This window comes from Janthinobacterium sp. SUN176 (assembly GCF_030587335.1).
Lineage (GTDB): Bacteria > Pseudomonadota > Gammaproteobacteria > Burkholderiales > Burkholderiaceae_D > Janthinobacterium > Janthinobacterium kumbetense.
Window position 1 is genome coordinate 228,869 of the sequence record NZ_JAPWIA010000003.1, and the last position, 112,746, is coordinate 341,614.

Annotated in this window: 94 protein-coding genes, 1 tRNA gene, 1 rRNA gene and 2 pseudogenes (1 of these 98 running past the window's edge); 37 read left to right on the forward strand and 61 right to left on the reverse strand. The window is 61.2% G+C overall.

All coding sequences use genetic code 11. The annotated features are described in order from the left end of the window. Positions 1–226 carry the 3' portion of an acyl-CoA-binding protein gene (locus tag O3299_RS22300; protein ID WP_034782468.1) on the forward strand. 29 nt of this gene lie to the left of the window's left edge, so only the last 226 of its 255 coding nucleotides appear in the window; the start codon falls outside the window, past its left edge; the stop codon is at positions 224–226. Between the two features lie 137 nt (positions 227–363). On the opposite strand, the gene proX is transcribed toward O3299_RS22300, so the two are convergent. From proX to O3299_RS22320, 4 genes are all read right to left on the reverse strand, one after another. Then, positions 364–1,422 carry a glycine betaine/L-proline ABC transporter substrate-binding protein ProX gene (gene proX, locus O3299_RS22305; RefSeq protein ID WP_099665321.1) on the reverse strand — a complete coding sequence of 353 codons (1,059 nt, stop codon included), beginning with the start codon at positions 1,420–1,422 and terminating at the stop codon, positions 364–366. Positions 1,423–1,431: 9 nt separating this feature from the next. After that, positions 1,432–2,535, reverse strand: a complete 1,104-nt coding sequence (gene proW, locus O3299_RS22310) for a glycine betaine/L-proline ABC transporter permease ProW (protein WP_305063231.1) — start codon at positions 2,533–2,535, stop codon at positions 1,432–1,434. Next, positions 2,532–3,764, reverse strand: coding sequence for a glycine betaine/L-proline ABC transporter ATP-binding protein ProV (gene proV, locus O3299_RS22315; RefSeq protein WP_099668215.1), 1,233 nt, complete (start codon positions 3,762–3,764; stop codon positions 2,532–2,534). Before proV ends, proW begins: the two co-directional genes overlap by 4 nt. Positions 3,765–4,337: 573 nt before the next feature. Further along, a complete protein-coding gene (locus O3299_RS22320; protein WP_077400202.1) occupies positions 4,338–4,622 on the reverse strand; it encodes a polyhydroxyalkanoic acid system family protein in 285 nt (94 codons plus the stop codon). A gap of 200 nt (positions 4,623–4,822) precedes the next feature. Between O3299_RS22320 and O3299_RS22325 the strand changes: the two genes are divergently transcribed. The 4 genes from O3299_RS22325 (at position 4,823) to O3299_RS22340 (ending at position 8,749) form a co-directional block, all read left to right on the forward strand. After that, a complete protein-coding gene (locus O3299_RS22325) occupies positions 4,823–6,220 on the forward strand; it encodes a hypothetical protein (protein WP_305063232.1) in 1,398 nt (465 codons plus the stop codon). An 89-nt stretch (positions 6,221–6,309) separates the two neighbouring features. Then, positions 6,310–6,597, forward strand: a complete 288-nt coding sequence (locus tag O3299_RS22330) for a protealysin inhibitor emfourin (RefSeq protein WP_251349783.1) — start codon at positions 6,310–6,312, stop codon at positions 6,595–6,597. A gap of 332 nt (positions 6,598–6,929) precedes the next feature. Further along, a complete protein-coding gene (gene fdxA / locus O3299_RS22335; RefSeq protein ID WP_010395176.1) occupies positions 6,930–7,253 on the forward strand; it encodes a ferredoxin FdxA in 324 nt (107 codons plus the stop codon). Between the two features lie 275 nt (positions 7,254–7,528). Further along, the gene (locus O3299_RS22340; RefSeq protein ID WP_077400193.1) at positions 7,529–8,749 is read left to right on the forward strand and encodes a polyhydroxyalkanoate depolymerase; all 1,221 of its coding nucleotides are present in this window, start codon (positions 7,529–7,531) and stop codon (positions 8,747–8,749) included. 65 nt (positions 8,750–8,814) lie between these two features. Here the strand turns inward: O3299_RS22340 and O3299_RS22345 are convergent, their stop codons facing one another. From O3299_RS22345 to O3299_RS22355, 3 genes are all read right to left on the reverse strand, one after another. Beyond that, a complete protein-coding gene (locus tag O3299_RS22345; protein ID WP_305063233.1) occupies positions 8,815–9,498 on the reverse strand; it encodes a DOPA 4,5-dioxygenase family protein in 684 nt (227 codons plus the stop codon). 42 nt (positions 9,499–9,540) lie between these two features. Next, positions 9,541–12,105 (reverse strand): TonB-dependent siderophore receptor, encoded by a 2,565-nt coding sequence (locus O3299_RS22350; protein ID WP_305063234.1) that lies wholly within the window; start codon positions 12,103–12,105, stop codon positions 9,541–9,543. A 129-nt stretch (positions 12,106–12,234) separates the two neighbouring features. Further along, a complete protein-coding gene (locus tag O3299_RS22355; protein ID WP_099665327.1) occupies positions 12,235–12,975 on the reverse strand; it encodes an ABC transporter substrate-binding protein in 741 nt (246 codons plus the stop codon). 43 nt (positions 12,976–13,018) lie between these two features. On the opposite strand from O3299_RS22355, the gene O3299_RS22360 reads away from it, so the two are divergent. Genes O3299_RS22360 through O3299_RS22390 form a run of 7 tightly spaced genes read left to right on the forward strand, consistent with a single transcriptional unit; the run spans position 13,019 to position 21,432 of the window. Beyond that, positions 13,019–13,342, forward strand: coding sequence for a hypothetical protein (locus O3299_RS22360; protein WP_143451384.1), 324 nt, complete (start codon positions 13,019–13,021; stop codon positions 13,340–13,342). Beyond that, entirely contained in the window at positions 13,339–14,070 is a 732-nt protein-coding gene (gene rsxB, locus O3299_RS22365) for an electron transport complex subunit RsxB (protein WP_251349779.1), read from the forward strand. Before O3299_RS22360 ends, rsxB begins: the two co-directional genes overlap by 4 nt. Beyond that, on the forward strand, positions 14,067–14,714 hold the full coding sequence (nth, locus tag O3299_RS22370; protein WP_034782448.1) for an endonuclease III: 648 nt from the start codon (positions 14,067–14,069) through the stop codon (positions 14,712–14,714). Before rsxB ends, nth begins: the two co-directional genes overlap by 4 nt. Before the next feature lie 27 nt (positions 14,715–14,741). Beyond that, a complete protein-coding gene (locus O3299_RS22375) occupies positions 14,742–17,600 on the forward strand; it encodes an AMP-binding protein (protein ID WP_305063235.1) in 2,859 nt (952 codons plus the stop codon). Positions 17,601–17,614: 14 nt separating this feature from the next. Beyond that, positions 17,615–19,408, forward strand: coding sequence for an AMP-binding protein (locus O3299_RS22380; RefSeq protein WP_305054307.1), 1,794 nt, complete (start codon positions 17,615–17,617; stop codon positions 19,406–19,408). Position 19,409: 1 nt separating this feature from the next. After that, on the forward strand, positions 19,410–20,300 hold the full coding sequence (locus tag O3299_RS22385) for a hypothetical protein (protein ID WP_305054306.1): 891 nt from the start codon (positions 19,410–19,412) through the stop codon (positions 20,298–20,300). Positions 20,301–20,334: 34 nt separating this feature from the next. Further along, positions 20,335–21,432, forward strand: coding sequence for an MBOAT family O-acyltransferase (locus O3299_RS22390; protein ID WP_305063236.1), 1,098 nt, complete (start codon positions 20,335–20,337; stop codon positions 21,430–21,432). 177 nt (positions 21,433–21,609) lie between these two features. On the opposite strand, the gene proB is transcribed toward O3299_RS22390, so the two are convergent. From proB to rplU, 5 genes are all read right to left on the reverse strand, one after another. After that, positions 21,610–22,728 carry a glutamate 5-kinase gene (gene proB / locus O3299_RS22395; RefSeq protein WP_251349774.1) on the reverse strand — a complete coding sequence of 373 codons (1,119 nt, stop codon included), beginning with the start codon at positions 22,726–22,728 and terminating at the stop codon, positions 21,610–21,612. Positions 22,729–22,755: 27 nt separating this feature from the next. Next, positions 22,756–23,166, reverse strand: a complete 411-nt coding sequence (locus tag O3299_RS22400) for a hypothetical protein (RefSeq protein WP_035825091.1) — start codon at positions 23,164–23,166, stop codon at positions 22,756–22,758. A gap of 12 nt (positions 23,167–23,178) precedes the next feature. Continuing rightward, positions 23,179–24,288 (reverse strand): GTPase ObgE, encoded by a 1,110-nt coding sequence (gene obgE / locus O3299_RS22405; protein WP_077400162.1) that lies wholly within the window; start codon positions 24,286–24,288, stop codon positions 23,179–23,181. Positions 24,289–24,401: 113 nt separating this feature from the next. Next, on the reverse strand, positions 24,402–24,674 hold the full coding sequence (gene rpmA, locus O3299_RS22410) for a 50S ribosomal protein L27 (protein WP_070219281.1): 273 nt from the start codon (positions 24,672–24,674) through the stop codon (positions 24,402–24,404). A 40-nt stretch (positions 24,675–24,714) separates the two neighbouring features. Then, a complete protein-coding gene (gene rplU, locus O3299_RS22415; protein ID WP_034754730.1) occupies positions 24,715–25,026 on the reverse strand; it encodes a 50S ribosomal protein L21 in 312 nt (103 codons plus the stop codon). A 304-nt stretch (positions 25,027–25,330) separates the two neighbouring features. Here rplU and ispB point away from each other — a divergent pair, with 304 nt between their 5' ends. Continuing rightward, the gene (gene ispB, locus O3299_RS22420) at positions 25,331–26,320 is read left to right on the forward strand and encodes an octaprenyl diphosphate synthase (RefSeq protein WP_099395339.1); all 990 of its coding nucleotides are present in this window, start codon (positions 25,331–25,333) and stop codon (positions 26,318–26,320) included. A gap of 66 nt (positions 26,321–26,386) precedes the next feature. Here ispB and arsH read toward each other — a convergent pair whose 3' ends face one another. The 3 genes from arsH to O3299_RS22435 are packed head-to-tail and all read right to left on the reverse strand — an operon-like array spanning position 26,387 to position 27,916. After that, the gene (gene arsH, locus O3299_RS22425; protein ID WP_099665333.1) at positions 26,387–27,124 is read right to left on the reverse strand and encodes an arsenical resistance protein ArsH; all 738 of its coding nucleotides are present in this window, start codon (positions 27,122–27,124) and stop codon (positions 26,387–26,389) included. A gap of 1 nt (position 27,125) precedes the next feature. Further along, positions 27,126–27,548, reverse strand: coding sequence for an arsenate reductase (glutaredoxin) (gene arsC / locus O3299_RS22430; RefSeq protein WP_289899830.1), 423 nt, complete (start codon positions 27,546–27,548; stop codon positions 27,126–27,128). Further along, positions 27,545–27,916 (reverse strand): helix-turn-helix transcriptional regulator, encoded by a 372-nt coding sequence (locus O3299_RS22435; protein ID WP_289899829.1) that lies wholly within the window; start codon positions 27,914–27,916, stop codon positions 27,545–27,547. Before O3299_RS22435 ends, arsC begins: the two co-directional genes overlap by 4 nt. A gap of 132 nt (positions 27,917–28,048) precedes the next feature. Here O3299_RS22435 and O3299_RS22440 point away from each other — a divergent pair, with 132 nt between their 5' ends. The 3 genes from O3299_RS22440 (at position 28,049) to O3299_RS22450 (ending at position 31,796) form a co-directional block, all read left to right on the forward strand. After that, positions 28,049–30,142, forward strand: a complete 2,094-nt coding sequence (locus tag O3299_RS22440) for an AsmA family protein (RefSeq protein ID WP_305054303.1) — start codon at positions 28,049–28,051, stop codon at positions 30,140–30,142. A 54-nt stretch (positions 30,143–30,196) separates the two neighbouring features. After that, positions 30,197–30,273 (forward strand) — tRNA-Pro (locus O3299_RS22445). 128 nt (positions 30,274–30,401) lie between these two features. Continuing rightward, on the forward strand, positions 30,402–31,796 hold the full coding sequence (locus O3299_RS22450; RefSeq protein ID WP_305054302.1) for a GntP family permease: 1,395 nt from the start codon (positions 30,402–30,404) through the stop codon (positions 31,794–31,796). 1 nt (position 31,797) lies between these two features. Here the strand turns inward: O3299_RS22450 and O3299_RS22455 are convergent, their stop codons facing one another. The 4 genes from O3299_RS22455 to O3299_RS22470 form a co-directional block, all read right to left on the reverse strand. After that, positions 31,798–33,201, reverse strand: coding sequence for a sodium:solute symporter family protein (locus tag O3299_RS22455; RefSeq protein WP_251349768.1), 1,404 nt, complete (start codon positions 33,199–33,201; stop codon positions 31,798–31,800). A gap of 105 nt (positions 33,202–33,306) precedes the next feature. Further along, the gene (gene pcaD, locus O3299_RS22460) at positions 33,307–34,101 is read right to left on the reverse strand and encodes a 3-oxoadipate enol-lactonase (protein ID WP_305063273.1); all 795 of its coding nucleotides are present in this window, start codon (positions 34,099–34,101) and stop codon (positions 33,307–33,309) included. A gap of 45 nt (positions 34,102–34,146) precedes the next feature. Further along, positions 34,147–34,437 (reverse strand): muconolactone Delta-isomerase, encoded by a 291-nt coding sequence (catC, locus tag O3299_RS22465; RefSeq protein WP_099665339.1) that lies wholly within the window; start codon positions 34,435–34,437, stop codon positions 34,147–34,149. Between the two features lie 153 nt (positions 34,438–34,590). Then, positions 34,591–35,700, reverse strand: coding sequence for a muconate/chloromuconate family cycloisomerase (locus O3299_RS22470; RefSeq protein ID WP_305063237.1), 1,110 nt, complete (start codon positions 35,698–35,700; stop codon positions 34,591–34,593). A 102-nt stretch (positions 35,701–35,802) separates the two neighbouring features. Here O3299_RS22470 and O3299_RS22475 point away from each other — a divergent pair, with 102 nt between their 5' ends. Then, positions 35,803–36,717 (forward strand): LysR family transcriptional regulator, encoded by a 915-nt coding sequence (locus tag O3299_RS22475; RefSeq protein WP_305063238.1) that lies wholly within the window; start codon positions 35,803–35,805, stop codon positions 36,715–36,717. Between the two features lie 3 nt (positions 36,718–36,720). On the opposite strand, the gene O3299_RS22480 is transcribed toward O3299_RS22475, so the two are convergent. From O3299_RS22480 to O3299_RS22545, 14 genes are all read right to left on the reverse strand, one after another. Then, positions 36,721–37,113, reverse strand: coding sequence for a hypothetical protein (locus tag O3299_RS22480; protein ID WP_305063239.1), 393 nt, complete (start codon positions 37,111–37,113; stop codon positions 36,721–36,723). Positions 37,114–37,169: 56 nt separating this feature from the next. Then, the gene (locus O3299_RS22485; RefSeq protein ID WP_305063240.1) at positions 37,170–38,519 is read right to left on the reverse strand and encodes a PepSY domain-containing protein; all 1,350 of its coding nucleotides are present in this window, start codon (positions 38,517–38,519) and stop codon (positions 37,170–37,172) included. A gap of 8 nt (positions 38,520–38,527) precedes the next feature. After that, positions 38,528–40,642 (reverse strand): TonB-dependent receptor domain-containing protein, encoded by a 2,115-nt coding sequence (locus O3299_RS22490; protein WP_305063241.1) that lies wholly within the window; start codon positions 40,640–40,642, stop codon positions 38,528–38,530. Between the two features lie 77 nt (positions 40,643–40,719). Then, positions 40,720–41,118 carry a DUF2946 domain-containing protein gene (locus O3299_RS22495; RefSeq protein WP_251349761.1) on the reverse strand — a complete coding sequence of 133 codons (399 nt, stop codon included), beginning with the start codon at positions 41,116–41,118 and terminating at the stop codon, positions 40,720–40,722. A 47-nt stretch (positions 41,119–41,165) separates the two neighbouring features. Next, positions 41,166–41,735: a membrane integrity-associated transporter subunit PqiC gene (locus tag O3299_RS22500; protein ID WP_251349760.1), complete on the reverse strand. Its 570-nt coding sequence runs from the start codon at positions 41,733–41,735 to the stop codon at positions 41,166–41,168. Positions 41,736–41,758: 23 nt separating this feature from the next. Then, positions 41,759–43,390: an intermembrane transport protein PqiB gene (locus O3299_RS22505; RefSeq protein ID WP_305054296.1), complete on the reverse strand. Its 1,632-nt coding sequence runs from the start codon at positions 43,388–43,390 to the stop codon at positions 41,759–41,761. Beyond that, positions 43,383–44,675 carry a paraquat-inducible protein A gene (locus O3299_RS22510; RefSeq protein ID WP_369812319.1) on the reverse strand — a complete coding sequence of 431 codons (1,293 nt, stop codon included), beginning with the start codon at positions 44,673–44,675 and terminating at the stop codon, positions 43,383–43,385. Before O3299_RS22510 ends, O3299_RS22505 begins: the two co-directional genes overlap by 8 nt. A gap of 128 nt (positions 44,676–44,803) precedes the next feature. Then, a complete protein-coding gene (locus O3299_RS22515) occupies positions 44,804–46,153 on the reverse strand; it encodes an amidase (protein WP_305054295.1) in 1,350 nt (449 codons plus the stop codon). 4 nt (positions 46,154–46,157) lie between these two features. Continuing rightward, positions 46,158–46,835 carry a DUF2848 domain-containing protein gene (locus O3299_RS22520; RefSeq protein WP_099665347.1) on the reverse strand — a complete coding sequence of 226 codons (678 nt, stop codon included), beginning with the start codon at positions 46,833–46,835 and terminating at the stop codon, positions 46,158–46,160. A gap of 9 nt (positions 46,836–46,844) precedes the next feature. Further along, the gene (locus O3299_RS22525; protein ID WP_099665348.1) at positions 46,845–48,170 is read right to left on the reverse strand and encodes an MFS transporter; all 1,326 of its coding nucleotides are present in this window, start codon (positions 48,168–48,170) and stop codon (positions 46,845–46,847) included. Between the two features lie 108 nt (positions 48,171–48,278). Continuing rightward, positions 48,279–48,950 carry a DUF4286 family protein gene (locus tag O3299_RS22530; RefSeq protein ID WP_305063242.1) on the reverse strand — a complete coding sequence of 224 codons (672 nt, stop codon included), beginning with the start codon at positions 48,948–48,950 and terminating at the stop codon, positions 48,279–48,281. Between the two features lie 134 nt (positions 48,951–49,084). After that, on the reverse strand, positions 49,085–50,011 hold the full coding sequence (locus tag O3299_RS22535; protein WP_305063243.1) for a LysR family transcriptional regulator: 927 nt from the start codon (positions 50,009–50,011) through the stop codon (positions 49,085–49,087). Between the two features lie 57 nt (positions 50,012–50,068). After that, positions 50,069–51,304, reverse strand: a complete 1,236-nt coding sequence (locus O3299_RS22540) for a M20/M25/M40 family metallo-hydrolase (RefSeq protein ID WP_099665351.1) — start codon at positions 51,302–51,304, stop codon at positions 50,069–50,071. Beyond that, positions 51,301–52,533: a urate hydroxylase PuuD gene (locus tag O3299_RS22545; RefSeq protein ID WP_305063244.1), complete on the reverse strand. Its 1,233-nt coding sequence runs from the start codon at positions 52,531–52,533 to the stop codon at positions 51,301–51,303. The genes O3299_RS22540 and O3299_RS22545 overlap by 4 nt, the downstream gene beginning before the upstream one ends. A gap of 131 nt (positions 52,534–52,664) precedes the next feature. Here O3299_RS22545 and O3299_RS22550 point away from each other — a divergent pair, with 131 nt between their 5' ends. Then, positions 52,665–53,603 (forward strand): LysR family transcriptional regulator, encoded by a 939-nt coding sequence (locus O3299_RS22550; RefSeq protein WP_034754583.1) that lies wholly within the window; start codon positions 52,665–52,667, stop codon positions 53,601–53,603. Between the two features lie 73 nt (positions 53,604–53,676). Next, complete coding sequence (locus tag O3299_RS22555; protein ID WP_305063245.1) at positions 53,677–55,431, forward strand: allantoate amidohydrolase; 1,755 nt, start codon at positions 53,677–53,679, stop codon at positions 55,429–55,431. A 2-nt stretch (positions 55,432–55,433) separates the two neighbouring features. On the opposite strand, the gene O3299_RS22560 is transcribed toward O3299_RS22555, so the two are convergent. From O3299_RS22560 to O3299_RS22590, 7 genes are all read right to left on the reverse strand, one after another. After that, positions 55,434–56,669 (reverse strand): Zn-dependent hydrolase, encoded by a 1,236-nt coding sequence (locus tag O3299_RS22560; protein ID WP_305063246.1) that lies wholly within the window; start codon positions 56,667–56,669, stop codon positions 55,434–55,436. A 10-nt stretch (positions 56,670–56,679) separates the two neighbouring features. Then, positions 56,680–58,071: a dihydropyrimidinase gene (hydA, locus tag O3299_RS22565; protein ID WP_305063247.1), complete on the reverse strand. Its 1,392-nt coding sequence runs from the start codon at positions 58,069–58,071 to the stop codon at positions 56,680–56,682. A 17-nt stretch (positions 58,072–58,088) separates the two neighbouring features. Then, on the reverse strand, positions 58,089–59,573 hold the full coding sequence (locus O3299_RS22570) for an NCS1 family nucleobase:cation symporter-1 (RefSeq protein ID WP_305063248.1): 1,485 nt from the start codon (positions 59,571–59,573) through the stop codon (positions 58,089–58,091). Between the two features lie 122 nt (positions 59,574–59,695). Further along, positions 59,696–60,976, reverse strand: coding sequence for an NAD-dependent dihydropyrimidine dehydrogenase subunit PreA (gene preA / locus O3299_RS22575; protein ID WP_305063249.1), 1,281 nt, complete (start codon positions 60,974–60,976; stop codon positions 59,696–59,698). Continuing rightward, positions 60,976–62,343 carry an NAD(P)-dependent oxidoreductase gene (locus tag O3299_RS22580; RefSeq protein WP_305063250.1) on the reverse strand — a complete coding sequence of 456 codons (1,368 nt, stop codon included), beginning with the start codon at positions 62,341–62,343 and terminating at the stop codon, positions 60,976–60,978. The genes preA and O3299_RS22580 overlap by 1 nt, the downstream gene beginning before the upstream one ends. Before the next feature lie 47 nt (positions 62,344–62,390). After that, positions 62,391–63,893, reverse strand: a complete 1,503-nt coding sequence (locus O3299_RS22585; RefSeq protein ID WP_305063251.1) for a CoA-acylating methylmalonate-semialdehyde dehydrogenase — start codon at positions 63,891–63,893, stop codon at positions 62,391–62,393. A gap of 8 nt (positions 63,894–63,901) precedes the next feature. After that, the gene (locus O3299_RS22590) at positions 63,902–65,218 is read right to left on the reverse strand and encodes an aspartate aminotransferase family protein (protein ID WP_305063252.1); all 1,317 of its coding nucleotides are present in this window, start codon (positions 65,216–65,218) and stop codon (positions 63,902–63,904) included. 199 nt (positions 65,219–65,417) lie between these two features. Between O3299_RS22590 and O3299_RS22595 the strand changes: the two genes are divergently transcribed. The 6 genes from O3299_RS22595 (at position 65,418) to O3299_RS22620 (ending at position 70,339) form a co-directional block, all read left to right on the forward strand. Next, positions 65,418–66,875: a PLP-dependent aminotransferase family protein gene (locus O3299_RS22595; RefSeq protein ID WP_305063253.1), complete on the forward strand. Its 1,458-nt coding sequence runs from the start codon at positions 65,418–65,420 to the stop codon at positions 66,873–66,875. A gap of 10 nt (positions 66,876–66,885) precedes the next feature. Beyond that, positions 66,886–67,563, forward strand: coding sequence for a TetR/AcrR family transcriptional regulator (locus O3299_RS22600; RefSeq protein ID WP_305063254.1), 678 nt, complete (start codon positions 66,886–66,888; stop codon positions 67,561–67,563). Between the two features lie 91 nt (positions 67,564–67,654). Next, positions 67,655–68,170, forward strand: coding sequence for a hypothetical protein (locus O3299_RS22605; RefSeq protein WP_289899796.1), 516 nt, complete (start codon positions 67,655–67,657; stop codon positions 68,168–68,170). Positions 68,171–68,311: 141 nt separating this feature from the next. Then, positions 68,312–68,581, forward strand: a complete 270-nt coding sequence (locus tag O3299_RS22610) for a hypothetical protein (protein WP_305054282.1) — start codon at positions 68,312–68,314, stop codon at positions 68,579–68,581. Between the two features lie 160 nt (positions 68,582–68,741). After that, on the forward strand, positions 68,742–69,164 hold the full coding sequence (locus O3299_RS22615) for a VOC family protein (RefSeq protein WP_099665365.1): 423 nt from the start codon (positions 68,742–68,744) through the stop codon (positions 69,162–69,164). 11 nt (positions 69,165–69,175) lie between these two features. Next, positions 69,176–70,339, forward strand: coding sequence for a dipeptidase (locus tag O3299_RS22620; RefSeq protein WP_305063255.1), 1,164 nt, complete (start codon positions 69,176–69,178; stop codon positions 70,337–70,339). Position 70,340: 1 nt separating this feature from the next. Here the strand turns inward: O3299_RS22620 and O3299_RS22625 are convergent, their stop codons facing one another. From O3299_RS22625 to xapA, 7 genes and pseudogenes are all read right to left on the reverse strand, one after another. Continuing rightward, positions 70,341–71,558, reverse strand: coding sequence for a nucleoside deaminase (locus O3299_RS22625; RefSeq protein WP_180278815.1), 1,218 nt, complete (start codon positions 71,556–71,558; stop codon positions 70,341–70,343). Positions 71,559–71,562: 4 nt separating this feature from the next. Then, positions 71,563–71,985, reverse strand: a pseudogene (locus O3299_RS22630) (cytidine deaminase); the annotation flags it as partial. Between the two features lie 84 nt (positions 71,986–72,069). Further along, positions 72,070–73,392 carry a thymidine phosphorylase gene (gene deoA, locus O3299_RS22635; RefSeq protein WP_305063256.1) on the reverse strand — a complete coding sequence of 441 codons (1,323 nt, stop codon included), beginning with the start codon at positions 73,390–73,392 and terminating at the stop codon, positions 72,070–72,072. 74 nt (positions 73,393–73,466) lie between these two features. Beyond that, the gene (locus O3299_RS22640) at positions 73,467–75,848 is read right to left on the reverse strand and encodes an aldehyde dehydrogenase family protein (protein ID WP_369812318.1); all 2,382 of its coding nucleotides are present in this window, start codon (positions 75,846–75,848) and stop codon (positions 73,467–73,469) included. A 12-nt stretch (positions 75,849–75,860) separates the two neighbouring features. Beyond that, the gene (gene deoC / locus O3299_RS22645; protein ID WP_046685481.1) at positions 75,861–76,820 is read right to left on the reverse strand and encodes a deoxyribose-phosphate aldolase; all 960 of its coding nucleotides are present in this window, start codon (positions 76,818–76,820) and stop codon (positions 75,861–75,863) included. Continuing rightward, the gene (locus tag O3299_RS22650; RefSeq protein ID WP_305063257.1) at positions 76,817–78,010 is read right to left on the reverse strand and encodes a phosphopentomutase; all 1,194 of its coding nucleotides are present in this window, start codon (positions 78,008–78,010) and stop codon (positions 76,817–76,819) included. The genes deoC and O3299_RS22650 overlap by 4 nt, the downstream gene beginning before the upstream one ends. A gap of 117 nt (positions 78,011–78,127) precedes the next feature. Continuing rightward, positions 78,128–78,967, reverse strand: coding sequence for a xanthosine phosphorylase (xapA, locus tag O3299_RS22655; RefSeq protein WP_034785579.1), 840 nt, complete (start codon positions 78,965–78,967; stop codon positions 78,128–78,130). 379 nt (positions 78,968–79,346) lie between these two features. Here xapA and O3299_RS22660 point away from each other — a divergent pair, with 379 nt between their 5' ends. From O3299_RS22660 to O3299_RS22690, 7 genes are all read left to right on the forward strand, one after another. Then, positions 79,347–80,504 (forward strand): carbohydrate kinase, encoded by a 1,158-nt coding sequence (locus O3299_RS22660; protein WP_305063258.1) that lies wholly within the window; start codon positions 79,347–79,349, stop codon positions 80,502–80,504. A 1-nt stretch (position 80,505) separates the two neighbouring features. Next, positions 80,506–81,435 (forward strand): pseudouridine-5'-phosphate glycosidase, encoded by a 930-nt coding sequence (locus tag O3299_RS22665; protein WP_099665374.1) that lies wholly within the window; start codon positions 80,506–80,508, stop codon positions 81,433–81,435. Between the two features lie 87 nt (positions 81,436–81,522). Then, positions 81,523–82,425, forward strand: coding sequence for a LysR family transcriptional regulator (locus O3299_RS22670; protein WP_077400023.1), 903 nt, complete (start codon positions 81,523–81,525; stop codon positions 82,423–82,425). 379 nt (positions 82,426–82,804) lie between these two features. After that, the gene (locus tag O3299_RS22675) at positions 82,805–83,800 is read left to right on the forward strand and encodes a BMP family protein (RefSeq protein WP_086145103.1); all 996 of its coding nucleotides are present in this window, start codon (positions 82,805–82,807) and stop codon (positions 83,798–83,800) included. 81 nt (positions 83,801–83,881) lie between these two features. After that, on the forward strand, positions 83,882–85,411 hold the full coding sequence (locus tag O3299_RS22680) for an ABC transporter ATP-binding protein (RefSeq protein ID WP_099665375.1): 1,530 nt from the start codon (positions 83,882–83,884) through the stop codon (positions 85,409–85,411). Continuing rightward, on the forward strand, positions 85,408–86,487 hold the full coding sequence (locus O3299_RS22685; protein WP_035824975.1) for an ABC transporter permease: 1,080 nt from the start codon (positions 85,408–85,410) through the stop codon (positions 86,485–86,487). The genes O3299_RS22680 and O3299_RS22685 overlap by 4 nt, the downstream gene beginning before the upstream one ends. 4 nt (positions 86,488–86,491) lie before the next feature. Then, positions 86,492–87,463 carry an ABC transporter permease gene (locus O3299_RS22690; protein WP_034754516.1) on the forward strand — a complete coding sequence of 324 codons (972 nt, stop codon included), beginning with the start codon at positions 86,492–86,494 and terminating at the stop codon, positions 87,461–87,463. A 107-nt stretch (positions 87,464–87,570) separates the two neighbouring features. Here O3299_RS22690 and O3299_RS22695 read toward each other — a convergent pair whose 3' ends face one another. Together O3299_RS22695 and O3299_RS22700 are read right to left on the reverse strand one after the other, a co-directional pair. Then, complete coding sequence (locus tag O3299_RS22695) at positions 87,571–89,670, reverse strand: peptidase domain-containing ABC transporter (RefSeq protein ID WP_099665378.1); 2,100 nt, start codon at positions 89,668–89,670, stop codon at positions 87,571–87,573. Between the two features lie 38 nt (positions 89,671–89,708). Further along, positions 89,709–91,088, reverse strand: coding sequence for an HlyD family secretion protein (locus tag O3299_RS22700; protein ID WP_305063259.1), 1,380 nt, complete (start codon positions 91,086–91,088; stop codon positions 89,709–89,711). A gap of 515 nt (positions 91,089–91,603) precedes the next feature. Between O3299_RS22700 and O3299_RS22705 the strand changes: the two genes are divergently transcribed. The 3 genes from O3299_RS22705 (at position 91,604) to O3299_RS22715 (ending at position 94,229) form a co-directional block, all read left to right on the forward strand. Beyond that, the gene (locus O3299_RS22705) at positions 91,604–91,846 is read left to right on the forward strand and encodes a hypothetical protein (protein WP_143451385.1); all 243 of its coding nucleotides are present in this window, start codon (positions 91,604–91,606) and stop codon (positions 91,844–91,846) included. Positions 91,847–91,983: 137 nt separating this feature from the next. Continuing rightward, positions 91,984–93,702, forward strand: a complete 1,719-nt coding sequence (locus O3299_RS22710; RefSeq protein ID WP_305063260.1) for a hypothetical protein — start codon at positions 91,984–91,986, stop codon at positions 93,700–93,702. Beyond that, complete coding sequence (locus O3299_RS22715; RefSeq protein ID WP_305063261.1) at positions 93,684–94,229, forward strand: toxin-activating lysine-acyltransferase; 546 nt, start codon at positions 93,684–93,686, stop codon at positions 94,227–94,229. Before O3299_RS22710 ends, O3299_RS22715 begins: the two co-directional genes overlap by 19 nt. A 380-nt stretch (positions 94,230–94,609) precedes the next feature. On the opposite strand, the pseudogene O3299_RS22720 reads toward O3299_RS22715, so the two are convergent. Continuing rightward, a pseudogene (locus O3299_RS22720) lies at positions 94,610–95,194 on the reverse strand (NUDIX domain-containing protein); the annotation flags it as partial. Positions 95,195–95,279: 85 nt separating this feature from the next. Between O3299_RS22720 and O3299_RS22725 the strand changes: the two are divergent. Further along, positions 95,280–96,044 (forward strand): DeoR/GlpR family DNA-binding transcription regulator, encoded by a 765-nt coding sequence (locus O3299_RS22725; RefSeq protein ID WP_305063262.1) that lies wholly within the window; start codon positions 95,280–95,282, stop codon positions 96,042–96,044. Positions 96,045–96,079: 35 nt separating this feature from the next. Here O3299_RS22725 and O3299_RS22730 read toward each other — a convergent pair whose 3' ends face one another. The 10 genes from O3299_RS22730 to puuE form a co-directional block, all read right to left on the reverse strand. Further along, positions 96,080–97,150, reverse strand: coding sequence for a S1/P1 nuclease (locus O3299_RS22730; protein ID WP_305063264.1), 1,071 nt, complete (start codon positions 97,148–97,150; stop codon positions 96,080–96,082). A 2-nt stretch (positions 97,151–97,152) separates the two neighbouring features. After that, positions 97,153–98,382: a phospholipase D-like domain-containing protein gene (locus O3299_RS22735; protein ID WP_305063265.1), complete on the reverse strand. Its 1,230-nt coding sequence runs from the start codon at positions 98,380–98,382 to the stop codon at positions 97,153–97,155. Positions 98,383–98,399: 17 nt separating this feature from the next. Further along, on the reverse strand, positions 98,400–100,052 hold the full coding sequence (locus O3299_RS22740; protein ID WP_305063266.1) for a bifunctional UDP-sugar hydrolase/5'-nucleotidase: 1,653 nt from the start codon (positions 100,050–100,052) through the stop codon (positions 98,400–98,402). Positions 100,053–100,264: 212 nt separating this feature from the next. Further along, complete coding sequence (locus O3299_RS22745) at positions 100,265–102,688, reverse strand: TonB-dependent receptor (RefSeq protein WP_289899783.1); 2,424 nt, start codon at positions 102,686–102,688, stop codon at positions 100,265–100,267. A gap of 531 nt (positions 102,689–103,219) precedes the next feature. Continuing rightward, on the reverse strand, positions 103,220–104,707 hold the full coding sequence (locus O3299_RS22750; RefSeq protein WP_305063267.1) for an adenosine deaminase: 1,488 nt from the start codon (positions 104,705–104,707) through the stop codon (positions 103,220–103,222). Positions 104,708–104,750: 43 nt separating this feature from the next. After that, positions 104,751–106,067: a guanine deaminase gene (gene guaD / locus O3299_RS22755; RefSeq protein ID WP_289899781.1), complete on the reverse strand. Its 1,317-nt coding sequence runs from the start codon at positions 106,065–106,067 to the stop codon at positions 104,751–104,753. Between the two features lie 9 nt (positions 106,068–106,076). Further along, positions 106,077–107,144 carry a xanthine dehydrogenase accessory protein XdhC gene (gene xdhC, locus O3299_RS22760; protein ID WP_305063268.1) on the reverse strand — a complete coding sequence of 356 codons (1,068 nt, stop codon included), beginning with the start codon at positions 107,142–107,144 and terminating at the stop codon, positions 106,077–106,079. Between the two features lie 9 nt (positions 107,145–107,153). Beyond that, positions 107,154–109,499 (reverse strand): xanthine dehydrogenase molybdopterin binding subunit, encoded by a 2,346-nt coding sequence (xdhB, locus tag O3299_RS22765; RefSeq protein ID WP_305063269.1) that lies wholly within the window; start codon positions 109,497–109,499, stop codon positions 107,154–107,156. A gap of 10 nt (positions 109,500–109,509) precedes the next feature. Continuing rightward, a complete protein-coding gene (gene xdhA / locus O3299_RS22770) occupies positions 109,510–110,976 on the reverse strand; it encodes a xanthine dehydrogenase small subunit (protein ID WP_305063270.1) in 1,467 nt (488 codons plus the stop codon). Between the two features lie 99 nt (positions 110,977–111,075). Then, complete coding sequence (puuE, locus tag O3299_RS22775; RefSeq protein WP_305063271.1) at positions 111,076–112,029, reverse strand: allantoinase PuuE; 954 nt, start codon at positions 112,027–112,029, stop codon at positions 111,076–111,078. A gap of 121 nt (positions 112,030–112,150) precedes the next feature. On the opposite strand from puuE, the gene uraH reads away from it, so the two are divergent. Next, positions 112,151–112,504, forward strand: coding sequence for a hydroxyisourate hydrolase (gene uraH, locus O3299_RS22780; RefSeq protein ID WP_070303439.1), 354 nt, complete (start codon positions 112,151–112,153; stop codon positions 112,502–112,504). A gap of 129 nt (positions 112,505–112,633) precedes the next feature. Here uraH and rrf read toward each other — a convergent pair. Further along, positions 112,634–112,746 (reverse strand): 5S ribosomal RNA (gene rrf, locus O3299_RS22785).

Consider the following 112,746-nt stretch of genomic DNA (forward strand, 5'->3'; position numbering starts at 1 on the left):
GCAGCTCGATTCCAAGACCCTGTCCGAGCGTCCGGACAATATGACCTTGTTGAAAATCTACGCCTTGTTCAAGCAAGCGTCGAGCGGCGACGCCACGGGCGAGCGTCCTGGCATGACCGACTTCGTCAACCGCGCCAAGTTCGACGCCTGGGCGGCCCTGGCCGGCACCTCGAAGGAAGAGGCGCAACAGCAATACATCGATCTGATCGAAGACTTGAAGGATTAAACCTGAAAACGCCTGTTTTGCAGAGAAATAGGCCGAAAACGGCTGAAAACTCACCAAAAACCACAAAAATAGGCTGAAAAAGCAAAAGTGGCTACCAAATCGGTAGCCACTTTTTTACGCCTGTCTCAGCCGCAAACTTACTTTTTCGCCGCCGCCAGCGCTTGCGCGATCCAGCCGTCAAACGTCTGCTGGTGGAACTTGATCCAGCCAGCCGTATGGCGCGCGATATCGGCTTGCGTGTTTTCGCCGCGGCGCATGCGCTCGTTCTGCGCATTGATGTCCGCCACGGGCAATTGCATCACTTCGAACAGCTTGGCTGCGGCCGGATTCTTCTCCGCCCAGGCCTTGTTCGACACGATGCGCGCCGTGTTGACGGCAAAGCCGTAGTCGCTGCCATCGTCGAGACGGGTATTCACCTTGTCCGGATTGGCCGAGAACGGCACTTTCAGCCAGACCACGTCCTTGCCCGGCACCAGCACGCCGCTGACCCAGTACGGCGTCCACGTGTAATACAGGATCGGTTCGCCACGCTTGTAGCGGCCCAGGGTGTCGGCGATCAGGGCCGCATAGCTGCCCTGCACGTGGGTCACCGTCTTGCGCAATTTATACGCATCCATGTGGTTCTCGATCAGCGCTTCGCAGCCCCAGCCGGGGTTGCAACCGGTCAAGTCGGCCTTGCCATCGCCATCATGGTCGAACAGCTTGGCCAGGTTGGGATCGCGCAACTGGTCGATATTCGTGATGTTGTACTTTTCCGCCGTCGCCTTGTCGATCAGATAACCTTGCGCGGCAGGCCCCGCATACTGGCCCGTGCGCGACAGCTTGGCGTCGCCGCCCGCATTGTTATAGAAATCCTTGTGCATCGGGTCCCAGTGCACGGCCATGAAGGTGGCGTCGCCGTTGGCAATGGCGATATGCGCCGTCGGATATTCCACTTCCTTGATGGGCTGCACTTCGTAGCCCAGCTTTTCCAGGGCCTTGTCGACCAGCATGGTCTGGAAGGTTTCTTCCGCGATCGAGCTTTGCAGCGGTTGCACCTTGACGCCCTTGCCGGGCAGCGCATCGGCAGCGGCGGCCGGCGTCTGCGCCATGGCCAGGCTGGTGGTCAGGGCCATGGCGGCGATCGCCAGGGCGGAAAACAGCTGGAACTTGCGTTGCGATTTTTGCGTCACTTTGAAATTGTCGATTTGATGCATGTGTATCCTTTATTGTGCGTTGGCCAGCGTTACTTGCTGTTCAACATTATTTTTCTCCACATTGCCACGCACCAGGCGCAGCACGAAACCGGCAGGACCCGTCTGGTACCAGTGGCGCACGCCGCGGCGTGGCTGGCCCATCGCTTGCGTCAAGCGGTCCAGGGTGATGGCCAGCAGCACGATGCCCAGGCCGCCCACGGTGGCCAGGCCCATGTCCAGGCGGCCGATGCCGCGCAATACCATCTGGCCCAGGCCGCCCACGGCGATCATCGAGGCGATCACGACCATCGACAGCGACAGCATCAGCGACTGGTTGATACCGGCCATGATCGATGGCATAGCCAGCGGAAATTGCACGCGGGTCAGCAACTGCCACGGCGAGGCGCCATAGGCGCGGGCCGCTTCGATCAGGTCGGGACGCACCTGGCGGATGCCGAGGTTGGTCAAACGTACCAGCGGCGGCAGGGCAAAGATGATCGTCACGATCACGCCAGGCGCATTACCGATACCAAACAGCATCACCACGGGCACCAGGTAGACGAAGGCGGGCGTCGTCTGCATGGCGTCGAGCAGGGGGCGCAGGATATTCTGCGCGCGGTCGCTGCTGGCAAGGAAGATGCCCAACGGCAAGCCGATGGCCAGGCAGAACGCCAGCGACGTCAAGACCAGCGACAAGGTCGTCATGGCTTCCGGCCAGATGCCCAGCATCGACACCACCAGCAGCGCCAGCACGGTGCCGATGGCCAGGGTGCGGCTGGTAAATTGCCATGCCAGCAAGCCGATGATGGCGATCACCGTCAGCGACGGGGCGGCCAGCAGCACGCCTTCCACGCCGGACAGCACGCTGTCGATCGGCGCGCGCACGGCCTGGAAGAAGGGACGGAAATGCGCGACGACCCAGCCCAGGCCCTGGTTGATCCAGCTTTCCAGCGGCAGCGAGCCGTCGAAAATCTGCGTCAGGTGAAAGCCGGATGCATGTTCCGGCTGCACGGCAGGCGCGGCGGCGTCCAGCCAGGCGGTGCTGGCGTCGGTGGGCGGCGTCAGCGCCCAGGGATTGATTTGAGCGGCCTGTTCAACAACAGGTTCTACTGCGGAAACGGTGCTTGGATTCATGCTTGTCCTTTCTGTTGTTGTTCGGCTATGGCTGGCGTGTCGCGGTCAAGGAACTTCAGCAAGGTTGTCTTGCTGATGGCGCCGCGGAAGCTGCCGTCATTGGCCACCACAGGGACGGCGTAAGGCAGTTGCGCCACCTGGCCGAACAGGCCGGCGACTGGCTCATCTGCATTGATGGTCTGCACGTCGGGCAGATAGGCATGCGCCAGGCCCAGCGGCCCCACATGGCCGTCGAGCGCACTGCGCAGCGAATCGGCCGAGACGACGCCAAGGAACTTGCGCTGCGGATTGACGACGTAGGCAAACGCGCGATCCTGCTCTTCCAGCATCGACAGCGCGGCGCGCGAGCCGCGGCTCGGCGACTCGGACACGACGATCTGGCTCTTGCGGGCGATATCGCTGGCCTTGAAGACGGCCGCCGCATCGACGCCGCGCACGAAGTTGCGCACGTAATCGTTGGCAGGTTTACGCAGGATTTCTTCCGGCGTGCCCACTTGCACCACGTGGCCGTCTTTCATGATGGCAACGCGGTCGCCGATGCGCATGGCTTCGTCGAGGTCATGCGAAATGAAGACGATGGTGCGGCGCTTGATTTGCTGCAAGCGCAGCAGTTCCGATTGCATTTCCGTACGGATAATCGGATCGAGCGCGGAAAACGCTTCATCCATCAACAGAATCGATGGATCGCAGGCCAGCGCACGGGCCAGGCCCACGCGCTGCTGCATGCCGCCCGACAATTCGTCGGGATAGCTGGCGCCGTAGCCGTCCAGGCCCACTTGTTCCAGAGCTTGCTGGGCCAGCGCATGGCGCTCGGCCTTGGGCATGCCGGCCAGCTCCATGCCGAAGGCAGTGTTGTCGAGCACGGTAATTTGCGGCAGCAGCGCGAACGACTGGAACACCATGCTGATGTCCTTGCGGCGCAGGGCGCGCAGCTGGGCGTCCGGCAAGGTATTGATGTCGTTGCCGTCGATCAAAATGCGGCCGGCGGTCGGCTCGATCAGGCGGTTCAGCATGCGCACCAGGGTCGACTTGCCCGAACCGGACAGGCCCATGATGACGAATATCTCGCCCGCTTCAATGGTAAAGGTGGCGTCGAAAACGCCGATGGTGCAGTCGGTCTGGGCCAGGATATCCTGCTTGCTGGCGCCCTGATGGACGAGTTCAAGTGCTTCTTCTGGCTTGTCGCCGAACACTTTGAACACATGGTCGATAATGATTTGTTTTGCCACGATGTGGTTCTCCCTCGATTTGACGAATGGAATGAAACCCAGCAAGCTGCCAGCTTGCGGCGGGAATCAGCAAACCCTGTTGCGTCGGCTACGCCACGGCGCAAAAAGCGCACGGGAGCGACAGGAAACAGGGGGTGACACGCATGTGACCAGCGGATGGCCAAAGCCGGTGCCGGGGTGCCGTGTGCGTGCTAAAAGAGGCTGTGGTTCAGGACTTTTAACAACGCTAGCGCCATGCAAATACATGGCACCAAATGTATTTGACCGAAAAAAAATCGACCAAGCTACTTTTAACTGGATGCGGGTGTAAAACCCAATGAATTATTCACCACTCAGCGAGTGGGGAGTACTGCGAAGCAGATGGTGAAACGCGGTGTAGCTGTTGTAAATATGACTCAAGTATAACGCAAAAAGCCGCCAAAGTCCAATGGCTTTCCAAATAGAAATGTGCTAGCAATGTTCGCCAGCGTACAGTCAGACGTGAAAAAGGCGAAAAGCGACGTGTTTTCATCGTCTTTTCGCCCATCGCTGCGACACGTTTTCTAGCACCAAACATGGCGCCAGACAAGCGGATCAAACTGGCTCGGCAAACACCTTGCGCATCTTTTCGGCGATCTTGCCTTCAATCGTGGACGCGAAGGCGCTGAGCATGAAGCCCAGCTTGATTTGCAGTTGCGCCTGCTCTTTTTCCAGGGTCAGCGAACCATCGACGCCGCTGCGCTCGAAGCGCAGCACATCGCCATCCCAGGCGCAGGCCAGGTCATATTCCTGGGCCAGCTTGTCGGCCACTTGCTGCGCCGCTTCGCGCGCCTTTGCTGCTGTCAGCTTATGTTGCTGAACTATATTTATATCCGCCATCAAACGATCCTTTTATTATAAAAACGGGTGCCATACGGCCAGCATCATACCAGCCGCCACGCGGCAGCCGCAGCCATAGGGAACGCCGGCACACGGAAAAAACCGCGCTTTCTTGCGCCGCACTTGCGCCGCATCAAACCGCAACCACCGAAGCAGGCCGACTATCTCCATTCCAGTTGCGAGTGTCTTGGAGAGCTACCATGGACCAGAAAGTCATCGTGCCGGTCGAAGCCGTGCTGACCAAATGCGTGTCCTTGCCTGTCGGCTACGTCCCTACCCCCTCGGCGCCCTACCGCCTGCACCGCAAGAATGCGCAACTGACTCTGCAGCCGGGTCCGCCCCGCCTGACGGACGCCACGGTCCGCAACCTGGCCGCCGTTCCCGTCGGTTCGCGCGTGCTGATCTGGAAGCAAGACCCGTCCGTGAGCGAGCTGGGCACGCGCAAGGCCTTCCTGCCCGGCCTGATACTGCAAGGTCCGCGCGACGCACGCATCACCTTTGGCGAGCCGGGCATCGCCCAGGTCAGCCCGAACGCCTTTGGCGACTTCATCGTCTCGCCCAACACCGACCAGTTCGACGCCGTGCACACCTTTGCCATCGTGCGCATGACGCTCACCATGTACCAGCGCGCGATGGCCAGCAACAACACGGCGCCGCCCCTGCCCTGGCAATGGAATAGCGCCAGCAACACGGCACCGCTGCGCGTGTTCCCGCACGGCTTGCCCAATGTTATGAATGCCTATTACAGCCGCAGCGACAAGGCCCTCAAGTTCGGCGACTTCATTCCCAGCGGCGCCACCGAGCGCGTCTACACCTGCCGCTCGCTCGACATCGTCTCGCATGAAACCGGGCACGCCATCCTCGATGGCCTCAAGCCGAATTGGCTGCTCAACAATAATCCACCGCAGACGGGCGGCTTGCACGAATCGTTCGGCGACCTGACGGCCATCTTCCTGGCCCTGTCGCAGCTGGACCAGGTCGAGGCCGTGATCGCGCAAACCAAGTCCGACCTGCACGACAAAACCTTCCTGGCCGACCTGGCGGAACAGTTCGGCCTGGCGCTGGGCCGGCCGAACGGCTTGCGCAATGCCGATAACGACATCAAATTGTCGGAGGCCGGCACGGAAGTGCACGCCATCTCGCAAGTGTTTACAGGCGCTATCTACGACATCCTGGCCGACATCTTTGCCCACGAACGCCAGCCCCAGCTGGAAGATGACGCGGCCGTGCTGCACCGTTGCGGCGACTACCTGCGCAGCCTGGTCTTGCGCGCCCTGGTGGCGTCCCCCGACCAGGCGGCCACGTACGCCGACGTGGCCGGTCATATGCTGACCCTGGCGCAAGCCGACGGCTTTACCAGCTACCTCGATTTCATCCGCAACAGCTTTACCGTGCGCGAAGTGCTCAAGGACAATGCCATGACGGAGGATGGACAAATGACCTTTGCCCCCGATGTCATCGACGAAGCGGGCGCCGTGCAAGACAGGCGCGCCTGCTGCGGTACCATGAACCATGCGGAATACAGCGAATCGGATCAATTGCTGGAAGCGGAGCGCGAAGCACTGGCGGCCTGGTGCCGCAGTTACGCCCCCCGGTAAGCGCCCCGCGCCGCAAGCCCGCCAGCGGTCAGCCGCAGGCGAAGGCATGCCGCATCATTTCCCCACCACCGTCCCCAAGAAGGAGCAGCATGAAAATTTCAGCCCGCAGCAGCGGCGGCTTTGCCGGCCTGAGCGAACAGTACGACATCGATACGCAAGCCCACCCGGCCGGCCCTGGGCTGGAAGCGACACTGGCCAGCAGCGGTTTTTTCACGCACCCGCAGGGCACGGGCGAACAGGTGGGCGCCGATATCCCCCATTGGCAGATCACCGTCGAGGCACCGGCCGCGCGCCGCACCATCACGTTTGCCGAGGATGGCAGTGCTGAAAATGCACGTTGGCAACAGTTGCTGACGCAAATACGCGCCAGCGCCTGATTGTTCCGGCACTTATTTTTACCGATCTTGATTTGGGTAAAACAAAAACACCACACGGCGAGCGCCCGCCTCGCCCGTCCTGCTCCCTGCAGCATCGGGCGACTGTCGCTTTCTTGCCGCGTTCTTCATGGTAACGTCCCGGATAGTCGCTGAATTGCACGCTCTGCGCGGCAACGGCGCTGCCAAAAAATGAATTTGCTTATATGTATTGTATATAAGCGGGATTTGTGAGAAATAGCGAATTGCCTTAAAATACAATGCTTTGCTTTAGTATGCGCCGCCGAGGTTCCTGCAGGCGCTACAGCACCTCCCCCCAAATTGATAGGACTGTTATGACCCACGTTGTCACCGAATCCTGCATCGCCTGTCGCTATACCGACTGCGTCGATGTCTGCCCGGTAGATTGTTTCCGGGAAGGCCCGAACTTCCTGGCAATCGATCCGGACGAATGTATTGACTGCGCAGTCTGCGTGGCAGAGTGCCCGGTGAACGCGATTTTCGCGGAAGAAGACGTGCCGGGCGACCAGCAAGCCTTCATCAAGATCAACGTCGACCTGGCCCGTAACTGGCCTTCGATCACCAAGACGAAGGCTGCCTTGCCGGAAGCCGAGCAATACAAGGACGTCAAGGACAAGCTCGACATGCTGGTGCGCTAAGCGCACGGCACTTGCCGCGGCGTTTCCGGCGGAGACACTGTTCTCCGCAGGGGCGTGGCGGTGAAAAAATGTACAAAAAGCAGCGGAAACGCTGCTTTTTTTGCTTTTAGAGCATCGTTGCAGGTCTATCCACGCAAGTGTGGCGCGCTGTCACACCAAAGCGCAAACTGTGGACCTATGCGCGGTAATGCACATTTTGTCCTCAACAAATATCGTAAAATTGGATTATGATATTTGAGCCGATATTGGCGCTTGGAATTAAACAAGGACTATATATGCTTTACCAACTGCACGAACTGCAACGCTCCTTCCTCACTCCGGTGATGCAATGGGCAGACATGTCCTCCAAGTTATTTACCAACCCGGTTTCTCCACTGGCCCACACCCCGTTTTCGCAACGCATCGCAGCCGGCTACGAGCTGATGTACCGCCTTGGCAAAGACTACGAAAAACCACAATTTGACATCAAATCCGTTCTCGTCCAAGGCGAGAACGTCGACATCCGCGAACACGTTGTCGTGACAAAACCGTTTTGCCGCCTGATTCACTTCAAGAAAGAAGCCACTGGCTTGCAACAGCCCAAAGTTTTGCTGGTTGCCCCCCTGTCCGGTCACCACTCGACCCTGCTGCGCGATACCGTGCGCGGCTTGCTGGCCGAGCACGATGTCTACATCACCGACTGGACGGACGCGCGCATGGTACCGCTGACGGAAGGCCCGTTCCACCTGGACGACTACATTTATTATGTGCAGGAATTCATCCGCCTGCTGGCGCCTGACTTGCACGTCATTTCCGTCTGTCAACCGACCGTGCCCGTGCTGGCTGCCATCTCGCTGATGGCGACGGCCAAAGATCCGCACATGCCGAAAACCATGACGATGATGGGCGGCCCCATCGACCCGCGCCGTTCCCCCACGCAAGTGAACAACCTGGCGACGGAAAAGAAATTCTCGTGGTTTGAAAACACCGTGATCTACGCGGTGCCGCCGAACTACCCGGGTTTTGGCCGCAAGGTGTATCCGGGCTTCCTGCAGCACGCCGGCTTCATCGCCATGAACCCGGGCCGTCACGCGCAAAGCCACCGCGAGTTCTACATGCACCTGGTGACGGGCGACGACGAGCCGGCGGAAGGCCATCGCCAGTTCTACAACGAGTACAACGCCGTGCTGGACATGCCGGCCGAGTACTACCTGGAAACCATTAAAACGGTTTTCCAGGAATTCAGCCTGCCGATGGGCACGTGGAAAGTGGGCGGCCAGCTGGTGCGTCCGCAAGACATCACGAATGTGGCGCTGTTCACCGTAGAAGGCGAGCTGGACGATATTTCCGGCGCCGGCCAGACGCAGGCGGCGCATGACCTGTGTTCCGGCATCCCTGCCGAGATGCAGCAGGATTTCGTGGCGCCAAAATGTGGCCATTATGGCATTTTCTCGGGCCGCCGCTGGCGCGAAATCATTTGCCCGAAAATCGGCGAATTCATCCAGAAACATTCCTGATCCGCAGTATTTCAGGCAAAACGGCACGCCAGGCTACCCTGGCGTGCCGTTTTTTTATGCCCGGCTCATGCGCGTGACGTTTCGATCTTCACCGTCGGGCGCGTATTGACAAAGATTTGCTCGACTCGCGGCTCGCCCGGCCCCGGTTTCTTCATCGCATAGCCATTCACGGGCTGCGAGCGGTTCACCCACAGCGCGTAATACAAATGGTCGGCGCGGGGATCTTCCGTGTTCGGGTGTATCAGTATCGTCAGGCCCAGGCTATTGAGCTGCAGCCACGGCACGATGACGGGCAGCAAGTCATTCGTGAAGCCAAAGTAAAACGACGGCGTCACGTGCGGGCCGCGCGGCTCCAGGTTCCAGTCGCCCAGCTCGATCTGGAAACGCTCGGCCGCCCACTTGCGTATCAGCGCCGCCTTTTGGTAACTGTCTTCGTCAAAATAGATATGCGCGTGATAGCTCTCGATATCCGTGTAGGCGCGCGGCTTCGATGGCAAGGTTTCCTCGCCGGGCCGCACGCTGACGGGGCGCGGCGTGGGCGCCGTGTCCGTATGCTCGCCCCACGGGCTCTTGCCCGGTACAGGTTTGGCGCGTTTGACGGCACCATCCTGCGCCAGGGCCGTGCCGGCAAGGCCCGAAGCGGCCAATGCCGCCACGAGTCCTCCGCCGCGCAAGACCGTGCGGCGCTGCGGCGAGAGGAGATTGGCCCATTCCAGGTCGATGGCCGCGTGTTGAGTATTGTCTGACATAGGATTTCCTGTTCTTGATGATAAATATGGAGAGAAGGCAGATCAAAAGTGAACAGTGGCGCGGGCGTAGTAATAACCGCCCAGTACGCCCAACGGTCCCGAGTTGTCGTACGCGCCCGTGTACTGCGCCAGATTCGCGGCACTGCGCGCGTCGCGCGGCACCTGGCCCGGTTTCTGGTCGAAGACATTGTTGGCGCCCACCGTCACGTTGATGCGCTTGCTGATGTCGTAGCCGACGCTGACATCCGTCACGAAGGCGGCCTTCAGTTGGTAATCGCCGCCCGTGATGGCGTTCAGGCGCTTGAGCTTGCCGTAGCGCGTCTCGCGCACGTTGAACGTCCAGCCCGCCTTTTCATACGCCAGGGTGAGGATTTCCTTGTCGCGCGGCGCCCGGTACAGCAAGTCGTACTCGGCCGATTTGCTCAGGGTGCCGATATTCGGCAAGCCTTGCAGCACCGTCGGCAAGGCCGCCTTGCCGACCAGGCTCGTGTGATTGATATTCGCGGCCGCCGTCCAGCGCAGCTTGCCGTCGGCCACGCGCAAGACATCCTCGGCCGTCAAATCGATGCCGCGCGTGCGCGTGTCGCCCACGTTGGCAAAGTAATGCGCGACGAGGCCATTGCCTACCGTCAAACCCGCCGAGCGCAGCAGGTTTTCGATCACGCTCGCTTGCGCCGCCGTCAGTGGCCGGCCGCTGCCGTCGAGCGCCACGCCCGAGCTGCGGTCGATGCCGATGTTCGACGACACGCCCAGGCGGTCGCGGACCTTGATTTGATACGCGTCAACGGCCAGGCGCAGGGTAGGCGTAGGATTGAAGGTCAGCCCGGCCGACAGATTCGTCGATTTTTCCGGTTTCAGCGCTTGCGCACCCAGTGCCCGCGCTGCGGCCGAGTTCGGCTGCGCCAGGGTATACGGCACACCCGCATGGTCGGAGGTGTTCGAATACGATTGCGTCACCAGGCTAGGCGCATGGAAACCATTGCTGACGGTGCCGCGTACGGCCACCATGGGCGTGACGTCATAGCGGGCGGACAAACGGCCCGTCGTCTTGCTGCCGAAATCGGAATATTTCTCGGCGCGCAGTGCCGTGTCGAGCAGCAATTGCGGCGTCAGTTTCGCGCCCAGGCCGACATACGCCGCATAGCTGTGGCGCGCCGTGTCCGAGGCGTCGACGGGCAGGTAGCCGGCCAGCGCCGATGAGCCGCTGCCCTGCCAGGAAGCGGGTTCGCCCGGACTGCGTTGCTGCGTTTCATGCGAATACTCGAGACCGACGCTCAGGTCGGCCGGCTCGCTCAATCCCAGCGGCACGGGACGGCGCGCGTCGGCGTTGGTGGTCGAGCGGCTGTAGCGCTGATTGCCGATGGTGAAATCCGTCTTGCCACCTGGATAGCTCAGCGAATAATTGGCCGAGTTTTCCACGCCCACGTCGATATCGTCGCGTCCGTAAGTACTGCTGATATCCCAGTTCCAGCCGGCCGTCTCGCCCTTGACGCCGCCCGTCAGGGAAAAATCGTTTTCGCTCGTCGTTTCATATGGCGTGAAGCCGTCGGGATACACGGACAGCAAGCCTTTGTTGTTATTAAAAATGGTATTGGGCAGACGGAAATTCTGCGCCGAGCGGGCATTGCGGTGCGCATACGTGCCGAAGCCATACAGTTGCACCTCGTTCGACACGTCATAGCCGAAGTTGGCGCTGAGCGAAGCGGTCGTGCTTTGCGGCACGCCCGTATTGCGCCATGGATTGCTGTTGCGGCTTGCTTCTGCCGGGTTCGGCGAGGCGCCGGCCGGCAAGCTGTTGTTCGGTCCCAATTTCACCAGCTGACCATCGCTGTTGCGCACGGCCGGATACGACAGGTAGCCTGGATTCAGGCCGAAATTGCGCACGGCGATGCCCTGGCGCTGGACTTCGGCGCCGAAGTGGGCAAAGCCGTGTTCACCCAGGCGCGTGCCGCCATCGATGCGCACGGAACCGTTCGTGCCGTCGCCGTCGTAGGTGGAACCGAGTTGCGTGCTGAAGCTGCCCTTGTCATCCGCTTTCAGGATGATGTTGATGACGCCGGCAATGGCGTCGGAACCGTAGATGGCCGAGGCGCCATCGCGCAGGATTTCCACGCGGGCAATGGCGCCCGTGGGTATCAGGGCCAGGTCGGTGGCGACGGAACCGGGAAAACCATCCTCGTTGACGATGGCCGTCGTATGCCGGCGCTTGCCGTTGACCAATACCAGGGTATGCGACGGGTCGAGGTTGCGCAACTGCCCGGCGCGCACGATGCTGCCCAGGTCCGGCTGCACGCGGGCCGGCAAGTTGAACGACGGCAAGGCCGTATCCAGCGCATCGAGCAAGTTCAGCTTGCCCGTGGCTTGCAATTGCTGCGCGCTGATCACGTCGATGGGTGCGGCGCTGTTGGCCACCGTGCGGCCCGTGCCGCGCGCCCCCGTGACGATGACGGTGTCATACGGCGCGGCGGCCAGTGCGCCAGCGCCATCCGGCGCGGCCTGCGCGTGGACCACGCCAGGCGCCCCCAGCAGCAGTACGGCCACGGAGACGGCGTGCGCCAGTTGCCGCAAACGCGGGGCGGGGTCATGCTTGTGAATCGGTTCCAGCATACGAAAACATCCTTTCAAAGTCGTCAACACAGTGGCTGCAGACTAAAGGATGGACAAACAAACAAGAACGAATGGTTTCGTATTTAGATATTTCGTTTTGGCAACTAACAACAGCGGCGGCACGCCGTGTCAGGGAGTCGCCGGGGCGGTCGCCAGGCTCTGGTCGAGCCGCTTCCAGTAATCGCGTTCCAGCCGGGCCGTATCGATATCGCGCGCCGCCTCGTTGAAGCGTTTTTGCCACGCCGCCCCCCCGGCATCGCGCTGGAAGCACACATGCACGGGACGCTCCTTGAAAACGGTATCGATGACGGCGATGCGTTCGCGCTCGGCCTTGCTGAAGTTGCGCCCCATCAACAAGTGCTGCAGGACATGGCGCTCGATGACGATCACGCGGTAACGCTTGATGAACAGTTTCTTCAGATTCGTCGCGTCGTTCAAACCCTCTTCCGTCTTCAGCTCGCCGCGCGCCACCATGCCATCGAACTGTTCCCCATTCGAGTAGCCGGCCACGGTGCCGATGCGCAGCTTGCCCAGGTCGGCGAGGCTGGCGCCAGGCACGCCGTCCTCTTTCAGGTAGGCCAGCACACCCTGCGTGTTACCAACCGGAACAGAAAAGTGGCAGAGTTTTTCCCGTTCCGGCGTGCGCCACACGGCCAGAAACCCGGCATAGCGGGAACTGGCCAGGCCAAACTGCATGGCGCGCTTCCAGGGAAAATAGTCATATTTGACCGTATAGCCGAGACGCTCGAAAACGGCGCTGACCATGGCGCCCGACATGCCGTCGGCCGGCAGGCTGCGGGAAATAAAGGGCGGCCAGTCTTCCGCCGCGAAGCGGACGATGCGCGAACTGGCAGCGCCCGGCGCCGCCATGGGGGAACTAGCCTGCCCGTGTGCAAGGGCAAGTGCAGAGTGCATGAACAAACAGAAGGGCAAACCAACTGTCCGGAGGAAACGCATGTTTGGCTCCTATGGCCTGGCGCACCTTGCAATGCAGGCGCGGCAACAGGACTGGCGGTCGGCTTTTTTTGATCACTGGCTTGATAAAAATCATGCTCCCACAAAAAAAAGAAATTGCAAAGTTGTTTATTTGCACTTTGACATTCCCATGGGAAATAAAATACGATTGCGGCGCGCCTGCAACAGGCTGTCATGGCGCCGGCTATCCCCTCTTGCGCAACAGGTTTTTACTTGTGCGCGCGCCGGATGGCCGATAATGGCGTTTTACCGTGGAAGATGACCGTGCCGCACCCTGCCCCTCCCTCACTTGCCGACCAGATCGAAGACTTGCTGCCGCAAACGCAATGCACCAAATGCGGCTACAACGGTTGCCGCCCGTATGCGGAAGCGATTGCCGCCGGCAGCGCCGACATCAACCAGTGCCCACCGGGCGGCGCGCAAGGCATCGTGCGCCTGGCCGGCTTGCTGGGCAAAAAAGTCATCCCGCTCAATCCCGTCAACGGCCTCGAACGTCCGCGATCTGTCGCCTATATCGACGAATCGCTGTGTATCGGCTGTACCCTGTGCATCCAGGCTTGCCCGGTGGACGCCATCGTCGGCGCCGCCAAGCAGATGCACACGGTGGTGACAAGCCTGTGCACGGGCTGCGACCTGTGCGTGGCGCCCTGCCCCGTCGATTGCATCGTCATGTACCCGGTCAGCGGCGACGCCACGGGCTGGGATGCCTGGAGCCAGGCAGAAGCAGACGACGCGCGCGCGCGCCACGATTTCCGCACGCAGCGCCTGCGCCGCGAAACGGAGGAAAACGAAGCGCGCCTGGCCGCCAAGGCCGTCGCCAAGATGCGCGAAGTGACGCAGGAAGTGCCCGTCACGCCCGATGAACAGGCGGAAAAGGAACGCAAGCGCGCCATCATCGCCGCGGCCATGGAGCGCGCGCGCGCCAAGGCCGCTGCCGCCAGCACGGATACCCCCCAGCCAGCCCCCACCACCCCGAAAAAAGACGCATGAACGCCGCCAAACGCCTGGAAATCTTTACGCGCTTTCGCGCCGCCAATCCTTCCCCGAAAACGGAACTCGACTACACGACGCCGTTCGAGCTGCTGATCGCCGTGCTGCTGTCGGCACAGGCGACGGACGTGTCCGTCAACAAGGCGACCCGCTTGCTGTATCCGGTCGCCAATACGCCGGCCACGATACTGGCCCTGGGCGTGGACGAGCTGGCCAGCTACATCCGCACCATCGGCCTGTTCCGCACCAAGGCGAAGAACGTCATCGCCACCTGCCAGATCCTCCTCGAGCAGCACGGCGGCGAAGTGCCGCGCGACCGCGCCTCGCTGGAAGCCTTGCCCGGCGTGGGCCGCAAGACGGCGAACGTGGTCATGAACACGGCGTTTGGCGAACCGACGATGGCCGTGGACACGCATATCTTCCGCGTCTCGAACCGCACCGGCATCGCGCCGGGCAAGAATGTCGATATCGTCGAGCAAAAACTGCTGAAATTCATCCCCAAGGAATTCCTGCACGACGCCCACCACTGGCTCATCTTGCACGGCCGCTACACGTGCACGGCGCGCAAGCCACAATGCTGGAACTGCATGATTGCCGACCTGTGCGACTACAAGGACAAGTCGCCGATGCCGGCCGTGGTCTGACAACACACCTTTACGAACGGCGACACCATGTTGCAAACGACACTAGATACCCTGGCTTGCCCCGCCTGCCGACAGCCCCTGCAAAGCAACACGCCAGCCGGGGCGTCGGCACCGTTGCTGGAAGCGATATTGAGCTGTCCGGCGTGCGCGATTACCGTTCCCGTCGTGCAAGGCTTTGTGCTCTTTACGGAAGCACGGCAAGGCGGCGATGCCCATATGCTGCCGGCACTGCGTGCCCAGCTGACGCCCAGCGCCGACTATCTGTCCTTCATGCACCGCCGCCATGTGCGCCGCATTCCCGACCGCTACGCCGCCTTTCAACCCTTCAATGAATCCACCCGCGCCTTTTATGCCTTGCTGGGCCTGATCAGGGAGCATTTGCAACCTGGCGACCTCATTCTCGACACCTGGGGCCGAACGGGCTGGAGTGGCGAAATGCTGGCTGCGGCGTTTCCCCAGCAACATGTCATTTCTGTATGGGAAGGCAACTTCGATGTGCTCGGCTACATGGGATATGCGCACTGGTTGCCCGCTGGACAGCGCGCGCCCAACCATGACATTATTTTCTTGCCTCCAGGTAGTCCCATGCCTTTTCGCGACGGCACGTTCGCGCTGATTCATGGCCTTGATTCACTGCATCGCTATGCGCCACTGACCTTCGCCGGCGACATGCTGCGCATCGCCCGCAGCGATGCGCCGATCATCTTCCCGCATGTACACATGGCCAATAGCCAGCCCACGCCGTACTTCGAGCGCGGCGGCAACATTATTCACGGCCGTTGCTACCAGCAGCGCTTTGATGCTGCGCAAGCACGCGGCGAACGCAAGACGCTGGTGATGTCGGAGGTAACCCTGTTCGACGCCATCGGACAGTTGCATGGCGAACCGGACACTGCACACTACAACGGCGTCGTGGCGCTGGTGCCTCCCGCATGGGAAGGGGCGCCCCTGCGCCAGGCCGATCTCGACCTGGCATTGCCCTCATCGCGCGCCGTCGTCAATGCCTTGCTGCGGCTCGACAGCTTGAACGGCTGGTGTGTGCCCGATACCGATGCGCTGGGTGGCTTGATGCAAGATTTGCTGGTGCGCCATCCTTGTTATGCGGAACGCCTGGCGCGCCTCGGACCACGACAACTGAGCGCTGAAGAATTGCAGATCCTGTTCCAGCTGGGCCAGCTACGTACCCTGGAGCAAGTGGCGCAGCGCCTGCGCCTGCCAGTGGAATACGTTTGCCAGCAAGCCAGGAACATGGTCGATATGGAACTGCTGCAGATGGCCCCCATCAGCGGCGCCATGGCACGCTTGCAATCGTACTATGCCAGCCAGATCGTGCGTCCGCTGCCACAGGAAGAAACCTTTGAGTATCTGTGGCAATTACTGCCCACGCTGTACCAGCAGCGCCCGCTCCTGCTGTGCGGCATGGACGACAGCGCCTTTGGCTGGGCCGAAGTCGAGCTACTCGTGCCGGCGTTGCAACGGGGCTTGCTGGCGATGGGCGTGCGGGCAGGTGACAGCGTCGCCATGCTGTGTGCCCACCACCCTGAAGCGGTACTGCTCAGCTGGGCCTGCTGGCGCATCGGCGCTGTCGTGGTTCCCTTGCGCAAGGAATTGACGGACACGTCCGCCTTGCTGCAACCCTTGCTGGAACGCATTGCTCCCGCCCTGCTGGTGCTGGATCATCCCCGTCACAGCGCCGCCGCTTTGGCAAGCTGCCCGGCGCTGCTGCTCGACGATATCGGCCAGGAAGCGGCGGCGGTCTTGCCGCCAGATTGCGCATTGCCTGAATTATCAGCCTTGCTGGAAGGCTGGATGGAGCTGCCGCCGACGCCGGAGCTGCCCGGACAGGCCGTCCACCCCGACGATCCTGCCGTGATCCTGTTTACTTCTGGCAGTACTGGCATCCCCAAGGGCGTCGTCCACAGCCAGCGCGCCCTCATGCAGAGCGGCCAGCTGGCGGCGACGGAATTTGGCTGGCATGATGGCGACATCCTGCTGTCGCTGGGCGACTGCCACACCATGAGCGGCTTGCGCAACCCCATGGTCGCCGCCCTGTTTGCCGGTGCCAGCGTGTATCTGGCCGATGAAAACGAACGGGGCAATGTCGGCAAGACCTTGCAAGCGGCCCAGCGCCATGGCGTGACCGTCCTGGCGACAGGCCCCGCCTGGCTAGCCATGCTGCAGTTGCTGCCGGCCCACCTGACCCTGCACCCGGCCAGCTTGCGGCAAATCATTTCCACGGGCGCGCCCCTGCAAACGTCGCTGCACACGGCCTTGAGCGAGCGCATGCGGCTCGCCATCATCGATTATTACGGACTGACGGAAACGGGGGGGCTGTGCATGCTGTTCCAGCACGCGCCCGGCGCCACGCAAGCTTGCGGCCGCGCCGTCGGCGCCATCGTGCAAATCTGCGATGACAGGGGCATGCCGCTCGGAAAAGGACAAACAGGGGAATTGCGCGTGCACAGCAACCAGCTCATGCTGGAATACTGGCGCGATCCGGCGCAAACGGCGTCCATCGCCCGCGATGGCTGGATCTTCACTGGCGATATTGCCAGCCACGATGGCCTCGGCAACATTACCTTGCTGGGCCGGCACGACGACCAGCTCAAGAACGAATATGGCGACATCGTCCACCCTGCCCCGCTGGAACGGGCGATGTGCAGCTATCCACACGTCAGGGAAGCCGCCATCACCGCAGGACCACAGGGACTGATCGGCATGCTGGTGGTCGACGGCGGCTTCGAATTACCCGCTTTTGTCGCCTATTGCCGCCAGCACGCGCAAATCGAGGCATTCCCCCGTGACCTGCGCATCCAGGCAGCGTTACCGTACACGGCCGCAGGAAAACTCGACCGCCGCGCGCTGGCCCATTCAATCACACCATAACAGATACGCTCAACATGTTTCAGACTCGTCCCACACCTGCGAATACGCCATTCCTGATCGGCCCCAAGTCTTTGTCGCATAGCCATCTGGAGGAACAAATCCTGCAAGTGGCTGCCCGGCTGATCAGCAGCGAACTGCACAATAAACGCGTGCTGCTGATGGTGCGCGACGATCTGGCCTATGCGCCCTTGTTGCTCGGCTGCATGCGGGCCGGCGCGATTCCCCTGCTGCTCGATCCGGGAACCTCGGTGCGGCAAGTCAGGGATTTACTGCAGCATACGCATATCGATGGCGTCATTGCCGATGCGGACGCCATCGACCTGTGGCGCGCCGAGGGTGTCCCTCTGCCGGCGCAGCAGATACGCGTCGGCACTGTCCAGGCCAAGGGTTTGCTGCTGAACAAGCTGCTGGGACGGCGGGCGCCAGCCGACCTGGACAACTGGCCTGGCCTGCTGTCCGCTCCCGCACCGGCACCGTTGCCGCCGGCAAGACAGGAGGGGCCTGCCTATGTCGTGTTCACCTCCGGCAGTACGGCCCGTCCGAAAGGCGTGGAAATGCACTGGCCCGCCCTGCTCGCGCATTTGCGGACGATCGGCGAACATTACGCGCTGACGCCCGCATCACGCCTGCTGAACCTGATGCCGCTATCGCATGCCGATGGCCTGGTGCAAGGCGTGCTGCTGGCTTATCAACGCGGCTGTACCCTGGTGCGTCCTGCGCCATTCAGCATTGTCGCCATCGAGAGCATCCTGATTGCGATCTACCGCGAACAAGTCACGCACCTGATCGCCGCGCCCACGGCATTGGCCCTGATGCAGCAATATGGCGCCCACCTGGCGGAAAACTTCGAGAATGGCCATTTCCGCTTCGCCGTTTCCTGCAGCGCCCCCTTGAGCGCGGCTACCTGGACCAGCTTCAGCCAATGTTTCAATGTAAAGCTCATCAATACCTACGGCTTGAGCGAAACGGGAACCTGCGGCCTCTATGCGGGACCGGACGCGGCCAGCCACAAGATCGGCAGCGTGGGCATGCCGCGCGACATGCTGGCAAAAATCTTGCGGGACGATGGCAGCGAGGCCGGCTGCGACGAGGCCGGAGAACTGTGCCTGCAAGGTGCCAACCTGATGCAGGGCTACCTGGACAATCCGCAAGCGACCGCTGCCGTCCTGCGCAATGGCTGGCTGCATACGGGTGACCTGGCACGGCGCGACAGCGATGGCGTGTACTGGATCACGGGGCGCATCAAGGACGTGATCATTTGTGGCGGCTACAATCTGTCGCCGGAAGCCATCAATGGCGTACTGATGCAACACCCGGCCGTACTGGAAGCGGCGACCGTCGCCTTGCCTGACCCGACGTGGGGCGAAATCCCCGTCGCCTGCGTAGTATTGCGCCCTGGCATGGAGGCGGACAACCAGCAACTGCTGCTGCATTGCGCCCAACATCTGGGTGCACACGAATTGCCGAAACGCATTAGTTTTACCGGCCAATTGCCGCGCACGCCGTCAGGCAAGGTCATCACGGCACAGTTGCAGCACGCGCTATCGCTTGCGCCCAAGGAAGCAAGCGCCCAGGGCAATCAGCAGGCAGACATTTTTGCGCTGGCCGCGGACCTGTTCAATTTACCGGCAAGTGCGCTGAAGGGGGATTCAGGCCCCGCCAATACGCCAGGCTGGGATTCGCTGGCACATATCAACTTCGTGATCGGCCTGGAAACGCTGTTCAAGGTGCGTCTGAGTCCATCGGATGTGGTGCATATGGAAACCATGGACGCCACCGTGCAACTGATCAAGCGGCTGACGCGCTGAGATGGCGAACGCACTTCCTCTGCGCATCTGGCCATACAGTGCGGCGCTGGCAGCTGGCGTGGTCGGACTATGCATACTGCTGCGTCATGTGCCCGGCCCACGCTACGACAATACGATTGCAGGCCAGACGAAAACGTTTCTCGACGCGCCCAGGCCAGAAGGGAAATGGCGCGTGCTGGCGCTGGGTTCGTCCCTGCTCCATGCCGCCACCCCGCAAACAGCCAATGTGCAGCGTGCCGAGCTGCCGGACATCGCCTGGATGCGGATGACGAAAGGCGGCGCAGGTATCGGCTATTTGCAATCGAGCCTCGCCACCCTTGGCAGCCGCCCACCGGAGGTGCTGGTCCTCGAACAGAACCTGTTCTTGCCAGATGATGGCAACGCGACAATGGATCAACTACGCGAAGATGTCTGGCACTGGGGCAAGCAAGCTGCTTCATTGCTCACCGCTGGCAAACTTGCCTCGCCACCGCGATACTGGGAGCGCAATGATCAGGAACTTGCATTTACCTGCGGCCCGGAGCTGAAGAAATTAAGCGCGTCACAAATACGGCAGCATGCTGCCGAACTACAAAATCTGTATCGACAGGGCACCTTCGATGCTGCACTGATCAACAACATTGCCACACTGGCGCAGCGGGGCGTGCGGGTGATACTGCTCGATGTGAGGCGATCATTGTTGATTGAACAACAGACGGCGCAACAAAAGACAGACTGGCAGCGGCGCTTGCAAGCATTGCTGCCTGCGAGCCAAAACATCATCTATCTAGCCTCGCCCGCACTCACCGAACAAAACCTTTATTGCGACGCCAGCCATCTGAACACGCAGGGCGCGCGTCAGTTCGCTCCCTGGTGGCAAACCCAGTTACGGCAGTTGCGGGACAGGGGTTGACATGGTGTGGCTGACAATTTTTGGCATGCTGTGCATGCTTGTTCTGGTCGTGCTTTACTGGCGTTTGCCAGTGGCCTGGCGCCCCTGGCTGCTGGTGGCCACAGGCGGCGCGCTGCTATGGCATGATGGCTGGGCCAGCATGGCGGCCTGGGGTGCATTGCTGGCATGGCTGGCCTTCATCTGCGGCCCCCGATGGCGGCGCCCAGCCCTGATGCAGACGCTGGGCCTGACGGGTGTCTTGCTCGCCTTTCTGGCTTACCAGTACGCGAAAGCCGGCCATGGCATGGCCGCCTACCTGGGCTACGCCTTCGTCTCGCTGAAAGCCTGGCACCTGATCGCCGAGCATGGCGGCGGTGGCATCGCGCGCGATGGCCGCACCGGCACGACCCTGGGCTATCTGCTCTTCCCGCCCACCCTGGCCGTCGGTCCGGTCCAGCGTTACGATGCCTTCCGCATGGAACTACTGCGCGCGCGCTGGGACAGGCAACTCGCTTCGCCAGCACTGCAGCGCATGCTGTACGGTTATTGCAAGGTGGTTTTACTCGCAGGGTATATTCTCAATTTCAAATTCAACACTCTGAATTTGTCCACCGGTTACGCCTGGCTCGATGCCTATCTGCCCTTGCTCGGTTATGGCTTGAACCTGTATTGGCAATTCTCGGGCTATTGCGATATCGCCATCGGCTTCGCCGCGCTGCTGGGCATACGCGTGCCGGAAAATTTCAACTTTCCTTTTGCTGCCCGTAATCTGCCCGATTTCTGGCGCCGCTGGCACATCACGGTGTCGGAATGGTGCCGCGATTTCGTTTTCCGGCCCATCCTGACGCGCACGCGGCAATACCTGTTTGCCAGCCTGGGCAGCATGATCGTGCTGGGCTTGTGGCATGAGCTGTCGCCGCGCTACTTGGCCTGGGGCCTGTTCCACGGTGCCGGCCTGGCCATCGTCCACCTGTGGGGCAAGCACATGCCATGGGCGGAGCTGTTGCGCCGCTACACCCTGTGGCGATTCTCCAGCTGGTTTTTGACCTTGCAATTTGTCATACTGAGCTTCGCGCTGACGTCGACGCCGGACCTGCAAACGGCCTGGTCTTGCCTGACGGTGCTGTTCGCACCACTGTTACCTGGGAGTTAAGGTGTACCAATTTCTCTTGCGCTACCTGCCAGCGCCGCTCGTGCACGGGCTCTTCACGCTATGGTATGGGGGACTGCTGCTGCTGCTGTGGCTGAAATGGCCTCTGGCGTTGGGAATGGGATTTCGTTACGGGCAACTGTAGGCCGGGACCGATGCAGGCATCGGCCCCGTTATCGCTTACAGCAACACCATATTGTCGCGGTGGATCAGCTCATGGCCTTCCATGTAACCGAGAATGGCTTCGATTTCGGTGGACGGCTTGCGCATGATGCGGCGCGCTTCGCCGCTCGTGTAGTTGGACAGGCCGCGCGCCACGGGCACGCCATCCACGTCGACGCAGGTGATCACGGCGCCGCGGCCGAATTCGCCGTTCACGCCCGTCACGCCGATCGGCAGCAGGGACTTGCCTTCCTGGCGCAGCTTTTGCACGGCGCCCGCATCCAGCACGACGGCGCCGGCCGTGTGCAGATGATCTGCCATCCACTGCTTACGCGCCGTCAATTGCCCCGTTTGTGCCAGCAACTCCGTGCCGATCGCTTCGCCCTGGGCGAGGCGGCTGAGCACGTCGCTGTCGCGGCCCCAGGCGATGATGGTATGGGCGCCGGACTTGGCGGCGCGCTTGGCGGCGAGGATTTTCGTCAGCATGCCGCCACGGCCCAAGCTGCTGCCGGCGCCGCCGGCCATCGCTTCCAGGGCCGGATCGCCGGCGATGCCTTGCGTGATCAGGTAGGCGGTCGGGTCCTTGCGCGGGTCGGCCGAGAACAGGCCGTGCTGGTCCGTCAGGATGACGAGCGCATCGGCTTCGATCAGGTTGGCGACCAGGGCGCCCAGGGTATCGTTGTCGCCGAACTTGATTTCATCGGTGACGACGGTGTCGTTTTCATTGATGATCGGCACCACGCCCAGGCGCAGCAGGGTCGTCAGGGTGGAGCGGGCATTCAGGTAGCGTTCGCGGTCGGCCAGGTCGGCGTGCGTGAGCAGCACTTGCGCCGTGCCGAGGCTGTGGGCACGGAAGCTGCTTTCATAGATTTGCGCCAGGCCCATCTGGCCGACGGCGGCGCAGGCCTGCAATTCGTGGATATCGGTGGGGCGCTGCTCGAAACCGAGGCGCAGCATGCCTTCGGCGATGGCGCCGGAACTGACGAGCACCACTTCCTTGCCCAGGGCGCGCAAGCCGGAAATCTGCGCAGCCCAGCGCGCGATGGCGGCATGGTCGAGCCCGCGGCCATCGTTGGTGACCAGCGAAGAGCCGACTTTGATGATGATACGGGTAGCTTTTTGAATCACGGAATCCATGGGGCGGCGCTCTTCACTTAATAGACGTCAGCGCGCAGGACGCAGCAGCAGCAAGGCCAGCCCCGCCGTCAGCTCCATTGCGCACATGAACAACACAAAACCCTGGGGCAAGCCGAAGCTGATGGCCGCGAACAGACGGCCGGCGGGCTGCGCCAGGACCAACATTGCTGTGATATCGCCGAGCACAGGCGGTTCGCCCTGCCGTGCCGCGAACAGTGCCAGGAGCGCGGTAGCGCCCCAGACACCGACATGCGTGGCGTAGAACTGGCTGTAGCCATTGACGCCATTGAGGAAGATGCCCATGCCGGCCGCCATTTCATCGGCGAACAACAGGCAGGCGACCGCGCTCAGCCCGTAAGCATACGCGATCAGATGCAATACACGGCGCTGCCACGCTTGCTTGCGCGCTGGCGCGGCAGCGGCCGTCTGTACCGACATCAGGGTAAAGCCTTAGTCGAGGATCTTGAAACGCGGATCATCCGGGTCGATCGACGAGATACCGCGTGCTTCTTCGGTCATCTGCGTTTCTTCGGCACGGCTTTCGCTGTGTTTCTTCGCTTCCAGATGCTGGTAAATCGCATTCACCAGTTCCGGGCAACCTTGATGGTTCAGCGCGGAAATCTCGAAGACGGGACCTTTCCAGGCGAAACGCTTGAGGAAGTCCTTGACGATCTTCTTGCGCTCTTCTTCCGGCACCATGTCGAGCTTGTTCAACACCAGCCAGCGCGGCTTGTCAACCAGCGACTCGTCGTACTTCTTCAATTCCTTCACCAGCGCCTTGGCTTCCTTGACAGGATCGACGTTGGTTTCGAACGGCGCCAGGTCGACGATGTGCAACAGCAGACCCGTACGCTGCAAGTGACGGAGGAATTGATGGCCCAGGCCCGCGCCTTCGGAAGCGCCTTCGATCAAGCCGGGAATATCGGCGATCACAAAGCTCTTCTCGTGCGACACGCGCACCACGCCCAGGTTCGGGTGCAGGGTGGTAAATGGATAATCGGCAATTTTCGGGCGCGCGTTCGAGACGGCCGAAATGAAGGTCGACTTGCCGGCGTTCGGCATGCCCAGCAGGCCCACGTCGGCCAAAACTTTCAGTTCCAGGCGCAGTTCGCGGCGTTCGCCTTCCTTGCCCTCGCCTTTTTGGCGTGGCGCGCGGTTGGTCGAGGACTTGAAGTGGATATTACCCCAGCCGCCTTCGCCGCCCTTGGCCAGCAATTCGATCTGGCCGTGCTCGGTCAAATCGGCCAGGATTTCGCCGCTCGCGTTGTCGATGATCAAGGTGCCCACAGGCATGCGCAGGTGGATGTCATCCGCGCCCTTGCCATAGCAATCTGCGCCACGGCCAGGCTCGCCATTGCGAGCCTTGTGCATTTTGGAGAAACGGAAATCGACGAGCGTGTTGATATTGCGGTCGGCGACAGCCCAGATGGACCCGCCCTTGCCGCCATCGCCGCCATCGGGACCGCCGAAAGGCCGGAATTTTTCACGGCAGAAAGATGCGCAGCCGTTGCCGCCATCGCCCGCGATGACTTCGATTTTTGCTTCGTCGATAAACTTCATAATTTTGCCGCCATAAAACTAAAAAGGCTCTACCTTGGGCAGAGCCTTTCGATTGAAGGCTTGCGCCTTACATCATGCGATCATGGCGGAGCGAACTGGCGCTCCGCCATGAATTACGCTGGTACTGCTTCGTTTGGTACAACGGTCACGAATTGCTTCGAGCCAGCACCTTTGACAACGAACTTCACTTTGCCCGCGATCAGCGCGAACAACGTGTGGTCCTTGCCCATGCCTACGCCTTCGCCGGCGCGCACTGGGGTGCCGCGTTGACGAATGATGATGCCGCCAGCATTGATAGCTTGGCCGCCGTAGACTTTAACGCCCAGACGTTTTGATTCTGAATCACGGCCGTTTCGCGTTGTGCCGCCGCCTTTTTTATGTGCCATTTAAGACTCCTTGATAGCTGATTAATTCAAACAGCGGCGATTAGCCGTTGATCGAAACGATTTGGATTTCGGTAAAATTCTGGCGATGGCCTTGATGCTTTTGGTAGTGCTTACGACGACGCATCTTGAAAATTTTGACCTTATCATGGCGACCATGCGCCACAACCGTAACCAGTACCGTTGCACCTTCGACCAATGGAGCACCAAACTTGATGCTGTCGCCCGCGCCTACTGCGAGCACTTGATCGATGGTGATTTCGGAACCAATGTCTGCCGGTATCTGTTCTACTTTAAGTTTTTCGCCAGCGACAACTTTGTATTGTTTGCCACCGGTTTTTATGACCGCGTACATGATTTGAAACCTCATCAAATGTTGAAAGAATTTGTCCCACTGCCATGAAAAGCAAGCCGTGCACAACAGGGGGAACCAGCGATTATACACGGACTGAGAAATTGCGTCAAAAAGTATTCACAAAGCTTGACGATCGTGGTATGTCGACAACCTGACCATCATGTCAGGCTTGCGCCAGGCGGACAGCAAAACGCGCGCCAGTGCCAAGCAGATCAATCAATTGCTCTACAGTCATAGGCAAACGTCACGCACGCGCAAGCCTTGTCGTATAATCGCGGCACCCACAATCTAATGCAGGTTCGCCTTGTCTGACGCTAACAAACACGTTAACCAAAACACCATCGTGCAAACGATTGCCGCCGATATGGACGCAGTCAATACGGTGATCCGCCAAAAGTTGCACTCCGATGTGATTCTGATCAACCAGATCGCTGAATACATCATCAGCGCAGGCGGCAAACGCATCCGTCCCGTGCTGATCTTGCTGGTGGCCAATGCCCACGCCTATCGCGGCACGGCGCACCATGAACTGGCCGCCGTGGTCGAATTCATCCATACCGCCACCCTGCTGCACGACGATGTCGTCGACGAATCGTCGATGCGCCGCGGACGCCAGACGGCCAACGCCCTGTTCGGCAATGCCGCCTCGGTGCTGGTGGGCGATTTCCTGCACTCGCGCTCGTTCCAGCTGATGGTCTCGCTGAATAATATGCGCGTCATGCAAATCCTGTCCGACGCCACCAACGTGATCGCCGAAGGCGAAGTGCTGCAGTTGCTGAACATGCACGATCCGGACGTGACGCAAGACAGCTACCTGAACGTCATCCGCTCGAAGACAGCCAAGCTGTTCGAAGCGTCGGCGCAACTGGGCGCCCTGATCGCCGGCGCCAGCGAAGACGATATCGAAGCGGCTGCCGAATACGGCCGCTCGCTGGGCACGGCTTTCCAGCTGATCGACGACGTGCTCGACTATGCAGGCGACGCTGCCGAAATCGGCAAGAACGTGGGCGACGACTTGCGCGAAGGCAAACCGACCATGCCGCTGATCTGGCTGATGGAAAACGGTACGCCAGAGCAACGCGAACTGGTGCGCAGCTGCATCGAGCAAGGCGACGAACAGCATTTCGACGCCGTCCTGACGGCCATCACCAGCAGCGGCGCCCTCGACTACACGCGCAAGCAGGCGGAAATCGCCGGCCAGCGCGCCGCCGATGCCATCGCCGGCTGGCCGGACAGCGTCTACAAGCAATCCATGCTGCAACTGTGCTCGTTTGCCGTGGACCGCAATCACTGATCGCGATTTGCGCTACAGCAAAGACAACGGCGCCGATGGCGCCGTTTTTTATGCACTGCAGAAAAGCTACGTGCGCTCGTGCGCCATCGCCGCGCCCGCCAATTCCTGTACGATGGCCGGCGCCGCTTCCAGCCGCTCGCTGTAGCGGCTGCCCAGGTAATCGCGGCGGTCACGCACCAGCAGGGTGAATTTGTACAGTTCCTCCATCACGTCGACCAGGCGCTCGTAGTACGGCGACGGCTTCATGCGGCCGTCATCGTCGAATTCCTGGTATGCCTTGGCAACGGAAGACTGGTTCGGAATGGTGACCATGCGCATCCAGCGTCCCAGCACACGCAAGCCGTTGACGGCGTTGAACGATTGCGAACCACCGGACACTTGCATCACAGCAAGAGTTCGCCCCTGCGTGGGCCGTACGCTGCCCGTTTCCAGCGGCAGCCAGTCGATCTGCGATTTGAACACGCCCGTGACGGCGCCATGCCGCTCGGGGCTGCACCATACCTGCCCTTCCGACCACAGCGACAGCGCGCGCAACTCTTGCACTTTCGGATGCTCGGGCGACACGCTGTCGACCATGGGCAAGCCGTGCGGGTCGAACACGCGCGTGTCGGCGCCGAAGTGGCGCAGGATGCGTTCCGCCTCCAGGGTCAGCAGCTTGCTGTACGAGCGTTCGCGCAAGGAACCGTACAGCAGCAAGATGCGCGGCGCGTGGGTGGACACGCTGGCCGGCGCCAGCTTGTCCAGGTCCGGCACGTCCAGGTGCGCGGCGCTGATGTTCGGCAACTCGTTGGCAAGGTCTGCCATCTCAGGCCACCGGCTTGCCGTCGGCGCCCACCACGGCCTGGCCGTCTTCCTTGGCAAACGCGCCCTGCTGCGGCAGCGGCAGGATTTCCAGCACTTTTTCCGAAGGCCGGCACAGGCGCACGCCCAGTTCCGTGACGACGATGGGGCGGTTGATCAAGATAGGATGGGCTTGCATAGCGTCGAGCAAGGCCGCATCGGGCAAATCCGGATTGGCCAGGCCCAGCTCGTCGTACAGGGCGCCCTTGTCGCGCATGACGGCGCGTACGGTCAGGCCGGCGCGGGCGATCAGGTCGACCAATTCCTCGCGCGAAGGCGGATGCTTGACGTAATCGATGATGACGGGTTCGACGCCCGTGTTGCGGATCAGGGCCAGGGTATTGCGCGAGGTGCCGCACGCCGTGTTGTGATAAATCGTGATCGTCATGTCGTGATGTCCTTCAGTAAATGTGGTTCGCTGACGCAGCAAGGCGCGCCAGCGCAGCAGTTCTCGGTCAAAAAGGCCAGCAAGCCGTTCATGCCCGCATAGTTGGCCGCATAGATGATGGAACGGCCCGCCTTGCTTGCCGTTACCAAATTGGCGTGCGCCAATTCTTTCAAGTGAAACGACAGCGACGAGGGCGCGATGGCCAGCGCTTCGGCGATTTTCGTCGCCGCCATGCCTTGCGGCCCCGCTTGCACCAGCAGGCGGAACACGGCCAGCCGCGATTCCTGTGCCAGCGCGGCCAGGGCCACGATGGCGGAAGTACTCGTCAGCGGTGTCGCTCCGCTCGCTATTTGCTGTGTATTTTCCATATTTCAATAATAGTCGAATTATTGAATCTTTTCAAGCCACACGCCTTGGCTACCTATCTTACGTAACCTAGCGCACCGACTGTCATGGCCTATCGGTCTACCTTGATGAAAAATCACTGCGATCGGCATCCCATGACACGCTCGACACCCCTGAAAATCCTCGGCTGGAGCCTGGCCGCCCTGCTGGCCCTGGTCGCCGTCGTGGTCATCTTTGTACTGACCTTCGACTGGAACCGCGCGCGCCCCTACATCAACGAGAAGGTGTCGGAAAGCACGGGCCGCACCTTCGTCATCGGCGGCGATTTGCAGGTGAAATGGAAACAAGGGCTGAAAACGGAGCCCGGCTGGCGCCGCTACGTGCCGCGGCCCATCATCAGCGCGCAGGACGTGCGCATGAGCAACCCGGACTGGGCCACGGCCGGCCCGCAACTGGCCAGCGCGCAACGCATCGACGTGGCCATCCATCCACTGCCCCTGTTGCAACATAAGCTGGTGCTGACGGACCTGGCGCTCGAGGCGCCAAACATTGCCCTGCAACGGCGCGCCGACGGCAGCAACAGCTGGACCTTGAAGGACAATGGCCCGTCGGCATGGGACGTGGAAATCCAGCGCATGGCCTTCGGCAACGGCACCATCCGCTATCTGGACGAAGGCATCGCGCTGGACGTGCGCGCCAAGGTCAGCTCGACGGCCCCCGACGCCACGCCGGGCGATGCGCCAGGCAACGCGCCCGTGCAGAAATACGGCATCGAATTCACCCTGGGCGGCAGCTACCGCAAGGCGCCCGTGACGGGCGGCGGCAAGGCGGGCGCCGTGCTGTCCTTGACCGATGACAACACCGTCTATCCCGTGCAGGCACATGCCGTGCTGGGCAAGAACAAGGCCAGCATCGACGGCACCCTGACGGACCCGCGCTCCTTGTCCGGCATCGATTTGCAGCTGAGCCTCGCCGGCGCCAGCATGGCCGACCTGTATCCGCTGACGGGCGTGCTGCTGCCGGAAACGCCGGACTACACCACCAAGGGACGCTTGCTGGGCAAGAAAGACGGCGCCACCTGGAACTGGACCTATCAAGACTTCAAGGGCACGGTGGGCCAGAGCGACCTGGCCGGCACCCTGCAATACTTGCCGCGCCAGCCGCGTCCCCTGCTGCGCGGCGAAGTGACGTCGCAGCAATTGCGCCTGGAAGACCTGGGTCCCACCATCGGCGCCGACAGCAATGCGCAGAAACAGGCGCGCGGCAAGGCACCCGTGCAGCCGGACAACAAAGCCTTGCCCGTGGAACAGTTCAACACGGCCAAATGGAATGCGCTCGATGCCGACGTGAAATTCACGGGCAAGAAACTGGTGCGCACGCATGACATTCCGTTCAACGATATCGTCGCCCATATCCACATGAAAGACAAGGTGTTGAGTTTGACGCCGCTCAACTTCGGCATGGCCGGTGGCGACATCACCTCGAATATCACGCTCGACGGCCGTCAAAAGACCATCGCCGCGCAAGCCAAGGTGGCGGCGCGTCACCTCAAAATTCGCGAACTGTTTCCCAAGCTGCAATCGATGCAAGCGAGTTTCGGCGAAGTGTATGGCGACGCGGCGCTGACGGGCCACGGCAACTCCGTCTCGGCCATGCTGGCCAGCGCGAATGGCGAACTGGCGACCACCGTCAGCGAAGGCTCCGTCAGCCAATTCATGCTGGAACTGGCCGGCCTGAACCTGGCCAACGCCGTCTTCGTCAAAATCTTTGGCGACAAGCAAGTGCACCTCAATTGCATGGCCAGCGACTTCGCCGTCACGAATGGCCAGGCCGACGTGCGCCGCTTCGTGCTCGATACGGACACGGCCGTCGTGAATGTCACGGGCAACGTCAACCTGGCAAGAGAAACCCTGGACCTCGACGTGCGCCCACGCACCAAGGGCGCCCGCATCATCACCCTGCGCACGCCGCTGTACGCGAAAGGCACGTTCAAGAACCCGGACGTGGGCCCGCAAAAAGGCCCGCTGGCCCTGAAAGCGGGCGCCGCCGTGGCCCTGGCCACCGTCGTCACGCCGCTGGCCGCCCTGCTGCCACTCGTCAACGTCGACAAGGCCCCCGACACGGACTGCGCCGCCGTCATGGCGCAAGCAAACGCCACCCGCAAGGCCCCCGCCTCGCCGGCGACGAACGCGCCAGCCAAGAAAGTGAGCGAAGCGGACATCAGGAAGGCCCAGCAGGAAAAGAAATAGACCTTGATGCAACCGCTTGAAAGCCACCCCGCCATCTGCTGTAATGAAGGAAAGCGGGGTGTGGCTCAGCCTGGTAGAGCGCTGCGTTCGGGACGCAGAGGCCGGAGGTTCGAATCCTCTCACCCCGACCAGCCCTTTCTCCTTACTGCGCCTGCATCAACTGCTTGCACCTTGACCTGCGCGTTGGTGTCTTGCCGAGAAGTATGATACTAATTACATCATTAGTATCCTGATCACTTTCCGCGCAAGGGCCTGACCGATGTCTTTCCTGATAGTTCTGGCCGCACTGGCCTTCCTGATGCTGGCCGCCTACCGCGGCTACAGCGTAATCCTGTTTGCGCCCGTCGCCGCGCTGGGTGCCGTGCTGCTCACCGATCCGTCCGCCGTGCCGGCTGTCTTCAGCGGTATCTTCATGGAAAAGATGGTGGGCTTTATCAAGCTGTATTTCCCCGTCTTTTTGCTCGGCGCCGTGTTCGGCAAACTCATCGAGCTGTCCGGTTTTTCCCAGTCCATCGTCGTGGCGGCCATTCGCTATATCGGCAGCTCGCGCGCGAATGCCGTGATCGTTGCCGTGTGCGCGGCCCTGACGTACGGCGGCGTGTCGCTGTTCGTGGTGGTGTTCGCCGTGTATCCGTTTGCGGCCGAGCTGTATCGCCAGAGCAATATCCCCAAGCGGCTGATGCCGGGCGCCATCGCCCTGGGCGCGTTCTCGTTCACCATGGATACCTTGCCCGGCACGCCGCAGATCCAGAACATCATCCCCACCACCTTTTTCAATACGACGGGCTGGGCCGCGCCGTGGCTGGGCACCATCGGCGCCGTGCTGACGGTGATCATGGGGCTGGCTTTCCTCGAATGGCGCCGCCGTTCCGTCATGGCGACGGGCGAAGGCTATGGGGCCGAGGCCGAAAAGGCCAAGGCCGACGTGGGCGACCTGCCCCATCCGCTACTGTCGGTAGCGCCCCTGGTGCTGGTGGGGGTGGCCAACTTTGCGCTGACCCGGCTGATTCCCCACTGGTACGGTGCCAGCTACTCGCTCACCGCCGAGGCGTTGCCAGGGCTGCATGCGCCCGTGACCACGTCGATCGCGTCCGTGACAGGTATCTGGGCCGTGGAAGGCGCCTTGTTGCTGGGAATTTTGCTCGTGTGCGCAACGGCTTTCGGGCGCATCCGCGCCGCCTTTGCGGAAGGCACCAAGGCGGCCGTGGGCGGCGCCTTGCTGGCGGCCATGAATACGGCCTCCGAATATGGCTTTGGCGGCGTCATCGCCGCCCTGCCCGGCTTTCTTGCCGTCAGCAACACCTTGCGCAGCGTACCCGATCCGCTCGTCAACGCGGCCGTGTCTGTGACGACCCTGGCCGGCATTACGGGTTCGGCCTCGGGCGGGATGAGCATCGCGCTGGCCGCCATGTCGGACAGTTTCATCCAGGCCGCTCAGCAGGCGCATATTCCGCTGGAAGTCATGCACCGCGTGGTGGCCATGGCCAGCGGCGGCATGGATACCTTGCCGCACAATGGCGCCGTGATCACCCTGCTGGCCGTCACGGGCCTCACGCACCGCCAGTCCTACCGCGACATTTTCGGCATCACCGTCATCAAGACGGTGGCCGTGTTCCTCGTCATTGCCCTGTATTACCTGACGGGGCTGGTCTGACCTAGAGCCGTGACGACGATGCCGGCTTCGCCACGGCTTGCGCCGGCTTGAACAGATGGCTGATGCCCATGGTCAGCAGCGGACCGGCCAGCGCCAGGTAGGAACTGTCGACGCCGTACGGATTGCCCGCCAGAAACCAGCCGATGGTGGCGATCACCGAGACGATCACGCCGACAAAGGCGCCGCGCGGCGTGCCGAATTTCGGCGCATAAAAGGCCATCAGCACCAGCACGGCCAGGGTGGCGCGCAGGGCCTTGCCGAGGAAGGCGATCATCAGCAGTTTTTCCGCATACAGCGCCAGCACCAGCGGCAGCAGGCCGGCCACGACGATGGCGATGCGCAGGAACATCAACGATTTCGCATCGTTCTTTGCCTTGTTGTACCAAGGATCATAAAAATCCTTCATGGCCAGGGTGGCCGATGCCAGGGTAGTGGCGGAAATGCCGCCGAACAGGGCGCCGGCCAGGCCGACGATCATGATGCTGGCGGAAAACGCCGGCATGTGGGCGATCAGGGTCGGGAAGGCGTCGATCGACTTCATGCCCGGATACAACACGGCGCTGCACATGCCGATCAGCGCGGCCATCAGGCCGAACGGAATCATCAACGAAGACACGTAATAGCAGGCGCGCTTGGCCACGGCCGGGTTGTCCGTGCTGACGAGGGCCTGGATCACGTATTGCGTGGCGAAGATGGAACCGATGCCGCCGATCATCCACGCGATGATCTGGCCCCAGCCGATCTCGACCCAGTTGAACATCTTGGCCGGCAGCTGCGCCTGCAGCGCGCCGATGCCGCCGGTAGCTTCCAGCGCATACGCCAGCGCCAGGATCACGCCCAGGTACTTGACGATGGAGTGGGCAAAATTCGTGTACACCACCGAGCGCATGCCGCCCAGGCTGACATAGATCACGGTGATGGCGCCCACCAGCAAAATGGCCACCGTCTTGTTGATGTGCAGCACGGCCGCCAGCACGGCGCCGCCGCTCGCATACAGGGCCACGGCAACGATGCTCAGCGCGACGATGGTGAGGATGGATGCCGCATAGCGCACAGGTTCGCCGTACGTCTGCGCCAGGATGCCGGAAATCGTCGATTGCCCGCTTTCCTTGTATTTTTTCACCAGCACGATGGCCAGCAGCAAAAATCCCAGCGACAGCGCCACCAGGTTCCAGGCGGCCGAAATGCCCAGTTCATAGCCCTTCTGGGCCGTGCCGATGCTGACGGAACTGCCGATGAATTCCGACAATAGCAGCGCGCCGATCAGGTAAGCGGGATAGTTGCGTCCGCCCGCCGTCATGCCCTCGGCGCTGTTGGCATGCTTGCGCACACTATACGTAATGTACGACATGAGGGCGAAATAGCCCACCGTGACCGCCGCGATGATGATCAATCTGTTTTCCATCTGTCTACTCCAAGTTTGCTTTTTTTCTTATTATTTTTTCAAAAAAGCTTCCCCTGCCGCGTGCCGGTCTTTGCCGGTGGCGGTGCTCAGGGGCAAAGCGAAATCTTACCCTGCCGGCGACGATACAAAGGCGTGCAGCTGCGCCGTGAAGGCCTGCGCCGCCTCGACATTCGACAAATGCGACGCGGGCACCTGGGCCAGCTGTGCACCTGCCACCTGCCGCTGCAGCCAGCGCGCATCGTCCACCGTGGTGACGGGATCGTGCTCGCCGGCGATGACCAGGGTCGGCACCGCAATCGTGGCCACCTGCGCGCGCAAGTCCGCCTGTGCCAGCGCTGCGCAGCAGGCCGCGTAGCCTTCGGCATCCTGCCCGCGCAGGGTGGCGATCATGCGCGCCACCGTGGCCGCTTCACGCGCGATGAAGGCTGACGTAAACCAGCGCGCGGCCGCGCCATCGGCCACCGTGGCCATGCCTTCGCGACGCACCTGCGCCGCGCGCGCCAGCCAGGCGTCGGCCGTGCCGATGCGCGCCGCCGTATTCGCCAGCACGAGCTTCGTCAAGCGCTGCGGCTGGTGGATGCCCAGCCACTGCCCCGTCAAGCCGCCCATGGAAATGCCGCAGAACGCGGCACGGGCGATCTCCATGTGGTCGAGCAGCGCCACCACGTCCAGGCCCAGGCGCTCGATGCCGAACGGCGCGCCGCCGCTGGCCGAGAGGCCATGACCGCGCGTATCGTAGCGCACGACATAAAAGTCGCTGGCCAGGTCCGCCGCCTGGGCATCCCACATGGACAGGTCCGTGCCCAGGGAATTCGACAATACCAGGCACGGTTTGCCCCGCTCGCCGTCGGTGCGGTAATGCAGCAGCGTATCTTCCCCGTTCCAGGTGGTCACGACAATTCCGGTATCCGTGTGTTTCATCGCATGTGTCCTTTGCTCTGCGGGTCAGGCATCGCCGTCGCGCACCGACGATGGATGGCGGCACAGCGGCATCACGTCGATCTGCATATAGGGGAACAGCGGCAAGGAGGCGAGCAAGTTGTGCAACTCGTCCACGCTGTCCACATCGAAGACGCTGATGTTGGCGTACTGGCCGGCGATGCGCCACAGGTGGCGCCACTTGCCCTCGTGCTGCAGGCGCTGCGCCAGTTCCTTTTCCGTCTGTTTCAGCTGCGCTGCCTGCTCGGCGGGCATGCTCATTGGCAGGTTCACGTTCATGCGTACATGGAATAACATGGTGTCTCCTTAAGATTTTTATAGGCACTTGCAACGCCTAACAAAACCGTAGCGAGCGGAAGAGAGTTGCGGTCGAGAAGCGCAGCTGTACGAAGGTACAGTGAGCATCGCAGACCGTAAATCACGACGCGCAGTAGGTTTTGATAGGCGTCTTCAGGCGCGCTGCATGGCGCGCAGTTTGTCCATATCGATCTCGACGCCCAGGCCCGGCCCCGTCGGCACCTGCAGCATGAAGTCGCGGTACACGAGCGGTTCGCGCAAGACTTCCTGCGTCAGCAGCAGTGGCCCGAACAGTTCCGTGCCCCAGGCCAGTTCCGCGAACGTGGAGCAGACGTGGGCCGTGGCCGCCGTGCCGACGCCGCCTTCGAGCATGGTGCCGCCGTACAGGCCCACGCCGGCCAGGCGCGCCACGGTGGCCACTTCCAGCGCGGGCAGCAAGCCGCCCGACTGGGTGATCTTCACCGCGTACACGTCGGCCGCATCGGCCTGCGCCAGCGCCAGCGCATCGGCGGGACCGTGCAAGGCTTCATCGGCCATGATGGCCACGTCGAAGCGCCGCTTCAGGCGCGCCAGCGCGGCGCGGTTGCCCGCCTTGACGGGCTGCTCGATCAGGTCGATGCCGCCCGCTTCCAGCGCGGCGATGCCGCGCACGGCGTCCGTCTCGCTCCAGGCCTGGTTGACGTCGACGCGCACGCTGGCCCGTTCGCCCAGCGCCCGCTTGATCTCCAGCACGTGGGCCACGTCGTCCATCACGTCGCGCAAGCCGATCTTCAGCTTGAAGATGCGGTGGCGGCGCAGTTCCAGCATTTTTTCCCCTTCGGCGATATCGCGCACGGTGTCGCCGCTGGCCAGCACCCAGGCCACGGGCAGCGCATCGCGCACGCGGCCGCCCAGCAATTCCGACAGCGGCACATTCAGGCGGCGCGCCTGCGCGTCCAGCAGGGCCGTCTCGATCGCGCACTTGGCGAAGCGGTTGCCCTGGATGACCTTGCGCACCCTGGCCATCGCCTTGGCCACTTCGCTCGCTTCCATGCCGACCAGCAGCGGCGCGATGTAGGTATCGATATTCGTCTTGATGCTTTCCGGGCTTTCGCCGCCGTAGCTCAAGCCGCCGATGGTGGTCGCCTCGCCCCAGCCCGTGATGCCGTCGGCGCAGCGCAGCCGTACCAGCACCAGGGTTTGCGTATTCATGGTGGCGACGGACAGCTTGTGCGGACGGATGGTTGGCACATCGACCAAGTAGGTCTCGATATTTTGAATCATATTTATTCCGTATAATTCTGTGGAGTGGAGACACGATATTCCCCGAATGTCCCCACGTCCAACACCGAGTTGGTATCAAACCTATACCTGAAAGGTATGAAGATGGAATTACGGCACTTGCGCTACTTCGTGGCGGTGGCAGAGGAAAGGAACTTCACGCGGGCCGCTACGCGCCTGCATATCGCGCAGCCGCCACTGAGCCGGCAGATGCAGCAGCTGGAAGAAACCCTGGGCGTGACACTGATCGAGAAAGGCTCGCGGCCCTTGCGGCTGACGGAAGCGGGCGAATTTTTCCTCGCCCACGCGCGCCCGCTGCTCGACCAGGTGCGCGACCTGAAGGCGATGACCCAGCGCATCGGCAAGCTGGAACGCACGCTGTCGATCGGCTTCGTCGCCTCGACCCTGTACGGGGAATTGCCCGACGTCGTGCACCGCTATTGCGAGCGCCATCCCGAGGTCGACGTGACCCTGCATGAAATGACGACGGTGGAGCAAATCAAGGCCCTGAAGGAAGGCCGCATCGACGTGGGTTTCGGGCGCCTGAAAAGCGAGGATCCCAGCATCCGCCGCATCCTGCTGCGCGAGGAGCGCCTGGTGGTGGCCCTGCCACCCGGCCACCGGCTGGCCAAGGGGGAAGGCGGGTTGCGCCTGACGGACCTGATCCACGAAACCCTGCTCGTGTATCCGAAAGCGCCCCGCCCCAGCTTTGCCGACCAGGTGCTGGCCATGTTCAGCGAGGGCAATGTCACGCCCGGCCCCGTCACGGAAGTGCGCGAGCTACAGATTTCCATGGGACTCGTGGCAGCCGGCCAGGGCATCTCCATCGTGCCGGAAAGCGTGCAAGCCATGCATCACCGGAACGTCGTATACCGCAAGCTGGACGACAAGCATGCGTTCTCGCCCATTTTATTCAGCATGCGGCACATGGACCGCTCGCCGGAACTGGACAATCTCCTCGCTGCCGTGTACTCGATCTACGATGAACACGGCATCGCGCACGTCAAGGAAAGCCTGTAGCCCTCAGACAGATAGCGGCGCGTCGGCCAGCAATGCCGGGCGCAGCGCGCGGATGCGCAGTTCCGTGAAATAACCGCCCGCCTCGTTGTAGCGAAGGTAGTGGCGGCCACAATTGAGGCAGCGTGCTACCTGGCTCAGATTGGCGGGATAAAAGCGCGGCGCGATGGGCGCATCGACGCTGTCGTAGCGCGTGCCGTGCGGGTGATACTCGTCAAACGTCGGTTCCTCGTACGGATCTTCGCGCAGGGTGCCGATTTCTTCAAAGCGGTCCAACTCCAGCGAGGTGGGAAGGCGCTGCCAGGCGTCCAGCGGAACGGCGCAGCAGCTGCATTTCTGGGTAACCGCGGCCGACGCGGCGGCCAGTGCGGACAAGGCGGGAAAATCGATGAATACCATGGTTCAGCCTATGCAAGGGGCGGCCCATGGCAACGAGCCTGGCCGCGCCCCTTATTCTAGCGCAGCCACATCCGGCCGACACGCGGCCCACATTTTGCCAGGCCCAGCTCCAGCAGCATCAGCAGGCCGCCGGAGATGAGCAGCAGCGGCATCAGCGCACACATGCCCGCCGCCGTCATCCAGGCCAGCGCGGAAGGCGAGGTCCAAGCGCCAGGCAGCAGCTTGGGCAAGCCCAGCGAACCAGGCAAACGCCGCTTGAAAAACATCATCCAGCCCGACACGAGCGAAAACAGCACGCTGGCGCCGAACAGCAGCAGCAAGGCCTGGTTCCACCAGCCGAATTCGCCGCGATGAAACGGGATGCCGATGGCCGTCGCCTTGCCGAACGCCGTCTGCGCCTCCCACCCCGCATAGTACAAAGGCTTGCCGCTGTAGGCGTCGAATTGCAGGTCGAAGCGCAAGGTGGGCTGGCTGCGGTCGGCCATGGTGGCGCGCCACACATCGTCCTGGCTGGCGGGTGCCGTCAATTGCACAGCGATGGCGGGCGCATGGCTGCGCGCCACCTGCCACGCATCCTGCCAGTCGAGCGGGGCGCCCTCCTCCGTTGAGTGCAGGCCGCGCGGCACGGGCGGCGGCGCCTGGCCGCTGACGTCGCGCAGCGCGCGGATGCGCCCGCCCGCCTGCTGGCTCCACGTCAGCCCCGTCGTCAGGATGACGACACTGACGATGCCGAGCGCCACGCCGAGAAAAGCATGCCACTGGCGCCAGCCATTGCGCCCGCGCGCACCCCGCTTCGGCAAGCCCGATTGCGCGCCGCGCGGCCACCACAGGACCACACCCGTCACCAGCATCACCATCAGCCAGCTGGCCGCCAGCTCGATCATCCAGCGCCAGCCATCGTTTTGCTGCAGGCGCGAATGCAGCTTTTTCGCCCAGTTGCCGAAGCGCTCACTGCTGGCCAGGCTGCCCAGCACGCGCGCGTCATAGGGGTTCACATATACGACGACGGCTTGCGCGGGCAGGCTGAACTTCGGCCTGACGGGCGTGGCCAGCGCGGCATGTCCGCCATGGCCCGCATGTTCATCCTGCGCGCCGCCGGGCGGCGCGAACGCCACCTGCACCGCGTCGTCCTGCTGAAACGGCGGCACCACGTGCTGCACCGCCCAGCCACGCGGCGCCGCCCGTTCGGCCGCCGCCACGGCGGCATCCAGCGGCAGCATGGCGCTCTGCGGCGCCACATGGTCGAGGTGCTGGTACAGCCTTGCCTCGATCTGCGGCGTGAATACGTACAAAATGCCCGTCAGGGTGGCCACCAGGGCAAACGGCGATGCGATCAGCGCGGCCCAGAAGTGGATGCGCCAATACAGGCTTTTGCGCCGTGCGATGAGAAAAGTTGCGTCGTCCATGGCCATCCTCACAGTGCGTTGAAGGTATAGCCCAGGCCCAGCATCACGCTGCGCGGCGCGCCGGGCGTGTACTGGTTCTGGCTGTTCGGCGCATAGCTGCCCGTGCCCGCATAACTGCTGCTGGCCGAATCGGCATAGCGTTTATCTGCCAGGTTGCGCACCTGCGCCCACGCTTCCAGTCCGCGCGCGAGCTGGTAACTGGCGCGCAGGTTCAGCAAGGCGTGCCCCTTGTACTCCACCGTGTTGGCATTGTTCATCCAGTAGCGCCCCTGGTGCACGGCTTCGAGCGCGATACGCGCGCCGGCCACGGGCTTGTAGCCGATCTCGATCGAGGTGATGTCGCGCGGCGCCTGCGGCATGGCGCGGCCGCTGTAATCGAGGGTACTGGAGAGCTGGTAGCGCAAGTAGCGGTGGCGCGCGATGGCCGTGGCGAAGCGCGCGTCGAACGGGCCACTGTCGTAGTTCAGGCCCAGCTCCAGGCCTTCGCTGCGCGTGCGCCCCGCATTGCGGTTTTCGCTGTTGCCGGGAGAGAGCGTGTAGCTGACGATGGTATCGCGCCCGTCGAGCCGGTACAGGGCCGTATCGAGTTTCAAACGACCCTGCAAAAAGGCCCAGCGCAAGCCCAGTTCATAGTTGTTGTAGACGGACGGCTGCAAGTCGGCGATGCCCGTCTTGCCATACAACTGGCTCACCTCGGGCGGCGTGAAGCCCTGGCTGACGTTCGCATACGCGCTGCCCGCATGGCCGAGGGCGTAGGTGGCGCCCAGCTTCGGGCTCACGTGCGAAAAACTGCGCGACTCGTCGGGCGCGCCGTAGTTGACGCTGCCGCCGGGCGCCAGCTTGTTATGGTAGTCGTAGCGTATGGCGTCCGAACGGCCGCCCAGCACCACGCGCGTGCCCGCCAGCGGAGAAAATTCCCATTGCGCGAAGACGGCCGTGTTGAGGATATCCGTCTGGTAGTCGCGCACGCCCTGCGGATTGGATGCATTGGCCACGGTGTAGCGCAGGTAGCGGCCCGTGGCGGCATCGCGCACGATGGACAGGTTGTCGCTGACAAAGGGATTGTCGCTCTTGTCCACATACACGCCGGCGATCAGGCGCGAACGCAGCCAGGCGAATTCCTGCTGGTGCTTCACGTCCAGGCCCAGCGAATCAACATGGTTATTGTTGATGACGCCCTTGCACAGCACACCCGCGCAGCTGCCGATGGAATACGCGGGAATCTGTCCATGGTCATTCTTGCGCGTAAACACGGTGACGGTGCTCGTGCCATTGGCCGTCGTCGCGCCCTCCCACGCCAGATTCATGCGCGTGGTCTTGTCCTTGCGGTAGGTAAACGTGTTCAGGCTCTTGCCGGGGTCGTTGCGGTAGTCGTTCTCGAACAGGCTGCCCGTCATCGCCGCATCGAGATCCGTGTGGACGATGGTGGCGCGCAGCTGCGAGGTGGAACTGAGCGCATAGTCGGCGCGCAGCGAGAACGAATCCTTGTCGCCGTAGCTGTACTCTTGCCAGTTGTCGCGCGAGCGGCGCGAACTATAGTGGGAAAAGCGCAGTCCCAGCGGACCCCAGGTATCGCTGGCGGAAGTGTCGTAGCGGGTGTAGCCGCCCACGTTATCGCGCCGCACGCCCACGCTTGCCGTGGGTGTCGCGCTGGCGCCGGCCGTGAGGAAATTGACGGCGCCGCCGACGGCATTGCTGCCGTACAGCGACGAGGCGGCGCCCTTCACCACTTCCACGCCGCTGGCGCCCGCCATGTTCATCTCGTTGAGCGAGTTATGGTTGAAGACGCCCAGCGGGCGGATGGGAATGCCGTCTTCCAGGTACTGGTAGACGGCATTCGTGCCGATGGGCTGGCGGATGCTCATGCTGTGCTGCTCGTTGCCCAGGTCATTCCAGTACACGCCGGCGATGCGGTTGAGGATATCGCCCATGGTCTTGGGCTTGTCGCGTTCCAGGGTTGTGGCATTGACGACGCCGATGGCCTGTGGCGTCTCGGACAGCCACGCTTGCGCGCGCGAACCGGAAACGACGACGGTGTCGATGGCGTGGTCAAGTTGCTGCGCCCGCGCGCAGGGGTAAGCCACGGTGATGGCCGCGGCCAGCACCAACAGTTTCTTGTTCATGTGATTCTCGTTTAAGTGTGCGGATGCGGCGTGCCCCACCGCAAGGCGGACAGCGCCAACATTGAAAATGCAAGGACTTAGACGAGTGCGGGCGGCGCGCGCGATTGCGCGGTGGACCAGATGAACAGCGGAGACGGCGACTGGTAGTACAGGGCCGGGAAAATGGCCGTGCCGCCGGCGACGGGCAGCGGCAGCACGGGACTGGGCGGCAAGCCCACGGAACCCGCATGCGTGGAACAGAAGGCGCAATGCTCCATCTGCATGGCCTTGCCGCCGGACTTGCCGTCGGCGCCGCCATCATCGTCGACCTGGACGAAACGGATGCCGGCCACCGAGCAGATTTCCGCCCAGCCGGAGCCGGACTCCTGCTTGGCATTGGCGACGGCCTGGGAAACCGATGGCGCGAGCGCCGCCAGCAGGATCGCGAAACAGGCGATCCAGGCGGCAAAGCGGCGCGTGAACAAGGTCATTCCCATGGCCGCATTTTACCAGCGGCCGCCGGGACTGGGTAGCGGAAAGCGGCTCAGGCGGCCGGACAGGCGGCGTTGCCGTTGTCAAAAGCGCGCACCACGCTCGCCGTATCGGCGGCGATGCGGTTCACGGCGCGGCGGTGACCGAGCACCAGTTCATCGTAGCCGGTGCCCACCTTTTCATTGGCTATCGTGCGGCAAGTCACTACTTTGCTGGTGGCCAGCTGGCGCACGCTCCACACGGCGTCGATCAGCGCATATTGGCCCATCACGGACTCGAAACGCTGCACATTGGTGCTGATGCGGTACACGGGCAAGTTGTCCGGATGCGGCGTGCGGAACACGTCGATGGCGCCCAGGTCGTTCGTCACGGCCGTCGACAGGGCCTGGCCGATCTCGCCGGCCAACGGCCCCGCCCAGCGCTGCTGCTCCAGCAATTCGATGCGCCCCGATGGCGCCGTCACGACAAACTGGTTACGGCTCACCTGCTGCGGCACGCTGACGGCCAGCACCTCGACATAGTATTTGACGGGTTTGGCCGGCTGCGCGTCGGCGCCGCCGCTGAGCGTATAGAAATGCTCGGGCTGGGGCGTGGAGCAGGCGCCCAGCAAGATGGCTGTCATCAAAAGCGCAAAAATTGGCTGCTTCATTTTTTCTCATCTCCTTTTTTACCGCGGATCAGGGACTCTGGGTGGCGTTCCAGGTAATCCGACAGGGCATTGAGCGATTGCAGGGTTTGCGTCAGCTGCTGCAAGGCCTGGCGCACGTCCGACTGCAGCGGCGAATCCTTTTGCAGCACCTGTTCGGCCGTGCCGAAGGTCTGTTTCGCCGCCGTCAAGGTATCGCGCATTTCCGGCACCACCTGGCCATCGAGCTGCTTGAACAGGGTATTGGCCTGCTTGATGGTGGCGTTCAGATTATTGCCGATCTCCGCATACGGTACCTGATCGAGCTTGCGGGCGATGCTGGCGATCTGCGTCTGCAATTCGTCGAGCGTGTTCGGCACGGTCGGCACTTCCAGCGGATACTTGTTCGCGTCGAGCACCACCTTCGGCGCTTTCGGGAAGAAGTCCAGCGCGATGTACAGCTGGCTGGTCAGCAGGTTGCCCGTGCGTAGCTGGGCGCGCAAGCCACGGCTGACCATGCGTTCGAGCAGCTGGTGGCCGGCCGAACCTTCCTCATCGTCGACAGCGGCCTTGAAGCGCATGCCCAGGCGGGCCGGGTACAGATTGACGGTGACGGGCATGCGGAAGTTCTTCTTCACGGGATCGAACTCGATGCCGACCGAACGCACCTCGCCCAGCACGATGCCGCGGAAGTCCACCGTGGCGCCGGGCTGCAAGCCGCGCAGGGACTGGTCGAAATAGAACACGGTGGTGATGGCCTGGCCATCGGGTTCGCGCATGGCGCTGGCCTCATCGGCCGCCAGGCGGAAATTGGTATTGGCCGGTGCCGGCTCTTCGGGCTTGCGGCCATTTTCCGCCTCGAAGGCGATGCCGCCCACCAGCATGGCCGCCAGGGACTGGGTGTTCAGCTTGAAGCCGTTCGAATCGAGGCGCACATCGACGCCGCTGGCATGCCACCAGCGCGCGTTCTTGCCGACGAACTGGTCGTACGGCGCGTTCACGAAGACGGACATGGTGATGCCGTTGCCATCCTTGTCCAGCGCAAAGCTGACCACCTTGCCCACGCGCAGGCGGTGGAAGAACAGGGGTGAACCCACGTCGACGGAGCCGAGGCTTTCCGCATGCAGGGTGTACAGCTTGCCCTTCTGGTCGCCGGCCACGGCGGGCGGACTTTCCATGCCGATGAAGTTGTCTTTCTTCGCTTCCGACTTGCCCGTGTCGACGCCGATGTAGGCGCCCGACAGCAAGGTGCCCAGCCCCGTCACGCCGCTGGCGCCGATCTGCGGGCGCACCACCCAGAAACGCGAATCGGCGGTAGCGAAGCGGCGCGCTTCCTTGCTCATGTCGATCGTCACCAGCACCTTGCTCAAGTCCTCGCCCAGTGTGATGGCGCGCACCTGGCCGATATCGACATCCTTGTACTTGACCTTGGTCTTGCCAGGCTCGAGTCCTTCGGCGCTCTTGAAGCTGACCGTCACCGTAGGCCCCTGGTCGAGGATGGACTTGGCGGCCAGGCCGGCGCCGATCAGCGCGGCCAGCAGCGGGATGAGCCATACCAGCGACGGCAGCCAGCGGCTGCCCTGTTCCACATCAGGCTCCGGCAATGGGCGGCCGCCCGCTTCGGCAAGGTCGCCTGCTTCTTTGTCAGACATGCTGTTCTCCAATCACTGTATTGTTTCCGGTATTTGTCACCACCACGGGTTCTTCCTCGCCGGGCACCTGCCCGTCGACGGGGTCCCAGATCAGGCGCGGGTCGAACTGCATCGCCGCCAGCATGGTCAGCACCACCACGGCGCCAAAGGCCAGCGCACCAGGACCGGCCGTGATCACGGCCAGCGACTTGAAGCGCACCAGCGCCACCGTCAGGGTGACGACAAAGATGTCGAGCATGGACCAGCGGCCGATGAATTCGACCATGCGGTACAAGATGGTGCGCTGGCGCGGCCGCCAGCGCGAACGCCGCTGCGCGGTGAATGCCAGCAGCGCCAGCACGCCCAGCTTCAGCATCGGCACGACCACGCTGGCGATGAAAATGATGATGGCCAGACCTTTCGAGCCGCTGGTCCAGAACAGCACCACGCCGCTCATGATGGTGTCGTCCTGCGCGCCGAACAGCGATTGCGTCACCATCACGGGCAGCAGGTTGGCAGGAATGTAGAGGATCATGGCGGCGGTCAGCAAGGCCCAGGTGCGGTTGATGCTGTCCGGTTTGCGCACGTGCAGGGCCGTGCCGCAGCGCACGCAAGCCAGGTGCCTGCCCTTGCCCAGCGGCGGCGCCACCAGGCCGCAGGCATGGCAGGGCAGCACCTTCTCGCCCGGTGCGAAGGCCTTGTAGCGGATGCCGGGCAGCGCTTGCCGCGTCAGGTTGTCGCCCAGGTTCCACAGGGCCTTGGGGTCGAACGAGACGACGATGGCCAGCATCAGGGTCAGCGCGCCAAACGCGAACAGCCCCGGTTGCGGCAGCACCGTGGCCAGGCTGGTCATCTTGACGACGGTGATCAGGATGCCGATCATCAGCACCTCCGTCATGCCCCATTCGCGCGCCGTCTGCACGGCGCGCAGCACGCGGTTAAAGCCGGGCACCTTGACGCCGCCGCGCAGGCCCAGCGCCACGTACAGCAGGGAACCGAGTTCGATGGCGGGAAAGAGGATGGTAAACAGGAAGACCATCGTCGCCACGATGTGCATCTGCTCGGACCACAGCACGCGGATGGAACCGAGCAAGGTGGCGCTGGAAGTGAGGCCATTGACGTCGAGTTCGACGATAGGGAAAAACTGGGCGATCAGGAAGACAAAAGCGGCGCCCAGAGTGAGCGCCACCACCTTGGTCAATTCGGCCGATGCGCCCTGCGCATGCGCGCCGCGATACAGCACCGAGCGGCAACGGATGCAGCGCGCCTTTTCGCGGGGACGCAGCGGACGTTTGCGGTACAGCACGCCGCAGTCATGACAACTAATCAGGTCGTATCGGTGCACAGTGTGAAGTTTGCCGGCGCCTGAAGCGCGACTATCCCATGTCAATGCCAGCCATCATGACAGAGTTGGCATTTTTCTGCACTACAGCATTATTCTTTTCCACGCTCCCGCAGCAGCGCCTCCACGGCGCGGCCGATTTGCAGCACTGTATCGTCGACGCCCGCCAGGCCGCAAATACCCAGCCCCACGGGCAGCTCGCCGTCGGCGTGGCAAGGCAGCGACAGCGCGCAGCCGTCGAGGAAGTTGATCACGCTGGCGTTGCGCAGCACCAGGCCATTCGTGGCAAAGAAGGTGGCGTCATCCGCTTCCAGCGGCGCGACTTCCGGCGCCTGGATGGCCACGCTGGGCATCAGCCAGGCGTCGAACGGCGCCAGGCGCCGCCGGGCGACGCCGATCAGGCGCGCGCGCGCATCGAGCAGGTCGATGTAGTCGGCCGCGCCCTGCTGCTGACCGCGGCGGATGCGCGCCGCCACGCGCTGGTCGTACTGTGCACCCTTCTCTTCAAGTAATATCCTGTGCCAGTGCCAGGCTTCCGCCGCCACCAGCCCGCCGCCGCCATTGATCGTCGGCAGCTCCAGCAATTCGGGGAAATCGAACTGTTCTACCTGCGCGCCAGCTTGCCGCAGCTTGTCCAGGGCAGCATCGAAAGCCTGCTGCACCTGCGGCGCCACATGCGTACCGACATAGTCCAGGGTAAAGCCAAAGCGCAAGCCTTTCAGTGCTGGCGCCTGCGCGCTGATGTCATGGCCCGACAGCGCTGCGTACAAAATGGCGCAGCAATCGACACTGTGCGCGATGGGCCCGGCCGAATCGAGGGAGCGCGACAGCGGCACCGTGCCGGTCAGCGGCACGGAAGCGGCCGTCGGCTTGAAGCCCGTCAAGCCGCAAAAAGCGGACGGGATGCGGATCGAGCCGCCCGTGTCCGTGCCCAGCGCTCCCGCAGCCATCCCCAGCGCCACCGTCACGGCGCCGCCCGAGGTGGAGCCGCCCGCCACGCGCGCGCGGTCGTGCGGATTGCGCGGCGTGCCGTAATGGGGATTCAAGCCCAGGCCGGAGAATGCGAATTCGCTCATGTTGGTGCGGCCCAGCAGGATGGCGCCAGCCGCGCGCAGACGCGCCACGGCGCCGGCATCCACAACGGCGGGCGGGGCGTCAGCCAGCGCCAGCGAGGCGGCGCTGCTGACCTGCCCCCTGACGTCGAACAGGTCCTTGATGGACAGGGGAATGCCTGCCAGCAGCGAAGGCATCCAGCCTGCCGCGCGCGCCGCATCGCTGGCACGGGCCTCGGCCAGCGCCTGTTCGCCATCGAGGCTGACATAGGCATGGCCGCCCTGCGCCCTGTGCGCCTCGGCGCGCGCCAGCATGCGCTGCGTCAATTCCACGCTGGTGATGCGACCGGCGGCCAAGTCGGCGGCCAGTTCACGGATGGTCTTGGTCATTGCGTTATCCTTCCACGGGCAGGGTTTGCACGGCATAGCGGTGCTGCAGGCGGCGCTGCAAGGCTGGATCATACAGCTCCAGCTCGAAGGCGTCGCCGTGGCCCATTTCACCGATGATGGGCTGCGTGCCACAAAACATGGCGCTGCCCACGGGCAGAGTCGCCTGCCCCGTGTAGCGCAGGATCAGGTCTTCCGGTGACAGCATGCGCGTCACGGGGCCATCCTGGTACAGGGCCGGCACGCCGGCGCGCTCGCGCCAGGAGCGCATCTGCAGCTGGTCCCAGTGGTCCGCCACATCGGCATAGCGCCACAAGGTGTCGCCCACGGGCTTGCCGCACATCTGCTTCGACACCGTCACGCCATAGCTTTCCACCTTGCGGTCCGTATGGTCGGAGCCGATGCCCACCAGCAGGCCGTATTCGGTGGAGAACAGCACGAATTCGGCCTCGCCGGACGAATCGCGGCCCGGCACTTCGATGGCGGCATCGCTGGACAGCAGCGCCGCCGCCACGCGGTAAAAGGTCGGCACGCTTTTCGGGCGCGCCACGCCGATGGCTTCCAGTTCGGCGATATGGTGTTCGACCATCGCCAGGTCGCGGCCCGTCCAGCCAGCGATGATCAGGTTGTCGATGTCGAAGGTGACGGGGCCGTGGCCCGCCAGGTTGAAGGTATGGGTAGTCATGGTATCTCTTTACTCCTCAAGAGGGCCGCGGCCCGTTTCTCTGGCTGCGAAGACGGCGGCACCGGTGATCAGCAGGGCCGCCGCTACATACAGCGAGACGGCCATGGTGCTGTTGTACGAGCGGTACAGGCTGGCGATGACGAGCGGTGCAAAGCCGCCGCCGATGACGCCGGCCAAGGTATAGGCCAGCGAGGAACCCGCATAGCGCACCTTGGTGGGGAATTGCTCGATGACGAAGGCCGCTTGCGGGCCGTACATGATGGCGTGGATGACCAGGCCTACGACAACGGCCGTGACGATGGCGGCCGGACTGGCCGTGTCGAGCAGGGTGAAGAAGGCAAACGCCCACACGAGTCCCAGCACGGCGCCCAGCGCATATACGGGTCGGCGGCCGATCTTGTCCGACAGCGCGCCAAACACGGGCACCGACAGCGCATTGCAGGCCGTGCCGATCATGATGGCGGTCAGCGCCAGCGTCGACGACAGGTGCAGTACCGTCGTCACATACGTCAGGGTGAACACCACCACCAGCGCATACAGCACGTCCGAGCCGATGCGCACGCCGCCGGCGATCAGCAAACGGCGCCAGTAGAGGCGCAGCACGTCGCCGATCGGCGCTTCCGCCTTCGCATCCTTCTGGTCAAGTTCCTTGAACAGCGGCGTTTCCTCGATGCCGCTGCGTATCCACATGCCGAAGGCCACCAGCAACAGGCTGGCGATGAACGGCATGCGCCAGCCCCAGTCCATGAACGCTTCATGCGGCAGCAGGTAGGTGATCAAACCGATGCAGCCAGTGGCCAGCAAGGTGCCGAACGACGGCCCCACCTGCGTCCACGAAGCGTTGCGGCCCCGTTTGTCCGGCGCGCCGTGTTCGACGGAAATCAGCACGGCGCCCGCCCATTCGCCACCCAGCGCGATGCCCTGCACGAAGCGCAGGGCCACCAGCAGGACCGGGCTCCAGATGCCAGCCGTCGCATACGTGGGCAAGAGGCCCATCAAGCCAGTCGTCACGCCCATCAGCATCAGGGTCACCACCAGTACCCAGCGGCGTCCCAGCTTGTCGCCCAGGTGGCCGAAGATCACGCCGCCGATGGGACGCGAGATATAGCCGACGGCGTACGTGGAAAAGGCCAAGATGGTGCCCGTCAGCGGATCGAAAGAAGGGAAAAACAGGTGGTTGAAGATCAACGCCGCCATGGTGTTGTAGACGGTGAAGTCATACCATTCCAGGGTCGTTCCGACCATGCTGGCCGTGGCCAGGCGTCCCGTTTTTGGCTTGTCGCCCGGTGCCTGGGCCGCCGGATGCGCAGCGTTTGCCGTTGTATATGTGGTCATTGCCTACCTCTCTCGTCAGTTTTATTGCAGGTCCGGTGCAGGATGCTTTGCCCTGCGCCGTGGCCCGTGTCTCGTGTTATCAGTGCCGGCAAGATACGCGCGGCCGTGTCAGGCCGCGTGCAGGTCGGCCTCGCGCAACTGCCAGGACAGTTGCAGGATGGCCGTCTGTTCGCCGTCGAGGCCCAGCGCCGCGCTGGCGGCATTGGCGGCGGCCATGGCGGCGCTTTCCGACGATGCGTCGATCAGGAAAATCGGGTCGAGCACGCGGCCCTCCTTCTGCTCCGCCGGCAGGGGGCCGGACAGGTTCGCGTCGGGCGTCAGCAAGCGAGTGGCAATGACGCCATCGATCTGCAGCAATGTCGCCCCCAGCGCGGCCATGGCGGCCACGGCTTGCGCATCCTGACCGATCGCCGACGCGCCCAGGCGCAACACGGCCAGCCAGGCGCCCGTACCCATGCCCGTTTCCGCCTCGATGGCGCAGACGCGGCGCATCGGGTCCACCATGCGCTGCAGATTCGTCACCGACCATGGCGTCTGCTGGCCGAAAGCCTTGAAGTAGTTGGGCGTCTGGAAGGCGCCCAGCGAATCGGTGCGGTACAGGCCCAGGTATTTGCGGGGACCGCGCACGCCCTGGTAGCGCGTGCCGCTGACAAAACCGGGAATGCGCACGCGCTCTTCCACGTGTTCGCGGTCATACCAGCGGTTGAAATCGCGTTCGTGTTCCGGGTCGGCGCTGGTCCAGACAAACAGGATGCCGGGCAAGGTGGGGGAGGTCGTCATGATGGTTCCGTTCTGCGTGATGGGTGGTATGCCAGCCCAGAATAGGTGGCACGCCATCACTTGGCAAACGGGTTATTCTGAACGCGACTGATAAGTTTTTCTTATGGGTCGCGGTGACAACAGCAATTTAATTCTCACATCCGCGCACCGGCGCCATACTCTTCGCCCAGCCCCAGGGTGAACCTGGCCGCCTCCTCGCATGCCAGCATGGCCACCAATTGAATCGCTTCCGTGGTGAGGTCTTCGCTGTAACTAATGACGATGCGCTGCGGCGCCAGGCTGCTGGTACAGGGAATCAGGGCGATGTGGCCCTGCTCGATTTCCTCGCGCAGGGGCGCCAGCGGCAGCACGGCGATGCCGAAACCCGCTTTGACCAGCCGCACGATGGCGGAAATCGAGCTGACGCAATGCACGCGACCCAGCTGCACGCCCTCGTCCTGGCACAGCGCCTTCAAGGCGGAATGGGGCTGCGAGCCCCGGTTCATGGTGATGATCGGATGCTGCGCCAGTTGCGCCACCGTGAATGGCTTGTCCGTGTCGGGCCAGTCGGCAGCCCGGCCCGCCCAGCCCATGGCGATGGCGCCGCTGCCCGTGCTGCGGAGATGGTCGCCCGTCAGCATGTCCGTCTGCAGCGCGATATCGAGCTCGCCCTGCTGCAGCTGTTCGTGCAGGCGGCGAGTCGATTCCGACGTCAATTGAATCTCGATGCCCGGATAGCGCTCCTGCACCCGCTGCAGGAACGGAATCAGCCAGGTATGCACGATGGTTTCGATGACGCCGATGCGCACTTCGCCCGTGATGTGCGCGGGCGAGGAATTGGCCGCATACATGTCGCGGCACAGTTCCAGCATGCGCTCGGCGTACACGAGCAGGTTGCGCCCGGCGAAGGTCAGGCGGATTTCACGCGCGTCGCGGTCGAACAGACGCGTGCCGAAATCCTGCTCCAGCGAGGCGATGCGGTTCGAGATGGCCGCCTGCGTGATGTGCAGCTTGTCGGCCGCCGTGCGGAAGCTGCCCAGCCGCGCAGCCCAGACAAACGCTTCGAGAAAACGGGTATTCAATGGGGCTCTTCTTCACAGTTTGAATGTCCGCCCCATTGTAAGCCAAAGTCAGCGACCTTATTTCTGCGCCAGGAAGTCCAGCAGGGTCAGGGCGACGATCTTGCTGGCCTTGCGCAAATCGTCGAGCGCCAGGCGCTCGTCGGCCTTCTTCGCATTCGATTCGGGCACCGTGCGCGGACCGGCGCCATACAGCACGGCGGGGATACCCCGCTCGCCATACAGACGCGCATCCGCATACAGGGGCGTGCCGACGGCGGGAATCGTTTCGCCGAGGATGGCTTGCGCATTTTTCTGCAGGCTGCCCACCAGCTGTTCGGAACCGGGCAAGGGGCGCAGCGCGTGCGAGAGCAGCAGGCGGCGAATTTCGAGGCGGATGCCGGGCTCGCCCCGTACGGCGTCCTCGATCAGCGCGCGCACCTGCGCTTCCACCGCCACAGGGTCTTCTTCCGGAATCATGCGGCGGTCCATCTTCATGACCACCTTGCCCGGCACCACATTGGTATTCGTGCCGCCGTCGATGCGCCCCACCAGCATGGTGGGCGAATCGATGCCCGCCACTGCGGATTTGATCTTTTTCAGCTCCGGCAACTGGCCGTAGATAGCGTTGAGGATCTTGTTGGCCGCCTGCAGCGCGTCGTGTCCCGTCTCCGGCATGGAGCCGTGGCCCGACTTGCCGTGCACGGTGATTTCCAGCTGCAGGCAGGCGTTGTGGGCGGTGACGATGCCGTAGCTGAAACCGGCGGCGATGACGAAATCGGGCTTCGTCAGCTGCTGCTCCAGCAGCCAGCCCGGCCCCAGCAAGCCGCCGAATTCCTCGTCGTACGTAAAATGCAGCTCAAGCTGGCCCTTCAAGGGAATGCCCAGCGCCTCGAGCGCGCGCGCGGCAAACACATAGGTGGCGAAATCGCCCTTCGACACGGCCGTCGCGCGGCCGTAGATATAGCCGTCGTCGATCTGGCCGCCATACGGCGGGTACGTCCAGTTGTCGCCAGGCGGCACCACGTCGCCATGCGCATTCAGGGCCACCGTCGGCCCGCCCGCGGCATACGGCCGGCGCACGATCAGGTTGGTGATGCTTTGCATGCCGTACGCTTCCACCTGCGCCGCTGGCACCGCGTGCTTTTCCGCCTGCCAGCCATACGCCTGCAGCAGCTGCGCCACCAGGTCCGCATGGGGCGCGTTATTGCCGGGCGGCGTATCCGTCGGCTGCTGCACCACCTTCTGCAAAAAGGCGACTTCCTCGTCGAAGTGTTCGTCGATCCAGGCCGTGATTCGTTCTGCGTGCGTTGTCATTTTGTTCCTTGCATGGTCTGTTGCAGCCAGACGCCCAGCTCACTGCGCTCGGCGTCCGTCATATTGGTCAGGTTCCCGATCGGCATGGCCTTCAGTTCGATGGCCTGCTTGTAGATCTGCGCCGCGTGCTGGCGGATTTCGACTTCATTATCCAGCATCATGCCGGCCGGCGCCGTGGCAAAGCCCGGTTGCGTGGGCTGGGCCGAATGGCAGGTGGCGCAGCGCTGGGCGATGATGGCATGCACGGCCTTGAACTGCGCGGCAGGGTCCACCGCCGGCGCGGCCGCCACGGCCACGGGCGCCTTGGGCGCGATGGCCACTGCGACGGCCACCAGCAAGGCCACGCCCAGGGCCGGATAGCGCCACTCGACGCGGCCCTTGTGGCGCAGGTTGAAGAAGTGGCGGATGAAGACGCCGGCCGCCATGATCAGCGCCAGCACCAGCCAGGCGTGATCGTTGCGGTAGGTCATCGCGTAGTGGTTGCTGATCATGATGAACAGCACCGGCAACGTAAAATAATTGTTATGCACGCTGCGCTGCTTGGCCTTCAAACCGTGCTTGGGATCGGGCAGCTTGCCGGCGGCCATGGCTTCGACCATCTTGCGCTGGCCGGGAATGATCAGCATCAGTACATTGGCCACCATGATGGTGCCGATCATGGCGCCCACGTGGATGTAGGCGGCGCGCCCGCTGAGCAAGTGCGTGAGCACATATGCGGCGCCGACGATCAGGGCAAACACCGTCACGCCGAACCACAGCTCGTATTGCGCCAGCTTTGATCGGCACAGCAGGTCGTACACGGCCCAGCCGATGACGAGGGTGGCGATGCCGATGCCGATCGCCTGGCCGCTGCTGATGTCGGCCACGGATTTGTCGATCATCATGGCCTGGGCATTGAAGTAGTAGGCAATCGTCAGCAGCGCAAAGCCGGACAGCCAGGTCGAATACGCTTCCCACTTGAACCAGTGCAGTTCCTTCGGCAGTTCCGCGGGCGCCACCAGGTATTTTTGGGGGTTATAGAAGCCGCCGCCGTGCACGGCCCACAATTCTCCCGACACGCCTTTCTTTGCCAGCTCCGAGCCGGGCGCGGGCGGGCGGATCGAGTTGTCGAGCCAGACAAAATAAAAGGAAGCGCCGATCCAGGCGATGCCCGTGATGACGTGCAGCCAGCGGACGATCAGGTTCAGCCACTCAAGGCCGTACGGAATCAGGTAGGCAAATACTTCCATAAATTTCCTCTAGTCAGACCGAACCAATATTCGTGCCAATCTACACAAGATAAACGGATTTACCGCCCATCACATGAAAAATATCGTATATTTGACATATTCAAATCGATATACAACAGAGCCGCCGCCACATGTCCAGCCTGCCGCAACACCTCGACCTGCACTTGATCCGCATCCTCTACCTGCTGCTGGTGGAAAAGAATGTCTCGCGCGTGGCGCTCAAACTCAATCAGCCGCAGCCCTCGATTTCCGCCTCCCTGCGCAAGCTGCGCGAACTGACGGGCGACCCGCTGCTCGTGCGCGGCGCGCGCGGCATGGTGCCGACCCAGCATGGCGAAAGCCTGCTCAATCCGGCCAAGCGCATCCTCGACCAGACAGAAAGCCTGTTCGTCAAGAAGACGCCGTTCGTGGCGCAGGAAGAGGCGCGCACCTTTCATATCGCCGCGCCCGACTACCTGGATAGCCAGTTCCTGCCCAACGTGGTGGCCCTGCTGCGCCGCGGTTCACCGAAAAGTCGCGTCGTGCTGCACAGCCTGGGGCCGGGCATCGACCATATCCGCCAACTGTCCGACGGGGGCCTGGACCTGGTGATCGCCAACTGGGATGAGCCGCCCGCGCATCTGCACATCTCGAAGCTGTTCGAAGATCCCATCATCTGCGCCATGCATGCGGAAAACGCCTATGCGCGGCGCACGGCCAGCGACGCCATGACCCTCGACGACTATCTGAGCCTGCCCCACGTGGCGCCGTCGCAGATGATGCCCGGCTACCACGGCGTGATCGATTCCTTCCTCGAACGGCAAAACCTGCAACGCAATGTGGTGGTGGAGTCGGCATATTTCGGCCTGATCCCCTACATGCTGACGCAGACGGATCTGGTGCTGACCACGGGCCGGCAATTCATGCGCTTCTATGAAAAGACGCTGCCGCTGAAAACGTATACCGTGCCCCTGAAATTCCCGCCCATGCGCTTTTACCAGCTGTGGCACCAGCGCGTGCACCAGGCACCCGAGCACAAATGGCTGCGCGACCAGGTCAGCGCTGCCGCCAAGGCGCTGGTCCAGCGATAGCCGCTATCAGCACGCGCATATAATGGAGACAGGAACGGGGCGCTATCATCACCGCTTGCATGATCGGAAAACCATGACCACCCTTTCAGACCTGAACGCCGGCAGCACGGCAGACTTTATCGCACGGCTGCACGGCATCTATGAACATTCGCCCTGGATCGCCCAGCGCGCGGCACCCGCCCGGCCATTTGCCAGTCTGACGGCACTCAAGACGGAGCTGCAGCGCGTGCTGGCGCAAGCTTCGCCCGAAGAGCAACTGGGGCTGATACGCGCCCACCCGGAGCTGGCCGGCAAGGCCGCCATCGCAGGGCAATTGACGGCGGAATCGACGCGCGAGCAGGCCAAGTCCGGCCTGAACCTGTGCAGCGCCGACGAATTCGCCACCCTGCAGCGCCTGAACGACGACTACAACGCCAAGTTCGGCTTTCCCTTCATCCTGGCCGTCAAGGGCCCGACGGGCGAAGGCTTGACGCGCCAGGACATCATCGCCACGTTTGCGCGGCGCCTGAAGAACCGGCGCGCCGATGAACTGGCCGAATCGTTGCGGCAGATCAAGCGCATCGCCGAGCTTCGCCTGAACGACCTGTTCGACGTGCGCCTGGACTTCGGTCCGGCCATCATGCAGCAGGCAGAAACCCTGGCCGGCTGGAGCGACAGCGATTACAACCTGACCTGCGCCTACCTGACGCCGGCGCACCAGAAAACGGCAGCACAGCTGGCCGACTGGATGCGGGACGCGGGCATGCAGGTGCACATCGACGCCGTCGGCAACGTGGTCGGGCGCTATCTGTCCGATGCGCCTGACGCAAAAACCCTGATGACGGGATCGCATTACGACACGGTGCGCAACGGCGGCAAGTACGATGGCCGCCTGGGCATCGTGCTGCCGATCGCCGTCGTGCGCCACCTGCACGAACAGGGCGAAAAGCTGCCGTTTCACTTCGAGATTGTCGGCTTCGCCGAGGAAGAAGGCGTGCGCTTCAAGAGCACGTTTTTGGGCAGTACGGCCGTCACGGGCAAGTTCGACGTATCGCTGCTTGAGCAGCTTGATGCGGATGGCGTGAGCATGCGCGACGCACTGGCCGCCGCCGGCCACGAAGTGAGCGCCATCGGCGCCATAGCACGCGATCCCGCCGACTTGCTCGGCTATGTGGAAGTGCATATCGAGCAGGGTCCCGTGCTGCTGGAACGCGACCTGCCGCTGGGGATCGTCACGGCGATTGCCGGCAGCTCGCGCTACCTGGTCAATCTTGGCGGCGTGGCCAGCCACGCGGGCACTACGCCCATGACCATGCGCAAGGATGCCGCCAGCGCTGCGGCCGAAATCATCCTGCTGGTGGAACGGCGCTGCAACCAGGGCGAGGCGCTGGTGGGCACCGTGGGGCAGCTGCACGTGCCCAACGGCTCCGTCAACGTAATCGCCGGCGCCTGCACCCTGTCGCTCGACATCCGCGCGGCCGTTGACGCGGTACGCCAGGCAGCCGTCGACGATATTCTCGATGGCATCGCCGCCATCTGTGCACGGCGCCAGATCGACTACCAGCTGGAACTGCTGCTGTCGGCGCGTGCCGCACCGTGTGCGCCATGGCTGATGGCGCAGCTGGCGCAAGCCGTGGAATCGGTTGGCGTCGAACCATACGCGCTGCTGTCGGGCGCCGGCCACGACGCCATGGCCATGGCTGCCATCACCGACGTGGCCATGCTATTTACCCGTTGCGGCAATGGTGGCATCAGCCACAACCCGCTGGAAACCATGACGGCCGACGACGCCGACATCGCGGCGCGCGCCCTGCTGGCGTTTTTGCGCAGCTTCCAGCCCAAGCCGTAAAACTACACGGCCACCGCCCGCTCCAGCATCGCGTGCAGCAGCACGTTGCAGCCCGCTTCCAGGTGCTCGGGCTTGGCGTCCTCGATTTCATTGTGGCTGATGCCATCCTTGCACGGCACAAAGATCATGCCGGCCGGCGCCAGCCTGGCCGCGTAAATGGCATCGTGGCCGGCGCCGGACACCACGTCCATCACCGAGTAGCCCAGATTTGCCGTGGCGTTGCGCACGGCGCCCACGCAGTCGGGATGGAACGGGCATGGCGGGTAATAGGAGACTCTTTCCAGTGAAATGCCCAGCCCTGTCTTCTCGCGCGTGGCATCGATAAAGGCCGTGATTTCGCCATGCATGGTGTTGAGCAGTTCGTCGTTCACGTTACGCAGGTCGATGCTGAATTTGACTTCGCCGGGGATCACGTTGCGGCTGTTCGGGAAGACCTGCACCATGCCCACCGTGCCGCGCCCATACGGCGGGTAGCGGTTGGCAATGACGACGACTTCCTGCATGATGGTGGTGGCTACCTGCAGCGCATCCTTGCGCAAGCCCATGGGCGTGGGGCCCGCATGCGCTTCCATGCCCGTCACCACGCAGTCATACCACGATAGCCCCATCACGGCAGGCACCACGCCGATGACCTTGTCGGCGTCTTCCAGCACGGGCCCCTGTTCGATGTGCGTTTCAAAGTAGGCGCCGATCGGGTGGTCGCCCGGCACCTGGTCGCCACGATAACCGATGCGTGCCAGCTCCTCGCCCACGGTTTTGCCTTCCGTATCCTTGGCCGCATACGCGGTTTCGAGCGAAAAGGCGCCGCAGAACACGCCCGAGCCCATCATCACGGGCACGAAGCGCGAGCCTTCCTCGTTGGTCCAGAAAGCCACTTCGATGGGGGCCTGCGTCTTGATTTTCAGATCGTTCAGGGTACGCACCACTTCCAGGCCCGCCAGCACGCCGTAATTGCCATCGAACTTGCCGCCCGTGGGCTGCGTGTCGATGTGGCTGCCCGTCATCACGGGCGGCAGGGTATTGTCCGTGCCGTCGCGGCGCATGAAGACATTGCCGATCTGGTCGATGGTGATGCTCATGCCCGCCTCACGGCCCCATCCCACCACCAGGTCGCGCCCCTGCTTGTCCAGGTCCGTCAGGGCCAGGCGCTTGACGCCGCCCTTCGCTGTCGCGCCGATCTGCGCCAGTTCCATCAGGGCCGCCCACAGCCGTTCGCCATTGATACGCAGTGCATCCATCGTCAACTCCTTATGCGGTGGTGGCGGAAAACGCGGGCCGCTCAACATAGCGCCCTGCCCCTTCCGCCGCCATCAGTTCACCCTGGTGGAAGACCACCTTGCCGGCGGCAATCGTGGTGCTGGGGATACCGCGCACGGCGCGCCCTTCGAAGACATTGAAGCCTCCCTTGGCGAACTGCGTGGCGGCGGAAATGGTGCGCGTGCCCTGCGGGTCCCACAGCACGATGTCGGCGTCGCTGCCAACGGCGATTACGCCCTTGCGCGGATACATATTGAAGATCTGCGCCGCATTGGTCGACGACACCTTGACGAACTCGGACGGCGTCAGCATGCCGGAATTGACGCCCGCATCCCACACCACGGCCATGCGTTCCTCGACGCCGCCGCAACCGTTCGGGATGCGCGTGAAGTCGTCCTTGCCCGCCGCCTTCTGCTCGGCGCAAAAGGTGCAGTGGTCCGTGGCCGTCGTGTGCAGGTTACCGCTTTGCAGGCCGTGCCACAGGGCCGCCTGATGGTGTTTTCCGCGGAACGGCGGGCTCATGACGTGGCCCGCGACGAAATCGAAATCGTCGCCCTGGTAGACGCTGTCGTCGATCACCAGGTGGCCCGCCAGCGCTTCGCCATACACGCGCTGACCATTCGCGCGCGCCCGCGTGATGGCGTCCAGCGACTCGGCGCACGAGACGTGCACGATGTACACAGGGGTATTCAAGACATTGGCGATGGCGATGGCGCGGTTGGCCGCTTCCGCCTCCACGGCAGGCGGGCGCGACAGCGGGTGCGCCTGCGGCCCGGTAATCCCCTTCTTGAGCAGGGCTTGCTGCAATTGAAAAACCAGTTCGCCGTTTTCCGCATGCACGGTGGGCAGCGCTCCCAGTTCAAGCGAACGTGTAAAACTTTTCACCAGGGTTTCATCGTCGGCCATGATGGCGTTTTTATACGCCATGAAATGCTTGAAGCTGTTCACGCCATGTTCGCGCACGAGGGTGCCCATCTCCGCATGTACCTGCTCGCTCCACCAGGTGATCGCCACGTGGAAGGTGTAGTCGCCGGCCGCCTTGGCCGACCACTCGCGCCACTGGTGATACGCCTCGATCAGCGACTGCTTCGGTGCGGGGATGACGAAATCCATGATGGTGGTGGTGCCGCCCGCCAGGCCCGCCGCCGTGCCCGAGAAAAAATCGTCGGACGTCACGGTGCCCATAAAGGGCAGATTCATGTGCGTGTGGGTGTCTATTCCGCCCGGCATCACATACAGGCCGCCCGCATCGATCACCGTGGCGCCGACCGGCACCGGCAGGTTCTCGCCGACGGCGGCAATCGTGTCGCCCTCGATCAGCACATCGGCGCGGAAGGCGCGGTCGGCGTTGACGACAGTACCGCCACGTATCAGTGTAGTCATCTTGTCTCCTTGAGTGATTACGACTGCGGCGCCTGCTGCACTCTCTCCGCCGCCTTGCCCTTCATCATGGCGCCGTAAACGACGGCGGCGATGGCCACGCCCACGAACCAGGCGTAGGTGTAGATGGTTTTAAAACCTTCGGCCACGCCGGGAAACGCCGTGGGGAAGGCCGCGTTCAAAAAGCCCGGGATGTTCGGCAGCACGGCAATGACAAAGGCGATCAGCGCCGCCATATTCCAGCCATTGCCATACGAGTAGACGCCGTCGTCGCGGTACAGCTGTTTGACGTCGAGCTGCGTCTTGCGTACAAAGTAGTAGTCGACGATGAGGATGCCGGCGATGGGGCCCAGCAGGGCCGAGTAGCCGATCAGCCAGGTGAAGATATAGCCCTGCGTCGACTCGAGCACTTTCCACGGCATCATGACGATGGCGATGAAGGCCGTGATGTAGCCGCCCATCTTGTACGAAATCTGCTTCGGCGCCAGCGAGGAAAAGTCGTAGGCGGGCCCCACCAAGTTGGCCGCCAGGTTGACGCTGACCGTGTCGATCAAAAGGATGATCAGGGCGATCAGCACGGCGGCGCCCGTCATGCGGCTGGCCAGGTCGACGGGATCCCAGATGGCCTTGCCGTACATGACGACGGAGCCTGCCGTGACGATCACGGCCAGCATGGCCAGCAATCCCATCGGCACGGGCAGACCGATCGACTGGCCGATCACCTGGTCGCGCTGCGTCTTGGCGAAGCGCGTGAAGTCGGGAATGTTCAAGGCCAGGGTGGCCCAGAAGCCCACCATGGCCGTCAACGATGGCCAGAAGACGCTCCAGAACTGGCCCGCCTTTTTGCCGCCGGGGATGAATTGCGATGGCTGATCCAGCAGGCTGGCTACGCCGCCGGCCTTGCTGTGCACCCAGTACAGCAGCACGAAGCAGATGAGGATTTTCAAGGGCGCCGTGTAGGTTTCCAGCTTGCGGATCGACTCCATGCCATGCAGGATGTAATAGAACTGGATGGCCCAGAAAGCCAGGAAGCACAGCAACTGGCTGCCATTGATGCCCAGGCCCGCAATCTTCTCGCCGCCCAGCTCATGGCCCGCCAGCACGCCCATCAGGGTGTAGATCATCTGCCCGCCGAACCAGGTCTGGATGCCATACCAGCCGCAGGCGACGATGGCGCGCATCAGGGCCGGAAGACGCGCGCCCATGGTGCCGAACGAGGCGCGCGCCAGCACGGCATACGGGATGCCGTACTTGGTACCCGCATGGCCGATCAGCAGCATGGGCAAGAGCACGATGGCGTTGGCGAGAAAAACCGTGAGCACGGCCTGGTAACCGGACATGCCACTGTCGATCAAGCTGGCCGACAGGGTGTAGGCGGGAATGCACATCACCATGCCGACCCACAGCGCGGCGAAGTGATACCAGCGCCAGGTGCGCTGTGCCGCCGTGGTGGGCGCCAGGTCTTCATTCCAGAGTTGCGTGTTGCCTGAATAGTCGTGGTTCACAGGTATGCTCCATCGGTTGGGAGAGGATCGGTTTTATAGAAACGGCTCGACTTTTAAGTCAACCTAGCTTACCGCAAAGCCCGGCCGCTGTTTACAAATAAAACGCACGCAAAAAACGTGCCCTACGCCGTTTCCGCCAACGCCCGTGGATTCCTGGGATCCTGCGTCCAGTTCATGTATGGCTTGCCCGTGACCTGCGGCACCATCGTGATGCAGCCCTGCACCGGGCAGGTGATTTCGCACAGGTTGCAGCCCACGCATTCCTCCTTGATCACCTCATACGTGCGCGTGCCGGCAGCGTCGATCAGCTGCGCAATCGACTGGTGCGAGGTGTCTTCGCAAGCCACGTAGCACTTGCCGCATTTGATGCAGTCGTCCTGATTGATCTGCGCGATGACCTGGTAATTCATGTCCAGGTATTTCCAGTCCGTCGTATTGGCCACGGCCTTGCCGGAAAAGTCGCTGATGCGCTCATATCCCTTCTCGTCCATCCAGCGCGACAAGCCATCCTTCATCTCTTCGACGATGCGGAAACCATGCAGCATGGCTGCCGTGCACACCTGCACGCAGCCTGCGCCCAGGGCAAGGAATTCGGCCGCGTCGCGCCAGTTACCGATGCCGCCGATGCCGGAAATGGGCAAGCCCCGCGTCTGCGGATCGCGGGCGATTTCCGCCACCATGTTCAGCGCGATAGGTTTCACGGCCGCTCCGCAATAGCCGCCGTGCGTGCTGGCGCCGCCCACGATGGGCAAGGCCACCATGCGGTCCAGGTCCAGCGAGGTAATCGAGTTGATGGTGTTGATCAGCGAGACGGCGTCCGCACCGCCCGCCTTGGCCGCGCGCGCCGGCATGCGCACGTCCGTGATATTGGGCGTGAGCTTGACGATGACGGGGAGTTTGCTGTGCTTCTTGCACCAGGCGGTGACCATCTGCACGTACTCGGGCACCTGGCCCACGGCCGCGCCCATGCCCCGCTCCGGCATGCCGTGCGGGCAGCCGAAATTGAGCTCGATGCCGTCCGCGCCTGTCGCCTCCACCTTGGGCAGGATGTCGGCCCAGTAGTGCTCTTCGCACGGCAGCATCAGGGAGACGATCATGGCGCGGTCGGGCCAATCCTTTTTCACCTGCGTGATTTCGCGCAGGTTGATCTCCAGCGAGCGGTCGGTAATGAGTTCGATGTTATTGAAGCCGACCACTTCGCGGTTCTTGCCGTACAGAGCGGAATAGCGCGACGAGACGTTGACGGCGGCAGGGTCTTCACCGAGCGTTTTCCACACGACGCCGCCCCATCCCGCTTCGAAGGCGCGCACCACGTTGTAGGCCTTGTCGGTCGGCGGCGCGGACGCCAGCCAGAAGGGATTCGGCGCCTTGATGCCGCAAAATTCGATGCTGAGATCAGCCATTATGCAGCCTCCACTTTATTGAATAAATCGGAATGGATGGCCAGTGCGGCCAGCTTGCCATGCTGGACGGCCTGCACCGTCAAGTCCTGCCCCGGCGCCACGCAGTCGCCGCCCGCGTAAATCCCCGGCAGCACCGTGCGAAAACCTGCGTCGACGGCGATCTTGTCGCCTTCGCATTGCAACAGCGCCGCCATCGGGTCATGCAGCACGTCGGTGTCGAGGCTCTGGCCGATGGCCTTGAAGATGGCGTCGGCCGCCACGTCGAACGTTTCGCCCGTACCAGTCAAACGCGTGCCCTGCATGCGGGTTTTCTCGAAGCGCATGCCGGCCACATGGCCGCCAGCGTCAAGCAGCACCTGCTGCGGCTGGGCCCACGTCAGCATGCGCACCTGGTTGGCCTTGGCGATTTCCTGTTCATGATGCGTGGCCGTCATGGCGTCGAAGCCGCGGCGGTAGACGAGGGTGACTTCCTCTGCGCCCAACCTTTGAATCTGCACGGCCATGTCGATGGCCGTATTGCCGGCGCCAATCACAATCGCGCGTTTCGGCACGGGCAACGCAGCCAGATCGTCGGCCTGACGCAGCGCGCTGATGTAATCGACGGCGGCCAGCAAGCCAGGAGCGTCCTCGCCCGTCAAGCCCAGCTTGCGGCTGGCGCCCAGGCCCAGGCCCAGGAAGACGGCGTCGTATTGCGCGTGCAAGTCGCGCAGCTGCATGTTCTCGCCCAGCACCTGGCGACATCGGATTTCGATGCCGCCGATGTCCAGCAGGAAGTCGATTTCCTTTTGCGCGAAATCGTCCGTCAGCTTGTACTTGGCGATGCCGTATTCATTCAAGCCGCCCGCCTTGCCTTCCTTTTCAAAGATCACCACGTCGTGTCCCAGCATGGCCAGGCGGTGCGCGCACGACAGGCCGCCAGGGCCCGCACCGACGATGGCAATTGTCTTGCCCGTGCTTGCCGCCCGTTTGAACGGGTGCGCCGCAAACTGCATATGATCGACGGCGTAGCGCTGCAAGAGGCCGATCTTGACGGGCTGGCCTTCCGCGTCGTGGTTGCGCACGCAAACGTCTTCGCAGAGGATTTCCGTCGGGCAGACGCGGGCGCAGCTGCCGCCCAGGATGTTCTGCTTCAGGATACCGGCGGCGGCACCGTTGATGTTCTTGTCGTGGATATTGCGGATGAAACTGGCCACGTCGATTTCCGACGGACAGATGCGACTGCACGGCGCGTCGTAGCAGTACAGGCACCGGGCGCTTTCGATGGCGGCCTGGCGCGCGCTCAAAGGAGGCGCCAAGTCCGTGAAATGGCCCGCCAGTTCCTCGTTGGGCAGGGTGGGATGCGGCAAATAGTTGAGGGACTCGATCATCGCGTTTTCCTTCTTTGATCCTGCGGTGGATTTTCAGTGTGAAACCGTCACTTCATCTGGGGAAAAGCAAATTCCACACCAGCGCTTGCCGTATTCGGCCAGCGCTGCATCACAGCCTTGTGGCGCGTGTAGAAACGCACGCCTTCGGGACCATAGGCGTGGTGGTCGCCGAACATGCTGCGCTTCCAGCCGCCAAAGCTGTTGAAGGCCATCGGCACCGGCAAGGGGATGTTGACGCCCACCATGCCGACCTGGATCTGTCGCACGAATTCGCGCGCCACGCCGCCGTCGCGCGTATAGATGGCCACGCCGTTGCCATACTCGTTGGCATTGATCAGCTCCACCGCATGCACCACGTCAGGACAGCGCAGCACGCACAGTACGGGGCCAAAAATCTCTTCCTTGTAGATGCTCATGTCGCGCGTGACGTGGTCAAATAAAGTGCCGCCCACAAAAAAGCCGTTCTCGCGGCCCGGCACCACATGGTTGCGCCCATCGACGACCAGGGTCGCGCCCTGCTCCACGCCCGAGGCGATGAGTTTTTCGATACGCTGCTTGGCGGCCAGCGACACGACCGGCCCCATTTCCGCCCCCTCTGCCATGCCGTCGCGCACTTTCAGTGCGGCCGTGCGCGTTGCCAGTGCATCGATCAATTTGTCGCCCGCGTCGCCCACGGCCACGACGACGGAAATGGCCATGCAACGCTCGCCCGCCGAACCGTAGGCGGCGCCGATCAAGGCGTCGACCGTCATGTCCATGTCCGCATCGGGCATCACCACCATGTGGTTTTTCGCGCCGCCCAGCGCTTGCACGCGCTTGCCGCTGGCACTGCCGCGCGCATAGATGTATTCGGCGATCGGCGTGGAACCGACAAAGCTGATCGCCTGCACGACAGGATGATCGAGCAAGGCGTCGACCGTCACCTTGTCGCCCTGTACCACGTTGAAGACGCCGTCGGGCAAGCCCGCCTCCTTCAGCAGTTTGGCGTGCAGCAGGGATGCCGACGGATCGCGCTCCGACGGTTTCAGGACGAAGGTATTGCCGCAGGCGATGGCGACGGGGAACATCCACATCGGCACCATCACGGGAAAATTGAATGGCGTGATGCCGGCCACCACGCCCAGCGCCTGGCGCATGGACCAGGCGTCGATGCCGCGCGAAATCTGGTCCGTGAATTCGCCCTTTAACAATTGCGGGATGCCGACGGCAAATTCCACCATCTCGATGCCGCGCGCCACTTCGCCCTGCGCATCCGCGAAAGTCTTGCCGTGCTCGCGCGTGAGCATGGCGGCAAAGTCGTCCGTGTGCTGCTGGCACAGCTGCAGGTAGCGGAACAGCACGCGCGCACGCGTCAAGGGCGGCGTTGCAGACCAGGAAGGAAAGGCGGCGGCGGCCGCCTGCACGGCCGCATCCACGTCTTCCACGATGCCCAGCGCCACCCGGGCCACGGGTACGCCCAGGGCCGGGTTATACACGTCGCCATAGCGGCCACTATTCGTGGCGACTTTGGCGCCGTTGATGAAGTGGGTGATGGTGTCGAGATCGTTCATGGTGTTCCTTAGTCGAGATTTTTGAGTACCTTGGCCAGCTTGCCAAACAGCTCGTCGACATGCTGTTTTTCCAGCACCAGCGGCGGCGACAGGGCGATGATGTCGCCCGTCGTGCGTATCAGCACGCCGTCGGCGAAGGCTTGTTTGAAGGCGCTGAAGGCGCGCGCACCGGGTTTGCCGGCGATGGGATCGAGCTCGATGCCGGCGATGAGGCCAATGCTGCGCAGGTCGATCACGTACGGCAAACCTTTCAAGGAATGCACGGCGTCGCTCCAATACGCCTGCATCGCTTTCGCGTGGCCCAGGATGTCCTGCTCCTCGAACACTTGCAGGGTCGCCAGCGAGGCGGCGCAAGCCAGCGGGTGACCGGAATACGTGTAACCGTGGAACAGTTCGATGCCGGCCGGCGCATCCATGAAGGCGTCGTGGATGTACTTTTTGCTGAAGACGGCGCCCATCGGCACCATGCCGTTGGTCAGGCCCTTGGCCGTCGTCATCAGGTCAGGCTCGACGTCGAAATAATCAGCCGCGAACGGCGTCGTCATGCGGCCAAAGCCCGTGATGACTTCATCGAAGATGAGCAGGATGCCATACTTGGTGCACAGCTCGCGCAAGCGTTTCAGATAGCCTTTCGGCGGGATCAGCACGCCCGTGGAACCGGCCACCGGTTCGACGATGACGGCGGCAATCGTCGAGGCGTCGTGCAGAGCGACGATGCGTTCCAGTTCATCGGCCAGGTGGGTGCCGTATTCGGGTTCTCCCACCGTGTAGGCGTTCTTGTCCAGGTTATGCGTGTGCGGCAAATGGTCCACGCCGGGCAACAGCGGGCCAAAGGTCTTGCGGTTGCCGCCGATGCCGCCCACGGAAATGCCGCCGAAGCCCACGCCGTGGTAACCGCGTTCGCGGCCGATCAAGCGGGTGCGTGCGCCTTCGCCGCGCGCCCGGTGGTAGGCCAGCGCGATCTTCAAGGCAGTGTCGACGGCTTCGGAACCGGAGTTGGTGTAGAAGACATGGCCAAATTTATGCCCCGTGTAGTCCATCAGTTTTTCCGCCAGGTCGAAGGCGGCCGGATGGCCCATCTGGAAAGTGGGCGCGAAGTCGAGCTGGCCCACCATGTCGCGGATGGCGCCGACGATTTTCGGCTGCGCATGGCCACATGGCACGCACCACAGGCCGGCCGTGCCATCGAGGATGCTGTTGCCATCGACGTCCTTGTAATACATGCCTTCGGCTGACACGAGCAAGCGCGGGTTGGCCTTGAAATCACGGTTGTTCGTAAACGGCATCCAGAATGCCGACATCGATTCCGGCCTTGTTTCGTTCATGACCTTCTCCTTGGGATGGGCTGGCGCGGGGCCAGGATCGTTTTTGACGAAGCGTAAAATAATTTACCAGTTGGCAAAAAGCTGATGTAATAATAGACAGGCCATCCCCAATGGCACAGATACACAAACGGCAAAGTATCCCAACCGTACAGGTCGGAAAATCAGTACAGTTTTGTGCAAGGCAGCATAAGGAGCCACCGTGAAACACAGCGACAGCGCAGACGATGCCCCCGAACAGACCAGCGGCTGGCCCGTGCTGGACATCGACCGCCAGAAAAAGGGCGGCCTGGTCGAGCAGATCGTCATCGCCATCAGCGTCATGGTAGGCAGTCGCACCCTGCGCATCGGCACGCGCATGCCGTCCGTGCGCCAGTTCGCCCGCTGCAATGGCGTGTCGACGTTTACCGTCGTCGAATCGTATGACCGCCTGGTCAACCTGGGCTTGCTGTCGTCGCGCCGCGGCTCCGGCTATTTCGTCGCACGCCACGATATCGCCGCCTCGCCGCAGACGGCCGTACACGCGAGTCCCACCGCCATCGACGCCCTCACGCCGGACCTGTATTCGGGCGTGTCCGACGCCCTGCCCGTGGGCGCGGGCTGGCTGCCGCCCGAAATGTATGGCGAAGCGACCGTGCTCGACGCCGTGCGCCAGGCCATGCGCATTCCCGCCAGCCGGCTGCGCGGCTATGGCCATCCGCTGGGCTTTCCCTCGCTGCGCCAGCACCTGGCGACAAGCCTGTCGGAAGAGCTGTTCCAGGTGGAGCCGGACCAGGCCTTGCTGACGCATGGCGCCACGCACGCTTTTGACCTGGTCCTGCGCAGCCTGACCAAGCCGGGCGACACGGTGCTGGTGGAAGACCCAGGCTACAGCAATCTGCAGTCGCTGATCCGCCACCACGGCTGCATCCCCGTGGGCATTGCGCGCGGCGAGGCGGGCCTGGACCTCGATGCGCTGGCCAGCGAGGCTGCGCGCACGCAGCCCAAGCTGATGTTCGTCAACACGGTGCTGCAAAATCCGCTCGGCACCTCGCTCAGCCAGGCGCAGGCGCACCGCTTGCTGGCACTGGCCGAGCAATTCGATTTCTGGCTGGTGGAAGACGATATCTACCGCGAACTGGCGGCGCGCGGCGACGCGTCGCTGGCGGCGATGGATGGCTTGCGCCGCGTGATCCGCGTGGGCAGCTTTTCCAAGACGCTGTCGCCCGTGCTGCGCGTGGGATCGATTTGCGCCTCGCCATCGCTGGTGGCCGAACTGGTACGCGTAAAAATGCTGGCGGGACTGACGACGTCGGAAATCAACGAGCGCGCCGTCTACCACGCCATCTCCGCGCGACCCTACAAGCGCATGGTGGAACGGCTGGTGGCGCAGCTCGATGCGGCCCGCGAGCGCAGCATCGATTGCCTGGCGCAGGCGGGCATGGCGCCCGTGGCGCGTCCGCGCGGCGGCATGTTCGTCAGCGCCGGCTGGCCCGATGTGCAAACACCGGAGTGGAATGGCAAGATCATCGCCGACATGGCCTTGAAGGCCGGCATCCTGCTGTCGCCAAACGAATTTTTCATGCTGCGCGCGCCCGAAACGGTGTGGTTCCGCTTCAACGTGGCCTACACCGATACCCCCGTGCTGCAAGCCTTCCTGCAATCGATCCGCCCACGCTAAAGAATCCGCCATGGCCAGCGACAAATCCCCTGCCCTTTCCGTGAAAAATGCCGGCGGCCGGCGCCTGCAAAACCGCGACCGCCTGGAAGCGGACATCCTGGAGCAAGCCGTGCGCGTGTTCGCGGAAAGCGGCTATGAGGGCGCGTCGATCGCCACCATCGCCGAGCGGGCCGGCCTGTCGAAGCAAAACCTGATGTATTACTTCCCATCCAAGCAGCTGCTGTACCAGCGCGTGCTCGACGACGTGCTCGACGACTGGCTGGCGCGCATGGAATCGCTGGCCAATGAACACGACGAGCCGCGCGACGTGCTGCGCGCGTACATCGGCGCCAAACTGCGTTTTTCGCGCGAGCAGCCGTGGGCTTCGCGCGTGTATGCGCTGGAAGTGATCAACGGCGCGCCCCTGTACGGCGCGCAGATACGCGACCGGGTCGTGCCCCTGCTGCGCAAGGATATCGCCGTCTTCGAAGCCTGGATCGCCGCCGGCAGGATCGCGCCCGTCAACGCCACGCACCTGATGTTCGCCATCTGGGCCATGACGCAATCGTATGCGGATTTTTCAGCGCAGATGGCTCTGGTACTGGAGCGCAAGCAGCTCACGCGCAAGGATTACGAGGATGCCGAAATCCTGCTCACGCATATGGTGCAGGCGGCCATCGCCCTTCCCGGAGCAATGCCCGGCATGTGATGAAATTTCCAATGAACAATCTGACAGTGATAGCATGGCGCGCTGAAGCGTTTGCAATGGCGGCGCAATATCGACAGGATAAGGAACAGGCATGAAACAATGGTCATCGGCGCGCACCGCGTCATTGCTGGGCAAAGCTGCCTGCGCGGCGCTGCTGGCAGTGGCGGGCGCGGCACAGGCGCAGACAGTCGGCATGATAGACAACCAGCCGCTGAGCGAAACCTGGCTCAACGCGGGCTTTTATTCGTATCATTTCCAGCGCGACAAGAACCTGAACGACAGCAATCCGGGCCTGGGCGCCGAATACCGCTTTTCCACCGTCGCCTCGGTCACGGCCGGCCGCTTCTACAATAGCGACCGCGCCTATTCGAACTATCTGGGCGTGTACTACCAGCCCATCAAGGTGGGCCCGCTGCGCGTCGGCGCCGTCGTTGGCGGCTTCAGCGGCTATCCGAAGATGCGCGATGGCGGCTGGTTCCCGGCCCTGGTGCCTACCATCAGCTATGAATACCAGCGCGTGGGCGTGAATATCGCCATCGTGCCATCCTACAAGGATCGCCTGTATGGCGCCCTCAGTTTCCAGCTGAAACTCAAGGTGTTTGAATAACCGTTTGTCCCGACCTGTCGCCGTTCGGTCCGCCATTCCTGCCATTCGTCGCATACGCGATGTCTGGCAGCGGGGTTTTGCCTATAGTGGATTCATCGCCAGCTTGCATACGCAGCGGCACCCACACGACAGGAGAACGGCATGAAAGACCTCAATTCGGCACCGGGCAGCACTTCCTTCAGCGCTTTCTGGAGCGAGCTGTGCGCTTACACGCGCCAGGGCATGGCCGCCCTGCGCGCCATGTCCTGGCCCATGCTGCTGGCATGCTGCCTGGGCCTGGCGTTCCTGATCACCATCTTGCCGCTGGCCATCATGCTGTTTGCCCTCGTCATGCTGCTGAGATGGGCAAGCAACAGCGATGACATGGACGCGGACACGAAGGCAGCGAACTCTTCGCAGTCGCCGCAATAAAAATTTGCGTAGTAGCAAGAGTGCAATGATTATTCTATGGCACTATGGATGGGCGCGGCACTGACGGGCATCAAACCCCTCCCGATGGATGGTATTGAGACGGAACGCTACGCAAGATTAACAATCGAAGCTACTCCCCCACAGCCATAGGAGTTTTCTGATGACCTCGACTGCAAAAGCCACAACCGGCACGACCATTCCATGCCTGCGCTACCGCGACGCGCCCGCCGCCATCGAATGGCTGTGCAAGGCGCTCGGCTTTGAAAAACAATTGATTGTGCCTGACGGAAACGGCGGCGTCGCCCATGCGCAACTGAGCTTTGGCAATGGCATGGTCATGGTGGCGCCGGCCATCGACAGCGACTATGGTCGCCTGATGAAACTGCCCGGCGACGTCGGTGGCGCGAACACGCAAAACTGCTACCTGGTCGTCAGCGATGCCGATGCCGTCTACCGCAGCGCGCGCGAAGCGGGCGCCGAAATCGTGCTCGACATCAAGGATGAAGATTACGGCGGACGGGGGTTTACCTGCCGCGACCCGGAAGGCCATATCTGGAGCCTGGGCACCTACGATCCATGGTAAGACGGAGAACAATGATTATCAGTACCCTCGCCGCCGCCAGCCTTGCGCTGATCGGCGGTTTCCTGTCCGCTCCCGTCCTCGTCGACGAGCACCTCAACCGCGTCCATCCTCCATCCGGCAAGGCGCCGTCGGCAGCCACTGTGGCCCTGCACCAGAGCCTGTGGATCGCCGACCTGCACGCGGACAGCCTGCTGTGGCAACGCAACCTGAACCGCGACAGCCAGCGCGGCCATGTCGACTTCCCCCGCCTGCAGCGGACCAACGTGGCGCTGCAAGCCTTTTCCGTCGTCACCAAGACGCCGCGCAAGATGAATATCGAGCGCAATGGCAGCGACACGGACAACATCACGGCCCTGGTGGTGGCGCAAGGCTTGCCGCCTGCCACCTGGAACAGCCTGCTGGCGCGCGCCACCTATCAGGCCGACGAGCTGCGCCAGCAGGCGGCCAAGAGCCAGGGCAAGGTCCGGGTCATCGGCAGCCGCGCCCAGCTGCGCGGCTTCATCGCCGCGCGAGAGCAAGATCCCACCCTGCTGGCCGGCTGGCTGACGCTAGAAGGCGCGCATGCGCTCGAAGGCAAGCTGGACAACCTCGATACCCTGTACCGGGCCGGCTACCGCATGGCCGCGCCCACGCACTTCTTCGATACGGAACTGTCCGGCTCCCAGCACGGCTTGAAGAAAGGCGGCTTGACGCCGCTGGGCAAGCAATGGCTGCGCGCCATGGAGCAACGCAAGATGATTGTCGACCTGGCGCACGCCTCGCCGGCCACCATCGACGACGTATTGACGATGGCGAAACGCCCCGTAATGGTGTCGCACACGGGCGTGCGCGGCACTTGCGCCAACGGGCGCAACCTCAGCGACGCACAACTGAAACGCATCGCCGCCCAAGGTGGCCTGGTGGGCATCGGTTTCTGGAATACGGCCGTCTGCGGCAAGGACGTGGCGTCCATCGCGCGCGCCATCAAGTACACGGTAAAACTGATCGGTGCCGAACACGTGGCCTATGGTTCGGACTTCGACGGCGCCGTCACCACGGCCATCGATGCGACGGGCTTGCCGCGCCTGACGCAGGCCCTGCTCGACGCAGGCTTGTCGGAAGCGCAGATCCGCCGCGTGGCGGGCGAAAACGTGCGCGACTTTTTACTGAAAAACCTGCCGGACGATGATGCCTAGGCTAGCCTAGCGCCTGGACCAGGGCCTGGTCCAGCACCTGGCGCGGCCGGATGCGTATCAGCTTGCGGTACAGCGGCGGCATCGACTCGCACAGCGCCAGCAGCGCGTCTTCCGCCATGGCGGGTCGCACGTACTGGAATTGCGCCGGATTATTCTCCGGCAGCGCCCCCTCCATGGTGGAGCCGTAGGCGCCCAGGGTCATGAAACTGGCGGCGCTGTCGTCCGGGCCGATGGCCAGCACGAAGGTGCCGTGCTTGGGGTGGCCCAGGTAGCTTTTGAATTCTTCCTGAAGCGCCGGCGCCGCATTCGCCATCAATTCAAAGCGCAGCTGCGCGTACTGGCGCGTGCATTCCATGAACGGCGTGCGGATGGCCGATTGCGCCACGTTTCCCGGCATGCACAGCAGCAGGTTGCCAAAGGAATCGAGCAAGGCGGCCGCGTCGCCTTGGCCGCCATCGCGCACATCCTGCTCCATGGCCGCCTGCAGGAATGGCGCCAGGCCCGCATCGGGCACGTGCGGGTCGCAACGGTAAGTGAGGGCATCGGGATAGCGGCGGCGCAGGGCGCGCACCACGGCATGCTCGGATGGCAAGGTGGCAGGATCACGCAGCTGCACGTCGTCGCCGGCGTTCAGCAGCTGCATCACCTGCGCCGATGTCGACTCGAACACGAGCGAGCACAGTGCCTGCGTCGCCTCGTGGATGCTCTTGCCGATGAAAAAAGATTTGGGCGTGGCGCCGGAAGGCAGGCGCGCATACTCGGTGGCGCCGCGCACGGCCGGATAGCAAAAGCTGCGGCCGGCCTGCACCTGCAACGGCGCCGGCAAGGCCGTAAACGTGGCGCTACCATCGTAATTGATGCCCGCCTTGACATCGGGCGCGGCCACCACCACGTTGAAACCGGCCGCCAGAATCGCCCCCGTGCACATGCAGCAAGGGTCGAGCGAGGTGACGATGGTCAGTTCCCCTGGCGGCGGCAAGGGCGTGCCCTTGGCCCGCTCGGCGAAATACCAGTCCACCAGCTGGCGTTCGCCATGCGCCGTGGGGTCGAACACCAGGCCCTGGCGCACGACGTTGTTGTGCATCGATTGCAGCACGTTGCCGGCGCCATCGAGCAGCACGCCGCCCACGCCGAAGGTGCCCTGCGTCTTGGCGGCCATGGCTTCGGCCGCGGCAATCGCCACGGCGGCCTGGATGTCGATCGTCTTGTTCAAGCGGATCCTGTTACTTCATGTCCAGGTCGGAATTGCCGAAGCCATGCGGCAGCAGCCAGCCCGCCGTCACTTCCATGACATCGTTTTTCAGGTTCGTCAGGATCACCGGCAGGTCGGCGCCGCCCATCTCGAACATCACCTGACGGCAGGCGCCACATGGCGAAATCGGTTCGGCCGTGTCGCCCGTAACGGCCAGCTTGGCGAAATCGCCCGGTTTGCAGCCATGCGCGATGGCGCTGAAAAATGCCGTGCGCTCGGCGCAGTTGCACAGGCCATAGGCGGCGTTTTCCACGTTACAGCCACGGAAGACGCGGCCATCCTTGCACAGCAGCGCCGCGCCCACCTTGAAACGCGAGTATGGCGCGTAGGCCAGTTCACGGCCGGCGTTGGCTTCGGCGATCAGTTCTTGGTTGTTCATTTTTTCTGCAATACCCTTGAATTCATAAGACTGGGCTCAGACCACCGCCGACACATAGTTCAGCGCTATCGCAAATGGGGGTCTGCCCCTGGTTTTCAACTACGGACGAATGGTACGGTAAATCACGGGATTGGCCGCCAGCGCCACCGTGCCGATAGCATACGCGTCCCGGATTTCCTTGACGGCTTGCTGCGCCGCCGCTGCCGTGCGCGCGTGCACCATGGCCAGCGGCTGGCCGACAGCAACCTGCTCGCCCAGGCCCACCAGATCCGTCAGGCCGACGGCGAAATCGATGCTGTCCGTCGGACGGCGACGACCGCCGCCCAGGGCCACCACGGCCAGGCCGATGGCGCGGCAATCGCGCACGTTGGCGTAACCGGACGACAGCGCAGGCGCCGGTACGATGAACGGCGCCTGTTCCAAGTGCTTGTCCGGATGTTCGACCAGGTCGGCCGGGCCGCCCAGTGCGGACACCATGCGCGCAAAGCGCTCGGCCGCTTCGCCCGAATCGAGGGCCGCCATCAATTTCACGCGCGCCTCTTCTTCGGTGGCGGCCAGGCCGCCCAGCACCAGCATCTCGGCGCACAGCGCCAGGGTGACTTCATGCAGGCGCGCGGGACGCGAACGGCCCGTCAGGTAATCCATGGCGCCACGCACTTCCAGCGCATTGCCGGCGTACGGCGCCAGCGACTCGTTCATGTCCGTCAAAATCGCCGACGTCTGCATGCCCGCGCCATTGCCGACGGCGACGATGCTTTCGGCCAGCTCCACCGACTTGTCGTAGGTCGGCATGAAGGCGCCCGTGCCCACTTTCACGTCCATCACCAGCGCGTCCAGCCCGGCCGACAGTTTCTTCGACAGGATGGAGCCGGTAATCATGGCCACCGATTCCACCGTGGCGGTGACGTCGCGGATGCTGTAGAAACGCTTGTCGGCCGGTGCCAGCTGCGCCGTCTGGCCGATGATGGCCACGCCAACTTCCTTGACCACCTTGCGGAACAGTTCATTGTCCGGCACCGTGCAATAGCCTGGAATGGCGTCGAACTTGTCCAGGGTGCCGCCCGTGTGTCCCAGGCCGCGGCCCGAGATCATCGGCACGTAGCCGCCGCACGCGGCGACTATGGGGCCCAGCAGCAGGGAGACGACATCGCCCACGCCGCCCGTCGAATGCTTGTCGACGATGGGGCCCGGCAAGTTCAGCGAACGCCAGTCCAGCACCTGGCCGGAATCGCGCATGGCCAGGGTAAACGCCACGCGCTCGTCCATGTTCATGTCGTTGAAATAGACGGCCATGCCCAGCGCCGCGATCTGGCCTTCGCTGACGCTGCCGTCAGTAATGCCGCGCACGAAAAACTGGATTTCCTCGGCGCTCAGCACGCCTTTGTCGCGTTTCTTGCGAATGATTTCCTGGGTTAACAACATGGAATAACTCCAATCATGAGATCTGGGGTCAGTCCCTGCGGATCTGACCCCAGCTTTGTAACGCTAGCTACCTATCAGACGCCGTAAGGAATCCACACGTTTTTCACTTGCGACGCATGCGCCAGCACGGCACGGCCGCCGCTTTGCGCGGCGCTGTACCAGTCGCGGCCCTTCGCGCCGCCTACCCAGGTGCGCTTCAGGGTGCCGGCCGACAGGCGCTCGACTTCCGCACAGCCTTCCGCCGAACCGTCATGGCGCCAGACGGCGTCGATGTCGGCGTGCGTGGCCAGGGTGCGCGCCAGTTCATCGGCGTTGCCGCTGATGATGTTGACGATGCCGCCAGGCAAGTCGGACGTGTCGAACACCTGGTACAGGTCCAGCGCGGAGAGCGGATGCGCTTCCGACGGCACCACCACCACGCGGTTGCCCAGCGCGATGGCCGGCGCCACCAGCGAAATGAAGCCCAGCAAAGGCGCTTCATTCGGGCAGACGATGCCGATCACGCCGACCGCTTCATTGAGCGCCACGGTGATTCCCTTGGTTGGCGGCTGGTGCGCCAGGCCGTCATACTTGTCGGCCCAGGCGGCGTAGTAGAACAGGCGTTCGATCGATGCCTGCACTTCCTTCTCCGGGTTCTTGCTGCCCGTCATGGCGGCGATGCGGGCGGCGAATTCGTCGGCGCGCGCAGCGAGGTTTTCGGCGATGTAGTACAGCACTTGCGCGCGGTTGTGCGCCGTGGCGCTGGTCCAGCCGGACGCTTTATGGGCCGCTTCGACGGCATTGCGGATGTCCTTGCGGCTGCCCACGCCCACTTCGGCCAGCAGGGCGCCATTCGCGCCGAACACGGGGGTGCTGTAGGCGCTGTCAGGGCGCGCCTGCTTGCCGCCGATGTACATCTTGGCCGTGCGGTCGATGGCGAACGGATCGGCTGCAGCCGGCTTTGCCGCCGCCTTGGCCTTCGCTTCCACCACCGGCAAGGCCGGACGCGCATCTTCGGCCAGGGCCGTCATGTATTCCAGCATGCCTTCGCGGCCGCCTTCGCGGCCAAAGCCCGATTCGCGGTAACCGCCGAAGCCGCACGCCGCATCGAACTGGTTGGCGCTGTTGATCCACACCACTCCAGCCTTGATGGCAGGCGCGATGTCCAGCGCCAGGCTGATCGACTCGGTCCACACGCTGGCGGCCAGGCCGTACACCGTGTTGTTCGCCAGTTGCACCGCTTCAGGCGGCGTGCGGAAGCTCATCGCCACCAGCACGGGGCCGAAGATTTCAGCTTGCGCCACGGCGGCGGAAGTAGACGCGCCCGTGATCAGGGTCGGCGGGAACCACGAACCGTCCGCCGGCAATTCGCACGCCGGTTGCCATACGTCGCAGCCTTCGGCACGGGCAGAATCGACCAACGCGGCGATGCGCTGGCGCTGCACGGGATCGACCAGCGCGCCCACGTCCATCGATTTGTCCAGGGGCGAACCGAGACGCAGGTTTTCCATGCGGGCGCGTACCTTGTTCAAGAAGCGCTCCTGGATCGATTCCTGCACCAGCAGGCGCGAACCGGCGCAGCAGACTTGTCCCTGGTTGAACCAGATCGAGTCGACCAGGCCTTCCACGGCGCCGTCCAGGTCCGCGTCTTCGAAGACGATGAACGGCGACTTGCCGCCCAATTCGAGGGACAGCTTCTTGCCGCTGCCGGCCGTCGCCTCGCGAATCAGGCGGCCCACTTCCGTGGAACCCGTAAACGCGATCTTGTCGACGCCCGGATGGTTGACGATGGCCGAGCCCACGCGGCCGTCGCCCGTGACGATATTGACCACGCCGGCCGGCACGCCCGCCTGCACGCACAGTTCGGCGAACAGCATGGCGGTCAGCGACGTGAATTCGGCCGGCTTGAAGACGACCGTGTTACCGGCCGCCAGGGCCGGGGCGATTTTCCACGACAACATCAGCAGGGGGAAATTCCACGGCACGATCTGGCCCACCACGCCCACGGCGCGGTAGTCGGCGAATTCTTCCGACTGCAGCTGCGCCCAGCCAGCGTGATGATAGAAATGGCGCGCGGCCAGCGGCAAGTCGATATCGCGCGTTTCGCGGATGGTCTTGCCGTTGTCCAGGGTTTCCAGCACGGCGAACAGGCGCGAATGCTTTTGCAGCAGACGGGCCAGCGCGTACATGACTTTCGCGCGGCCGTGGCCACCCATGCCCTGCCATACGGGCAGCGCGCGGCGCGCCGCTTCCACGGCGCGTTCCACGTCAGCATCGGTGGCTTGCGTCAGCTCGGCCAGTTGCGTGCCGTCGGCAGGGTTGGTCGAGGCGAACAGCTCGGCCGGCTCGCTCCAGGCATTGTCGATGAACAGACCGAATTTGCGCTGGTGGCCAGCTAGCCACGCCTGCGCTTCTTTTTGACTTTCGGGAGCAGGGCCGTAGTCCATAGTATTGAGAATCTCGTTAATTGTTGGCATGACGATTGTTCTTTAAGGTTGTGCGTGACGATGATTGGCCGAGTAGCTGCCGGTGACGTAGTGCTCGAGCTGGCGCTCGATATCGGTCAGCAGGCTGGAAGCACCGATGCGGAACAGGTGCGGCTGCAGCCATTCGTTGCCCAATTCTTCCTTCATCAGGGTCAGGTATTGCAGCGCGCTCTTGGCCGAGCTGACGCCGCCGGCCGGCTTGAAGCCCACCTGGAAACCCGTCTGCTCGTGGTATTCGCGGATCGTGCGCACCATCGTCAGGGCCACGGGGATGGTCGCGTTCACGCCCTCCTTGCCGGTGGAAGTCTTGATGAAATCGGCGCCGGCCATCATGCAGACCCACGACGCCTTGGCCACGTTTTCCATGGTCAGCAAGTCGCCCGTGGCGAGAATCGCCTTCACGTGCGCTTCGCCGCAAGCCTTGCGGTAGGCCAGCATTTCGTCGTACAGCACTTGCCAGTTGCCGTTCAGGACGTGCTGGCGCGTGATGACGATATCGATTTCCGAGGCGCCCGCGGCGACCGAAAGTTCGATCTCGCGCAGCTTCGTTTCCATGCTCGTCAAGCCAGCGGGGAAACCCGTCGACACGGCGGCGATGGGCAAGCGGCCCTGGATGACTTTCACGGCCGGCTGAATCATCTCGTGGTACACGCACACGGCGCCGGTGCTCAGTTCCGTCAAGCCCAACGCGTCCATCAGGTCGGCGCGCAGCGGGCGCATGGCCTTCATGCACAGGCGTTCCACGCGGCCCGGCGTATCGTCGCCGCCCAGGGTGGTCAGGTCGATCATCTGGATGGCTTTCACCAGCCAGGCGGCCTGGTATTCCTTTTTCACCGTACGGCGGTTCGCCAGGCTGGCCGCGCGGCGGTCCGTCGCGGCGCGGTTGACGCGGATCTGGTTGATCCAGCCCAGATCGAGGCCAACGGCCTCGTTACGCTTGAATTCGGGGTGCATGAGTGTCATAACAAGCTGGTTCCATTAGCAAGTGGTGGTACGCCAAGGTGCTTGGCGAGGGTTTGGCCAATATCGGAGAACGTCTCGGAAATACCCAGTGCGCGCGGAGCGACGCCGGGGCCGAAGAAGATCATCGGAATGTGTTCGCGGGTGTGGTCGGAGCCATGCCAGGTAGGGTCGCAGCCATGGTCGGCGGTGATCACGACCAGGTCGCCTTCCTTGAGCTTGGCCATGAATTCCGGCAGGCGCGCATCCATTTCGCGCAACGCGTCGGCATAGCCTTCGACGTTGCGGCGGTGGCCGAACGCCTGGTCGAAATCGACGAAGTTCACAAAGGTGAGCGACTTGTCCTGCACTTCATCGGCCGTCTTCAACAGCGCTTCGAACAGCGCCATGTTGTCGACGCCCTTCACGACGCGCGAGATGCCCTGGGTGGCGAAAATGTCGCTGATCTTGCCCAGGCCGACAACTTCGCCGCCCGCATCCTTGACGTGGTCGAGCAGGGTCTTGCTTGGCGGCGCGACGGCGTAGTCGTGGCGGTTGGACGTGCGCGTGTAGTTGCCGTTGCTGCCCGTGAACGGGCGGGCGATGACGCGGCCGATGTTGTACGGTTCGACCAGCTTGAAGGCCATTTCGCACACCTGGTACAGGCGTTCGAGGCCGAACGATTCTTCGTGCGCGGCGATCTGCATCACCGAGTCGCCCGAGGTATAGATAATCAGCTTGCCGGTGGCGACGTGCTCGTCGCCATGCTTGTTGATGATGTCCGTGCCCGAGGCATGGCAGTCGCCGAGGAAGCCCGGCACGCCGGACATGGCTTTCAGCTTGTCGGTCAGGTCGGCCGGGAACGATGGCGTCGTGCGGGGGAAGTAGCCCCAGTCGAATTCGACGGGCACACCGGCGATTTCCCAGTGGCCGCTCTGCGTGTCCTTGCCGGTGGAGCGCTCGCGCGCCGCGCCGTAGGCGCCGGTGAAACCGTCCCGCTGGTCGAAGCCCGTGGCCCATTCGCCGCTGGCCAGGTGCGCCGCGGCGCCCAGGCCCAGGCGTTCCATGTTCGGGAGTTTCAAGGTCTTGCCGCTTTTGGCGACAGTGCTGGCAATGTGGCCAAAGGTATTGGCACCTGCGTCGCCATACTTGGCGGCGTCTGGCGTCGCGCCAAGGCCGAAGGAATCAAGCAGGAGGATAAATGCGCGTGACATGATAAGGCTCGCTTTATGGAGTGATGCGGGGTGATGCGGACAGTGTAGGCCGGTTTTTCCCGGCCTGCCGCGCAGCAGCGCCGGTGGCCGGCGCGCCGCTGCTGCGTAAAAAAGGGCTTAGGCTTGCGGTTTTTCAGCGACCTTGGCCAGGAAAGCCAGAATCAGCTTGACCAGGTCTTTCGCGCCGATGGCCGCGTATTTCAGGGTTTGCTCGTGCGACAGGGCGAATGGCGACATGCCTTCGGCCAGGTTGGTGATGACGGACACGCCCACCACTTTCAGGTCGCAATGGCGGGCCGAAACCACTTCCGGCACCACCGACATGCCGACCGTGTCGGCGCCCAGGCGGGCCATCATGCGGATTTCCGCGGCCGTCTCGAAGTTCGGGCCCGGGTAGGCGACGAACACGCCTTCGTGCAGGGTGATGCCGTTCGAGGCAGCCGTGTCCGCGACCAGCTTGCGCAAGTCCGCATCGTAGGCGTTGGCCATGCTGAAGAAGCGCGGGCCGAAGCGGTCGTCGTTCGGGCCGACCATCGGCGTGCCTGGCAGCAGGTTGATGTGGTCGCTGATGGCGACCAGGCTGCCGGCGTCCACTTCCGGGCGCAGGGAACCGGCGGCGTTGGTGACGAACAGCATTTCGCAGCCCAGCAGTTTCAGGGTGCGGATGGCGCTCGTCATCACACCCATGCCATAACCTTCGTAGAAGTGGCCACGGCCCTTCATGCAGACGACGGCGACGCCCGACAGGGTGCCGATCACCAGTTCGCCGGCATGGCCGTGCACGGTGCTGATCGGGAAGCCTGGCAATTCGTCAAAGCTGATGCTGACGGCGTCCGTCATCTGCTCGGCCAACACGCCCAGGCCGGAGCCGAGGATCATCGCCACGCGCGGCTTGAAATTTTCAGGAGCGCGGGCACGGATGATTTCGGCGGCGTGGAAAGGGGTGTTGTTCGACATGGTTATCCTCTGTTTGACTAATGATGATGGTTGCTGCCTGCGCGGCCGTGTCCGGTGAAGGACTGCGGCCCAGGTATCGGGTAAGTATGGTGTTACAGGTATATCGAAATGCGTATTGCCTCTATTTGCCGCCACTATGCATCAAACGGAATATGTATGGCAAATACCATTTTTCTTGCCCATTTATACAATTCAAATATAAATGGCCGACATTATAGTCCAGGCAAGCCCTGACCTGCCATGCCCCGAAAATGCATGCATACAAGCTCCATACGACCGCTTTTCGCGCACGCCTGACACGGGCTTGACATGGGCTTGACACATCAAAGACAAATGTTTACAGTAAAAGACAAATGTTTAAACCTTTAGCGAAAACCTTGTGACCGACACCAATAAAAAAGACCAGCTGTACACGCTGATCCGCAACAACCCCTTCATCTCGCAGCAAGACCTGGCGAGCGAACTGGGCTTGTCGCGCTCGGCCGTCGCCGGCCACATCGCCGGCCTCATCCGTGAGCGGCGCCTGCTGGGACGCGCCTACGTGCTGCCCGACAGCCGCCCCGTGCTGTGCATAGGCGCCGCCAACCTCGACCGCAAGATGCGCACCCTGGCGACCCTGCAGATGGGCACCTCGAATCCCGTGCGCTCGGAAGAAGTGTTTGGCGGCGTAGGCCGCAACATCGCGGAAAACCTGGCCCGCCTGTCCATTCCCGTCGCCCTGCTGACGGCGCTGGGCGACGATGCGGCCGGCCACGCGCTGCAGACGCACGCGGAAGACGCAGGCATCGACATGCGCGGCAGCTTGCATTTGAGCAATACCAGCAGCGGCACCTATACGGCCGTGCTCAACGAACATGGCGAAATGCTGCTGGCGATGGCCAATATGCAACTCTACGAACAGCTGACGCCCGCCTTTTTGCACAGCCGCCAGCCGCAGCGCGCCGCCGCCGCACTCACCGTCTGCGACCTGAACCTGGGCCACGACAGCGTGCAGGCGCTGCTGGCCGACGCGCGCCAGGACGCCGCCCATGCGACGCCGCTGGTCATCGTCGCCGTCTCGCAGCCGAAGATGGCGCACCTGCCGCAAGACCTGACGGGCTTGCATTTGCTGATCCTCAACCGTGGCGAACTGGAAACGCGCGTGGCGCGGGCCTTGCCCACGGCGTTCGAGGTGCGCGCCGCCTGCCGCGAAGTGCAGCGCCAGGGCGCGCGCCAGGTGATCGTCACCTGCGGCGGCGAAGGCGTGTACTTCACGGATGGCGACAGCCTGGACGCGCCTGTCGTGCACCTGGCCGCGCGCGAAGTGGACGCCGTCGACGTGACGGGCGCCGGCGACGCGTTTTCCGCCGCCGTCTGCTGGTCGCTCTACCACGACAGCAGCGACTTGAAACTGGCATGCCGGCGCGGCCTGAAACTGGCCGCCATGACCCTGGAATCGGCGGCCACCGTCTCCCCCCAGATTTCCGCCGGCGCGCTCGACAACATTGACGACGCCGACCTGGCGCCGCCTCCCCCTACCCTCTTTCAACAGGACTGACATGACCCAATTACAGAATTTCCTCTTGTTCTCGCAAGAAGTGCTCGACGCGCGCGCCGCCGGCAAGGCCATCGTGGCGCTGGAATCGACCATCATTTCGCACGGCATGCCGTATCCGCAAAACGTGGAAATGGCGCGCGAAGTGGAGCAGATCATCCGTGACGGCGGCGCCGTGCCGGCCACCATCGCCATCATCGGCGGCAAGATCTGCGTGGGCTTGTCGCCCGAGCAACTGGAATTGCTGGGCACCTCGCCCGACGCCATGAAAGTCAGCCGCCGCGACCTGCCGTTCGTCCTGTCGCAGGGTAAATTGGGCGCCACCACCGTGGCCGCCACCATGATCTGCGCGGAACTGGCGGGTATTTCCGTGTTCGTCACGGGCGGCATCGGCGGCGTGCACCGCGGCGCCGAAACGAGCTTCGACATTTCCGCCGACTTGCAGGAACTGGCGCAAACGTCCGTCGCCGTCGTCTGCGCAGGCGTGAAATCCATCCTCGACATCGGCCTGACCCTGGAATACCTGGAAACCCATGGCGTGCCCGTCATCAGCGTGGGCCAGGAAGGCTTCCCCGCCTTCTTCACGCGCGAAAGCGGTTTCAAGGCCGATTTCCGCCTCGATACGGCCGCCGAACAGGCTGCCTTCATCGGCACCAAGTGGCAACTGGGCTTGAAAGGCGGCGTGATCGTCAGCAACCCCGTGCCGGCCGCGCAAGCCATGCCCAAGGAAGAAATCGATGCGATCACCACGCAAGCACTGCAGGAAGCGGATGCGGGTGGCGTGAAGGGCAAGCAAGTCACGCCATTCCTCTTGTCGCGCATCAAGCAGTTGACGGATGGCCGCAGCCTGGCGACGAATATCGCGCTGGTCAAGCACAATGCCCAGGTCGGCACGGCGCTGGCCATTGCCATGCAGGCAGTCGTGGCACGATAATAGGACTGCTGTAAAGAAAGCGCGCATGCCGGCATCCAGGCCTGCGCGCCGTTCCATCGCCTAGCACCACGCAACGCCAAGGAAAGCATGTCCATCGATCTGAAACAGTTAAAGTATTTTCTTGCCGTTGCCGAGGAGAAAAGCTTCAGCCGCGCCGCCGAGCGCCTGCATATCTCGCAGCCGCCCCTGAGCCAGCAGATCATGAAACTGGAAAGCGAACTGGGCGTACGCCTGTTTGCGCGCACCACGCGCACGTTCGAGCTGACCGTGGCGGGCAAGGCGCTGATGAACGAGGCGGCCGACCTGCTGGCCAAGATGCGCATGACCATCGACACCATCCGCCAGATCGACCGCGGCGAAGTGGGCCGCTTGCGCGTGGGCATCGTCGGCTCTGCCATGTGGGGGCCCATTCCCAGCCTGCTGGAAGAATTCCAGACCAAATTTCCCCGCGTCAGCTGGACCATCCATGAATTTGGTCCCACGGTGCAATACGAAGCCTTGCGCGCCAAGCAAATCGACGTGGGCTTCTGGCGCGAACCCAAGCTCAACGACGACGACTTGCGTCACGACAATTTACGCCAGGAACTGTGTTTCCGCGAAAACGTCTGCGTGGCCGTCAATGAACACCACCCGCTGGCAAAAAACACGTCCATCGAACTGATCGACATCGCCCACGAACCGATGCTGACCCTGAACCTCGACAAATCCGCGTTTCCCCGCTATCTGGTGCAATGCTGCATCAATGCGGGTTTCGAACCCGTGATCTTCCAGGAAGCGAGCGAACCGCAAACCCTGCTGGCCATGGTGGGTGCGGGCTTGGGCGTGACCCTGGTGCCGGAAACGACGAGCCGCATCGGCTGGCCCGGCGTGGTGTTTCTGCCGATCAAGACCAATCCGCCGTCGGCCAACCTGTATATCAGCTACACCACGCTGGACGACGCGCCCGTCGTGCGGGCCTTCCTGAATATCCTGAATCCCCCCGCCGCTTGAAGCCGCAATTTATATGGCTTTCATATAAATAACTAAACAAAAACGTATTTGTCATACATATCTGGCATGATGCATAGTGATTCGGACGCCCATCGCGGCGCCGGTTCCGTGCTTGCCCTGCCCGTCAACTGACGGCGCATCCCAGCCCGCTCCGGCAGCCCCCTTCGATGTTGTACCTATAAAAGAGACGGGGTCGACTGTTGCATGAGCATCACATTGTCGACATAAAAGCAGTCAAGGTCAGCAATGATCTTGTGCAATACAGTGCAATGTTGATAAGGAATTATCACCTCGTGCATCAAAAACAGGCTAAATCGGCCCCAAATTATATGTTTCACCTATAAAAAATATACAATATCGATCTTCCAGGAGCCAATTCATGAAACTTACACAATTTAGTTTGACGATCGCAGCCGTATTTCTGACTGCTCAAGCGTCCGCGGCTACCCCAAAACTGGGTGTCGTGTATGACGCGGGCGGCAAGTTCGACAAGTCGTTCAACCAATCCGCTTTCGAAGGCGCCTCGCGCTTCAAAAAAGACACGGGCATTTCCTTCATCGAAGTGCAAGCCTCCAGCGATACGCAAGCCGAGCAAGTCATGCGTGGCCTGGCCCGCAAGAAACTCGACATGATCGCCGCCATCGGCTTTGCGCAAACGCAAGCCGTGCAAAAGGTCGCCAAGGAATTTCCGAACGTGAAATTCGTGCTGATCGACGGCCAGGCCGCCGGCAGCAACGTCAATTCCGTCGTCTTCAAGGAAGAAGAAGGCTCCTACCTGGTGGGCGTGGCTGCGGCCATGGCCAGCAAGAGCAAGAAGGTCGGCTTCATCGGCGGCATCGATATTCCCCTGATCCGCAACTTCGCCTGCGGCTACGCGCAAGGCGTCAAGGCAGTGAATGCGAAAGCGGAAATCACGCAAAACATGGTCGGCACCACATCCGGCGCCTGGAATGACCCGGCCAAGGGCGGCGAACTGGCCCGCTCGCAATTCGAGCGCGGCGTCGATGTCGTCTTCGCCGTCGCAGGCGGCAGCGGCATGGGTACCCTGCAAATGGCCAAGGAAAAAGGCAAGCTGGCCATCGGCGTCGATTCGAACCAGAACCATCTGTATCCAGGCAGCATCCTGACCTCGATGGTCAAGCGCGTCGACAACACCGTCTATGACAGCTTCATGGAAGTCAAGAACGGCACCTGGAAGGGCGGCGTCAGCTATAAAGGCTTGAAAGAAGGCGGCGTGGATTGGGCGCTCGATGCGAACAACCGCAAGCTGATTACGCCGGAAATCGAAAAGCGCGTGTTGGGTGCGCGTAAGGACATCATCGATGGCAAGATCAAAGTGATCGATTACCGCGTCGGCAGCAGCTGCCCGGTTTAATTTTTCTCCGTATCTTTTAGCGCGCCGCCGGGGCCAGTCTCCGCGCGGCGCGTTTCCATGAAACTATCCAGTTATGAACCTATGCAGCCAGCAGTAGAATTTCGCAGCATTTCCAAGCAGTTTGGACATGTGAAGGCGAACGCCGACGTCAGCTTCTCCATCGCCAAGGGCAGTATCCACGGCCTGGTGGGGGAAAACGGCGCCGGCAAATCGACCTTGATGAGCATCCTGTACGGGTATTACCGTGCCGACGGCGGGGAAATCCTGCTCGACGGAAAAGTACAACCGATCCGCAACAGCCAGGAAGCGATCAACCTCGGCATCGGCATGGTGCACCAGCACTTCATGCTGGTCGAGAACTTCACCGTCCTCGACAATATCATGCTGGGCACGGAAGGCGGTTTTCGCCTGGCCAGCCACCGCACGGAAGCGGAAGCGAAGTTGCGCGAGATTTGCGCGCGCTACCGCCTCGACGTCGACCCGCTGGCGAAGATCGAAGACCTCTCCGTCGGTGCGCAGCAGCGCGTGGAAATCCTCAAGCAGATTTATCGCAGCGCCAATATCCTGATCCTCGACGAGCCGACAGCCGTGCTGACGGCCCAGGAAACGGCTTCGCTGTTTGAAATCTTGCGCCTGTTCAAGGAACAAGGCAAGACCATCATCCTGATCACGCACAAGCTGCAAGAGATCCTGGAAATCACCGACAACGTCACCGTCATGCGCGGCGGCACGGTGGTGGGCGCCGTGGCGACCGCCGGCACCTCGAAAGAGGAACTGGCCAACATGATGGTCGGCCGCCCCATCCAGAGCCACTTGCCCCGCGCACCGTACAATCCGGGCGCCACGGTGCTGGAAGTTGACGGTTTGCAACTGGCTGACGACCAGCAAGTCAAATTGCTGGCCGACATAGGTTTCAATCTGCGCGCCGGCGAAATCGTCGCCATCGCGGGGGTTTCGGGCAATGGCCAGAGCGAACTGCTGGAAATTCTGTCCGGCATGCGTTTGCCGACGTCGGGCAAGCTGCGCTTCCTGGACAAGGACTTGCCGTTTGCCAAGCGCCACGATGCCGACGGCTTGCCGCTGGCCTTCCGCGAACTGGGCATCGCCCACATTCCGGAAGACCGCTTGCGCGATGGCGTGGTGAAGAATTTTTCCGTCATGCAAAACACCATCCTCGGTTACCAGGACCACCTGAAAAACCGCTGGGGCTTGTTCAACTTCAAGGCCATCGGCGCCCGCTGCGCGCAATTGCTGAAAACCTTCGACGTGCGTCCGGCCAATCCGGACTTGCGCATCGGCTTGTTGTCGGGCGGTAACCAGCAAAAGGTGGTGATCGCGCGCGAAGTGCTGGCCAAGCCGAAACTGATGCTGGTGGGCCAGCCCACGCGCGGCGTCGACATCGGCACCATCGAAAGCATCCATACGCAATTGCTGGCCCTGCGCGACGCGGGCGTGGCGATCCTGCTGGTGTCCGTCGAACTGGAAGAAGTGCGGGCGCTGGCCGACCGCATCCTCGTCATGTGCGGCGGACGCATCACCGGCGAACTGAAAATTGAAGAATTCGATACCACCCGCATCGGTCTGTTGATGGGGGGAATGCATAAATCATGAATAACGACTTGCCACGCTGGGCGACAGCCTTTGTCATGCCCATGTTAAACCTGCTGTCGGCCTTGCTGGTCGCAGCCCTGGTGATTTATATGCTGGGCGAGGACCCGGCCGAATCGCTGTCGATCCTCGTCCACAGCGCCATCCTCAATCCGGAAGGCTTGAGCTATACCCTGTTCTACGCCAGCACCTTCATCTTCACGGGCCTGTCGGTCTCCGTGGCGATGCAGGCCGGCCTGTTCAATATCGGTTCCGAAGGCCAGATGTATATCGGCGGCCTGGGCCTCACTGTCGCCATGCTGGCCTTCGACCAGACCCTGCCCGCCTGGCTGCTGATTCCGGCCGCCATGATCGGCGCGGCCCTGTTCGGCGCGCTGTGGGGTTTCCTGCCCGGCTACCTGCAAGCGAAGCGCGGCAGCCATATCGTCGTCACCACCATCATGTTCAACTTCATCGCCGCCAGCCTGATGAACTTCGTGATCGTGAAGTACCTGATCCCGCCAGGCGAACAGAACACGGCCAGCCGCGTGTTTGCGGAAAGCGGCGAAATGCCGCGCCTGTCCACCTGGTTCCCGTCGCTGGGCGACACCCCGCTGAACATCAGCTTTATCCTGGCGATCGCCGCGCTGGTGATCTACGGCGTGATGGTCTGGCGCTCGTCGTGGGGCTTCAAGCTGCGCGCCACGGGCCTCAACAAGCATGCGGCCCACTATGCGGGCGTGTCGATCAGCAAGATGATCATCATCGTCATGCTGATCTCCGGCGCGCTGGCGGGCTTGGGTTCCGTCAATTCCATCATGGGTTCGACGCATTATCTGTCGCTCAATTTCGTCGGCGGCGCCGGCTTCATCGGCATCGCCATCGCCTTGATGGGCCGCCAGCATCCGGTCGGCATCTTCCTGTCAGCCGTGCTGTTCGGCGCCCTGATACAGGGTGGTTTCGACTTGTCGCTGGAAAAGCCGAATATCCCGACGGAAACTTTCATTTTCATCCAGGGCTTGATCATCCTGTTCTGCGGCGCCATGGAAAACTTCTACGCACCGGCCATTTCCGCCCTGCTCAAGCGCACCAAAGGCTAACACCATGACACTCGACGACTTTCAATTCGCCAGCATCCTGGTATCGACCGTGCGCAATGCGCCCGTCCTGATCTTTGCCGCCATGGCCGGCCTGTTTGCCGAACGCAGCGGCATGATCGACATCGGCCTGGAAGGCAAGATCCTGGCCAGCGCCTTCGCGTCCGCCGCCGTGGCCTACACGACGCAAAACCCGTATTACGGCATGGCTGCCGGCATGCTCGTCTGCGTCGCGCTGGCCCTGCTGCAAGCGTATGTCAGCATCACGCAAAAGGGCAACCAGCTGGTGGCCGGCATGGCGATCAACATTGCCATGAGCGGACTGACGTTTGTGCTGGCGCAATTCTTCTTCCAGCAAGGCGGCCGCACGCCCGACCTCGGTTCGGCGCGGCTGTTCGACGTGGTCTTGCCGGGTACGCAATACGTGGAACACATCCCCTTCATCGGCTGGGTGTACGCCCACCTGATCGGCGGCCATTCCATCCTCGTCTACGTGGCATTCCTGCTGATTCCGCTCGTGCACTGGCTGCTGTACCACACGCGCTTCGGCCTGCGCCTGCGCGCCTGCGGCGAAAACCCGCACGCGGCCGACTCGGCCGGCGTCAGCGTGGAAGCGACGCGCTACCTGGCCATGCTGGTGGCCGGCATCCTGTGCTCGTTCTCGGGCGCATATCTTGCCATCGTGCAAAGCGGCTTCTTCCTGCGCGACATGTCGGCCGGCGCCGGGTACCTGGCCCTGACGGCCATGGTGTTCGGCAACTGGCGTCCCGTCTACACCTTCCTCGGCTGCCTGATGTTCGGCTTCTTTGCCGCCATCCAGATCCAGATTGAAGGCGTGGACTTGCCCGTCGTGGGCCGCATCCCCGGCTCGCTGATCCAGATGGTGCCGTACGTGGTCACCGTGATCGTGCTGGCGGGCTTGATGGCGAAATCCATCGCGCCGAAGGCCATCGGTATCCCGTTCGTCAAATCGCGTTAATCGCCCACAACACCGGAAAGCGATCACGCTTTCCGGTGCATTTTCCATCCTGCCTCGTTCTGAGAGCTCAGGAACACAAGTGTCGTTCCATACCTGGCGTGCGGTCCTTAAACCTGGGCACCATCCTTCTCGAATAATGATTCATGAACTTGCCCTGCAACCAGGTGGACGACACGGCTCGCCATTTTGATGGTTTCCGGTCGGTGCGCCACCATGATACGTGTCAGGTTCATCTTGTTTATCGCCAGATTGACCTTGTATTCATTTGCAATGTCGAGATGACTGGTAGCTTCGTCGAGCGCCAATATTTTGGGTTGCTTATACAATGCTCTGGCCAGCAAAATACGCTGTTTCTGCCCTCCTGACAAACTGCTGCCCATATCACCGACCAGTGTTTGATATCCCATGGGCATTCTCGCTATTTCTTCATGTATGGCAGCAAGTTTCGCGCACTCTTCGACCGCAGCATACGACATGCTCGTATCAAAAAAACTGATGTTCTCCATGATGGATCCGGCAAGCAACACATCGTCTTGCATCACGGTGCCCACCAGTGTTCGATAGGCCCTCAGCCCGATCTTCTGAATTGGAATATTGTCGATCAGCACTTCACCAGATGACGGCAACAGCAGACCAGTGATGATTTTGCACATGGTTGTCTTCCCGCAGCCACTTGCTCCAACCAAGGCGACACTTTGGCCGGCCGGTATGTGCAAGTTAACGTCCTTCAAGACCCATGGTTCACCTTCTGCGTAGCGGAAACTCACATTTTTCAATGTAATGGCGGGTTGAATGCCCGTTGTATCCAGCTCGAAATCCATTTCAGGCTCCACCGGTTCGAGCACAATATCGGCCAGACGCTCTGCATGCATACCTAGCATTCTGAAGTTGACAAAGACATCGATCAAGCTGAAGACACGACTGGAAAATGTGCTGGAATAACTGACGAAGGCCATGAGCATACCCACCGTCATGCTCCCCCCCATGACGGCCATTGCGCCCAAATAAAGCAGACTCAACCCTTGTACTCCAGAAATCAAACCATTGCCAACCTTGAATACAATGCCAAGTTTTTGGGTCTTGATATCTCTATTGATAACATCAAGTTTTAAATTACGCCAATATGCGCCACGTTCGGATTCACGTCCGAATAGCTTCAACGGAGTGATTGCACGTATGGTTTCCAGAAAGTGCGTATTTTCTTTTGAAGAAAGTAGAATCCTCTCCAAAGAAGCTTCGCGCAGGGGTTGATAAAATACCCACCGCAACAGTGCGTAACATAATGCGGCGATGACAACGATCGCTGTCAAACGTGGGCTATACATGATCATGATGATCAGGGCAAACGAGGCCATCAACCCATCGATAACACTTTCAACAAAAATATTGGTCAACGTAGATTGAATCGCACTCATGCTCGAAAAACGCGACACTACATCACCGACATGCCTTTTTTCAAAATAGGAAATGGGCAGCCGTGTCAGGTGGGCGAACACTCTATTCCCCCATTGAAAACCAATGTCTATGCTCCAACGCATCAGAAACCAGCTGCGGGCCAGTCCAATCGCAGTCTGCGTCAACAGTAGTAAGGAAAAGCCAAGAACCAGAATTTGCAAAAGATCTTTATCACCAGCAACTATCACTTCGTCAATCACAAATTGGTTGAAAAGTGGCATTACAATCGCAAATAATTCAAGTGTAATTGCGAGTAAGAAAATTTGTATCAAAGCCCGACGCAAACCGGAAATTCTTCCAGTCAATGCACGAATGGAGATCTTTTTCTCTTCCTGCTTTACTTCAAACGCATCGTTTGGCGTCAATTCCAGGGCTACGCCAGTGAAATTCTTCGACACCTCATCTATCGAAACAACTCTTTCCCCAATTGCAGGATCAATGATTTTTATAAGCAATTTACCGAAAAATTTTCGTTTGACACTTTTCAAAACGACAAAATGATTCAAATTCCAATGCAAAATGGCGGGACATTTCAGTTCTGCAAGCTGATCCAACTCCAAGCGCAGGGGACGCGCAGCCATGTGCATCGCTCCCGCATATCGTACGAGTTGCGCTAAGGTTGTCCCCTTCAGGCTTATCGAAAACTTTCGGCGCAACTCAGGCAAGCCGACGTGATAGCCAAAATAATTACAAATCATGGCCAGACTAGCAATGCCACATTCGCTTTTTTCAGTTTGGAGTATAGTTTTCATCAAGTCTATATTTTCGTTTGGCTGCTTCTTTATGATGATTAACCATTCAAACGTGTCAACAATGGTTCAGCGATCCACTCCCATATCTGCCGTTTGTCCTGAATAATGTCCGCTTCCAGCGCCATACCTGGTCGCAAGGACTGCCTCTTCCCATTAACCAGGATATAGGAACGTGCCAGCCTTACCTTAATGCGGTAAAGAGCTTCATTGCTGTTAGAACCTGGTAAGCTCCTTTCCGAGTTACTTAAAATTGTGCTGGCCAGGTTCACTGGTAATTCACTTGGAGCAAACGGCGTGTTGCTGACACCTGTAATGACGCCAGTCTGAAGGCCGAATTTTTGATAAGGGTACGCTTGCAGGCGCATTAATACATCCTGTCCGACGGCAACAAAACCAGTTGTCCGGCTCGGAGCATACAAGTGGACTTCAAGTCCGTCCGCATCTGTCTGTGGTTCGGTGGCATCGGGTACGAGTGTCGCAAGTGCCTGCCCACCACTCACGGTCTGTCCTGCCTGATAGGTAATCGTGGTAATTGTCCCGCTGCTGGGGGCGGTGATGAAATTTAATTTTCGATTCTCATTCTCTGCCGCCTCCTGACTAATACTGGCAACAGCACGATCCAATTGCACTAGTTGACCGGTGAGCTCTCCCGCCAGATTCGTACGCTCTGCATCCAAAGCGTAATTCCTGGCTGCCTGCTGAGCCTTTGTTCGCTGCAGACTGCTCAATCGACTTGAGTAATCAATCAACTCTACCTGCTTCTGCTGAACTTGCGCGTCGGAGACATAGCCACTACGCTGCAACGTTTCGTACTTCGCAACGCTTGACTTCGCCAACTCTTCACGTCGTCCCGCCAGCTCCAATTCCACGTTCAATTGACTAATTTCACTGGCTAAAATTCGCTGCCGTTCGTCAATTTGCTGGCCTTTTTCCTTTATTCTCGTAATAAGAACGCGTCGTTCCGCATCCAGCGTCTGCCGTCGGACCGCCAACTGTTGCGCGATCAACCCTGTGATTTCCCCATCACCCGCCTGCCGGGCTGTTGACAATTCAAACAGAGGATCGCCGATCTGTACATGCTGCCCTTCCTTCACAAAATTTTTTGTCAGAACACCTGCAGCAAGTGCGGCAATTCCAAGGCTGCCACCCTGAGGAACAATAATACCAACGACGCGATTTTTTTTTGTAAAGCTACCAAAAGAAATAAACAGAATCAGCAACAGGCCTACGATAAAAGCAATCCCCGCCACCAGCCAGCGTGAAACGGGCTGCGCCAGACTGATGGCTCCGGCCCACTGGCTGCTTCTCGATAGGTGAACTTCCGGTCGGAACAATGGAAGCGATTGCGATTCCTCATTTTTTGCGGGTGGCACTGTGGCTTCTATCTTCGTTTCCAGAGGCATGTCATGTATGTTCATTGATACCTATACCTTGAAGTCCATTCCCGGACATAAAGCGAATTTCTGATGAGGTTAAACATACATAAAGCCTGACGGTATTATTTCTGTTCACTCATACTGCGCAGTAAGACATGTATGTGTCTGAGATACATGACCATATTGTTATGTGATCATCAAGCTATCTCACATGGTTAATTCGACAATAAAAATTGTCGACTTTTAGTAGCTTATCCACGGCTGTTTTGGCACAGTTTTCCTCACACTATCAACGGATCAACGGAAAATAATTGTAGCCGATTTTTTTCCACTTCAATTGAATTCTATTGATTTTTCTAAAAAATCAACTTACATTAGATCAGCGTCAGATAAAACAACGCCATGATGCAACGTGAAAATAATTCATATTTTTAACGTGCACCATGATTCTATCCAAATATTTCGTTTTGATATGTTTCTTAACGAATACCCTCCATATTGGAGAAAACTTTCCAGTTCATCCTGGAATGTCAATTCATCTTTGAAAGGCAGTATTCATGCGTATTTTAAATATTCAAGAATTAGAAGCCGTTGCCGGTGCCGGCTCTAGCGACGAAGGCTGGTGGGATTTGACGGAAGATGAACGCCAACGCATCCTGGCCGATGAAGCAGCAGCAGAAGCTGCACAAAATCGCCTGCCCGATTATCAAGCCGGTGCAGGTGGCGGTGCTGGAGACACTGGCGGCGGCGGCTACTCTGATGGCAGCTATTACAGGGATTTGTGGGATATGCAGTTTTAAATTATCATCATCAATCTGAGAAGTAAATATTTATAGATGCAGGAATGGAAGGAAGGGATAAATACCCTCCTTCCGTTTCACAAAATAAGCAATAAAATTAACATTATTTGATATGTAATTTTAAATTCAATATTTTCATGATAAACAATTTTTTAGAAAATATTTTACCAAAATCTTCTTTTGTTGAATTTTCCGCACAAAAACTCACCTCGGCGAAAATAGTCTGGAGCAATCCTTACGGAATATCGCCACCGGACCTTGATGAACATGCTTTTTATATTCCTATTGATGGTGATCATCCCTCTGCCTCGTCTGCGAAAGACATCAAGCTATTTCTTGGCGAAAGATATGGCGGCGTAGGTGTAACTTCAAATGGGGGGGGAGCCCGATGTGGCTTGAGAAACAGCATTCAAATTAAAGGAATAGGCAAAAATCCCTTGGCAGGAAGTGCCACGTCTTTCTGGCATTCCTATGGTGGCGAATCTCTGGCCGGCGGGATCAGGGAAGCCATCTGGAGCGAGATAAGCCACAGCGCGCTACCTCACGGCGCCGTCAGGATACACGGCCTCATTGATACCGGCACCCGGGTTCCAGCCTTTTCGTCAGCGGAAGGGACTTCAGAAACAACCCGTCGAGGACTTACTATCCGTGAAGCGGCACTGAGACCCGGCCATTTTGTCCGATCACTTTACTTTTCGCGCCATGATGAGGCGAGACATGGCATGGCGTCGGATGCAGAAAGAACCCGCGCCGCAGTAGTGGCCTTGGCGCAAGCAAGTGACGCAGCCCCTTTCCTGAGCAATTCAAACCACCAGCTGAATAGCTTGCTAATCGCCATGGTTGAACGTTTTGCCGATCAACATGCGGCAGCAACGGCAAAACGCCTGTCACATGGCTTGCAATCTCCGTCCAACATGTGCATGGATGGACGTTGGATTGATTTTGGCACTGCATCAAGCGTTTCAGATTATGGGAAGATCATAGTCGCCAAACATGGGGTTCCTTTTGGCGAAGATAGTCAAATTAAAAATACCATAAATGAAATAGTTCTTTCCATCCAAAGGTATTTGCCTAACGAGAAGAAGAGATTCTTGGTTCCCCCAAACGATATTCTTTCCATTTTCTCAAAAAAGCTTTCTGATAGCATTCAGCTGGAATTTTTAAAACTAACTGGCATACCCGCATGGGATTTACTATCCATTGACAATCATCTAACAAAATCTGCTTTTTCTTGTTTTAAAAAAATAATACTCAAGGGAAATTCCGAACCGTTCAAGCTGTATCCTGCTTGCGCCGGGCAAGATGCTTTCATGCCAGAGAAAATGGGCAGTTACAGCCTGAACTCTTTAATTCGATTGATCAGCCTATGCAAAAATAAACAACAAGCTGAAATTTCTCTTTTCCCAGAATTAAATGACATCCGCCTGCTACATGAATTCATAGATTCATATTGGAATCTGCGTGATGCCTGTCTATTCAAGAAAAACCCTGCCGAAAGGAATTCCGCTCACCTTTTTATCAAGATTAATTCACTCAGGATAAATCAGGGAACCCCTGATTTATACAGGCATACACTCGACAGAACAATCGATATGCATGTTGCATCTGGCCTGGATAGCAAAGATTTCATCAATAACATCATCAATAAAAACAAAATCTCTCTATCCGACCCAATAGACGGAAATATAGACTTAAGCGCATGGATTGGCGAGGGTTCAATCTTCTCGGAGACTATGGCTCCCTTACTCGTGAAAAATGTCGATCAAGAAAATAAATTAATCAATTATTTTCAAAATCGCACATCCAATGACGATGAAAAAAATTTGATGAAAAAATTATGCGAAACAGTTTTTTGAGAGTGTATGACAGACCTGCACAGAAGATACAAGAAACAGCTGAAATTCTGGGCCACATCATTATCATCATGAAGAACAACCCTGCCCATGCTAATAGGGAAATTTCTTATTTATCAAACAACTTACTCAATGCAATATTGCAGAAAAATATAAAAATTTACTTCAATATTGAAGGATTTCCCGTTGGGTATATTGCATGGGCATACCTGGACAGTTCAACAGAACTACGCATCATGAAAACAAACAATGCCAATATCAGCGCGGAAGAGTGGAATTGTGGAAATTCATTATGGATCATGGATTTTCTGGCGCCGTCTGGAAATTTAATGTATATATTAAATGATTTACGCGATGATGTTTTCCTTGCCGAGAAAAAAATTCGTTACTTCAGAATAAGGAATGAAGAACGAATTTACAAAGAAATAACCCGAAATAGAAAAAATTACTTTTTCCTCGCACCGTCGCATGGAATCGGATCCTGTACTTGCGGGAAGTCCGACTGCCCTGCATTCAAAAATCTTATTTAGCTAGAACTGTGCATTTCCAAAAGTTTTTCTAATGAGAAATATACGGGTATGCCCGAATGGCGGGCCATGCTGACCATCTGTTCCGCCCCCTGTGATGGCCCACCGATGCGCAGCACGGCATCGCAATGGCTCAATAAACGCGTCGCATGCGCGTGGAATAATTCCTCATACACGGCATCGCCCACCCGGGTAGAACCGGCCAGCGCCAGCATGGGCAAGGCCAGCCATTCACCGAGCACGGGCATGTGTCCCTTGGCATACAGGGGCAGGCAGACAGCTTGCATGGCGTCCACATTGCGCTGCATCAAGACGGGGTCGTCGCCCGTGCCGGAACGATACGGGCCAGCTACTAAAATCTGCAGTCCTCTTTTGCGCGGCATCAAGTGCAGCTGCGCATGCTGCAGCAGCATGATGGTCTTGCCGTCGCAGATGCGGCCATCGGCCACCATCTGCAGCGCTTGCGCCAGGGGCAGTTCCAGCACTTCGATATCTTCGCCCTCGTGCGCCAGACCGCCGCCGTCGCCGATGCGGCTGGCCGGATCGTACTCTGCGACAAAAAAATGCAGGCGCTCCGTCACGGAACCGGGGCTCATGAAAGCCTCGAACACTTTATGCACGGCGCCCACCGCATAGCCCGTTTCTTCTTCCACCTCGGCGCGGATGCGCTGCTCCGCGCTGGCCTCTTCCAGCAAGCCGGCCGCCGATTCGATGAGGAAACCGTCGTGGCCTTCGCGGTAGGTGGGAAAGCGGAACTGGCGGATCAAAATCACCGTGCGTTTGAGCTTGTTGTAGAGCAAGATGGTGGCCCCATCGCCCCGGTCATAGGTTTCCCGTGTCTGCGTCTGCCACTGTCCATCGCGGCGCAGATAGTCGAACGTGGTTTTCTGCAATAAATACCAGTCGTGCGACAGGGTCTGCACGCCGTGGATGCGGACCCGTTCCTGCTTGCTATTTTCTTCACGCATAGTGTCTCCTTGTGCTTGTATATGCTTGCCTTTGCCGACTTTATCATGCAAACTCGTGCAATATCAAGAAAATACAAGAAAAATCATGCTGACACATCAACGCAAACAATACCTGCTGGACTTGCTCCAGCGCGAAGGCCAGATCGTCGCCAAGGCCGTCAGCGATAGCCTGGGCTTGTCGGAAGACACGATACGCCGCGACCTGCGCGAACTGGCGAAAGAGGGTTTATTGGAGCGCGTGCACGGCGGCGCCCTGCCCTTGCTGCCCCGTTCGCCCGCGCTGGCGCCGTTTGCCGGGCGCGAACAGCTTTCGCTGGAAGCCAAGCCCGCCATCGGCCGCGCAGCGGGCGCCATGATACAAACGGGACAAGTGGTGTTTCTCGATGGCGGCACGACTGCCGTGCAACTGGCGCGCCAGCTGCCGCGGGAATTGCGCGCCACCATCGTCACGCACAGCCCTTCGATTGCCGTCGAACTGGTGAATCACCCCGGCGTCGAGGTGCTGATGCTGGGCGGGCGCCTGTACAAGCACTCGATCGTGGGTGTCGGCGCGGCCACCGTGGAAGCCATCGGCCGCATCCGCGCCGACCTGTACTTCATGGGTGTGTCCAGCCTGCATCCGCAAGCGGGCATCACTACGGGGGACCATGAAGAAGCGTGCGTGAAACGCGCGCTGAGCGAAGCGTCCAGCCGCACTGTCGTGCTGGCTTCACCGGAAAAGTTCAATACGGCCTCGCCGTTTCAAATCCTCCCCTTGAGCCAGGTCAACGACATCATCGTGCACCGCGACGTGGAAGACGCCCTGGTCGCGCCCTACCGCGAGATGGGGATCAGCATCACCCTGGCATGAAAAAAGCGGCCTTCAGGCCGCTTTCGCATGACACTTTACTGCGGCCAGATCGCCTGCAGCACGGCGGCCAGACGATAGCCCGCCTCGATCAGCTGCTGCTTCGCCAGCGCCGAGCTGGGCACGGGATAATTGTCCGGCACGTTCAAGTTCCACACGTTGTAGACATCGCCCTTGCGGCTGGTCTGCTGCGTGGCCGGGCCGGCCACCACGTCCGTGAAGGCAATCTTTGACGCCGCCAGCGAGGCATCGGCCCATTGATAGGGCCAGGTGGCGGGGTCGCCGCTATTGGCCCTGACCACAGGCGCGCTGGCGATCACGGTGCGCGCGAACTGCTGCGGCGTGCGCGTGCTCAGGCGGCGCATGGCGTAATCGACGACGGTCGTGTCCCAATATGAATGCAGGGGCTTGGTGGGCGACTTCGGATACGCGCTGGAGGGCTTGGCCGCGCCATCCTCAGCCGGCAGCGGCGCGGGAATCACGGCATCCGATAGCGCCGTCATCTTCGCATCGTCGAGCAGCAAGTCGTTGCCGCCGCGCGCATTGAAAATGGTGACATCGTCAATCTGCGCCTGCGTGGCGGGCACGAAAAACTGGCCATCCTTGCCGACAAACGCATTGCCCACATGCAATGGCTGGTGGATATCACCCACCAGGTGCGTGATCAAAATCAAAGCTTCGCGCTGGCTGAAGCCGTGCGGATTGCTGGCCGCATCATCCTTGCCTTGCAACACCAGGATCGCCTGCTTGAGCGTCTGCACGATATCGTTGTCGGCCGTGCCCACGCCATGGTCGTGGTAATGCGCGTTTTGAAAAGGCACGTTCGTGTAATGGTATTCGCCATGCTTGGGATTCGCCGCGACATAGGTCAACATTTCGGGCGATTGCGGACCGCAATACGTGCCCTTCACGCAATCGGGCCAGTTGGCGATCTTTTCCAGGCTTTCGCCCCGCAACAGCAATTTCTCCAGCCGCGCCTGCGCCGCGCTACCCTTGAGCAACTGATCGGCGATGGCGCCCACGGCGCGGTGGCCGTCGTTGCCCCAGGCCAGCACATTGCCGGAGGAGAAAACCGCGCCCAGCGCCAGCACCGTCAACAGTTTTTTCATGTTCACTCCTTGCCTTGCGGCGCAGCCTTGGCCGGCTTCGGATATTGCTTGTTGATATCGATGGGCTGCGCATACGCCGAGCTCCACGTCTGCTCATGCAGCGCGGCAATACGCTGCGCCATGGCATCGTTGCGCAACACCACTTCCAGGTTGCGCGACAGGTCGAAATAACCGCCCGCCCAGTTGCTCGTGCCGACCCAGGCCAGCTTGCCGTCGATGCTCATGGTCTTGCTGTGGATCACGCGCGCGAACGGGATGAAACCCGTCGATGCCGTGGGTATCGTCACGATGCGGATTTCCACGTTCGGCACCAGGGCCAGGCTTTTCAGGTAAGAAATGGCAGGTGCTTCCGTATTCCAGGCGGACACCATCAGCTTGATTTTCACACCGCGTTGGGCGGCCGCGCGCACGGCATTGTCGATCACGGCGTAATACGGCCGCGTGCGGTTCGGGCCGTAGGACAGGGGGGCATAGTCGAGCAGCTGGATGCGCACTTCGCTTTTCGCTTCCGCCAGCAAGGCGGGCAAGCCCGTTTCCGAGTCACCCACGCCGGCCGGGTTGTAGGCATTCGGGCTGGCCAGCAGGAAGGCGTTTTGCGCGTAGTTGGCAGGCACGATCTTGCTGTTGAGCACCGTGGCGCGGCTGCCTTGCGAGGTCAATGCCTGGGCTTGCCAATCCTGCTCGAAAATCGCTTGCACCTGGCTCACCATGGCCGGCTCCGTGATCTTCAAGCCCGTCTCATGGATGTGCTCGAACGAGCGCCAGTCGAAATTCTGGCTGCCGATGTATGCCACCTGGCCATCGACGGCCAGGTATTTCGCGTGCACGATGCCATTGCCCGTGATTTTATTGAAGTCGATGAGGCGCAGATCAAGGTTGGGTATCGCCTTGATCCGGTCGATGGTCGCCGCTTCCGACAGGCCCACGCCCTTCTGGTCCAGCAGGAAGCGGATTTTCACGCCGCGCTGGCCCGCGGCCGTCAAGCTCGCCAGCACTTTTTCAAAGGCCGTGCCCGGCTTGCTGACGGCATAGAACTGGGCGATGACGATTTCTTTCTTGGCCGAATCAAACAGCTCGCTCCATACGGTAACGGGCTCGCGCAGGTCGGGATTCGTCAAGCTCGTTTCCACGGGCGAGGTGTGTACCAGCTCAAAGCCGGGAATCGTGAAATCGGCGTGGGCCGTGCCCGCGAACAGACTGGAGAGAACGACAGAAACAAATAAACGACGCATGGTTATTCCTTGTAATGTTATTTGACGCGCACGATGCGGCCGGCCGCCGTAGCGCTACCAGTCGGCTTGCCGGCGCGCGCGCGGTCGATCAGGTAATTGCTGAAGGCATCGATATCGCGCACGCCCGTGTCTAGGCGGCGCGTGCCGGCCGCCAGCACGGTGAAGCGGTCGCCGCCACCGGCCAGGAAACTGTTGGCGGCGACTCGGTATTGTTGATTGTCTTCAAGAGAAATGCCATTCAGCATGATGCTGCCAGGCAGCACGCGCCGGCCTTGCGGCCGCGTGCTATCCCAACGGTAGCTAAAACCTTGGGACACTTGCAGCAGATTGCCCTCGCCGGCCTCTTCGCCCGGCCATTGCTGCTCGAGCAAGGTACGGATTTGCGCGCCGGAAAGACTCACGACGATCAGGGTATTGCCAAACGGCACCACGGCCTGGTTCTGGCCCACGTTCGTCATCAGGTCGGCGCCCGCTTCCAGGTCCTTGCGGATGCCGCCATTGTTCATCAGGCCAATTTGCGCGCCGGCTGCGCGCGCGCCGAACAGAGTGCTGTCGGCCACCAGGTCGCCCAGCGGGGAAGCGCCGCCGCCCTTGGTGCTGCGGCCCACGGTGGGCACGGCGATGGCGGCCACGGGACGCGACAATTCGGCCGCGCTGCGCTGCTTCACCGATTCCAGGTAGGCTGCCACGGCCGGGTCCGGCTCATACATGCCTGGCAGCATGACCACGTTTTGCGCACTGGCATCGATCAGCGCATTCTTGACGGGATCGACCTTGAGCTTGATGCGCGTCAACATGTGTCCGCCCATCTGCGCTTGCGTCACCAGGCGGCCATCTACACGGCACAGATAACCCTGGTGCGAATGGCCGCTGATGACCAACTGAATCGCCGGATCGAGACGTTTCACCACATCCACCACTTCGCCCTTCAGCTGGCTGCAATCGGGCTGGTCGACGGCTTCCTTGGTCTCGCCGCCCTGGTGCAGCAGCACGACGAACACGCCCACGCCCTGCGCGCGCAGTTGCGGCAAGGTGGCGTTGATGGCATCCGCTTCATCACCGAATTGCAAACCGGAAATGCCGGCGGCCGTCACCACGGACGGCGTATCTTTCAGCACGGCGCCGATGAAGCCCACCTTGACGCCATGCGCCTCTTCGATGCGGTAGGCGGGCAGCAAGGACTTGCCCGTCTGCGTGTCGATGACATTGGCCGCCATATAGGTATAGCTGGCGCCCTTGAAGTCGGGCGTGAACTTGCACGCCTTGTCGGCGCGCGACGAGTCGCAGCCGCCGCGCTGCTGGCGCAGCAATTCCGCCTTGCCCTGGTCAAATTCATGGTTGCCAACCGAACTGGCCTTCATGCCCAGCATGTTCATGGCAACGATGCTCGGCTCGTCCGCCCACAGGGCCGACATGGCGGGGCTGGCGCCGACCAGGTCGCCATTGCCGACAAAAATCAGCTGCGCGTCTTCGCGCCGCCACGCCGTCAATGCGCCGGACAAGGTATCGATGCCACCGGCCTGCACCGTCTTGCGCTCGGCATCGGCAACGCTCGTGTAGGTAAATTTGCTGCGGTCGAGATTGCCGTGAAAATCGTTCAGGGCGACCAGGTTGATATCGACGGGCACCGCAGGATGCGTGGCGCAACCGGTCATCAACAGGGCAAGCATGAGCAGACGTGGCAACCTCGATGAAGGCCGGTGGAGGGAAAGGGATGGGATCATGCGGAGACTCCTGGACGGGGCGGCGCCAATGGCAAAGACGGTGAAAGATCCTTACCCATAAAAAAAAACAGGCCCGAAGGCCTGTACTCTTGCTATCTCAGCCTGGTTGATACAACTCGACGCCGCCTTAACGGGCAGCGCGGAGTTGACAGCCATGCTTAGAAGTCGACGCGCAAGGTGACCGACGCGAAGCGCGGTGCACCCATGTAGTAGGTTGGTGCGCGACCTGCGAACGTACCGGCAGCCGTAACGATATCATTGGCGCCAATACCCGTACCGGAACTTGGGTTGCGGTACTCGCGGTTCAACAAATTCGATACGTTCAGGGTCAGCTTAGGATTCTTGAACATGCCGAAAGTTGGCAACTGATATGCCGCATCCAGGTCAACCAGGGTGTACGCTGGCACTTCCTCGTCGTTCACCAGCGTAGCGTATTGCGAGGCGGTGTAACGGGCTTTTACGCGAACATACCAGGCGTTGGTTTCATAAGAGGCGCTCAAGCCGGCTTTCAGCTTAGGCGACAGGGAGAAATTCTTGCCAGCGGTTGGTGCATAACCAACAATGGTTTTGCCATTGACGGTTTTGGCGACCACGGCCAGATCATCTTCCATCTTGGTCTTCAGGTAGCCGAGCGAACCATAAACCGACCAGCCGTTGATCGGCGTGTTGCCGACTTCCAGCTCAATACCTTTGTTACGCACTTTGCCTACGTTGGTCGTCAGGCTGGTCAGTGTGTTTGGATCGATTGCGGTTGCCTGGCGATCTTTGAAGTCCGTGTAGAAAGCGGTCAGCGAGGTCGAAATATCCTTGGTTTGATGACGGTAGCCAACGTCCAGGCTCCACGACACTTCAGGCTTGACGTCCTTGACGATGGTGGCAACACCATTCGTCACAGTCACGTACGGCGGATTGTTCGGTGCCAGCACGAAGTTGTTCGGCGCACGCATGTTCTTCGCCAGGCTGGCAAAGATCTGGTCGTCGTTGGTAACACGGTAACGCGCGCCCAATTGTGGCAACACATCCGAGTACGTCTTCGACACGTTGTACGTGGTTTGCGAATTGCTGCCTTCGCTGGCGTTATTGGTGAAATCACGCTTGATGTATGGAGCGCGCACACCGATGTTAAGGTTCAGCTTGTTGTCCATCAACGTGATGGTATCTTGCAAGAACGCCTGGTAAGCCGTGCTGATCGTCTCCCAATCGCGGTTTTGATACAAGGTGCCGTCCGGACGGGTAATCAGGTTGTTGCGCAGCCAGATATCCGGTGCGGAGCCATCTGCGTTGACCAGTTGGCCAGGTGCCGTTTGACGGTGATTCGCACGCTCGTACCAGATGCCACCCAGAATCTGGTGGTCGCCCACGTTATACGTGATCGAAGTCGTGACGCCAGGACGATGAGTACGGGTCAGACTGCCGCGATAGATCGATACGGTGTCGAGGCTGTCGCCGTCGCCGTTCACATCCTTGCTGGCGGCGATCTTGCCGGTGACAGGATTGAGGAAGCCGCCGGCTTCTTTCAGCGTATTTTGCTGCACGCCGCCGGTGCCGAAACCATACCAGTAGTAAGGCACGACTTTCAGATCCAGATCTTCGGCCAGACGGAATTTACCGATCGCCGACGCGATGACGTTCTCGAATGGGTTCAGGGCCAGCTTGTAGTAAGCGGCTGGCTGGCCGGTGCCTGCCTGTGGACCGGCAGCGCTTGCCTTGCCTGGGCTGAGTGCAGCCTGGCCAGCATAAGTGGAGCTGTAATCAGCGTCGTAACCTTCGGTGGCCAGCTCTTTCAGCGTAAGCGAGCGGAAGTTGTTATTAATCGCGCGGTTATAACCGATAGAAGCGTGAATGTAATTGAAACGGTTCCAGTCGTAATTGAAGCCAACGTCAACGTGAGTACGATCGGCTTTGCCCTTGCCTTTCCATTTATCCGCTTGCGCATTCGACACCGACATGAATGCCTTCGCTTTGTCATTGGCAAAACGGCCGGTATCGACACGCACATACGACTTTGCCAGATTCAACTGGCCCAGGGTTTGCATGACGCGTACACGGAATTTATCTTCTGGATCGCAGGTAGTAATACCAAAGTTACCGCCAGTTGCACCCACTTGTGGAGAATCAACGTCGGTCGAGCCTTGGGTCACAAATTGCGAGCAGGTGTTTTCCTGGTCTACATATTCTTGTGGAAATACAGCGAAGTTACCGGAGTCATTCACTGGCACGCCATTCACCGTCGCGCCGATCTGATCGCTGTTGAAACCGCGCATGGCCAAGCCGCCACCAAACAGACCAGTCGCATCGTAGCCATAGGTGTTCACCGATGGCAACAGAGTCAGGGCATCGTATGCATTGCCGGTTGGACGCTGTTTTGCCAACTCCTCGGCCGTCACGGTACTGCGTGCCTTTGGCGCATCTTCCTGCACCATCAAGCCCATACCAACTTTTTTCCCGGTAACGGTCACCGTCGATGGCGATACCGTGCCTTCAGCACTTTGCGCATGTGCAGTGGAGATGCCGAAGCAAGCCAGCTGGCATGCCACTGCGATCATACTTAGTCGCAATTTTGGTTGTTGAATGAACTGCATTTGAACCCCCTAGAGTGTGTTGTAACTTACAAGATTTTGACTTGCTTATATTGTGGTGAAACACGGAAACTATCCAACTAGACACGGCAGTATAAAGATCGAATATTTCAAATCCGTTACACGGATATGACCGCAATGTGACAGGAGCCGCTAGACATCCTGAATTGTCACAAAAGCGATATCAAAAATGACTTATTCAATTCTTCGCCGTCCAACTATGCATTAAGGTCTGTAGGCTGACAAATACGTTTTTTTTTAATGATTTATATATAAAAAATATAAATCACCGCTGGAAGCCGCATTTTTTGTATCAACCGAGCAAGCTCACCTCATCGGGGCGAAATTATAGATGAGCGGCAAGACTTGGAAATTGTTTCAGAAAATAATTGCAAGAAAGCACTACCAGCGCGTCATTTTGTGTCGTAAAGGCACAACAAAAAGGCTAAAAAGAGGGTTTTGTAACTATGAAGAAGCGGAGGTTACGCGACCGCTAGTTGCGGTCGCGTGGCAGGCAGGAGAGGTGAAATACTTTTATGGTTTTACAACAGTTGCTTTACGATCACTATTTGCGATCAAGGCTTCAAACCGGGCGAAACGGGCATCGAGTGCTTTCAGCAAACGTTGCTTGTCCGCTTCCGCCAGGAACGAGTACCGCAAGCTGTTATACGACAGCTTTTTGACTTCCGCATAATCGGTCTTGTACTGGCTGGCAAACAGCACGTACTCATTCGACAGGGTATTGCGGGAGACGCCCGCGTCATCCGTGGAGATGACGAAGGGCACGCCATATTTGCGGTACAGGGTGATCGGATGGGCCTGGCCCTTGATGCCGAGAATGTAATCGTTGCTGGTCAGGTTCACTTCCACGGGTATGCCCCGTTCGCGCATTTTTTGCATGGTCGCCAGCGCATTGTGCTCGTAGGCGATATCCATGCCGTGACCGATACGGTCGGCGCCCGCCACATCGACGGCTTCGGCGATGTGGAAAGCCATGCCTTCCGGCGGCACCATGCCCAGCGCCAGCTCACCGGCGTGCAGGGCGATCTTGACGTTCGGATATTTTGCCTTGAGGAACTTGAACATTTCCATGTGCAGGCTGTAATCGCGCATCGACACGTTCACGCTTTCCTGGCCCACGATGTTCACGCCCACCAGCAAGGGATTCAGGCTCGCTGCCTTGAACGCGGCCACCATCGAGGAAAAAACTTGCGATGGCGACAGGAAACGCAGCACATACGCCTGGTAACGCATGGTGAAGTGCGCGTCGTCGATGCCAGCGCTGCTGGCGTTGACGTTGTCGTTGTAGGCGGTGATGCTTTTCTGGAAGCCGGCATCCTGCTCCAGGCTGCCTGTCCAGTTGGCCAGCAGCGCTTGCAGCGCGGCCGGCTGCAAGCCCGGCGCCAGCACTTGCTGGTCGAACTGCGCGTTTTGCACGAATGGCGACAGCTCGAAAATCGTTTCGATGTAGCTGAGGTTTTCCGCGATGGCGCGCTGCTTCAGGGTTTTCAGGCCATCGGCCGTGTTCGTGGATGCCACGGGGCCGAAATAGCCAAAGGTATCGAAGAAGGTACGGTCCGGCGGCGTCTGGATGGCGCCGTGATTATAGAAATCCTTGGTCGACCAGCGCTGCAGCAATTCCGCATACAGGCCCGCATCGGCAAACACTTCCGTGGACGACAGGCAGGCGCGCTGCGCGGCCGGCTTGGCGCGCTCGGCCGCCACGACGTCCTTGTTGCTTTCGATGCGGTAGGTCGTCTTGTTGACGCAATAGTTTTCCTTGTCGACCCAGTCGAGGAATTGCTCGGCGTAAATGGCGCCCGAGTAATGGTGATGCAAGTCACCGCCCTTGGGCATCATGGAAAAGAACAGGCTCAACTCGGCTGTCTTCGGCTGCGCACCGGCAACCAGGGCGGCAAAATGGCGCGCGGTAGCCGCTTCATTGGAAGACGGGGCGGCCTGCGCCGTGCCGGTCAAGGCCAGCGCGGCGCCAAGCGCCAGGCCAGTGAGTTTCTTGTGCATTCGCGTTCTCGCTCAGGATAATTCGTATGGAACAACGGGTAGGTCAGCCCTGCCCTCGCACATGCACGCATCGGCCGCCTGAATAGGTGGCGGCCACAGCGCGGTCGTCGCCCAGCAGCGCAAAGGCAAACAGCAATTCCTCCAGGCTTTGACAGCCGGCAGTGCGGCGCTCGAGCAGCGGCGTCGATTGCTTGTCGAGCACAATAAAATCCGCTTCCGTGCCTGCCGCGAAATTGCCCAGGGTGCCTTCCAGTTGCATGGCCCGTGCAGCGCCCAAGGTCGCCAGATAAAACATGCGCAAGGCGGGCAGATAGCTGCCTTTCAAGCGTGCTACTTTATAGGCTTCGTTCATTGTTTGCAACATCGAGAACGAGGTGCCGCCCCCCACGTCGGTGGCCAGCGACAGCAGCACCCGCGCCGCATCGGCCCGCTCGAAATCAAACAGGCCGCTGCCCAAGAACAGGTTTGATGTAGGACAAATGGCGGCCGCCGACGACGTCTCCGCCATGCGCGCGCGGTCACGCTCGTCGAGCCAGATGCAATGGCCAAACATGGCGCGCGGACGCAGCATGCCGTACTGGTCATACACATCGAGATAGCTGCGCGCCTGCGGATGCAATTCGCGCACCCAGCGGCATTCATCCGCGTTTTCCGACACGTGCGTCTGCAAATACGTATCCGGATAGGCGCGCGCCAGCTCACCCGCCAGGTGCATCTGTTCATTTGTCGAGGTCGGCACGAAACGGGGCGTGATCGCGTACAACGAACGGCCGTGCTTGTGCCAGCGCTGGATCAGTTCTTCGCTTTCGCGCGCACCCGACTCGGCCGTGTCGCGCAGAAACTCGGGGCAATTGCGGTCCATCATGACCTTGCCCGCCACCATGCGCAAGCCGCGCGCCTCGCTGGCGCCAAAGAAGGCATCGACCGATTGCGGATGCACGCTGCCATACACCATGGCCGTCGTGGTGCCGCAGCGCAGCAGTTCATCGAGGAAAAACTCGGCCACATCGCGCGCATGTTGAGGATTCTCAAACGCGCGTTCGGTGGGGAAAGTATACGTTTCCAGCCACGGCAGCAAACCGGGAGCGGGCGAGGCGATCATTTCCGTCTGCGGGAAGTGCAGATGGGTATCGATGAAACCCGGCACGATCAGCTTGCCGCGGTAATCGACGATCTCGGTGCCGGGCGGCAAAGTCGCTTGCAGCTGCGCATAATCGCCGGCGGCCACGACCTTGCCATCGGCCACGATCAGCAAGCCATCCGCATGCCAGGCGTGCGCCTCCTCGCTAAAGGCGGGATCTGCGTGGAAGTGCAGCAAGCTGGCACGGTAAGCTTGCAATGTAGCAGGAACAATCGGCATGACTTCTTTCTATAACGGGTGAATGGCGGCGCGTTTCTCGCGTCGCGGTGGCGCGCTGGCAGAGGCCAGCCGCAGCGGTGCGGCCAGGGCGGCCGCGGCCGCTTCCTCCCACACCATGAGTAGTTGACAGGCAACGGACGCGGCAATCACGGCCGGCGCCTTGTTGCGAATACCGGGCATGCCGATCGGACATACCATGGCGGCAATGCGCGCGTCGGGCACGCCGCGCGCCTGCAGGCGGTGCTCGAACTGCTTGCGTTTCGTGTGCGAACCGATCAAGCCGAACCAGCCCGCATCCTCGCGCTCCATGATGGCTTGCGTCAAGCGCTGATCGAGCGCATGGCTATGCGTCATGACGAGAAAACTGCCGCCCGGCGGCGCCATGGCGACAAATTCCTCGGGCGTATCGGTCGCGGCGATGCGCACATTATCCGGTAGTTGCACGGGAAACATGTCTTCCCGTTCATCCACCCAGGTGATATTGCAAGGCAAGTGGGCCAGCGCGCGCACGATGGCGGCGCCCACATGGCCGGCGCCAAACAAGGTCAAATGGGCGCGTGGTGCCAGGCAGGGATCGACCAGCCAGCGCCGGCCCTTGCCATCCTGGGCGACATGGGTACTGCGTTCGCGCGAAAACGTGTCGGGCGCCTGTGCGCCTGTGCCGGCGATCAGGTGACCGGCAGCATCGAACAGCGCCGACGCGGCTACACCGTCGAGCGCCGTCAAACGCCAGCTGTCTTGCTGGCGACGTTCGCGCAAGGCGGCCAGCAATTCTTTCAGGCTGGCATCGACATATTCGAATGCCAGGTGGACGACGCCGCCGCAGCATTGTCCCAGGCTGGGGCCCAGTGCAAAACGCTCGAGCCGCGCATGGGTCTCGCCCGTTGCCAGCATGGTCTTGGCGATTTCCACGGCGCGCAATTCCAGGTGGCCGCCACCGATGGTGTCCACCTGGCCATCGAGGGTCACGCGCATCTTCGCCCCCGCCTCGCGCGGTCCGGAACCTTCCACCAGGGCAACCGTCACCAGCACGGATGCCTGCGTGTCGTTCTCCATCGCTGTCAGCCAGTCGCTCATGCTGTACTCCTAGGCACCGGCATGCGCCGCTTGCACGGCCATGACCGCCTTGAGGATTTCCTCGCTGGTGGCGGGGGCATTCAGCGGTGGCTGCACGGCGTGATGGCCCACGCTGGAAATGGCGTCGCGGATGGCGAAGAACACGGAAAACGGCAACAGCAGCGGCGGTTCGCCCACGGCCTTGGAACGGTGGATGCTGTCTTCCACATTGCGATTCTGAAACAGTTTCACACGGAAATCTTCCGGACAATCGGAAATGCCAGGAATTTTGTACGTCGATGGCGCGTGCGTCATCAACTTACCCGCCGCATTCCACCACAGCTGTTCCGTCGTCAGCCAACCCATGCCCTGGATAAATGCCCCCTCCACTTGACCCAGATCAATCGCGGGATTCAATGACTGGCCCGCATCGTACAAGGCGTCCGCACGCAGCAATTTCCATTCGCCCGTCAGGGTATCGACCACCACTTCGGCCACAGCCGCGCCATACGCGTAATACGAAAACGGATGGCCCGTCATCGTCTTCGCATCCCACGACAAGCCGGGTGTGGCATAGAAACCGTCCGACCACAGTTGTACGCGGGCCAGATACGCCTTCTGTACCAGTTCGGCAAACGCGACGACATGGCCATGCACGTGGATATGGTTGTCAAAGAAGCGCACAGCAGCAACGTCGCCGCCGTACAGTTTGACCGCATAATCGGCCAGGCGTTCACGGATCTGGCGCGCCGCATCCTGCGCCGCCTTGCCGTTCAAGTCGGCGCCGGTGGACGCCGCCGTGGCCGACGTGTTCGCCACCTTGCTGGTATCGGTGGCCGTGGCCCGCACGCGGTCCAGGTCCAGGCCCAACTCGTGCGCCACCACCTGCATGACCTTGGTATTGATGCCCTGCCCCATTTCCGTGCCGCCATGGTTGACCAGCACGGAGCCATCCACGTACACGTGCACGAGGGCGCCGGCCTGGTTCAGATGCGTGACGTTGAAGGCGATGCCGAATTTCAAGGGCGTGAAGGCCAGGCCCTTCTTCAGGACTGGACTGGCCTCGTTGAAGGCGTCAATGGCGCGGCGGCGCGCCCGGTAATCGCTGCTCTCTTCCAGTTCGGCAACGAGTTCATGGATCACGTTGTCGACGATCTTCTGCCCGTAGGGCGTGATGTTGCGTCCCTCGGCATCGTTGCGGCCATAGAAATTGAGCAGGCGGATATCGAGCGCATCGCGTTGCAAGTGGCGGGCGATTTCATCGATGACGTACTCGATGGCAATGGCGCCCTGCGGCCCGCCAAAGCCCCGGAAAGCCGTGTTCGACTGGGTATTCGTCTTGCCGCAGGCGGCACGGATATCCACGTCGGACAGGTAATATGTGTTGTCGAAGTGACAGACGGCGCGCGTGGCGACGGGGCCGGACAAGTCGGCCGAATAGCCGGCGCGCGTGGTCATGTCGACCTTGGCGGCAAGGATGCGGCCTTCGTCGTCGTAGCCCACTTCGTACTCATAGTAAAAACAGTGGCGCTTGCCCGTCACCAACATGTCGTCGTCGCGGTCGGCGCGCAATTTCACGGGACGCTTCAGTTTGGCCGCCGCAATCGATGACGCCGCCGCCCACAGGGCCGATTGCGATTCCTTGCCGCCGAAGCCGCCGCCCATGCGCCGGCACTCGACCGTGATGTTGTGCGAATGCACGCCCAGCGCATGCGCCACCACGTGCTGCATCTCGCTCGGATGCTGGGTCGAACACAGCACCAGCATGCCCTGCGCTTCCTTCGGGATGGCGTAGGAAATCTGTCCTTCCAGATAAAACTGTTCCTGGCCACCCACATACAGCTGGCCCTTGACCACATGCGGCGCGCCTTCGAACGCGACCTGGTAGTTGCCGCGCGTCAGCTGCATCGGCGGCAGCACGTACGATTGCGCGGCCTTGGCCGCTTGCGGCGTCATGATCGCGGGCAATTCCTCATATGACACTTGCGCCAGGCGGGCGGCGCGGCGCGCATGGTCATGCGTATCGGCCACAACGATGAAGATGGGCTGGCCCACGTATTGCACCAGATCAAAAGCCAGGATGGGATCATCGTGGATAATGGGACCGCAATCATTCGTGCCGGGAATGTCCTGCGCCGTATAGACGGCAACGACACCGCCAGCGGCGCGCACGGCCGACAAATCCATGGCCGTAATGCGCGCGTGCGGCTTTTGCGACAGGCCCAGCGCCGCATGCAAGGTACCCTGCAGTTCGGCGATGTCGTCCGTGTACGTGGCTTGTCCCAGCACATGCAATTGCGCCGATTCATGCGGGCTGGGCTTGCCCACGGCGGCCCAGGCGGCCGCTTGCAGTTCGGGCGTGGCAGGATGGTTCATGCTGGTCCTTTCAGGCGCGGCAAGCGTAGGCGTTGACGGCCGTGCGCAACAAGGGCGCAGCGGGACGTGTTTCCAGCCAGAAGCGGCGCAGCAGGTTTTGCGCCGTCGTCATGCGGTAGGTAGTCGACGCGCGCATGTCGGACAGAGGCGCGTAATCGTCGGCCAGCAAGCGCATGGCGATGACCAGGTTGTCTTCCGTCCACGCCTGTCCACGCAAAAATGCTTCCGTTTGCGCGGCGCGCTGCGGCGTGGCCGCCATGCCGCCAAAGGCGATGCGCGCATCGACGATACGTTCGCCATCGAGCTGGAACGCGAAGGCGGCGCACACGGCCGAAATATCCTGGTCGAAGCGCTTGGCCAGTTTATACGTACGAAATTGCACGTCGGCACGTGGCAAGGGTACGCGCACGGCTTCGACGAATTCGCCTGGCTGCAAATCTTTCTTTTGGTACCCCAGATAGAAGTTTTCCAGCGGCATGATGCGCTGGCCGGCAGGGCCGCGCAGCACGATGTCGCTGCCCAGCGCAATCAGCCACGGCATCGAGTCGCCGATGGGAGAACCATTGGCCACATTGCCGCCCAGGGTACCCGCGTTACGAATCGGCAAGGAAGCAAAGCGCTGCCACAGTTCCGACAATTCCTCCGGGTAATGCTGGCACAGCGCCCCGTAAGCATCGTTCAGGCTGGCGCCAGCGCCGATGTGCAGCTTGCCGTCGTCCGCGGAGATGGTTTTCAGCGCAGCCACGTGGCCCAGATAAATGATCTCGCCCAGGTCGCGCAATTGCTTGGTCACCCACAAGCCCACGTCGGTGGAACCGGCCAGCAGGCAGGCTTGCGGCTTTTCCGCGCGCAACGCCACCAATTCATCGATGCTGCGCGGCGCGTGGAAGTGCTGGCCGCCATGTTCATACGTATGCAGGCTGCCGCGCTGCAGCGCCTGCAATTGCTCCCTCAAGGCATCGCGATCGAACGTGACGTGCGGCAATTCCCCCATGCGCCTGGCGGCATCGATGATGGGCCGGTAACCGGTGCAGCGGCACAGATTGCCCGACAGGGTGTCGTCGATTTCGCAGCGCGTGGGCGTCTCGCCGTTTTTTTTCAGATACATGCCCCACAAGGACATGACAAAACCGGGCGTGCAAAAACCGCACTGGGATCCGTGGCACTCGACCATCGCCTGCTGCACCGGGTGCAGGGCGCCATCCGGCTGCTGCAAGTCTTCCACGGAAAACAGGGCCTTGCCATCGAGGGTGGGCGTGAGCTGAATGCAAGCGTTGACGGCCTTCATCTCGACCTGGCCATTGACCAGGCTGCCGATGACGACGGTGCAGGCGCCGCAATCGCCTTCGGCGCAGCCTTCCTTGGTGCCAGTGCAATGCAAATCCTCGCGCAGGTGCTGCAACACAGTCTGCGTAGGGGCGGCGTTGCGTACTTCCTGTACGGCACCACGGTAATAAAAGCGGATCGGTTCTGACATGCTGGCCTCGGTATAGTCCCAGTATAGGAGATTAACACCGGCATATGGGACAACTATATGCAAAGACTGATTTTACTTATCATCCAATATCAATACCCATCAAGCAGCATAGGGATGCGTCGTATGCCAGTGCTCAGCGATATCGATGCGGCGCGTGATCCACACCTGCTCATGGCCCTGTACATAGTCGAGGAAGCGCGCCAGCGCCGCGGCCCGTCCCGGACGTCCCACCAGGCGGCAATGCAAGCCCACCGACAACATCTTCGGCTGATTCAAGCCGTTCGGATCGCCTTCCGCATACAGCACATCGAAGGCATCCTTCAGATAATCAAAAAACTGCGTGCCCGAATTAAAACCTTGCATGGCGGCAAAACGCATGTCGTTCGTGTCCAGGGTGTAAGGCACGATCAGTTGCGGCCGCACGGCCGGCATGCCGGCGGCATCCGTGTACGCCACTTTCTCCCAGAATGGCAGATCGTCGCCATAGTAATCGGCGTCGTAGCGGAAACCGCCATGCTCCACCACCAGTTTGCGCGTATTGGGCGAATCGCGCCCGGTGTACCAGCCTTGCGGGGCGGAACCCGTCAATTCGCGGATGATCTGCACGGCTTCACGCATGTGTTCGCGCTCCGTCGCTTCATCCATGTTTTGGTAGGAAATCCAGCGCAAGCCATGACAGGCGATTTCATGCCCCAGTTGCTGGAACGCGGCCACCGCCTCCGGATTGCGTTTCAAGGCCATCGATACGCCAAATACGGTCAGCGGCAGGCGCCGGTCCTCGAACATGCGCAGCAAGCGCCACAGTCCGGCACGCGAGCCGTATTCGTAGATCGACTCCATGCTCAGGTGGCGCGCGGGAAAAGCGGCCGCACCGATCATTTCCGATAAAAAGGTTTCCGAGGCAGGATCGCCATGCAGCACGCTGTTCTCCGCCCCTTCCTCGTAATTGAGGACGAATTGCAGGGCGATGCGGGCCTTGCCCGGCCATTGCGGATGCGGGGGCGTGCGGCCATAGCCGATCAAGTCGCGTGGATAATCTTCGTAATTGTTCATGCGGAGGCGCGCCTATAGGAGGACAATGTTGGCTATATGCCCAATCATATAGCCAGGCGCAGTCACCGGTATATGATTTGCACGATAAGCACATTCACTCACCCTATATACAGGATAGCAAATGGGAAAACTCAGCACGCATGTACTCGATATCGCCCACGGCAGGCCGGGAGCCGGCGTCAAGGTGGCCCTGTTTTCAGTTGCGCCGGAAGGAAAAGTGCTATTGAAGATGGATATGACCAATAGCGATGGCCGCTGCAGCACGCCATTACTGGAAGGCGAGAGCATGAAAGCGGGTCAATATGAACTGGTGTTCAACGCAGGCGACTATTTCGCCGCCCAGGGAGTGGAACTGCCTTCGCCCCGTTTCATCGATCTGGTCACCCTGGCCTTCGGCATTGCGCATACGGACGAGAACTACCACGTGCCGCTGGTAGTGTCACCGTGGTCGTATTCGACCTATCGCGGAAGTTAAGCGACGTTACATGACAAAGGCAGCGCGCAGCGCTGCTTTTTTTACGCCTGTCTGCTGATAAAACCAAACCACCAGACGAAAAAAAACCCGCCAATTGCTTGACGGGTTTTCTTCTACTACGAATAACAAGCCTGACGATAACCTACTTTCACACTGGTTGCAGCACTATCATCGGCGCAAAGTTGTTTCACGGTCCTGTTCGGGATGGGAAGGGGTGGGACCAACTTGCTATGGTCATCAGG

Coding starts and splice junctions, on each gene's coding strand:
- O3299_RS22470 (WP_305063237.1), bottom strand. CDS start 35,700: ATGATTCAAAATATCGAGACCTACTTGGTCGATGTGCCAACCATCCGT.
- O3299_RS22695 (WP_099665378.1), bottom strand. CDS start 89,670: ATGAAAACTATACTCCAAACTGAAAAAAGCGAATGTGGCATTGCTAGT.
- O3299_RS22710 (WP_305063260.1), top strand. CDS start 91,984: ATGATAAACAATTTTTTAGAAAATATTTTACCAAAATCTTCTTTTGTT.
- O3299_RS22690 (WP_034754516.1), top strand. CDS start 86,492: ATGACACTCGACGACTTTCAATTCGCCAGCATCCTGGTATCGACCGTG.
- proB (WP_251349774.1), bottom strand. CDS start 22,728: ATGGATTCCGTGATTCAAAAAGCTACCCGTATCATCATCAAAGTCGGC.
- O3299_RS22455 (WP_251349768.1), bottom strand. CDS start 33,201: ATGGAAAACAGATTGATCATCATCGCGGCGGTCACGGTGGGCTATTTC.
- O3299_RS22580 (WP_305063250.1), bottom strand. CDS start 62,343: ATGATCGAGTCCCTCAACTATTTGCCGCATCCCACCCTGCCCAACGAG.
- O3299_RS22320 (WP_077400202.1), bottom strand. CDS start 4,622: ATGGCGGATATAAATATAGTTCAGCAACATAAGCTGACAGCAGCAAAG.
- O3299_RS22325 (WP_305063232.1), top strand. CDS start 4,823: ATGGACCAGAAAGTCATCGTGCCGGTCGAAGCCGTGCTGACCAAATGC.
- O3299_RS22495 (WP_251349761.1), bottom strand. CDS start 41,118: ATGGGAATGACCTTGTTCACGCGCCGCTTTGCCGCCTGGATCGCCTGT.
- arsH (WP_099665333.1), bottom strand. CDS start 27,124: ATGGCAGACCTTGCCAACGAGTTGCCGAACATCAGCGCCGCGCACCTG.
- O3299_RS22680 (WP_099665375.1), top strand. CDS start 83,882: ATGCAGCCAGCAGTAGAATTTCGCAGCATTTCCAAGCAGTTTGGACAT.
- fdxA (WP_010395176.1), top strand. CDS start 6,930: ATGACCCACGTTGTCACCGAATCCTGCATCGCCTGTCGCTATACCGAC.
- deoC (WP_046685481.1), bottom strand. CDS start 76,820: ATGACACTCATGCACCCCGAATTCAAGCGTAACGAGGCCGTTGGCCTC.
- O3299_RS22480 (WP_305063239.1), bottom strand. CDS start 37,113: ATGGTATTCATCGATTTTCCCGCCTTGTCCGCACTGGCCGCCGCGTCG.
- xdhC (WP_305063268.1), bottom strand. CDS start 107,144: ATGAGCGACTGGCTGACAGCGATGGAGAACGACACGCAGGCATCCGTG.
- O3299_RS22730 (WP_305063264.1), bottom strand. CDS start 97,150: ATGAAAAAACTGTTGACGGTGCTGGCGCTGGGCGCGGTTTTCTCCTCC.
- O3299_RS22615 (WP_099665365.1), top strand. CDS start 68,742: ATGACCTCGACTGCAAAAGCCACAACCGGCACGACCATTCCATGCCTG.
- O3299_RS22605 (WP_289899796.1), top strand. CDS start 67,655: ATGAAACAATGGTCATCGGCGCGCACCGCGTCATTGCTGGGCAAAGCT.
- O3299_RS22515 (WP_305054295.1), bottom strand. CDS start 46,153: ATGACCAAGACCATCCGTGAACTGGCCGCCGACTTGGCCGCCGGTCGC.
- O3299_RS22490 (WP_305063241.1), bottom strand. CDS start 40,642: ATGAACAAGAAACTGTTGGTGCTGGCCGCGGCCATCACCGTGGCTTAC.
- rplU (WP_034754730.1), bottom strand. CDS start 25,026: ATGTACGCGGTCATAAAAACCGGTGGCAAACAATACAAAGTTGTCGCT.
- O3299_RS22650 (WP_305063257.1), bottom strand. CDS start 78,010: ATGTCACGCGCATTTATCCTCCTGCTTGATTCCTTCGGCCTTGGCGCG.
- preA (WP_305063249.1), bottom strand. CDS start 60,976: ATGGCTGATCTCAGCATCGAATTTTGCGGCATCAAGGCGCCGAATCCC.
- O3299_RS22385 (WP_305054306.1), top strand. CDS start 19,410: ATGGCGAACGCACTTCCTCTGCGCATCTGGCCATACAGTGCGGCGCTG.
- O3299_RS22355 (WP_099665327.1), bottom strand. CDS start 12,975: ATGGCGGCGCCGGGCGCTGCCAGTTCGCGCATCGTCCGCTTCGCGGCG.
- O3299_RS22450 (WP_305054302.1), top strand. CDS start 30,402: ATGTCTTTCCTGATAGTTCTGGCCGCACTGGCCTTCCTGATGCTGGCC.
- proW (WP_305063231.1), bottom strand. CDS start 2,535: ATGAATCCAAGCACCGTTTCCGCAGTAGAACCTGTTGTTGAACAGGCC.
- O3299_RS22440 (WP_305054303.1), top strand. CDS start 28,049: ATGACACGCTCGACACCCCTGAAAATCCTCGGCTGGAGCCTGGCCGCC.
- O3299_RS22735 (WP_305063265.1), bottom strand. CDS start 98,382: ATGCGTCGTTTATTTGTTTCTGTCGTTCTCTCCAGTCTGTTCGCGGGC.
- rsxB (WP_251349779.1), top strand. CDS start 13,339: ATGACCGTGCCGCACCCTGCCCCTCCCTCACTTGCCGACCAGATCGAA.
- xdhB (WP_305063269.1), bottom strand. CDS start 109,499: ATGAACCATCCTGCCACGCCCGAACTGCAAGCGGCCGCCTGGGCCGCC.
- deoA (WP_305063256.1), bottom strand. CDS start 73,392: ATGTTGTTAACCCAGGAAATCATTCGCAAGAAACGCGACAAAGGCGTG.
- catC (WP_099665339.1), bottom strand. CDS start 34,437: ATGTTATTCCATGTACGCATGAACGTGAACCTGCCAATGAGCATGCCC.
- nth (WP_034782448.1), top strand. CDS start 14,067: ATGAACGCCGCCAAACGCCTGGAAATCTTTACGCGCTTTCGCGCCGCC.
- O3299_RS22540 (WP_099665351.1), bottom strand. CDS start 51,304: ATGACAACGCACGCAGAACGAATCACGGCCTGGATCGACGAACACTTC.
- O3299_RS22585 (WP_305063251.1), bottom strand. CDS start 63,893: ATGAACGATCTCGACACCATCACCCACTTCATCAACGGCGCCAAAGTC.
- O3299_RS22725 (WP_305063262.1), top strand. CDS start 95,280: ATGCTGACACATCAACGCAAACAATACCTGCTGGACTTGCTCCAGCGC.
- O3299_RS22600 (WP_305063254.1), top strand. CDS start 66,886: ATGGCCAGCGACAAATCCCCTGCCCTTTCCGTGAAAAATGCCGGCGGC.
- O3299_RS22685 (WP_035824975.1), top strand. CDS start 85,408: ATGAATAACGACTTGCCACGCTGGGCGACAGCCTTTGTCATGCCCATG.
- hydA (WP_305063247.1), bottom strand. CDS start 58,071: ATGACTACACTGATACGTGGCGGTACTGTCGTCAACGCCGACCGCGCC.
- O3299_RS22555 (WP_305063245.1), top strand. CDS start 53,677: ATGACCACCCTTTCAGACCTGAACGCCGGCAGCACGGCAGACTTTATC.
- O3299_RS22485 (WP_305063240.1), bottom strand. CDS start 38,519: ATGGACGACGCAACTTTTCTCATCGCACGGCGCAAAAGCCTGTATTGG.
- O3299_RS22475 (WP_305063238.1), top strand. CDS start 35,803: ATGGAATTACGGCACTTGCGCTACTTCGTGGCGGTGGCAGAGGAAAGG.
- O3299_RS22525 (WP_099665348.1), bottom strand. CDS start 48,170: ATGACCACATATACAACGGCAAACGCTGCGCATCCGGCGGCCCAGGCA.
- O3299_RS22375 (WP_305063235.1), top strand. CDS start 14,742: ATGTTGCAAACGACACTAGATACCCTGGCTTGCCCCGCCTGCCGACAG.
- O3299_RS22360 (WP_143451384.1), top strand. CDS start 13,019: ATGAACAAACAGAAGGGCAAACCAACTGTCCGGAGGAAACGCATGTTT.
- O3299_RS22345 (WP_305063233.1), bottom strand. CDS start 9,498: ATGTCAGACAATACTCAACACGCGGCCATCGACCTGGAATGGGCCAAT.
- O3299_RS22530 (WP_305063242.1), bottom strand. CDS start 48,950: ATGACGACCTCCCCCACCTTGCCCGGCATCCTGTTTGTCTGGACCAGC.
- O3299_RS22350 (WP_305063234.1), bottom strand. CDS start 12,105: ATGCTGGAACCGATTCACAAGCATGACCCCGCCCCGCGTTTGCGGCAA.
- puuE (WP_305063271.1), bottom strand. CDS start 112,029: ATGAACAATTACGAAGATTATCCACGCGACTTGATCGGCTATGGCCGC.
- arsC (WP_289899830.1), bottom strand. CDS start 27,548: ATGACGATCACGATTTATCACAACACGGCGTGCGGCACCTCGCGCAAT.
- O3299_RS22750 (WP_305063267.1), bottom strand. CDS start 104,707: ATGCACAAGAAACTCACTGGCCTGGCGCTTGGCGCCGCGCTGGCCTTG.
- O3299_RS22715 (WP_305063261.1), top strand. CDS start 93,684: ATGCGAAACAGTTTTTTGAGAGTGTATGACAGACCTGCACAGAAGATA.
- O3299_RS22545 (WP_305063244.1), bottom strand. CDS start 52,533: ATGGAAGTATTTGCCTACCTGATTCCGTACGGCCTTGAGTGGCTGAAC.
- O3299_RS22380 (WP_305054307.1), top strand. CDS start 17,615: ATGTTTCAGACTCGTCCCACACCTGCGAATACGCCATTCCTGATCGGC.
- O3299_RS22400 (WP_035825091.1), bottom strand. CDS start 23,166: ATGTCGGTACAGACGGCCGCTGCCGCGCCAGCGCGCAAGCAAGCGTGG.
- O3299_RS22330 (WP_251349783.1), top strand. CDS start 6,310: ATGAAAATTTCAGCCCGCAGCAGCGGCGGCTTTGCCGGCCTGAGCGAA.
- O3299_RS22745 (WP_289899783.1), bottom strand. CDS start 102,688: ATGCAGTTCATTCAACAACCAAAATTGCGACTAAGTATGATCGCAGTG.
- O3299_RS22560 (WP_305063246.1), bottom strand. CDS start 56,669: ATGGATGCACTGCGTATCAATGGCGAACGGCTGTGGGCGGCCCTGATG.
- uraH (WP_070303439.1), top strand. CDS start 112,151: ATGGGAAAACTCAGCACGCATGTACTCGATATCGCCCACGGCAGGCCG.
- proX (WP_099665321.1), bottom strand. CDS start 1,422: ATGCATCAAATCGACAATTTCAAAGTGACGCAAAAATCGCAACGCAAG.
- guaD (WP_289899781.1), bottom strand. CDS start 106,067: ATGCCGATTGTTCCTGCTACATTGCAAGCTTACCGTGCCAGCTTGCTG.
- O3299_RS22670 (WP_077400023.1), top strand. CDS start 81,523: ATGTCCATCGATCTGAAACAGTTAAAGTATTTTCTTGCCGTTGCCGAG.
- O3299_RS22700 (WP_305063259.1), bottom strand. CDS start 91,088: ATGAACATACATGACATGCCTCTGGAAACGAAGATAGAAGCCACAGTG.
- O3299_RS22590 (WP_305063252.1), bottom strand. CDS start 65,218: ATGAACGAAACAAGGCCGGAATCGATGTCGGCATTCTGGATGCCGTTT.
- xdhA (WP_305063270.1), bottom strand. CDS start 110,976: ATGTCAGAACCGATCCGCTTTTATTACCGTGGTGCCGTACAGGAAGTA.
- O3299_RS22390 (WP_305063236.1), top strand. CDS start 20,335: ATGCTTGTTCTGGTCGTGCTTTACTGGCGTTTGCCAGTGGCCTGGCGC.
- O3299_RS22705 (WP_143451385.1), top strand. CDS start 91,604: ATGCGTATTTTAAATATTCAAGAATTAGAAGCCGTTGCCGGTGCCGGC.
- xapA (WP_034785579.1), bottom strand. CDS start 78,967: ATGTCGAACAACACCCCTTTCCACGCCGCCGAAATCATCCGTGCCCGC.
- O3299_RS22435 (WP_289899829.1), bottom strand. CDS start 27,916: ATGGAAAATACACAGCAAATAGCGAGCGGAGCGACACCGCTGACGAGT.
- O3299_RS22550 (WP_034754583.1), top strand. CDS start 52,665: ATGTCCAGCCTGCCGCAACACCTCGACCTGCACTTGATCCGCATCCTC.
- O3299_RS22340 (WP_077400193.1), top strand. CDS start 7,529: ATGCTTTACCAACTGCACGAACTGCAACGCTCCTTCCTCACTCCGGTG.
- obgE (WP_077400162.1), bottom strand. CDS start 24,288: ATGAAGTTTATCGACGAAGCAAAAATCGAAGTCATCGCGGGCGATGGC.
- O3299_RS22740 (WP_305063266.1), bottom strand. CDS start 100,052: ATGCTTGCCCTGTTGATGACCGGTTGCGCCACGCATCCTGCGGTGCCC.
- O3299_RS22620 (WP_305063255.1), top strand. CDS start 69,176: ATGATTATCAGTACCCTCGCCGCCGCCAGCCTTGCGCTGATCGGCGGT.
- O3299_RS22505 (WP_305054296.1), bottom strand. CDS start 43,390: ATGTCTGACAAAGAAGCAGGCGACCTTGCCGAAGCGGGCGGCCGCCCA.
- rpmA (WP_070219281.1), bottom strand. CDS start 24,674: ATGGCACATAAAAAAGGCGGCGGCACAACGCGAAACGGCCGTGATTCA.
- O3299_RS22640 (WP_369812318.1), bottom strand. CDS start 75,848: ATGCCAACAATTAACGAGATTCTCAATACTATGGACTACGGCCCTGCT.
- O3299_RS22665 (WP_099665374.1), top strand. CDS start 80,506: ATGACCCAATTACAGAATTTCCTCTTGTTCTCGCAAGAAGTGCTCGAC.
- O3299_RS22500 (WP_251349760.1), bottom strand. CDS start 41,735: ATGACAGCCATCTTGCTGGGCGCCTGCTCCACGCCCCAGCCCGAGCAT.
- O3299_RS22610 (WP_305054282.1), top strand. CDS start 68,312: ATGAAAGACCTCAATTCGGCACCGGGCAGCACTTCCTTCAGCGCTTTC.
- O3299_RS22520 (WP_099665347.1), bottom strand. CDS start 46,835: ATGACTACCCATACCTTCAACCTGGCGGGCCACGGCCCCGTCACCTTC.
- O3299_RS22675 (WP_086145103.1), top strand. CDS start 82,805: ATGAAACTTACACAATTTAGTTTGACGATCGCAGCCGTATTTCTGACT.